The organism is Bradyrhizobium sp. 195 (assembly GCF_023101665.1).
GTDB lineage: Bacteria > Pseudomonadota > Alphaproteobacteria > Rhizobiales > Xanthobacteraceae > Bradyrhizobium.
The window spans coordinates 3,253,026-3,368,368 of sequence record NZ_CP082161.1 but is presented as its reverse complement, the minus strand read 5'-3'; the positions used below and the strand labels follow the sequence as shown (position 1 = coordinate 3,368,368).

Here is a 115,343-nt window from a genome sequence, read left to right as displayed (position 1 = left end):
CCGCGGTAGAGCGTGGAGATCGGAATGGCAGTGTTGTTGTAGACGACCGTCGTCGCCGTCGCCTGCACGCTGCTGAAGACCGAGCCGTCGCCGGCGAGGCCGGCGTACATCGTGATGTCGCGCCAGGCCACGATCTTCGCGCCGGCGCCGACATTAACGGATTGGTTGGCGTGCACCCAGCTGTTGGTGCTGGCACCGACGCCGGCGATCGCGCCGTAGAGGCTGGCATTGGCGTTGTTCGCCGCTGCCATCTTCGCAGCCGTGCCGACATAGATCTGGCCGGCACTGAACAGCTCGCGGGCATTGATATTCACCGCAAGCGTGGCATTGGCCGTCATGTTGGATTCGGCGCCGCCGCCGGCGAAGAAGCTGGCTGTGGCGAGGCTCGCGGTGTCGTTGGTGTTCAGCGTGTTGTAGGCCTCGATGTTGATCGCGGCCGTCGAGGTCCTGGGATCGTCGTTGAGGCTCAGCACCGTGCCGGCGCCGATATTGGTGGTGACGGTCTGCGTCACAAAGGACTCGCTGAGCGCGGCTGCTCCCGAGAATGAGCCGCCGGAGCCCGAACGCGCGCCGCCGCCGCCTTGGTTGACGATGTCGTTGGCGATGACGACCATGTCGCCGGCCGCCGAATTGATGATCAGATGCGTCCCGATCTCGGCCGTGGTGGTGGAGTCGACTTCGTTCCGCGCCTTGCCGGCGGACACGCCGGCCGTGGACGCCTGATAGGCGTCGCCGCTTGCAACGTAATTCGTGGTGTGTTTGGCGTCGATGCGGAGGCCGCCGAAATAGAGCGTGTCGTCCGTCGCGCCGCCGTCGAACCGCGCATTGGTCACCGCGATCGAGCTCGTGGTGGCGACCGCCGCCGCGCCGGCATAGGTGCCGCCCGCGCCGACCTTCGCGTTGGAGAAATTGGTATCCGTGCCGGTGGCTTTGATCCAGAGGACGCCCGTGTAATTGCCGTGGTTCGCGACGTCCATATCCGCGGGCGCACCCAGATAGGCATCGGTGTGTGCGCTGGATGAGGTCTGAGCGACCGTGGCGCCGAGCGCCAAGAAGCCGGTCGAAAGGCCGGTCGCCTCGGCGTATTGGGCGCTGTCGTTTTCAGCCTCGATGGTCACGTTGGCGTTGGGCAGCCTGATCCCCGTTCCGCCATAGGCACTCACGGTCGCGTTCTGCGAGGCCTGGGCGTAGCTGCCCTGGGCGCCGATCAGCGAGCCGCCGCCGCCGGCGAGCGCCTTGGCCCAGGTCGTCGTGCCGCTGGTCGGAACCAGCGCCTTGGCACTCACGTCGAGCGCACCGCCCGAGAAGCTGACGGCGTCACCGACATCGGCCGTCACCGTGGCGCCGACCGTCGACTTTGCGATGGCGACGCCGACGGCAGCGCCACCGACCGAAACACCAATCGCCTCGCTCGACAGATTGGGCGCGATCGCCGCCGACACCAGCGTGCCGATCCCGCTCGCGGACGTCGTGATCGAGGCGCCGGCGCCGATCTCCGCCAGCACCGAGGAGTTCTCGGTGGCCTCTGCGTCCGCACCGGTGCCCGCGACGATGCCGCCGCCGAGTGCGGTTGCCGTCGTGCTCAGGGTGCCCGCCCCGGCCGCGCCAATCAGCAATTGCGAGGTGTCAATGGTGGCACCGTTCAAGACCCGCGCCACGACTGAGCTCGTTCGGCTTGCCGTCGCAACCGAAGCGCCGACGGCCACGGCACCGGCGGAGACGCCGCCGGTGAAGACCACCTGGGTCGTGGTATCCTGCGCCATGACGGCAGCGCCGGTCCCACCCGTGCCGGTGATCTGACCGCCGAGCAGCGCCATCACTGTGTTGGTGACATTGCCGACCGAGACGGCTGCGTTGGCGCCGAAGTAAAGCGCCGCACCACCGGCGATTGCCTCGGTGTCGATGGTCTTGCCGCCATAAGGTCCGGTGTTGGCGTCCTTGACGACCGCCGCAACGGAGACGGACGGCGCCGAGACGACCAGAGGCGTATCCGCGGCCACCAGCACGCCGGAGCCGTTGCGTCCGTAGTCGCTCAGATTGGCGAGCACGGTGCTGTTGACGCTGGTGTAGCCGATGCCGGCACCGATGCCGACATTCTTGGCAAAGCCCGCGCCAAGCAGATACATCTTGGCAGCGTTGGCGCTGGTCGCCCCGACATTGACCTGCGAGCCCCTGACGTTGCCGCCCGCGATCTGCGCGACCACGACGTCGTTGCCGCCGCTCAACACATTACTGACGTCGTAGGTCGAGCTGACATTGGCACTGTTCGGATTGCCGGCGGTGCCGCTCGCGACCGCGTTGCTGCCATGCGTGTTGCTGGTGCCGCTGTTCACGGACGCGATGGTGCCGCTGCCGCCCTGATTGAGCTGGCCGGTCTGTTGGCCCTGGGTGTCGGCATCGGCGGTGTTGGTGCCGATGATGATGACGCCGACGGTCGCGCCGATGCCGACGCTGCCGCCGATGCCGGCCGTCACCGCGTAGGACAGCACCTCCTTGGTGCTGAGCGCATTGACGTTGATGGCGTCCACCGAGTTCAGATTGCTGTTCCAGCTCTCGGCGATCGTCCGGCTCTTGAACACGATGACGTTGGCCGCAGCACCAACGCCGACCCCTGCCCCGCTGGCGCCGACCGCGAGCGCGCCGGCGATCTCCTTGATCGCCACGTCCTCGGTCGCGTCGATCGTCACCGCGCCGGCCGTGCCGCCCGTCACCCCTTGCAGCGTGGTGTCATAGACGCCGGCGATGGTGGTGTTGTTGGCGACCTCGATGTTGGCCATGCCGGCGATCGCCGCCGTGCCGGTCGAGAGCGCTCCGCCGATCGCATAGGCCTCGAAACGGTTCTTGGTGGTGGCCTCGACGTCGAGCGCGCCGCTCAGATTGAGCGCGGTCGTGTGCGCGGCGCCGCTGCCCTGATAGTGGAATTCGTCACCGACATAGGCCAGGGTCCGGTTCGACGAGACCTGGACCAGGAACGCCGCGCCGATCGCGGCCTGGCTGCCATAGGCGCCGGAGCCGTTGGCGGAGAAGATGCCGGTGTTGTTGTTGGCGTTCACCGTCAGTGACGAAGCCGTCAGCGCGCCGCCGTCGACATAGGCTTCCGTGGTCGCCTGGAACACGTTCAGCCCGACCGAGCCGGTGTTGAAGCCGATCGCGATCGAGGACGCATCCTGTTCCGCATTGGCCTTCACGGTGACGGCGCCGACCGTCTCGCTCGACGACTGGACGCCGCCGACCGTGGCATTGGTGATATAGGCGAAGGTCTCGCGCGACATCGTCGTCGAGATGATCGTCGCCCCACCGCCGCCGCTGCTGCCGTAGGCGATGCCGGCGCCGAACGCGCCGGAATAGGAGAAGCTCGACGCGGCCACCTCGATCTGCGGCTTGAGCGTCGACGAGGCCAGGCGCGTGTCGATGGCCGCGCTGTCGATATAGGCTCGTGTCGCGCCGCTCATCACGTTGGTGATGGGGTTGATCATGATGGCGATGCTGGAACTCGCGGCAAGCGAGGCGACGTTGGTCACGACGGCCTGGTGGGAACTCGCGACCACGGCAAGGCCGCGCACGGTGTCCTGGTTCTCGGAGAGATCGGGCGTGGTGTCGGTCGGCGCATGGGCGGTGCCGAGATCGAACGCGTGGAAGAGTGTGCCGTTGTTGACCGACAGCGTATCGGTGGTGCTGGTCCCGAGCGCGTCGACCTTGGTGTTCGCCCCGCTGATATAGGCTGCGGTGGTTCCCGTGATCTGGTTGGTCACCAGCGAACCCGCGCCGCCGGCCGCCCCCTTGCTGATCGACAGCGCACCCGCGAACACGGCGGCCTTGTCGTTGTTGCCGGCAATCACGCCGACATTGTTGGTGGCCGTGATGTCGGCCCCGTTGATGCCATTGGTGCCGGCGGCGGTGATGCTGGCGGTGACGTTGGTCCCCATCAGATTGGTGGCGACCGAACCGGCGAGGCCAACCTGCGAGGACATCGCAATGCCGACGGCGACGGTCGAGATGCTGGCGTTCGAGCTCGCGCCGACCCCGACATTGCCCGAGGCGATCAGCTTGGAGCCGGTGACGCCAGCGCTGACATTGTTGGCGATGCTGCTGTAGACGAGCGCGAGGCCGGCGGCGCTGCCTTGCGTCGAGGCGCCCGCGATCGCGGCGGTTCCTGTGATGCTGGAACTGTCGGTCGCGTTGACGGAAATGTTGCGGCCCGTGACGGACGATTGCGTCGTGCTGGACAGGTTGTTGCCGATCCCCGCCGAAACGGTATTGGAGATGCTGCTGATCGTGGTGCCGCCGACGCCGGCGAACTGTCCGGTCGCAAGACCAAAGCCGATCGTGACCGCCTGGATCTTCGAGGAGTCGACCGCACTCACACTGACATTACCGTTGCTGCCGGCCGTCATCAGGACGTTGGCGATGTAAGCCGAATGCGTGGTGGCGATGGTGTTGTAGACGATCGAGGCGCCGACATTGTTCTTGCCGGCCTGGATCAGGCCCGCAACGGAGACGATGCTGGCGCCCGGACCGTTGCCTGTCCCGTCGTTGAGCGCAGCCGCACTGAAGTCGATGCAGTTCTGCCCGCCCGTGCCGCCGGCGACCGTGCAGGTGTCCGAGGCGAGATGATTGTTGTTCGACTTCTTGACGAGGTTGCCGAGTGCCGTATCCAGCGCCGAGACTGCGCCGCTGTCTGCCAGCACCGTCACACCACCGACATTGATGTTCACCGTCGCGCCGCTGTCGATGTAGGCGGTCGTGGTTGGTGCGATCTCGCTGACGACGATCGCGCCGGCAAGCCCGTTGGATCCCGCCCCGCCCGAGGCCGCGCCGGCCGCAATCACGCTGGCGCTGTCGGCCATCACCAGCAGCGTATCGTAGTTCGAGATCGACGTGCTGCGGATGTGCGCGTCGGTCGCTTTGCCGCCGGTGGGATCGGCGATCGACGCGTAGGTCAAACCGATGCCGACGCCGGCCTGGCCGCCCGTGATATAGAGCGAGCCGCCGCCGATCGCGATGTTCGTGGTCTGGTAGGCGTCGACCTCGAGCGCGCGATTGACGCCGCTCGACTGGCCCGCGATCGTCGAGCTCTCGATATAGGCGTTGGCGCTGTCCGTGATGATGCCGACGGAGGCCGACAGCGACGCCGCATTGGATTTCGATCCCGCCACGCCGATGGCGACGACGGTCTCCGAGCCGCCATTGAGCGCCTGGACCGTCACCGAACTCTGGTTGTTCAGGGTGGTGCCGTAGATATAGGCGAGCGTCGCATTGTTCGACATCGCCGCGGCGATCGCGCCGCCGATCGCGGCGCCTTGCGCGGATGCGCCGGCCAGATTGAGCGCCGCCGAGCCGGACCCATTGTTGAGCATGGTGTCGTTCAGCGCCTGAACGATCGTCTTCGTCACCACGGTTCCGGTCGTGGTGAACTTGTTGACCGTCGCGTTCCTGATGTAGGCGCTGGTGCCGAGCGAGACGTCGCTGATCGACGAGCTGCCGGCGAGATCGATGCTGAAGCCTTCGGTGCTCGATCCCGAGGACGAACCGATCTTGCTCGCGGCCGTCGCCACGCCAGCGGTTCCCCCGGTCGCGCCGGCGCCGGCAGCGCCCGCCTTGTCGGAGAAGCTGGATGCGGCCGGCTCGGAGATCGATGCCGCGACGGCGGCCGCGGTGATGCGGCCGGACGTGGTCGCGCTGATCGTCAGATTGTCGACATTGACCGCGCCGCTCCCGCCGCTCGTACCGGCGAACGGATCGTTGGCGCTGAACGGGCCTGGGCGAATGTCGGAATGGTTGTCGCCGATATAGGCGGAGGTGTCGGCATTTGCGCCGAGATAGGCGACCGCCAATCCAACCGCCGAACCTCCGCTCGTGTTGCGGCTCATCGCGCCGGCAAGCGTCACGACCGACAGATCCTGCTGCGCCAGGATGCCGACGGTCGGGGCAAAGACGGTGGCCTGGCTCGAGATCGACGCATGCGTCGTGTTGTTCAGGAAGCCGAGCGAGGTGATGCCGTTCAGCGCCAGCGCGCCCGCGGCCTTGCCGGACGACGGCGCGACTGCGACGAACTGGTCCGACGTGATCGCGTTGACGGCGATGTCGTCCGCCGCCCGGAGCGTCGCGCGGTCCGAGACGCCGGCAATGGTGTTGGTGTTGAACTGGACGAGATTGAGCGCGCCTCCGACCGAAGAGCCGCCCGACGTGTTGCCGGTCAGGAAGCCGAGCGTGCCGACATTGCCGGCTGCGTCGATCGACGCCGTGGTCGTGGTCGCCGCGATCTGAATCGTGGCGTCGTAGGTGTGGACGTCGCCATTGTCCATTCCGGCCGCCCAGCTGCTGCCGCAGGCCGCGGTCGTGCATGTCGCCGTCAGGCTCGCGGTGCCCGCGACCCACGCCGTCGTATTGTTGTTCACGACGAAGTGGTTGAGGGAACCGGAGATGCCGATCGTGTCGCCGGCGTCCGCCGTGGCATTGGCATAGCTGGTCAGGATGTTGCCACCGACGCCGAGACTGCCGTTGAGGTGGCTCAGAACCGCGCCGAGCCCATCCCATTTCAGCCAGGTGTTGGTGATGGGCAATTCCGTGGTGGCATCGACGGCGATATTCGCCGCGTTGATCAGAGTGCCGCTGCCGACATAGGCGTTCGAATTGTGGGTGAAATTGCCCCAGGCGACGGCCGCGCTGATCGCCGTGCTCTCGCCGGACACCACGTCCTTGGTGATTGCGCTGGCCGTTGCATTGCTGCGAACGCCGCGATCGATGACGTTGCTGGCCACGGCGACATTGCCGCTGGCATAGATGCTCGGCGCGCCGCCGCTCGGATTCTGCGCGATCGCAGCGGTCGCACTCTGGGTGCTGTTGGCCAGCGAGAGCGCACCGGCGGCCTTGAAATTGAAGTTCAATGGCACCAGAGACGACATGTGGTCCTGGATGATCGACGTCGGCGCCGTGACGCTGCGCAGTCCTGTCTCGATCGCCGCGATCAGCGCCGGCAGGCCGGCGATGGACGACGCCATCGTGGAATTGCTCGTGGTATCGGAGGTGGCCTCGACCAGGACGGAGCCGTTCATCCGGTTGGCGGTATCGGTACCCAGCGATGCGCCGAGCGTCGCGGTCACCGACGTCGTGATGTCGCTGATGGCGAACGCACCGCCGACGCCGCCGCTCGCCCCGAGGCCGGGGGCCGCGACCGAGGTTGCGCTGGTCGAGAACGAATTGTTGTTGATCGCGCGCACTTTCAAGGTGCTGCCGCTCGCGTTCACCGTGCCGGCTGCGATATGCGCCCCGCTCTCGACGTTCGCGATCGTCGTCACCGAACCCTTGGAATACGCCACCGTCGGGACGATCTGCGCGCTCGTCGATGCCGCAAGCGCAGAGACGGCGATGGTGGCGTCGTTGAGGGCCTTGATCTCGAGGTTCCCGCCAGCATTGATCGTCGCGCCCGAGGCCACGTTGGTCGTGGCAGTGCCGTCGATCTTGCCGACGACGACGCCGGCTGCGACCGGCGTGAGGCTGCCGAGCAATGTGGATGCGATCGCTGGATCCGAGGCGGTCTCCGATGCATGCGCGGAGATGGTGACATCGCCACGGCCGTTGATGTCGGCATGGCTGTTGATGTTGATGGTCGCGGTTGCGCTGGCCGCGACATAGCCGCCATTGAGCCCAAGCAGCGAGGCGGCAAGCGTCGAGCCGACGAGTGCGAAATCTCCAGCCACGGAACCGTTTAGGAAACTTGACACCGCCGTCGAGGTCGCTGTGATCGAGATGGTGCCGCCGGTGATCTTGCCGTCTACCGTGATCGCGGTCGCAGCGGTGGCCTGGCCCGACAGCTTGATGTCGCTCGCCGTGGCCGTCAACGTCACATTACCGTCGGTGTAGGTGGTTCCGCCGAAATTGACCGACTGGGCCAGGATCTGCGCACCGTTCATGATCTCGATGTTCGGCGCGTCGATGATGACGTTGTTGGCGTTACCGGTCGAATGGCCGGAGCCGTCGAGACGGCGGGCATCGATCACCGCATGCGCGGCGAGCGTGATGGAATGATCAGCCTGGATGAGATAGTTGGCACCGGCGCTGAGCCCGGCGAGCGCAGCCGCGACAGAGCTGTTCGACAGCGTCACGCCGGTGTCGCCTTGCGCCGCGTCACCGACGACCAGGTCGGTCGGGTCGATCAGCAGCGTGCCCGCCTTGCCGTTGGCGGCGCTGAGGTTGACCTTGATGCCCTGGCCGATGTCGATGACCCCGTTCGCGCTGAAATCGACGAGACCGGCATTGCCGGTCTTCGCGCTGGCACTGAACTTGGCTCCACCCGCCACGATCAGGTTCTGGGCCGCCTTCAGTCGGATCTCGCCGGCATCGCCGCTCTTGCTGGCAATGTTCAGCCTGGCGTTCTTGCCGATCTCGATGTTGTTGCCGGCCTGAACGCTGATGTTGCTCGGCGTCGAGGTCTTGCTGCGCGCGGTCAGGCGTCCGTTGACCCTGGCGCTGTTGACGGCGCCGATATGGATCGAGCCGTTGCTCACCGTGATCGCGCTGGCGCTGCGCAGGCCCTTCGAATTGACCGAGGCTGCGAACTTCGCGGCGTGATCGAGATTGGCGATGTCGCGCTGGCTGGCGCCGCCGACGAAGACGTTTTGCCCGGTCAGCCGCACGCCGTCCTGGGCGTTGATGCGGCCATAGATACGGATGTTGCCGTCCGGCGAAACCGGGAACGAGCCCGCCATGAGATTGCCGACCGCCGTGCCGTTGATCGCCCCTCCCGGACCGATCAGGCTGTCGGTGAATTCGCGCGTCGGCGTCGAGACGTTGAGACTGCCGACATTGACCACGCCGCTGCGGCCGACCACGAAGCCCTTGGGATCGGCGAAGTAGACGTTACCGCCGATCGCGCCGTTCATGTAGGAGTTCAGCGTGCCGTTGACGTAAACCGGCGCGTCGCGGACGATGTTGACGAGGTTCCGCGTGCCGGTCGGCAGCTGCAGATTGACGGTGTTGCCCTGCCCGACGCTGAACTGCGAGAACGAGTTGAACGCGTTGTTGCCCGAGACCGTCGACGTCGTGACGTTGGTGACGCTGCCGGAGGTCTGCAAGGAGGTCCCGGTGCGGCCGTCGGGAACGATGACGTTCGCCGTCTGCGCCTGAAGACGGACGCTGTACACCGGCAGGAACACCATCTGCATCGCGCAGAGCAGCGACATCGAACGGAACCGCGCCAGCTTGCGCAAGCCCGGTTCGTCCTCGTCTCGCCTCACAGATGGTCCGCGCATGCCTGATCCTGTTCAGAACTGGCCGGGCGGCAGCTTGAAGATGTCGGGGCTCTTGGCGTCGGCCACGTAGAACAGCAGCAGGCTGGTCGGGGTCAGCACACGCTGGTTGTTCTCCTTGTTCTCGAACGTGCCCTGCAGCAGCAGGATTACCGAGCGGTCCTTGGCGTCGCTGCCGCGGAACATCACGATACCGCCGGCGACGGGCATGTTGACGGCGATGGAGTCGGGCTTGAAGCCTTCGCCCATGAAATGGGCGCGCAGGATGTTGGCGTTGGAGAACAGCTTCTCCGGCGTCATCGCCGCGTCGGTCCCCTTCGACCAGACGGCGCCGATCTGGATCAGCGACTTCGACTTGTAGCCGAATACATAGGAGAGCTCGGCGCTCCCGCCGTTCGGCAGCAGGTCCGGAACGGACAGCAGGATGCTGTGCGTCAGCTCGGCGGCGTTGTCCTGCGCCTTGATGGCATCGGGCTTGGCGTTGAAATCCTTCGTCATCGCCGCGCGCACATCGGCCTCGTTCATGCCGAACTTGGCGGAGCGGAAGCCATCGATCGCTTTGCTCTTGTCCTCCGCTCCTGGTGCCTCAGCCGACGGCGCTCCTGCGGCGACGGGCGTGCCGGCTGTGGCGGGAGCGCCGGCGGCAGCGGCTCTGGGTGCCGGTGCCGCCTTCTGCTTCGGCACGGCGCCCTGGGCCGCGAGCGGCCCGGCTGCAACGGAGGTGAACAGGCCGACGACGGCCGGAATGAGATAGATTTTGCGCATCGAAAACCTTCGAAAACAACTTGAAACAACGCTTCAAAAATCGGCAGCTGCGAAATGGCTTCCCCGAGCCGTCGTCGCAACCGGGACGGAAAATGTTGCAACGCCACAAGGCGTTACAAGGCGGCACGGAGCAGACAACACTCGAAACAGCGACTCTTTGGCAGCGTAGGAATACGGTATCGGGCTGCCAAACGCTGCGAATGAACATTCACAAGCGCATTTTTTGATCAATTGTGGACACCGGCCGTTCGCGCTAAGCATCCGAACTGGGGCAAGCCATCATGCAAAGGAATCCATGACCGAACGGCGTTCCGCTTTCGCGGTCGATCGCCGCGGCTTCATTCGCCTTGTGGGCGCAACCACCGCAGGATGGACGGTGCTCGGCGCAACGTCGGATCGCATGCGGATCGTCGCTTCCTTGACCGCATTGCGGCTCGACGACGAACTGACAAGGCGGAGCATGATCGACAGTCCGACCTCGCGCCTCGGCGGCCTCGTCGCCGGCCTGAGACAGCGCGGCTGGGTCGAAGGCGTCAACTTCCGCCTCGAACTTCGTTCGAGCTTCGGCCCACCGGAGAGGCTGAAGGCGGCCATTCAGGAGTTGCTGGACCTCAAGCCGGACGTGATCCTGACGGGGTCGACGATCGAAACCACGGCGGTCCTTGCCGCCACCAAGACCATTCCGATCGTGTTCGCGACCGCCAACGATCCGGTCGGCAATGGCTTCGTCGAAAGCCTTGCCCATCCCGGCGGCAACGTCACCGGCTTCACCAACAGCACCGCCGATATGGGCGGCAAATGGCTTCAACTCATCCGGGAGGCCGTGCCCGATCTCGCCCGCGTGGGCGTGCTGTTCAATCCCACAAGCGCGCCCCGGGCGGGACGCTTCTTCCTCGATTCGATCGAGCAGCAAGCGGCCGAATCCGGCGTGTCTGTCGTCCCTGCGCCCGTCAACACGCTTGCGGACATCGACGCAGCCGTTGGGCGCTTCGTCGAACCGCCCAAGGCGGCCATGATTGCCCTGGTCGACAGCTTCCTCGTCGTCAACCGACAGACGGTCGTTGCGGCAGCGGACAAATACCGCGTGCCCACGATCTACCCGTTCTATTATTTCATGGATGCGGGCGGGTTGATGAGCTACGGGGCGACGTTGGAGGTGCGCTCGGCCGATTACGTCGATCTCATTCTGCGCGGCACCAAGGCAGGTGATCTTCCGGTGCAGTCGCCGCGCAAATACGAGCTCCTGATCAACCGCACGGTCGCTCGCACACTGGGATTGACCATTCCGTTCACGCTGCTCGCGCGCGCCGACGAGATCCGCGAGTGAACGAGACGGTCGACCAGGGACCATTGCGGACGCCTCCCGGCCGGCTGTTCCGCAAATATCTCTACTCGATCGTCGCCCTCGCCTTTGCCGCCCTCGCCATCAACACCGGCTTCGACGTCTGGTTCTCCTATCGCGAGCAGAAGCAGCTTCTGGCGGCAACGCAGCGCGAACAGGCAGCGTCCGCCGCGATCCAGATCGGCCAGTTCGTCGGCCAGATCGAAAACCAGATCAGATGGCTCTCGCGCCTGCCGCCGGAGCTGTCGACCAACGAAGACGAGCGCCTGAACGCGATCCGTCTCCTGCGTCTCTCGCCGGCGATCGCGGAGATCGCCGAGATCGACCCGCGAGGGCGCGAGCGGGTGCGCGTGTCGCGCCGCGTCGCCGACAAGGTCGGCAGCAACGTCGACCTCTCCGCTTCCCCCGCCTTCCGCGGCGCGAATGAAAGCCGGGCCTATTACGGGCCGGTTTATTTCTTGGGCGACACTGAGCCGTACATGACGCTTGCGACACGCGGCATAGGCCGCCATCCCGACGTGATCGTCGCCGAGGTCAATCTGCGTTTCATCTGGGACCTCGTCGCCGGGATCAGGGTCGGCAACACCGGCAAGGCCTATGTGGTCGATCGCATGGGGGTCTTGATCGCGCATCCCGATCCGTGGCGGGCCCTTCAGCGTAGCGATCTCTCCGGCCATGCGGACGTCCGCGCGGCGCTCGACGGCGTAGGGCCGGCGGCAGGCGGACTGGTCAAGGAGGATCTGACCGGTCAACGCGTGCTCTCGACCTATGCGACGGTTCCCTCGCTCGGCTGGCTGGTGTTCGTCGAGCTGCCGCTCACCGAGGCCTACGCGCCGATCTACGCATCGATCGGCCGTTCGACCTTTCTCCTCGTCGTTCTCTTGGTCGGTGCGGTGCTGGTCTCTCTCTTTCTCAGCCGGCGCATGACGGGACCAATCCAGCTCCTCACGCAGGGCGCGCGGCGGATCGGCAGCGGCGATCTCGGCCTGCGGCTCGCGATCAGGACCGGCGACGAGCTGGAAGCGCTCGGCGACCAGTTCAACCGCATGGCGGCGCATCTGCGCGATTCCTACGCCACCCTCGAGCGCAAGGTGATCGAGCGCACCTCCGAGCTCGAGAAAGCGCGCGATCACGCCCTTGCCGAGCACGATGCCGCCGAGCGCGCGCGCCACGCTGCCGTGCAAGCCAACGAGACCAAATCGCGCTTCCTCGCCGTCGTCAGCCACGAGCTGCGCACGCCGCTGAACGGCGTGATGGGCGTGCTGCAATTGCTCGACGACGGCAACCTGAGTGAAGCGCAGCGGCGCCACCTCGCGACCGCCGCGGCGTCCGGCGAAACGCTGATCGCACTGGTCGATGCGGTGCTGGAATATGCCCGACTGGAGGCCAGCACCGAAACCCTGGAGCCGCGCAATTTCCGCCTCGACCAGCTCATCGACGCCGCCGCCGAGCTGATGCGCCCCCAGGCCTTCGGCAAGGGACTGACCTTCGACCTCGCCTGCGATGCATCGGTCCAAGCCTCGGTGCACGGCGACCCTGTCCGGCTCAATCGCATCCTGCTCAATCTGATCGGCAACGCCATCAAGTTCACGCCTTCAGGCGGGATCGCCGTGAACGCGGCCGCCGAGCGGCACGACGATCATATCCTGCTCCGCATCACCGTTCGCGACACCGGCATCGGCGTCGCCCCCGACATGCACGAGCGGATCTTCGAGGATTTCGTGCAGGCGGACGACAGCATCGCACGGCGGTTCGGCGGCACCGGCCTTGGCCTCGCGATCGCGCGGCGCCTCGCCCGCCTGATGCGCGGCGAGCTGACGGTTGCGAGCACACCGGGCGCGGGCAGCACGTTCACGTTCGAGGTACCGCTCGGCCTCGCCGCGAGCGGCATCGCGCAAGATGCGCTGCAACCGCCATCGCGGCAGCTCCGCGTGCTCCTGGTCGACGACGATCCCGTCAATTGCGAAGTCGGTGAAGCCATCCTGAAGAGGCTCGGCCATCTCCCCACCATCGCAAGAAACGGCTCATCGGCCGTCGCACTTGCCCGCGATCAGGCGTTCGACGTCATCCTCATGGATCTGCACATGCCCGACATGGACGGCGTGGAAGCGGCCTCGCGGATCGGCAAGCTCGGCCTGCCAAACACGCCGCGCATCATCGCCGTGACGGCGGACGGGTCGTCGAGCGCGCACGAGCGGCTCGCCGGCGCTGGCATTGTCCAGATCGTCAGCAAACCGATCCTGATCAACGCGCTGCGCGAGACGATCGAGAACGACCCGGAAGTTAAGCCGGCGGCAGTGCAACTGTCCACGGGCGCATTGATCGACCGGCACTTCCTCGACGACCAGAAAGAACTGCTGGGCCAGACGCAAATCGCGAAGCTGCATCATCTGCTGCAGGAGACCAGCGACAAGCTGATCGCAGATATCACCAAAGCCGCAGCGATCGGCGATCGTAACCAGCTCGCCCGGCTCACCCATCAGCTCGGCAGCGCGACGAGCGCGCTCGGCCTCGTCCGCCTGTTCGAGCTCTGCCGCGAGGTCGAGCTGGCGGCGCCCACGATGTCGGCGCCTGAGCACCAAAATGCTGCGCGCGAACTCGCCGAACTGCAACGGGCATCCATGCAGGCGCTGGATGATGTGCTTCAACCTGCCGAGCAGCGATCGGTCTAGATTTGCTCAGATTGGGGCTCCCCAAGCGCTCTGTCCTACGGGACCGGTCTGTTGACCAAGCGGGAATAACGACTCCAGCCGGTTTTTCAGCAGGTCGCCCGGCCGGCGATGTGTTTCCGGCCGGGCCAACCCGCCATCAAGGAATCAACTCCCTTTATGCGGGTCCAGTAGCATTCGCTGTCACGAACCCGAAGTCTTAACGATGAGCTTTATGTTCAGCAGGTTGACGCCCTTGAATGGGTTCGGCGCGCTTTCGATGGTTCCGGTACCCGTGGCATTCGCATAGGCACCTGTGCCCGACAGGATTGTGTATTCGCCAGTCGATTTGCCGTCTTTGGCCGAACCGGTGTAGCGCGCCGTAATCGAGCCTTCCTCGAATGTGTAGGTGCTATAGCCGAAGAAGGGGCCTGCCCCCTTGAGCAAGTCCGAAGCATTGACGAACTCTTTCACTCCGATACGGCCATCGTTGAAGACGGCGACGCCAAAGAATTTCCCGGACACAACCGTCTGTCCTTCGACGTTTGCGGCCTCTATGACCTTGAGGTCGATCGGCTTCGTGATCAGCTTGAACTCAAGCACCCGCTCACCGGCTACGGCTGTTGACGCCGCGACGGCAAATGCCACGCCAGAAAGGAAAAAGGTGAGAGACTTCCGCATAGCTTCCTCCTGCGCTTGTTGAAATCAAGTTGAGAAGTGCTGGCGAGCTACTCGTCATGCCCCGGCTCTTCGCGGTGGCACGGGAGAGAGCCCTTGGCAGCGCCCCGGCAGCGGCTGAAGCTCTCCGTCCTAAGGCGCGAAGCCGGGACGCTTATATGAGTCACAAGCGACGGGAAGAAGTTCAGGTTTACGTTGCGGTATAATCGTATCCAGCCGACGCACGGGACTCTCAGCAAAGGCATGGTCATCATGACCTGTGCTGGTTGCCGGACTTCATCCATTCATTGGCGGGAGAGCAATTCCGAGGAACCACTGTCAACAACGTTGACAATAGAAGAATGCTTGCCGCTCCCCCTTTCAGAGGCAAATCCCCGACTGTCCGCCGTGTAGCTCGCCTTCTTGACTCATCGGGACAGATCGCTGCGAGCCCTCGCCCGGGCAGAGTCATGGCTTCACGACCCGGTCTCCGCACGTCAGCGCCCGCCAACTTCCTCCTCCCGCCCAAACCGCTCCACCAGAAAATCGATGAACAGCCTCACCTTCACCGACAAATGCCGCGTCGGCGGATACACCGCATAGAGCGCGAGTGGCGGCGCGGAATAGTCGTTCAGCACGGTGCGCAGCTCGCCATTCCGCAAAGCATCTGCCGCGATGAACTCCGGCAGCAGCGCCAGTCCCTTGCCCTTGATCGCGACGTCGCGCAGCACCTCGGCATTGTTGACGCAGAGCGACCAGGCCGGCTGGATCCAGTGATCGCCGTCCGCGCCGGTCAGCTTCCACTGATTGCCCGTGAGCAGGAAGCCGTAAGTCAGCGAGGCATGGTCGCGCAAATCCTGCGGATGCCTAGGCGTGCCGTGCCGCGCCAGGTAATCCGGCGAGGCGCAAATCATGCGCGCGACCGGCATGATCTTTCGCGCAATCAGGCTGGAGGATTCGAGTTCCGCGATCCGCAAGGTCACGTCGAAGCCGTCCTGCACGGGATCGAGCAGGTCGTCGCTGAGCACGATCTGGAGCTGAAGTTCGCCATAGCGCGCCATGAAATCGGCGAGCACGGGACCTAACCGCATCGTGCCGAACGACATCGGCGCGTTGACGCGCAGCAGCCCCCGCGGCGCCGACTGGGCCTGCGTCACCGCCTGGTCGGCGGCCTCGACCTCCGAGAGGATCACGAGCGCACGCTCGAAATAGCGCTGGCCGTTCTCGGTCGGGCTGGCGTGCCGCGTGGTCCGGTTCAGAAGTTGAACGCCGAGACTCTCCTCGAGATCGGCGATGTATTTGCTGATCGCCGAGCGCGACAGCCGCAGCTGACGGCCGGCCTCGGCAAAACTGCCGCTTTCGACGACTTTCACAAATGCCCGCAGGCTGCCGAGCTTATCCAAGGAGCAGCCTTGGCGATTGTTTCCAAATTGTAGACATAGCCGTCATATTTGCATGGATTGTCTCCAATCCAAAGCGGAACAATATCTCCGGCAGAGCAAACGCTCCCCGAGCTTTTGGAGGACGACAATGTCTGGACTGCACCATGTGACCGCGATTGCCGGCGACCCCATCCGCAATTTCGGCTTCTACACGAGGGATCTCGGCCTGCGCTTCGTCAAGAAGACGGTCAATTTCGACGATCCCGGCACCTATCACTTCTATTACGGCGATGAGGCCGGCCGGCCCGGCACCATCCTGACCTTTTTCCCGTGGGCCGGTGTATCGCCCGGACGCCGCGGCGTCGGCGAGACCCACCAGACCGCCTTCCGCGTGCCGCAGCGCTCGCTCGGCTATTGGACCCAGCGCTTTACCGAAAAGGGCATTGCCTATGAGGCGCTGGAGAAGCGCTTCGGCGAATCCGTGCTGCCGTTCTCCGATCCCGATGGCATGGCGCTCGCGCTGGTCGGCGTTCCCGGTGCCGAGAGCGAGCCCGGCTGGAGCAACGGCGACGTGCCGGCCGAGCATGCGATCCGGGGCTTCCATGGCGTGACCTTGCTGCTCGACAGCGCGGCGAGGACGGCCGCCGTCCTCACTGACGTGTTCGGCTTCAAGGAGACCGGCCGCGAAGGCTCCGTGATCCGCTTCAAGGCTCCGGGCGATGCCGAGGGCAGCGTCGTCGACATCTACGAGGCCAAGGGTTTTTTGCGCGGGCATCAGGGCGGCGGGTCGGTGCATCACATCGCCTTCCGCGCGGCTGACGATGCCGAGCAGGGCAAGATGGCGCAAAAGCTCGTGAGCAATCACGGCCTGCATCCGACCGAGCAGCGGGACCGCAACTACTTCCGCTCGATCTATTTCCGCGAACCCGGCGGCGTGCTGTTCGAGATCGCGACCGACATCCCCGGCTTCGCTGTCGACGAGCCCGTTGCGACGCTGGGACGTGACCTCAAGCTGCCTGCTTTCCTCGAGCAGCATCGCAAGCAGATCGAGGACGTGCTGCCGAATCTGGAAGAGACCGCGTCATGACTGAAACTGCATTCATCCATCGCTTCGAGCCCGCGACCCGCGCGGGCTCCCCTCCGCTCCTGCTGCTACACGGCACCGGCGGTGACGAGAACGACCTGCTCGGGCTCGGCAAGATGATCTCGCCAGGCTCCGCCCTGCTCTCGCCGCGCGGCCGCGTGCTCGAGCACGGCATGCCGCGCTTCTTCCGTCGTCTTGCCGAAGGCGTATTCGACGAGGAGGACGTGCGACGGCGTGCGCGCGAGCTCGGCGACTTCATCGCGGATGCGCGGACGCAATACGGCATCGCCGCACCGGTTGCGGTCGGCTTCTCCAATGGCGCGAACATCGCAGCCGCGCTGTTGCTGCTGAAGCCCGACGCGCTTGCAGGCGCGATCCTGCTGCGCGCCATGGTGCCGCTGTCGGATCCGCCCAAGGCCAAACTTGGAGGCAAGCCGGTGCTGCTGCTGTCCGGCCAAGCCGACCCGATCGTGACGGCGAGCAATTCGGCGAAGCTGGCGACGTTGTTGTCGGATGCCGGAGCGCGTGTCGACCACAAGGTGCTTCCGGCAGGCCACCAATTGTCGCAAGCCGACGTAACGCTGGCCCGCGAATGGATCGGCAACGTCCACGCCAAGGCAGCATGATCGAGCGGCGGCGCATCGTTTCCGAACGGTGCGCCGCAGCTTCAATCGAACCAGCCGTCAGCGGCAGAGACCATGTCGGGCAACATCACTGGGGTCAACAATGGCTCTATTAGTTTGCGGTCGCACGTCACTCAGGCCCCAATTTGACCTCGTCTGGGATGACAGCAAGCAATTGCTGACTTGGACTGGCATTGCGGATGATCCGACAAGGCCGACAATAAGCCGCGAATGCACTATCACAGAGCCTCGATCAATCATGGAGTCTTATGCACAACCAGCGCGCTGGCGCCGAATGTGACTGACGTTCGTTCCAGCGTTTAGGACTGCTTTGGGTCACAAGCGGTCCACGGCACGATGCGCTCAGAAGGGCCATCAGCGGAGGTAAGCCATCCTCACTCGATCACTTCGTCGGTGCGGGCGAGAAGCGCTGACGGTACAGCCAGGTCGAGAGCCTTTGCCGTCTTGAGGTTGACTGCCAACCACAGCTTGCTTGGAAATTCGATTGGAAGATCGCTCGGGTGCGTTCCCTTAAGGATCTTGTCCACGAAATAGCCGGCGCGACGATAGCACCAGCGCAGGTCAACGCCATAGCTCACAAGACCGTCGTGGATAACGTGCTCGCGATATCCGAAGACGGTCGGCAGCCGCTTTTCAAGGGCGATGGCGCCGATCTGCTCGCTCATGATGAGCAACAGGTTGGTCTGAAGGACCACGGCGACATCGACCCCTTCGTTCGCCAGCGCGGCGAGCGCATTCGGAATGTCCTGCGCCATGCTAACATCGGCTTCAACCACGTTGAGGCTCAAAGCCCCACATGCTGCCCTCAAGTCCCCGACTTGAGGCGGACCTTTGGGATCTTTCATGTTGCCGAGCAGCCCGACACGCCTTGCCTTCGGCACGATTTCTCGCGCGAGATCAATTTGCTTGGTCGGCAAACCCGCGATGTAGGGCTCAATGCCCGTGACATTTCCGCCCGGGCGAGCTTCGCTGGCAATCAATCCGAGATGGACCGCATCGGCAAGCGCGGGGCAGACGATCGGGATTATCGATGTTGCCTTTCGGGCAGCGACGGCTTCCAGTGTTGCTGGCGCAACGATGATATCTGGCTTGAGCAGAGCGACCATCTCCTCAATCGATGGTACCCGGTCCCGCAAAATGTCCGTTCGCCGAATGATATCGATGTTACGGCCTTGCTCGTAGCCGAAGTCAGAAAGCCCCTTAATGAAATTGCCGAACACCAAGTCTACTATGAATTGGGGCAACTTCGCCCCCGGAGGTGCAGCTCCTGCCCATGCAATGAGCGGACGTTTTCGCACGGACTGCGCGCTCGAGCCCCGACCAAATAATGTCGATCCTGCTGCAGCGCCAAAAACGCCGAGTTCGAGGAACTCCCGCCGTCGCATGTGCCCCCCTACTGGCCACGCTATTGGGTGTAAGGTTAGCACCTCGCACCGGTCAGTGGAGAATTTTTGCGAATCTCTTTTACCTGAGGCGGTATTCGCCGAAGGATAGTCGAGATGGGCCGCTAATTTTAGCAGAGGCCCCTCGCGCTGCCGCGAGGCCCCGACTCCCTCTCTGAGCCAGGGCCGCGGGCGACTGTCACGAGCGACAGCGAACTGCCGAAGTCTGCAATGAGTCAAAGGGCGACATTCCTCAAGCGAACGCGCAGGACCGCTTTACCTTTTCCAGAACAGACATCCGGATTTGGTCGTGCACGCCCTGCGGCTCACTCCGAGGGGTTCGATCTAAACGCCCGCCAACCCCGGCGGCGGTTTGCGGATGTTGGAAGCCTGCTCGTAGGCGTAGGCCAGGCGCAGCAGCTTGTGTTCGCTCCAGGCACGGCCTGCGAAGGTGATGCCGAGCGGGTAGTCGGGCGTATCCTTGTCGTCTGCTCCCGAGATGAAGCCGGCCGGCACCAAGACGCTGGGATAGCCTGCCTTGGCGGCGATCCCGCATCCTTCACTGCCGGGGAATAGCACCGCGTCGAGCTTGTGCTGGTTCATGTAGGCGTCCATGCCGCGCGTCTTGGCGGAGAGCAAATCCATGGCACGTGCCGACTTGTATTCGCGCTCGCTTAAATCGCCTCTGGTCATGTTGGCGGCGAGGAAGTGGTCCTGGCCAAAGCGCAGCGCTTGCTCCGCATGCGCTGCATTGAAGGCGATGATGTCGGCGATGCTCCTGATCTCGGTGTCGGTCGCCCAATCCCTGAGGTAGAGGTCGAGATCGCGTTTCAGCTCATAAAGGAAGACCACCGGCGGCCTCGCGACAGTGCCCTTGTGGCGGCTCAGCGGATTGCGGTTCAGCACGGCCATCGTCGTACCCGGCCCACCGATCCAGCCAGGCGTCGGTATGCTGGCGCGGACGATGACGGCGCCGAGATCTTCCAGCACCGTGATCGCGTCAGCGAGCACCTCGGCCGACCTCGGCGGCAGCTTGCCGTAATAGGGATTGTTGAGCGGGTCGGCCGGGTCGCTCGGCACGCCGATGCGCGCGCCCTTCATCGCATCCCGCATGAGGCCGGCAGTGTAATCGACCGGCCGCCTTTGCCGCTCCGTCGCGGGGTCGAGCACATCCTTGGCGGCGAGCACGTTCAGCAGCATCGCCGCGTCACGCACGGTGCGCGTCATCGGCCCTGCGGTGTCCTGGCTGTGCGCGATCGGCACGATGCCGGCGCGACTGACAAGTCCGACCGTCGGCTTGACGGTGACGAGGCCATTCTGGCTGGCAGGGTACAGCAGCGAGCCCGAGGTCTCGGTGCCGATCGAAGCCGCGCACAAGCCGGCCGCCACGGCAACCGCCGAACCCGCGCTCGATCCGCCCGGCGGCACGACCGGGATGCCGCGATCGTCGATCAGCATCGGCGCATAAGGGTTCTTCACCTGGCCCCCGAGCGACGAATAGCCCGCGGGCATGTCGACCGCGAGCATGTTCGAGAACTCGGTCAGGTTCGCCTTGCCCAGGATCACCGCGCCAGCATCGCGCAGCAGCTTGACGATTGTGGCGTCGTCTCTTGCATGCGCGCCTTCCAGCGCCAGCGAGCCCGCCGTCGTCGGCTGCTTGTCGCCCGTGGCGATGTTGTCCTTCACCAGGATCGGGATTCCGGCCAGCGGCTGCCTCGCCGATGGTTTTGTGCCGTCGAGCTTGCTTGCGATCCCAAGCGCGTCGGGGTTGAGCGCGCGCACGGCGTTGAGCGCCGGCCCGCCGCGATCGTAGGCCTCGATACGCGCGAGGTAAGCTTTGGTCAGCGCCGTCGCATTGACCCGACCGTCGGCGAGGGCTTGAGCGATATCGCTCATCGATGCGTCGTCGAGCTTGAGGGGGATCGGCACCGCGATGCCGGCCGCAGCGAGGCCAGTTGGCTTCTTCATGGCGTGCCTCGCCTGACGGCGCGTCCCGAACCATGAGGCCGCGATGTTGTCATGTTGCCAGTGTTTTGCCCGACGGGTCAACGTCCCAGCGCATCGCGCCAACCATCGCAGCGAGCAACGCGCAAGCCATTGAAATGACTATGCCCGGCTACTGTGCATGGGGTTGTTTTTCAGGTTTTGGTTTGGAGGCACGTGCTGACCCCGCCCTACTCCCAATACCACGTCGAGAAATCGTTCTCGTATTGCGGCACGTCCTTCCAGATGCCCTTCAGCTTCTTGTTCGTGATGGTGATCAGCTGCGGCTGGTACAGGTAGGCGGAGACGGCGTCGGTCGCGAGCATGCGCTGGGCGTCGCCGAGCAGCTTTGCGCGGGCGGCCTCGTCCGGCGTCGACACGATCTGCTTGTAGAGCGTGTTGAACGCCTCGTTGTTGTAGCCGAGATAATAGTCCGCCTCGGTGATCTTGACGAGATCGAACGGCTCGACATGGCTGACGATGGTGAGGTCGAAATTGTGCGGACCATTGCCGGCGAAGACCTGCGATAGCCATTGCGCCCATTCGACGTTCTCGATCTTGGCGACGATGCCGACCTTGGCGAGCTGGGCTGCGGCGATCTCGCCGCCCTGCCGCGCATAGGACGGCGGCGGCAGCTTCAGCGATAATTCGAGCGGCGTGGTGACGCCGGCCTCTGCAAGCAGCTTCTTGGCTTTCTCGGGGTCGTAGGAGTTGATGCCGGTGGTGTCGACATAGCCGAGCGCGCCCGGCACGTAGAAGCTGCCGATCGGCGTGCCGAAACCGTCGACGGCGCCGTCGATCATTGCCTTGCGGTCGATCGCGGCGAGGATGGCACGGCGGACGCGGACGTCGTCGAGCGGCTTCTTGCGGTGGTTGATCGCGACGATGGTCTTGGCCCTGGAGCCCCCGATCAGCACTGTGAAGCGCGGATCGGCCTTGAACTGCGCCATGGCGCGCTGTGCGGCGACGCGCGGGAATGCGTCGACGTCGCCCGAGAGCAGCGCGGCGGTTTGCGCCGCCGGCTCCGAGATGAAGCGGATCGTCACCTTGGACAGCTTGACCGCGGCGGCGTTGCGGTAGTCGGCCCACTTGGTCAGCGTGATCGAAGAGCCCTTGGCCCAGGCCCCGAGCTGATAGGGCCCGGTGCCGACCGGCTGCGTGATATTGGTTGCAGCGCTCTTCGGCTCGACAATCGAGCCGCCCGCCTGCCCCAGCAGGAACGGCAGGTTCGGCTCGCCATATTTCAGGGTGATCGCGACCGTATCGGCGTCCGGCGCCTCGACCTTCTCGAACGCCTGGTAGAGGCTCTTGTCCTTGTTGGTGCTGGTCGGCGCGGCGTTGCGCTCGAAGGAGAACTTCACCGCGGCGGAATCGAACGGCTCGCCATTGTGGAATTTGACGCCCTTGCGCAGCTTGAACGTATAGGTCTTCAGGTCGGGCGATGCGGTCCAGCTCTCGGCCAGCAGCGGCGAGACGGAGCCGTCCTCGTTGATCTTGGTCAGGGTCTCGTAGATATTGTAGAGCGTGACCTCGGCGATCGCGGCAGCGGCCGCATTGGTCGGATCTAGCCCCGGAGGCTCCAGCGCCATCGCCATGACGACGCTGTCCTTCTTGCTCTGCGCCAGCACGGGCAAAGGCGCCGCGATGAGCGCGGCGGCAAAGGCGACGATCGATAGTTTCCTGAACATCTCGTAACTCCCCGGCCTGCTGTCTTCGTGAGCCTACGCCAATCCTGCGCCGGACACTAACCTTCCATGGCCGGCCGCGGCAACGCCATCACGGCCTCCGCCCTGTGGCAGGCGGCAAGGTGCCCCTCGCCCATCTTGCGTAACTCAGGCGGAACCTCGCGGCAATGCTGGTCGGCGAGCGGACAGCGCGCGACATAGGGGCATCCGGTCGTGGCCGCCGATTGCGAGGCAATCGCCTGCCCCCCGCGCCGCCGCCGGCCGCCGCCGGCGCGCGCCCGCGGCACCGCGTCCAGCAGCGCTCGCGTGTAGGGATGGGCGCAACGCTCGAACAGATCTTCGGGCCGGCCCTGCTCGACGATGCGGCCGAGATACATCACCGCGACCTCGTCGCAGAGATAGTCAACGACGGCGAGATCATGGCTGATCAGGATAAAGCTCAGGCCGAATTGCTCCTGGAGGTCCTGCATCAGGTTGAGCACCTGCGCCTGCACGGAGACGTCGAGCGCGGAGACCGGCTCGTCGGCGACGATCAGCTTGGGCTGGGTGATCAGCGCGCGCGCAATGGCGATGCGCTGGCGCTGGCCGCCGGAGAATTCGTGCGGATATTTGTCCATGTCCGCATCGCGCAAACCGACCTGGCGCAGCGCGGCGGCGACACGTTCGCGGAACGTGGCGCGATCGGCCCCCTCCAGCACCGTCAGCGGCTCGGCGACGATGCGTGCGATGGTCTGGCGCGGATCGAGCGAGCCGTAAGGATCCTGGAACACCATCTGGAAATCGCGGCGGGCACGACGCAGCTCATCGGCGGAGATGCGATTGAGATCGCGGCCAAGCAGCGCGACCTGCCCCGATGTCGGCCGCTCCAGCGCCATCACCAGCCGCGCGAAGGTCGACTTGCCCGATCCGGATTCGCCAACGACGCCGAGACTCTTGCCGGCGGCAACCTGCACACTCACGCCATTGAGCGCACGCACCTGCCCCGGCGGGCGAAACAGGCTTTCCCGCGGCAGGGCGTAGCGCTGTTCGAGATCCTTCACGTCGAGAAGAGGTGCGGTGCTCATGCGATCAGCGCTCCGACGCGTTCTGCCATCGAGACATCAGTCCTGATACAGCGCACGAAGTGCCCGGGTCCGACGTCGACCATCGGTGGAAGCGCGGCGCGGCACTGATCGATCACCAGCGGACACCGGTCGGAGAAGGTGCAGCCGGAAGGCAGATCGGCGAGCTCCGGCACGGTGCCCGAGATCGTCTTCAGCCGCGTCCCCTTGCGCGCGCCGAGCTTCGGCCGGGCGCGGAACAGGCCCTGCGTATAGGGATGGCCCATGCGGCGGAACACCTCGTCGGTCGGCCCGCTCTCGACGACGGTGCCGCCATACATCACCATCATGCGCTGCACGTTCTCGGCGATGACGCCGAGATCGTGTGAGATCAGGATCATCGACATGCCGCGCTCCTCGACGAGATCGGCGATGAGGTCGAGGATCTGGCCCTGGATGGTGACGTCGAGCGCGGTGGTCGGCTCGTCCGCGATCAGCAAATCGGGCTCGCAGGCGAGCGCCATGGCGATGGTGATGCGCTGGCGCTGGCCGCCGGAAAACTGGTGCGGATAGGCATCGACGCGCCGCGCCGGGTCGGGCAGTCCGACACGGTCGAGCAAGGCGATCGCCTCGTTGCGCGCCTGCGCCGCCGAATGCCTCTTGTGACGCCGCAGCGGCTCGGCAACCTGATGCCCGATCGTGTGCATCGGATTGAGCGCCGTCATCGGCTCCTGGAAGATCATGCTGATGCGGTTGCCGCGCAGGCGGCAATAATCCGCGTCCGGCAATCGCGCGATCTCGTTGCCGTCGAGCTTGATGCTGCCCGAGACCACGGCGCTGTCAGGCAGCAGCCCCATCAGGGACATCGCAGTGACCGACTTGCCGCAACCGGACTCACCGACGAGGCCGAGCGTCTCGCCGCGCTTCAGGGCGAAGCTGACGCCGCGCACGGCTTGTGCCGGCCCGCGGCTGGTATTGAGGCGCACGCCGAGATTGGCGACCTCGATCAGCGGCATGTTGGAGCGCTCACCCATCGTCATCGTTCCCGCGCCAGTCTGGGGTCGAGCAAGTCGCGCAATCCGTCACCGAGCAGATTGAGGCCGAGCACCGCGATCGCGATCGCAGCGCCCGGATAGACCGCGAGCATCGGCGACTGGAACAGCAGCGTCTGCGCATCGTTCAGCATCCGCCCCCATGACGGTTGCGGCGGCTGCGTACCAAGGCCGAGATAGGACAAGGCGGCTTCGGCAAGGATGGCAAGCGCAAACTGGATGGTGACCTGCACGATCAGGATCGACAGGATGTTGGGCAGGACGTGCTCGATGGTGATGCGGAATTTGCCCTTGCCTGCAGCACGCGCGGCCAGCACGAATTCGCGCGCCCAGATCGCATTGGCCGAGCCGCGCGTCAGCCGGGTCAGTGTCGGGATCTGGAAGATGCCGATCGCGACGATCGAGGTCACCATGCCCGGCCCCGCGACCGCGGCGAGCATGATCGCGGACAGCACGGCCGGAAAGGCGAAGGTGAAATCGGAGAAGCGCATGATGATCTCTTCGGTCCAGCCGCGCCGGGCCGACGCGATCAGGCCGAGCGTGACGCCAAAGGTCAGACCGATGCTGACGGCGATGACACCGACCATGATGGTCGAACGGGCGCCGGCGAGCAGCAGCGAGACGATGTCGCGGCCGAAGGAATCGGTACCAAGCCAGTGCGCGGCCGAGGGCGGCCGGAGTTTTGCAGCGATGTCGATCTCGTAGGGCGACCACGGCGTCCACACTAGCGACAGCACGGCCGCGGCGAGCACCAACAGGCTCAGCGCACCACCGATCACGAAGCTGCGGTGGCGCAGCGCGCGGCGCCAGAATGTACGGGCCGGCAGCGGGCGGGTTGCAAGCGGCAGGTCAATCGTCAAGGGCTCGCTCACAGGTCGTGGACCTTGATCCGGGGATCGATGAAGGCATAGAGCACGTCGACCACGAAATTGACGATGACGACCATGGTCGCGAGCAGCATCACGCAATTGCGCACCACGATGAGGTCGCGGTTGGCGATCGACTGGAAGATCAGCCGGCCAAGGCCCGGCAGATAGAACACGTTCTCGATCACGATGGTGCCGGCGAGCAGATTGGCGAACTGCAGCCCCATCACCGTCATGACGGGGATCATGGCGTTGCGCAGCACGTGGCTCCACAGCACTTCGCGCTTGCCGAGGCCCTTCGCACGCGCCGTGCGGACGAAGTCTTCGCGCAGCACTTCGAGAACCGCCGAGCGCGTGACGCGCGCGAGGATCGCGGCCTGCACCACGGCGAGCGAGATTGCCGGCAACAGCAGCGACTTCACGCCGAGCCAGATGCCGTCCTCCCAGCCGGCAAAGCCGCCCGCCGAGAGCCATTGCAGCCGCACGGAGAACAACAGGACCAGCAGGATCGCGAACCAGAAATTCGGCAGCGCGATGCCGACCTGCGTCAGCGACATCACACCGACGTCGCCAAGCTTGTTGTGGTTGGCGGCGGTGTAGATGCCGGCGGAGAGCGCCAGCGTCACCGTGATCGTCATGGCCATGATCGCGAGCGGAAACGTCAGCACGAGCCGCTCCGCGATCAGGCTGGCCACCGGCGTGCCGTAGACATAGGAGTTGCCGAGATCGCCGGAGAGAAGTCCCTTGATCCAGTGCAAATAACGAACCGCCAGCGGCTGGTCGAGCCCGAGCTTGACGGTGAGCGCGCGGACCGCGTCCGGCGAGGCGTCGGCGCCCATCAGCATCTGCGCGGCGTTGCCGGGAAGCGCGTCGAGCACAAGGAAGATGATCAGCGAGGCGCCGACCAGCGTCGCCAGCAAGGTCAACAGACGTCGGAGGACAAAAACGCTCATGCGCGCTCGGCTTCAGGGCTCAGCTGCGGCACGATCAACATGTCCGGGCGGCTGAGGCAAGCCCTTTGCACACAAGCCCTTTGCTGCATGCCCATCTCCTCAAGCCGGCCAGCGGGACAGAAGGCCGGTCGAAGCTTCGAACAGTGCGCTCACGCGCAGCAATTCGGCATCGGCGCGGAAACGGCCGACGAGCTGGAGCCCGATCGGCAGGCCGTCGCGGCCGAAACCCGAGGGCAGGCTGACGGCGGGATGGCCGGTCATGTTGAACGGCATGGTCCAGGGGAACCAGTTCGGCCGGACGCTGTCGAAATGCCGACCATCGATTTCGATGCTGCCGAACAGGTCTTGGCTGATCGGCAGCGCAGTGCGCGTGAGGGTCGGCATCGCCAGGAGGTGCCCGCGCGCAAGCAGCGATTGCACGCGGCGGAACAGCGCGGTGCGCGCGAACATCGCCTCCTGGTAGTCGACGCCGCGGACCTCGGTAGCGAGCGCGAGCTGCTTGAGGAAAGCCTCGCTCAGCTCATCCTTGTGCTCGGCCGCGAGTTTTGCAAAGCGCGTGCGCCAGACGGTGTGGTTGATGGCGCGCCAGATCGGCTCGATATCGAAACCTTCGCCGGAGAATTCCTCGAGCTCGGCGCCGAGCCCCGCCAGCCGGTCGAGGCTCGCCTTGAAACTGCTGGCGACCTCGGCGGACACCGGACGGCCCGGCGGCGTCAGGCAATACAGGATCCGCTGTCCACGCAGATCGCCGCGCGCGGCAGCCGTGCCGACGAAATCAGGCACGGGGACGCCGATCGACCAGGGATCGCTGGGATCCTCGCCTGATATCGCCTGCATCATCAGCGCAGTGTCGGCGACGGTGCGGGTGGTCGGCGTGACATAGGTCTGGTTGCCGAACACGTCCAGCGCCTGGCTGTGCGGGATGACGCCATTGCTCTGCTTCAGGCCCACCACGCCGTTGCAGGCGGCGGGAATCCGCGTCGACCCGCCGCCGTCGGTGGCGATCGCGAGCGGCGCGATGCCACTGGCGACCGCAACAGCCGCGCCGCCGCTCGAGCCGCCGGAGGAGCGCTCCGCGCTCCACGCATTTCGGGTGCGGCCGAACAAGGGCGAGTCCGTCAGGCACTTGCTGCCGAATTCCGGCGTCGTGGTCTTGCCGATCAGGATCGCGCCTTCGCTGCGCAGCCGCGCAACCGCAACGGCATCCTCATTCGGCACATTGTCCTTGTAGGGAATGGCGCCGAAGGTGGTCTTGACGCCCTTGGTGTTGACGATGTCCTTGACGGTGACGGGGATGCCATGGAGCAGGCCGAGCGGCTCGCCCGCCATCACCTTGCGCTCCGCCCCGCGCGCCTCAGCCATCGCCTGCTCGCCACAGAGCGTGATGAAGCAGTTCAGCTCGGGCTGCAGCGCCTGGGCGCGCGCGAGCACGGCACTGAGGATCTCGACGGGGGAAATCTTCCTTGTGGCGATGAGTCCGCGCAGTTCGGTTGCAGACAAGTGGCAGGGATCGCCGTTCATCGTCACATCACGCTCCGAAGCGGGCCACCGTTGGCCCAGCCATTGACAGCCAGAATGACAGTTTTGTTAACTGACCGTCCAATACCATTTTGATCGTCAACCCATACGTTTTCGGTATGCCAATGGATCTTCGCAGGCTCCGCTATTTCGTCGCCGTCGCCGAGGCGCGCAGCGTCGGCAAGGCCGCCGAGCGGCTGCGGATGGCGCAGCCACCCCTTTCCGTCCAGATCCGCAAGTTGGAAGCCGAGATCGGCGCGCCCCTGTTCCGCCGCGGCACGCGCGGCATGGACTTGACCGAGGCAGGTCAGGCGCTGCAGGTGCGCGCCAGCGAGGCGCTGGCGCTTGCGGCCGACGGCGCGGAAGCTGCGCGTGCCGTTGCCTCCGGGCGACGCGGCCGGCTGTCGGTCGGCTACATGTTCGTGCTGGCCAATGCAGTGCTGCCGCGCCTGATCCCCGAGCTGCGCCGCTCGATTCCCGGCGTCGACCTCGACTTCGCCGAGCTCAGCGCCTCGACGCGCGAGGCGCGGCTGCTCGACCGCAGCGTCACGGTCGCGCTGTGCATGCCGGCGATCCATCAACCTGAAATCCAGGTGGCGCGGGTCGGCGCGCAACCGTTCATGCTGGCGATGCCGATCCGCTCACCGCTCGCCCGCCTTGGCGCAGTGCCGATGGCGAAATTGCAGGGCCGCTCGCTGATCGCGCTGCCGTGGCCGGACCACGACCCAGCCTCCTCCGCGGTCGCGGCCTTGCTGCGGCGGCATCACATCGTGATGCCGATTGCGAGCCGGGTGGAGACGGTGCATTCGGCGATGAGCCTGGTTCTGGCCGGTGAAGGTCTCGCCATCCTACCCGCCTGCGCGCAGCTCGGCGCACCACGCGGCATCGTGTTCAGGCCGCTGCGCGACGCCACCGACTCCATCGATATCGCAGTCTGCTGGCGGCGGGATTCTCAGAGCCCGCTGATCCGAACCTTCCTCAAATGCGCCGAGAAAGTCGTCGCGCCGCTGTGACGGGCTACAAGGGCGAGGTGATCTCACGGCTCCAGGGCGGGTCGGCGCCCGGGCGGGTGCAGGTCAGGCCGGCGCAATTGGCGGCAAAGGACAGCGCGCGGCGGAGCTCGTCCGCTCCGATGTCCTTCAATCGCGGCCGGGCAAGGCGCCCCTGCTTGTGCAGCGCGAACAGCAGCGCCGCCTGAAAGCTGTCTCCGGCGCCGATGGTATCGGCGACCTCGACCTTCGGCGCGGCGACCTCGATCGCCCCTGCCCCCCCGTGCCACGCGATCGCGCCGTTGTTGCCGCGGGTGACGACGACGAGGCTGGTGCCTTGTCTCAGCAGCGCGCTCGCTCGCTGCTCATAACGCTCGTCGCCGAAGAGGTAGGCGAAGTCCACGTCCGACATCTTGATGAGATCGGCGCTGCCGGCGAACTCGGCCATGCGCGCCAGGTAAGCCGGCTTGTCCTTCACCAAATTGGGCCGGCAGTTCGGATCGAAGGAGATCGTCGAAGAGGATTTCGCGTCTGCGATCAGCGCTTTGGTCTCGGCGGCTCCCTGGTCGTTGACGAGCGTCGTCGAGCCGACATGAACGGCCTCGACCGTATCGAAGGGAATGGACCCGCGCCGGTAGGCCCAGTTTCGCGTCGCGGTCTCGGCATCGTAAAAGGCGTAGTGCGACTCGCCTGCGACGATGCGGACAAAGGCGAGCGTGGTCTGATGGTCGCTGCGGGTGGCGAGGCGGAGGTCGACATGCGAGGCGGCAGCGTGATCCGCGATCAAGCGCCCGAACAGGTCGGTCGAGATGCCGCCGACAAAACCGGTCGGCGCGCCGAGCCGCGCCATGCCGATCGCGACGTTCAGGCATGAGCCGCCGACCGCGGGCATCACCGCCTCGCGGCCGTCGGCGTTTCGCGTCGGCACGAAATCGATCAGCGCATCGCCGCAAGCAATCAGCATTTGTCTCAACCTCTCGCGAGGTCGCGCATCGCCGCCCGGCTGCCGCGATCGACTTCGCGCAGCAGCTTGTAGACCTCGCGCTTGCGTGTGTGAAACGCTGCCATGTCAGGTGCGGTCGGCTCGCTCTTCCGTCCCAGCGCCGACATCTTGGCCATGGTCTCGCCGATCGAAGCGTAGGCGCCGCCAGCCACCGCCCCCAACATCGCAGCCCCAAGAAGCACCGGCTCTTTCGTCTGCGGCAGCGCGACGGTGAGGCCGGTGGTGTCGGCCATGATCTGCCGCACCAGCGGGCTTCGACTGGCGCCGCCCCCCATGATCATGATGCTGGAGCGCACGCCATGCGCGGCAAAGGCTTCGATCACTTCGGTGAGCCCATAGGCGAGCCCGCACAGGCCGGCAACGAACAGCCGCTCCATCGAGGCGATGTCGGTGTCAAGATCGAGCCCCGTGATCACCGCGCGCGTATCAGGGTCGGCGTAGGGCGAGCGGTTGCCGATGAACTCAGGAAGCACATGAAGGTCGCGAGCGAGCAGCGCGGCGCGGCTGACGCTGCCCGCGCGCGCGATGATGCGCCGCTCGAGGAAGTCGATGAGGTCGAGGCCATCGCTGCGCGCCGCCGCGCTCGCCTCGGCATGGCCCGGATGCGACTTGAGGAGATGGTCGATCGCTGCACCTGCCGCCGATTGGCCGCCCTCGTTGAGCCAGAAGTCCGGGACCATGCCGGAGTAATAAGGCCCCCACACGCCGGGCACGAAGCACGGCTCGCGGGTCGTCGCCATGATGCAGGCCGACGTTCCCATGATGTAGGCGAGCCGGTCGCAGACATCACTCGCCCCGCCCGTTCCGTCGCGTCCGCCGATCGCGCCGATGCCGCCGGCGTGGGCGTCGATCAGCGAGGCACCCACCGGTATGCCCGGCGACAGGCCAAGCCCGGCCGCAGCCGCGCGGGTGAGACCGGTGCCGAGCCGCGTGCCGGGGGCAACGATCTCGGTGCCGATGCGGGCGTATTTCTCGTTGACGAAGTCGGACAGACCGATGCGCTTGAAGAATTGCGCGCTCCAGCCGCCGCCGTCGTGGGCGAGATAGTTCCATTTGCAGGTGACGGTGCAGGTCGAGCGCTGCAGCGAGCCAGTCGCGCGCCAGGTCAAATAATCCGAGAGATCAAAGAAGTGGCCAGCGGCGTCAAAGCTCCCACGAAGGTGCCGCTTCAACCACAACAACTTCGGCATCTCCATCTCGGGCGAGATCGAGCCGCCGACATAGCGCAACACGGCGTCCTCGGTCTCGTTGATCAGCCGCGCCTCGGCGATGGCACGATGATCCATCCAGACGATGACATTGCGTTGCTTGTCGCCGGATGCGCTGACGGTGAGCGGCTCTCCTTGCGGATCCAGCACCACGAGGGAACACGTGGCGTCGAAGCCGATGCCGCCGACGCTATCGGGCGCGATGGCCGCTTCCGCCATTGCCGCCCGCACCGATGTCGTGCAGGCGTCCCAAATGTCCTGGGATGACTGCTCGACGATGTCGCCAGCCTCGTGCCAGATCCTGATCGGGTGCCGCGCGGTCGCAAGCAGAGTGCCGGCCTCGTCAAACACCCCTGCCCGCGTGCTCGTGGTCCCCACGTCGACGCCGATATACGCTCGCGGCATTGTCGCTCCAGCTTCGTCGGTTTTGACGCAAGCCTACCAGCAAGTGTAGCCGCCATCCACCAGCACGATGCTGCCGGTCATCAGGCTCGCGGCCTCCGAGCTCAAGAAAAGCACGACCGAGGCGATCTCCTCGACCTGCCCCATGCGCGCCATCGGAGTTCCACCGATCCAGGCGTCGTACATTTTGGCGTTGCTCTTCACGAAAGCGTTGAGCGGCGTCTCGATGTAGGTCGGCGCCACCGCATTGACGCGGATGCCGCGCGCGCCCCATTCGGCGGCCAGCGATTTGGTCAGATGATGCACGCCTGCCTTGGAGGCGTTGTAGAAGCATTGCTCCTGCGGCTTGTTGACGATGAAGCCGGACATCGAGCCGACATTGACGATGGCGCCGCTTTTTGCCTTCAGCATGTGCTTGCCGAATTCGCGGCAGCACCAGAAGGTGCCGTTGAGGTTGACGTCGATGACGTTGAGCCAGTGCTCGTCGGTGACGGTCTCGGCCGGGGTTTCGCTGCGGGCGATGCCGGCATTGTTGACGAGAATGTCGACCTTGCCGTGGCGGGCGACGAGGTCGTTCGCGACCTCCGCCACGCGCTTGGTGTCGGTCACGTCCATAATCGCGGTCTCGATGTCAAACCCCTTCGCCTTCAGGCTGGCTTTCGCGCTGTCGGCGACCTTGCTGTCGCGGTCGCCAATGATGACCCTGGCGCCGGCTTCAGCCAGCGCTTCCGCGCAGCCAAGGCCAATGCCCTGTCCGCCGCCGGTGATGAACGCGGTTTTGCCGTTCAGCTTGAATTTTTCCAGGTACATGGTGGTCTTTCCGTTTCTTGCCGTTTTCTTGCCGTCTCTTGTCAGCCTCGAAGCGCGTTGCCGCCCTGATCGAAGCGATGGATGCGCGCGGGGTCCGGCGCCAGCGACACACGGTCGCCGGCGTGCAAACTCAACTCGCCGATGTAGCGCGCCGTCAGCATGCCGAGCTGACCGGCATCGACGTAAAGGAAGGTGTCACTGCCGAGATGCTCGGCGACGGCGATGGTTCCCAGCCAGCCGCCGTCGCCCTCGCGCTCAATCTTGAGATGCTCCGGCCGCACGCCGATGGTGGCGGCGCCACGTTGCAAGGCGAACTCTCCGGTGACGAAGTTCATCTTGGGGGAACCGATGAAGCCGGCGACGAAGAGATTGGCGGGCCGCTCATAAAGCTCCAGGGGCGAGCCATATTGCTCGATCTTGCCGCCATTGAGCACGACGATCTTGTCGGCCATGGTCATGGCCTCGACCTGGTCGTGGGTGACATAGATCGCGGTCGTGCCAAGCTGCTTCTGGAGCCGTGTCACCTCGATGCGCATCTGCACGCGCAACGCGGCATCGAGGTTGGACAGCGGCTCATCGAACAGGAAAGCCTTGGGCTCGCGCACGATGGCCCGCCCGATCGCGACACGCTGGCGCTGGCCGCCGGAAAGCTCGCGCGGCTTGCGATCGAGATAGGGCGTGAGGTTCAGCGTCGCGGCCGCGGCCTCGACCTTGCGGTTGATCTCATCCTTGGCAAGGCCCGCCATCTTCAGACCGAAGCCGATATTGCCGCGCACGCTCATATGCGGATAGAGCGCGTAGGACTGGAACACCATCGACAGCCCGCGCTTGGCGGGCGGCGTGTCGACGACGTTCTTGCCGTCGATCAGGATTTTGCCGCCGGAGACGTCTTCGAGCCCCGCGATCAGACGCAGCAGCGTGGTCTTGCCGCAGCCGGAGGGACCGACGAACACCACAAAGGAGCCGTCGGCAATGTCGAGATCCGCGCCTTTGATGATGTGCACGGGGCCGAAGGATTTCTGTACATCCTGAAGTGTGATCTGACCCATGATCCGGCAGCCCCTTTACTTCACCGCGCCAAAGGTGAGCCCGCGCACGAGCTGCTTCTGGCTGAACCAACCGAGGACGAGAATGGGGGCGATCGCCAGCGTCGAGGCTGCCGACAATTTGGCCCAGAACAGCCCTTCCGGGCTGGAATAGGAAGCGATGAACGTGGTGAGCGGTGCAGCGTTCGAGGTCGACAGGTTGAGCGTCCAGAACGCCTCGTTCCAGGCCAGGATCAAATTGAGCAGCAGCGTCGAGGCCAGCCCCGGGATCGCCATTGGCGTCAAGACATAGACCAGCTCGCGGCCGATGGTGGCGCCGTCCATGCGCGCGGCTTCAAGGATGTCGCGCGGGATCTCCTTGAAATAGGTGAAGAGCATCCAGATCACGATCGGCAGATTACCGAGGCACAGGATGAAGACGAGACCGATGCGGGAATCGAGCAGACCGAAGCTCTTGTAGATCAGGTAGATCGGCACCAGCACGCCGACCGGCGGCATCATCTTGGTCGAGAGCATCCAGAGCAGGATGTCCTTGGTGCGCTTGGTCGGCGAGAACGCCATCGACCAGGCCGCGGGAATAGCTATCAGGAGAGCGATGAGCGTCGAGCCGCCGGCGATGATGATCGAGTTCATCGCGTGGTGCAAATAGTCGCTGCGTTCCTGCACCGTCGCGTAATTCTCGGTGGTCCAATGAAAGAACAGGAAGGATGGCGGCACGGCGAAGGCCTCGAGCTCGGTCTTGAAGCTCGCCAGGACCATCCAGAGGATCGGGAAGAAGATCAGGAAGCCGAAGAACCAAGCCCCGATCGTCGAGACCACCACCCGCTGCGTCGTCGCCATCCGTGCCATGGTCTCACGCCTCCAGATTGCGGCCGACGATGCGGACCAGGAAGAAGGCGACGATATTCGCGATCACGACCGCAACGAGGCCGCCTGCGGACGCCGTGCCGACATCGTACTGAATCAACGCCTGCGAATAGATCAGGAAAGCGATGTTGGTGGTCGATAGTCCGGGGCCGCCGCCCGTGGTGACGTAGATCTCTGCAAAAACCGTCAGCAGGAAGATGGTCTCGATCAGGATCACCACCGTGATGGGCCGCGCCAGGTGCGGCAGCGTGATGTAGATGAAGGTCGAGACGGCGCTGGCGCCGTCCATCTCGGCGGCCTCCTTCTGCTCCTCGTCGAGCGATTGCAGCGCGGTGAGCAGGATCAGAGTCGCGAACGGGAGCCATTGCCACGTCACGATCAGGATGACGGCAAACAGCGGCACGTCGTTGAACCAGTCGATCGGGGTCAGGCCGAACAGAGAGGCCAGCCAGGCGAACAGGCCGGAGACCGGGTGCATCAACAAATTCTTCCAGACCAGCGCGCTGACCGTCGGCATCACGAAAAACGGCGCGATCACCATCAGCCGCACGAAATTGCGTCCGATCACCGGCTGGTCCATCAACAGCGCCAGCGGAATGCCGAGCAGGATCGTCAGCGCCAGCACCGAGCCGACCAGCACCAGCGTGTTCTGGAGCGAAGCCAGGAAGGCGGGATCGGTGAGGAAGTAGCGGAAGTTCTCCAAGCCGACAAACGACTCGGAGCCGGGATCGAGCAGGCTGTAGTGCAAGGTCGAGAAGTAGATCGTCAGCGCCAGCGGGACGATCATCCAGATGAACAGCAGCCCGACCGCCGGCGTCAGGAGCGAGCGCGCAAGGACATGCGTCTGCCGAGTCGCCATCAACGCCTCTCCGCTGGCTGGAAGAAGGCGGCCATCCATGACTTTGGATGGCCGCAAGTCTGAGCTCAGGAGGAAGAGCTCGGGTTCACTTGATGTAGCCGGCGCGCTTCATCTCGCGCTCGGTCGCGGACTGCGCCGCGGTAAGCGCGGCATCGACCGTCATTGATCCCGCCAGCGCGGCCGAGAATTGCTGGCCGACCTGGGTGCCGATGCCCTGGAATTCGGGGATCGCGGCGTATTGCACGCCGACATAAGGCACCGGCTTCACCGTGGGCTTGTTCGGATCGGCCGCGTCGATCGAGGCCAGCGTCAGTTTCGCGAACGGGGCGACCTTCAGATATTCATCGTTCTTGTAAAGCGAGGTGCGCGTGCCTGGCGGCACGTTGGCCCAGCCCTCTTTCGACGCGACGAGCTTGGTGTAATCCTTGCTCGTCGCCCAGGCGATGAACTTCTCGGCAGCTTCCGACTTCTTGGAGCCGGCGGGGATCGCGAGGTTCCAGGCCCACAGCCAGTTGGCGTTCTTGCCGAGCCCGGTGTTGGGCGCGAGCGCGAAGCCGACCTTGTCAGCGACCTTGGAATCCTTCGGGTTGGTGACGAAGGATGCCGCGACCGTGGCGTCGATCCACATGGCGCACTTGCCGGCATTGAACAGCGCAAGGTTCTCGTTGAACCCGTTGGAGCTCGCGCCGGGAGGGCCGGCCTCCTTCATCAGATTGACGTAAGTCGTCAGTGTCGCCTTCCATTCCGGCGTGTTGAATTGCGGCGCCCACTTCTCGTCGAACCAGCGCGCACCGTAGGAATTGGCCATGGCCGAGAGGAACGCCATGTTCTCGCCCCAGCCGGCCTTGCCGCGGAGGCAAATGCCGTAGGTGCCGGCGCTCTTGTCGGTCAGCTTCTTGGCCGCATCGATCACGAAATCCCAGGTCGGCTTCTCCGGCATCTTCAGGCCGGCCTTCTCGAACAAATCGGTGCGATACATCACCATCGAACTCTCGCCATAGAACGGCGCGGCATAGAGCTTGCCATCGACGGAGACCGCATCCTTGATCTTGGGCAGGAGGTCGGCGACGTCATAATCGCCGCCGAGATTGGCGAGCGGCACCAGCCAGCCCTTCTTGGCCCAGATCGGCACCTCATAGGTGCCGATGGTGAGCACGTCGAACTGGCCGCCCTTGGTGGCGATGTCGGTGGTGACGCGCTGGCGCAGCACGTTCTCCTCGAGCGTCACCCATTTCACTGAAATGTCGGGGTTCTTGTTGGTGAATTCGGCCGTCAGCCCCTGCATGCGGATCATGTCGCCATTGTTGACGGTGGCGATCGTCAGGGTCGTTTCGGCCATCGCGGGGACGGCCAGCAAAAGTGCAGACGCGCCGCAGACGGCGCCCAGGACATGTTTCACGGTGACCTCCCACAAACTCGCGTTTTGAGCATATGCTCACGCGTTGAGCGTATGTTCAACGCAAGCGAGGGCGGTTGTCAAGCAGGTGCGCCGGCCTTTGCGCAACTTATGAGTGCTGCGGTGCGGGAGGGAACGGAAGCACGCGACGTGAAAGTGGCGGCAGTTGTCCGGAACGAGTGGCGCGGCTTGCTCCACCTCTCCCGGTTGCGGGAGAGGTCGTATCGCATCGCCAGATGCGATACGGGTGAGGGCTTTCTCCTCTTGGGGAGTCTTGCCAGCGGAGAGACCCTCTCCCCAGCCCTCTCCCGCAAGCGGGAGAGGGAGCGCAGCGGCGCAAGTGGCGAAATCGCCCCCTACCGCTCCAGGATCGCCGTTGCGGTCGTCTCGTCGGTGATCAACCCGTTGATCAGGCCCCCGCTCAGCGCCGCCGCGATCGCCACCACCTTGGCAGCACCGACCGCCGCAGCGATCGTCGTGGCCTTCGCCGGCACTTCCGGCGGAATGCTGGTGAGGCGCTTGTTGGTGCCGGATTTGAGCAGGCGGCCCTTGGAATCATAGGCCCAGCCGGTGATCTCGCCGATGGCACCCAGCCGCATCATCTCGAACAATTCGTCGCGGGTAACGAAGCCGTCGACATGGACCTGCGCCTTCTGGTCCATCTGGCCGATACCGACGAGGCGCAAATCCGCCTTGGCGGCGACCGCCTTCACCTTGGTGATCGGCTCGATGCGGACCATCTTGTTGCGCTCGTCCTCGGACGACATCAAGAACGGCAGCGGCATCGGATAGTGCCGCGCACCGGTGCGGTCTGCGAGCCGGCCGACGGTGTCGTAAAAGCTCGCCGAGCCGTCGGCGGAGATGTTGCCGACCAGCGAGACGATCTGGTGATTGGGCCGGTCGATCGGCGTCACACGCTCGACTGCGGCGCGCACCGCCCGGCCGGTGCCGAGCGCGACGATGACCGGCGTCTCCGAACGCAGCGTGGAATCGAGCAGGTTGGCGCAACGCTCGGCGATACCCGCAGTGGCTTGCGGCGCCGCCGGATCGGCCGGAACCACCTCGCAATGAACGAGATCAAAGCGCTCCTTCAGGCGCGCCGCAAGCTCCATGCAGGCGGCGATGGGATGCTCGAGCCGGAAGGTGATGAGGCGCTCGGCCAGGCACAGCGAGACCAGCCGCTGCGCCGAGGCGCGCGAGACCTGGAGCATCTTTGCGATCTCGTCCTGGGTGTGACCGGCGATGAAATAGAGCCAGCCGGCGCGCGCGGCATCGTCGAGTCGCGATCTGTCGTTCTCGGCGGCCATGCGGGCCTCACGCCTCCCGGAAGTCGATCATGCGCGAGAACACCCGGTCGGCCCCCGCGCCAGACAATATAGCCCGGCCGTCGCGTCCACGATAATGGCTGCCGCCGACAAATCCCCAGACGGTCATGCCGGCCGCCTTGCCCGCCTGCACGCCGCTGACGCTGTCCTCGATCACCAGCGTGCGCGCAGGCTGTACCCCCATCCTCTCCGCCGCGAGGAGAAACAGATCGGGCGCCGGCTTGCCGTGCCTGACCATTTGCGCGGTGTAGATCCGGTTGGCGAAATGCGTCCGCAGGCCGGTGATGTCAAGCGAGAGCGCGACGCGGTCGATGTCGCTGGATGAGGCCACGCAACACGGCACGGACAAGTCGGACATCACGCCCGCAACGCCGGGGATCGGCTGAAGCGAAGCTGCGAACGTCGTCAGCACTTGCGACTTCAAGCGCGGCAGAAATCCGTCCGGCACGACCTGCCCGAGATTGCGATAATGCTGCTCGATCGCCTTGGTGCTACGCCCCAAGAAGAGCTCGAGCGCTTGCTCTACGCTGAGCCCGATGCCGAATTCGGAGAGAACTTCCGACAGGCACCGGCAGCTCAACAGCTCGCTGTCGACGAGCACGCCGTCGCAATCGAAGATGATCAGATCGGGGCTTGACCGGCCGTGGTCCATCCAGCCATTCGATCATATACTCAATTGATGAGCAATAGCTCACTGAGAATGGTCGCCCTCAGGTTTTTCCGCCATCAATGCGCGACCTGTCGATAGATCGCCGGCAGTGCCGCGGGCAGCCGCTTGATGTTGCCGACGATGGCATAGCCGCCGCGGCCGAACAGGGTCGGGAAGTAGGATTGCGCTGTTGCGTCAACCGTGACGCCGAAGGCGGCGATGCCGAGCCGGCGCGCCTCCTGCACCGACTTGCGGGTGTCCTCGACCGCGAAGCGGCCCTCGTAATGATCGACGTCATTCGGCTTGCCGTCGGTGAGGACGATCAGCAGCTTCTTGCGCTGCGGCTGGCGAGCGAGCTCGGCGGCGGCGTGGCGCACCGCCGTGCCGATCCGCGTGTAATAACCGGGCTTCAGCGCGCCGATCCGGCGCTCCACCGCCCCGCTCATCGGCTCGCCGAAGGCCTTGACGGTTTCCAGCCGCACCCAGGAGCGCCGGCGCGAGGTGAAGGTGAGGATGCTGTGGTGATCGCCGCAGGCCGAAAGCCCGTGGGCGAGCACCAGCAGCGCCTCCTTCTCGACGTCGAGCACGCGATAGCCATCGACCCAGGCGTCCGTGGACAGCGAGACGTCGACGAGCAGCGTGACGGCGAGATCGTGCCCTTGCGGGCGCATGGCGACATGGATGCGATCGAGACCGCTGCCGCCGCTGCCGGCGCGCAAGTCGCACTGCGCTCGCACGAGCGCGTCGAGATCGAGGTCGTGTCCGTCGGCCTGGGCGCGCATCAGTTCGTGGCGCGGCCGCAACACCTCGAATCGGCGGCGCACCTGGCGGATATGCCGGCGCGTGGCGTCGTCGGGCGTCCAACTCTCACCTTGCTCGGAGGCCGCGCCCGCGAGCACGCGGCAATGATCCGGCAGATAGGAGCCGCTGCGATAGTCCCATTCGGGATAGGTGATATCCGCGTTCAGCCGCGACGCATCGAGGGCTTCCGGTGGCAGGTCGAGATCGAACTTGAACCGGCTGGCCGGCTTGCCGCTACGGCGGCTGAGCGTGATCTCCTCGAGATCGTCGGCCGCTTTCTGCGCATCCTCGTCCTCGCTGTCGTCGGCCGGACGGTCGACATTGACCATCTCGGCCATCGCGAGGATCTTCTCGAAGCGGTTGAGCACGAAAGGATCGCGGCGATTGGCATCGTCCTCGCGCTCGCGGACCGCAAAGCGCTTGCGATCGTCCTCAGTCGCGGCCTCCGCCCCCGGTGCGCACTCGTCCTCGCCGGCATTTGCGGGCGAGAGTTCTCGCGTCCAGCAATCCCCCCAGAGCGGGCACGGCAGGATCGAATGATAGCCCGGCGGCGCCTCGTCCGGCAGCGGGCCCGTCCCCATCATCGCCGGCCACAATCTGCCCGCAGGCGCCTTGCCGGCGCCGAGCAAGGCCAGCACGATCTGTTCGACCTCCTGCTCGATGCGTGGCAAGGGACGACGAGGCCGGGCCCCGGCAGTTGCTGCGGCGAGCTTCGCGTAATCAGCGACGAGCCCGGGAAATTGCGTGAGCACCCAGACCGCCGTCTCGCTCGCCCGGCGCAACACCAGAAGATCCCGCCGCAGCGGATCGGCTTCCGTGATGGTCTCGATCGGTGCGGCGGCGAACCACGCCGCAAGCCAGCGATAGAGCGCCGCGTTCAAGGCCCGGTCGGGAAAGATCGAGATGCGATCGGGGAGGAAGATGGTTGCCGCGTCGCGACCCGGCTGCTCCAATCGCTCGTCTCCGAGGCCGATGCGCTGGCGCCAGCCGAGACGGTGTCCCGATTTCCGAGCACCTGCGCTTGCGATCTGCACTCCGGTCTCGCCGCCGAGCGCGCGGAACATCACCGCGAGCCGGCCCCTCATCTCGGCAAGTGCGACGGCCTGATCGGCGTGAACCGGATAGCTCGCGGTGCCGCCGACCATCCGGTGCCAGGCGCGGCCGACCGTCTCCTCCAGTTCGAGGAAGTCCAGCATGGGCGCGGCCTCACCCGATGACGGCGCGTGCGACGTCCAGCAGCGCCGCCTTCACGTCGGAATCGTCGGTGAGCGGTTCGATCATGCCGGCCAGCACGGCATCGGCAATCGGCGTGCCCGCGGCAATCAGGGTCGCGCAATAGACCACGAGCCGGGTCGAGACGCCCTCCTCCAAATCGTGGCCCTTGAGCGCGCGCAGCCGCCCAGCCAGCCCGACCAGCGGCCGCACGCGCTCCGGCGACAGCCCGCTTTCGGCGGAAACGACGCCGATCTCCTGCTCCGGCGGCAGGAAGTCGAATTCGATGGCGACGAAGCGCTGGCGCGTCGAGGGTTTCAACGCCTTCAGCAGCGTCTGGTAGCCGGGATTGTAGGAGACCACGAGCATGAAGCTGTTCGTCGCCACCAACTCCTCGCCGGTACGTTCCAGCGGCAGGATGCGGCGATCGTCGGTCAGAGGATGCAGCACGACGGTGACGTCCTTGCGCGCCTCCACGACCTCGTCGAGATAGCAGATGCCGCCCTCGCGTACGGCGCGCGTCAGCGGACCGTCGGTCCACACGGTGTCGCCGCCCCGGAGCAGATAGCGGCCGGTGAGATCGGCGGCGGTCAGATCGTCATGACAGGCGACGGTGTGAAGCGGCAGTCCCAGCCGCGCCGCCATATGCGCAACGAAGCGCGTCTTGCCGCAACCGGTCGGCCCCTTGAGCAGCACCGGCAAACGCCTTCGCCAAGCATGCTCGAAGAGCTCGCATTCGTTTCCGGATGGAACATAGGCCGGCAACTCGGGCGTCGAGGTCACGGTGTGGAGTGCAGCTTTCATGATGTCTCTCCGGACTTTCCAGGAAGCAGGCGGCCGCGACAAACCGCGGCCGCCATTCGCGTTTACTCGGCAGGCTGCAGCGCGGCGGGAATGGCCGCCTGCTTCTCGCGGCCCGGCACCAGCACGGCCCAGACGAACATCAGCGCGGAGATCGCCACGAACACACCGGAGCCGAGCCGGACCCAATAGAACATCGCGAGCTGATCCTGCACGTCCATGTAGCCCTGACCGAGCACACGCTGCAGGTGAACCTGGACCACGCCGGCGAAGGTCAGCGCGAAGGTCATGGTCATCATCGCCGTGCACATGATCCAGAAGCTGGTCATGGAGAGCCACTGGTTATAAGGCGCACGTCCCTTGAGCTGCGGGATCGCGTAGGCCATCACCGACAAGTTCAGCATCACATAGGCGCCGAAGAAGGCGAGATGGCCGTGCGCGGCGGTGACCTGGGTGCCGTGGGTGTAGTAGTTCACCGAGGACAGCGTGTGCAGGAAGCCCCAGACGCCGGCGCCGAGGAACGCCATCACCGAGCAGCCGACCGACCACAGCAGAGCAGCGCGGTTCGGATGCTTGCGGCCGGCCTTCCAGGTCATCTGCACCGTGAAGATCACCATGGTGAAGAACGGCGCCACCTCGAGCGTGGAGAACAGCGAGCCGATCCACTGCCAGTAGCCGGGCGCGCCGATCCAGTAGAAATGGTGGCCGGTGCCGAGAATGCCCGAGAACAGCGCAAGGCCGATGATGACGTAGAGCCACTTCTCGACGACCTCGCGGTCGATGCCGTTGAGCTTGATCATCAGATAGGCGAGGATGGAGGCCATGATCAGCTCCCAGACGCCTTCGACCCAGAGATGGACGACGTACCACCAGTACATCTTGTCGACGGCAAGGTTCGCCGGGTTGTAGAAGGCGAACAGGAAGAAGATCGCGACGCCCCACAGGCCGAACAACAGGATGTTGGTGACCGTGGTCTTACGGCCCTTCAGTGCCGTCATCGTGACGTTGAACAGGAACATCAGGCAGACGACGACGATGCCGACCTTGATGATGAAGGGCTGTTCGAGGAACTCGCGGCCCTCGTGATAGTGGAAGAGATAACCGACCACGGCGACGCCGGCCGCGCCGAAGAACATCCAGAACTGGATCTTCGCCAGCAGCGGGCTATAGAGCTCGGTTTCGGTCTCTTCCGGGAGCAGGAAGTAGGTCGCTCCCATGAAGCCGATCAGCGACCATACGATCAGCGCGTTGGTGTGGATCATCCTGACGATGTTGAACGGCAGGAGGGTCGACAGCGTGTTGGGCAGGACGTAGATCGTTCCGGCGAGAAGGCCGAACACGACCTGGGCCAGGAACAGGGTCAGCGCGCCGTAGAAATACAGCATCGCGACTTTCTGGGTTTGATATTTCATCTCGGGTTCTCTCTGTCTTGAGAAGAAGGCAGCGTGCCTTGTTGTTCGAGCATGATCTCTTCGGAAAACCGCTTCACACTTTTCCGGATCATGCTCAGCCGGCCTTGTTCGGCGGCCAGCTCTGACGCTTGATCGTGCTGGTCCATTGCAGGAAGTCAGCGAGGTCGTTGAGCTCCTGGTCGGTCAGGTTGAACTGCGGCATCTGCCGCCGGCCCTCTGCGCCCGAGGGCTGCGACTGCATCCAGGCCTTCAGCGTCTCGCGCGCCGCAGCCGGATCCTCGTTGCCGCCCCAGCGATCCCAGACGTTGCCGACCTCGGGCGCGAAATAGGCGCCCTCGCCCAGCAGGGTGTGGCAATTGATGCAGGAATTCTTCTCCCAGACATGCTTGCCGCGCGCGACCGACGAGGTCAGCGTCGACGCGTCGGTGGAGGTCGTGGCCATGTAGTAATGGCTGTGCGCCGTCAGCCCTATGAAAATGGCGAAGAAGAAGGCCGAACCGCCGTAGAAGACATTTCGAGCGGCCGACTTGGTCAGGCGTTCAGCCATTGCCAATCCTTTTCCGGTTTGAGTCGTAGAGAGAAAATCAGGTGATGCTATTTATTGCCGATCCGCCGGGGTTGCTCTTTGACGAAGCGCAAGGAGCGCGTCAGATCAGGGCGACGATGGCCGAAGCAAGCCAGGCAAACAGCACGACGACGAGGACCCATGCACTCACAAGGCCCCGCCAGAGCGCCGGCGCAGAGCGAAGATCGAGGAAATCGAGCACGATGCGGCGGCCCTTCAGCGCGGCAAACGTGAGCAGCAACGCATTGGCGAACAACGGGCGCGACACCAGCGGCGGAACCAGAATGGTCGCGAGCGCAAGGCCGATCAACGTGATCCAGGCGATGTCGAGACGATCCGGAATCACGGGTGCACCAGATAGATGATCGGAAACATGACGATCCAGAGCAGATCGACCATGTGCCAGAACGCAGTGCCTGTCTCCACGTCGGCAGCCTTGGCACTGCGGGAAACTACGGCCAGGATCACGATGCCGAGGCCGACATGCAGGAGATGGAAGCCGGTCAGGAGGAAGTACAGCGTGAAGAACGAGCTCGTCTCCAGGCCGTTTCCCAACGCGATCTCGCCGGCATATTCGAACAACTTGATCGCGATGAAGAGAGCGCCAAGGACCATGGCGCCGAACAGCCAGCCGCGTGCGCGCCGGCTTTGGTCCGCCCGCGCAGCAGCCGCTCCGCGCGCGGCAGCCCAGCCACTGGTCACGAGCACAATGGTGTTGATCCCGGCCAGATGCGCGTCAAGAGTGGCCTGACCGGCCGCGAAGACCGCCGGGTGAAGCGCGCGAGCAATGACGAAGGCGCCGAGGAACAGTCCGAAGGCGGCGAGCTCGCTGAAGATCAGCACCCAGATCATGGGATCGCCGGGAAGATCTTCCAAGATTCCCCAGCCGGTTCCCTGTTGCTCGCAATCCGTCGCCGACATCTGACTTCCGCACCAAGACGCCGAACAGATATCCCACCGGCGCGACTCCGACTTTGTCGCCGCACAAATAGTGCAACCGGCCGGAGGCGCGTTTGCGCTATCGCAACGTTCCGCCCGTCCCGCCGGCATAAGTTGAATGCATCCGGCGGTTCCCCCAAAACGGCGAGCGATGCGATGAGCGATGCACAAATCGGGCTGATGACCGCGACCCCCATCATCATCGCGTTCGCCATCGCGCTCCGGCGAATGGGAGTGCTGTCGACCGTGGCAACCGTATCGGCGGTGAGCCTCTCCGTCGCGATCGCAGCGGTGCTGTTCACGACGCAGTAATTTCGCAAGGCCGGAAAGCCAAAGGCGGAAGAGTGTCAAAAATTGCGGCGAATACCATTTCTTGCGGTGAAAGGAGGTCAAGCCATTGACTTCCATCGCGGGAACCCAAAAACCTGAATCCAGGAGCGCACGGGCAGCGAAGGCTAAGCTAAGGCAGCGCCTTCCTTGTCAGGAGATCAGTTGCCGGGGACGGTCTACATTGTCGATGACGACGCTCCCTTCCGTACCGCGCTCCAACGGCAATTGGAGCAGTCCGGATACCGCGTGGTCGCCTATGCGTCGGCCGAGCAAGTGCTGGAGCGGCCGTGCAACGAAAACGAGCCCGGCTGCATCCTCCTAGATGTCCGGATGCCCGGCTTGAGTGGCCTGGCGCTGCAAAGCAGTTTGCTGGAGCTCGGCTCGAGCCTTCCGATTCTGTTTCTCACCGGCTATTGCGACGTGAGTACGACGGTAAAGGCAATCAAGGCAGGCGCCGAAGACTTCCTGATCAAGCCTGTCGAACCGGATGAACTCCTTCACGCGATCGCGCGAGCTCTGGCGCGTCACCGGTCATCGCTCGTGCTCAAACGCGAAATCGATGATCTGCGAACTCGCCTTGCAACCTTAACCCCGCGCGAACGGCAGGTATTCGTGCTCCTTGTTGGAGGGAAGATCAGCAAGCAGGTGGCTCACGAGCTCGGCACGTCGGTACGGACGATCAAGGCTCACCGCAAGAAAGTGATGGAGAAGATGAGAGCGGGAGGTCTTGCTGAACTTGTGTTGATCGGCGAACGCCTGGCGTCGGCTCGCGTGACCACTCATTGGGACGGGTGCAACTCTATGGAAAACGCGAGCCGCTTTCCCGCCGGAAAACCGTCGGTGTAACACCAACGAATTTTCGAAATACACGATTCAGCTGCGACGTATCGCTAAACCCTGCTGCTCGTGCGACGTCTTCGAGCGAGAGATCGGGCGTCGACAGCAGCAGCCCTTTCGCATGGCGGGCTCGCTCCGACAGGACGTATTGGTAGGGCGAGTGTCCAGCTGCCTCCTTGAACGTCCTGATGAAGTGGTAATGGCTCAGCCCTGCCACACCTGCCAGGTCGGATATCGAGATTTCGGTCGAGATCTGAGCATCGACAAACTCCTGAACGCGCCTCAGCTGACGCAAAGTCAGACCTCCCCGGACCTGACTCCGAGGGGAACGCTTCGGGTCCGCGGCGTGCCGTAGCTCCCACAAAAGCAACAGCCCAAGTGTCTCCGCATAGGCATGGTCGTTGATGCCGGATCCATTCACGACACTCTGGAGCTTCTGGAGCGTCGCCTTGAGATTGTCGTTCTCGAAATAAAGCGATGGAGGAATTTCCGAGATATCGTCTGCCGTGCGAACCGATTTGGCCGGGGTGAGATGCACCGCAAAGACGGACGAGACGCCGCCCTTGAAGCGATTCCAGCCCTGTACCGAAGATCCGGCCGGCACGAACGTCAGCCTGTCTCGAAGATCGGTTCGCGTCGAAGGGCTCCCTCCGTCGATCGTCGTCTCTCCCGCAGCGCGGATGGAATCATGCAACGCCAGGAAGGCCGCATCTCCCTTGACGCGAAATTCCAGCTCCGTCTGCCAAAATTGCACAAGCTCAGCGGAGAACCAGGACCACGACATCCGCTTGACTGAGGGGCGACACCGCGTCTCCGGGTGCCGCTGATGCCATTCGAGCTTCCCGTACGGCTCCAAGCTCTTTCTCCAAGGATACCCTCTGCATCGGAGACCCTGCAAATTTCCGCAGAAATCCGCAACCCTTTTTGGGCCACTTCGATCTGCTACCGCCGCTGATTGTACACGTCGATGCAGACCGCCCCCAGCAGCACCAGGCCTTTGATGACCTGCTGATAGTCGATGCCGATGCCGAGGATGGACATGCCGTTGTTCATCACGCCCATGATCATGGCGCCGACCACGGCCCCCCCGACCCGGCCTACACCGCCATAGGCCGAAGCGCCGCCGATGAAGCAGGCGGCGATAACGTCGAGCTCGAAGCCGAGCCCGGCCTTCGGGGTCGCGGTGTTGAGGCGTGCAGCGAAGACGAGGCCGGCGAGCGCGGCGAGCACGCCCATGTTGACGAAGGTGAGGAAGGTCAGCCGCTCGGTCTTGATGCCCGACAGTTTTGCCGCTTTCGCATTGCCGCCCACCGCATAGACCTGCCGGCCAATCACGGTGCGCCGGGTGACGAAGCCGTACAGGGCGATCAGGGCCGTCATGATGACCAGCACGTTCGGCAAGCCGCGATGCGAGGCGATCAGATAGGTGAAATAGAGCACCGCACAGGCGAGCAGAACGCTCTTTCCCAGGAAGAACGCATAAGGCTCGACCTCGATGCCATGCGATTGCTCACGTGACCGGCCCTTGGCGCTGGCATAGACGAGGCCGAGCGCGAGCACGGCACCGATCAGCATGGAGGTCGGATGCAGCGTGCCGGCTTCGGGCAGAAGCTCCGGAATGAAGCCGGAGGACAGCTTCTGGAACGTCGCGGGGAACGGGCCGAGTGACTGCCCCTGCAGCACCGCAAGCGCGAGCCCCTTGAACACCAGCATGCCCGCCAGCGTCACGATGAAGGACGGAATGCCGAAATAGGCCACCCAATAGCCCTGTGCCGCGCCGATGGCGGCGCCGAGCAACAGGCAGGCGATGAAGGCGAGCGTGTAGTCGACCTTGTAGGTCACCATCAGCACGGCGGCCACCGCGCCGACGAAGCCGGCGACCGAGCCGACCGAGAGGTCGATGTGGCCGGTGACGATCACCAGCAGCATGCCGAGCGCCATGATGACGATGTAGCTGTTCTGCAGCACCAGGTTCGTCAAATTGAGCGGCTGCAGCAGCGTGCCGCCGGTCATGACCTGGAAGAACAGCATGATCGCGATCAACGACATCAGCATGCCGTAGTTGCGCAAATTGTTCTTGATGAAGCTGCCGTGCCGGCGCTCTTCAGGCAGCGATACCGTCTTGTCGGTCATGGCTGCGATCCTCCCATCTCCGCGGCCGCTGGCGCGGCGTTCCCAATGTTTCGTTCGTTGCGCATGATGGCGCGCATAATCTTCTCCTGCGTCGCGTCAGGGCCCTTGAACTCGCCGACGAAGGCGCCCTCGTTCATGACGCAGATGCGGTCGCAAATGCCGAGCAGCTCGGGCATCTCCGAGGAGATCACCACGACGCCGCGGCCGGCTTCCGCCAGCTCGTTGATGATACAGTAGATTTCGTATTTGGCACCGACGTCGATGCCTCGCGTCGGCTCGTCCAGGATCAGGACCTTGGGGTCGGTCATCAGCCATTTCGACAGCACCACCTTCTGCTGGTTGCCGCCGGAGAGCTGGCCGGTCTCCTGGTAGACGTCGGAGCAGCGGATGCGCATGCGGGTGCGATAGTCGCTGGCGATCTTCAGCTCGGCGATGTCGTCGATCACCCGGCTTGGGGCGACCTGGTCGAGGCTGGCGAGCGTAATGTTCTTGCGGACGTCGTCGGCCAGGATCAGGCCGAGCTGCTTGCGATCCTCGGTGACATAGGCGAGGCCGGCGTCGATCGCGGCAGCGACACTCGGCAGCACCATCTCCCCGCCTTCGAGCCGGAGAGAGCCGCTAATCGTGGTGCCCCAGGAGCGGCCGAACAGGCTCATGGCGAATTCGGTGCGGCCGGCGCCCATCAGGCCGGCAATACCGACGACCTCGCCACGCCTGACGCTGAAATCGACATTCTTGATCACCTGCCGCTCGGGATGAATCGGATGGTACACCGACCAGTTTGCGACAGTGAGCACGGGGTCACCGATCTTCGCGTTACGCTCCGGGAAGCGGTGAGCCATATCGCGGTTGACCATGCTGCGGATGATGCGGTCTTCCTGGATCGGCTCGCTGCGGCAATCGATGCTGTCGACGGTGCGGCCGTCGCGCAGCACGGTGATGTGGTCGGCGACCTTGGCGACCTCGTTGAGCTTGTGCGAGATCAGGATCGAACCGATGCCCTGCTCGCGGAACGCCATCAGGCGTTCGAGCAGCGCGGCGCTGTCGGCCTCGTTGAGGCTGGCGGTCGGCTCGTCCAGGATCAGCATCCGCACCCGCTTGGACAGCGCCTTGGCGATCTCGACCAGCTGCTGCTTGCCGACACCGAGATCGGTGATCAGCGTATCCGGAGATTCCTTCAGGCCCACCTGCGCCAGCAGCTCACGCGTGCGCCGGTAGACCTCGTCACGGTCGATGACGCCAAGCTTGGACGGCGGATGCGACAGAAAGATGTTTTCCGCGATCGACATCAGCGGGATCAGCGCCAGTTCCTGGTGGATGATGATGATGCCGAGCGCCTCGGAATCGTTGATGTCGCGAAAGCGCCGCTCCTCGCCGTCGAAGACGATGGTGCCCTCGTAGCTTCCATGCGGGTAGACCCCGCTCAGCACCTTCATCAGCGTGGACTTGCCGGCGCCGTTCTCGCCGACGAGCGCGTGGATCTGCCCGGCGTGAACCGAGAAGTTGACGTCGCGCAGCGCCTGCACGCCGGCAAAGCTCTTGCTGACGTTGCGCATCTCCAGCATGGCGGTCATGGCATCATACCCTTAGTTCGCCGTCGTTCCGGGGCGCCCGAAGGGCGAACCCGGAACCTCGAGATTCTCTGGTGCGCAATTGCGCACCATAGTTCGATGCTACGCATCGCCCCGGAATGACCGAGCAGGACAAAATCCTACTGGAACTGCGACTTCTTGTAGTAGCCGCTGTCGACCAGAACCTTCTCCCAATTGTCCTTGTAGACCACGACCGGCTTGAGCAAATAGGACGGCACGGTCTTGACGCCGTTCTCGTAGGTCTTGGTGTCGTTGACCGTGACCTGCTTGCCGGCCAGCGCGGCATCGACCATGTCGGCGGTCACCTTGGCGAGGTCGCGGGTGTCCTTGAAGATGGTCGAATATTGATCGCCGCGCAGCACCGCCTTGATCGAGGGCACCTCGGCGTCCTGACCCGAAATGATCGGCATCGGCTGATCGGCGCTGCCATAGCCGACGCCCTTCAGTGAGGAGATGATGCCGATCGAGATGCCGTCATAGGGCGACAGCACGGCGTTGATCTTCTTGTTGCCGTAGTAGGCGCTGAGCAAATTGTCCATGCGGGCCTGGGCGGTGGCACCGTCCCAGCGCAGCGTCGCGACCTTGTCCATGCCCATCTGGCCCGAGGCGACGACAAGCTTGCCGCTGTCGATGTAGGGCTTCAGCACGCTCATCGCGCCGTTGTAGAAGAAGTAGGCGTTGTTGTCGTCAGGCGAGCCGCCGAACAGCTCGATGTTGAACGGGCCCTTGCCGTCCTTGAGACCGAGGCCCTGTACGATCGACTCAGCCTGGAGCACGCCGACCTGGAAATTGTCGAAGGTCGCGTAATAGTCGACGTTCGGCGTGCCGCGGATCAGGCGGTCGTAGGCGATCACGGTAATGCCTTTGGCCTTGGCCTGCTTGAGCACATCGGACAGCGTGGTGCCGTCGATCGCCGCGATCACCAGGGCTTTCGCGCCCTTGGTCACCATGTTCTCGACCTGCGAGAGCTGGTTCGGGATGTCGTCTTCGGCATATTGCAGGTCAGTGTTGTAGCCGCGCTCCTTCAGCACCTTGACCATGTTGTTGCCGTCGTCGATCCAGCGCGCCGACGATTTGGTTGGCATCGCAATGCCCACGGTCGCCTTGTCCTGGGCGGACGCGGTAACGCCTATCGCCATGGACGCAGCGCCGGCCAGCGCCAGCGCGAGGAATGTCGTCTTCAGTTTCAGCATGTTTTACTCCCTTGGGTGTCAGACTGTTTCTTTGTTTCATCGAGAACGTCGTCGTGGGCTGCTTTCGGGTCTCCTATGCGAGCTTGACGTCGGGCTCCGCGCGACCGCGCGCGGATGCCTCCAGTAGAAAAGTGCAACCGGCTTGCGGATCGGCGGCGCGCGCGGCCGCGTCCATATCCTGCCAGGCTGACGTGACGAGGAGGCGCGACAGATCGGGGCCGACGAAAGCGGGACAACTCGCCTGCTTTGCCGGCACGCTCAGTGAGCGCAGCCGCTCCCCTTGCGGAGAATAGACGTCGATGCGGCTCGCGCCCCAGCACGCATTCCAGATCTGCCCGTCAGCATCGCACACCGAACCGTCGAGGCCCCCGATGCCGGTGTGGCGCAGGAGCACCTCCGGCTCGCCGCGCGGCAGGCCGGTCGCAGGATTGAGCGGGACAGCGTAGAGCACCGCACGCGGGGTGTCGGTGAAATAGCCGGTGGCGCCATCCGGCGAGAAGCAGATCGAGTTGGGGATGCTGATGCCGGGAAACAGCGTCGAGATCTTGCCGCGATGGAGCGCGTAGATCGCCCCGGCCTTCGGCTCGGCCTTCTTGCCCATGGTCCCGATCCAGAACGTGCCGGACTGGTGCACGCGGCAATCATTGGAGCGCGTGGCTGGATTGTCGGCTTCGAGCGGAAGCAACAGCGTCATCACGCCGTCAACGAGCTTGCGGACGTAAAGCCCGTCCTCGGCGACGATCAACTGCCGCTCGGCATCGATGCGCCCGAGCGCACTCGCCATCCGGCCGAGCGCATGGACGCGGATGCTGCCACGGCCGAGTTGCGCCTCGAACAGCCGTCCCTCGCGGATGTCGAACCACCAGGCGGTATCGGTGGTTACGTCGTAGGTCGGACCCTCGCCGAGATGGCAGGGATCGTCCGAAAGAATCGAGGTCGGCACCTGTTCCATCATGGCGTCCTCACTCCGAAGCGATAGACCGTGTGATGGCGGTAGACTTCGCCGGGCCCAAGGCGCGGGCTCGGAAAATCCGGCCGGTTCGGCGCATCGGGCCAGATGTGCGGCTCCAGGCACATGGCGTCCGACTGCCGGATGAGCTTGCCGCCCTTCCCCGAAATCGTGCCGTCGAGATAATTGCCGGAATAGACCTGAAGGCCGGGCTGGTCGGTGAACAGCTCCATGATCCGCCCCGAGCGCGGTGCCTCCAGCCGCGCGGCCAGCGCCAGCTTGCCGTCACGGGCGAGGCAGTAGGTGTGGTCGTAGCCCCTGCCGCTCTGCAATTGCTCGTGGCTCTCGCGGATACGCGCGCCGACCGCCTGGGCGTCGCGGAAGTCGAACGGCGTGCTGGCAACGCTACGCGGCGGACCGGGCAGCGGAATCGCGGTGGGATCGATGGCAAGGAAATGCTCGGCCGCGACCGTGAGCTTGTGGTCAAGGATCGGCGTGCCGGATGTTGCGCCCTCCAGATTGAAGAAGCTGTGGTTGGTCAGGTTGACGATGGTCGGCCGGTCGGTCCGCGCCTCCATCTCAAGTGACAGCTCGGACGGGCCAGTGATGCGATAGGTCAGGCGGACGTCGAGCTTGCCGGGATAGTTCTCCTCGCCATGCGGGCTCGTATAAGTGAGCGTCACCGCGGGCTGGGCGCCGTCCTCGATCGCAGCAATCTCCCAGAGCTTGCGGTCAAAACCGTCGAGGCCACCATGCAGCGCGTTCGGACCGTTGTTGACGGGAAGCTGTATCGTTTCGCCGTCGAGCGAAAACTGTCCTTTGGCGATGCGGTTGGCGTAGCGGCCGACGGTGGCGCCCAGGAACTTGCGCTCGGCGAGGTAGCCGGCGAAGGCGTCATGGCCGAGCACGACGTCGTCATATCCGCCTTTGGCGTCCGGCGCGATCAGCGCCTGGATCACCGCGCCATGGGTGATGATGCGCGCTTCGAACCCACGCTCACCGCGCAGCACGATGCGCTCGACGTTGCGGCCGTCCGGCAGTGTTCCGAAGACATCTTTTTCGATTTTTGAGCCAGCCATGTCTAATCCACAAACGGTTCGACGACGGTGCGCCGGCCGAGCAGGAAGGCGTCGGCGACGAGGCGAAGCGGCGTCAGATCGACGTCGCTTGCGCCGGTCGCCGCGAGCTCGACGAAGCGCCGGTAGAGTCCGCGATATTCCTCATCGGGCGCCTCGGCAAGCACCTTGCCATCGACAGCCATGCGCGCACCGCCGCTCGACAAGGTCATCCGGCCCTGATCGGTTTCGACGAGGATATCCCAGCTTTGCGGCCCGGTCTGGCGAAAGTCGAACTCGGCGGTCACAGGCAGGCCGTCGATATCGGTCAGTGTCAGGTTGGCAGCGATCGGCGCCTGGCAATTGGCGGGAAAGGCCAGTTCGGCCGCGATGACGAATACCGGCTTGCGCAGGATTTTGGTCAGGATCGACAACGCGTTGATGCCGGGGTCGAACACGCCAAGGCCGCCCGGCTCCCAGATCCAGCCCTGCCCCGGATGCCAGACGCGAACGTCTTCCTTCCAGTCGATATGCACCGACGTGATGCATCGCCCAGCGAGCCATTGTCGCGCGGGCTCGACCGCCGGCGCATGTCGCGAATGCCAGGTCGCAAACAGCGTTCGCTTTGCCTCCGCCGCCATCGCGATCAGCGGATCGAGCTCGGCAACGCCGATCCCCGGCGGCTTCTCCAGCATCACATGCTTGCCGGCTTTGAGCGCCGCCGCGGCCTGGGCGCGGCGCACCTGCGGCGGCGTGCAGAGCGAGACCGCATCGACGTCCGGCCCCTTCTCCAGCAACTCCTCGATGGTGGCGAAGTGCGGCAGTCCCGGCAGCGAGGCGTTGCGGCTGGCAACCGCGGTCAGCGTCGCGCCCGGCACCGCGGCGATCGCGCCGACATGCTGGTCGCGCGCGATCTTGCCGAAGCCGACGATGGCGATGCGAAGTTCCGTCACGAATTCTCTCCAGATTCCACGGATGGCAACGTCTCGGCCGGCGCGGTCTCGATCACGGCGCCCTCGTGGCGATGCATGCCGTTGTGAATGACGAAGACCATCGCCTCCGAGGCTGCCTCGGCATCGCCCGCTGCGATGGCATCGACGATCTTCTGATGCCAGAGCAGCACGGTGTCGCGGTCCTCCAGCTCGACCGGTGCGCTGAGCAGGAACGAGGCGCGCAGAGCCGCTTCGATGACATGGCCGATCGAACGCATGAACAAATTGCCGGAGGCGCGCGCCACGGCGACGTGAAGCGCGAGATCGGCATCGGCAAAGCCGACGGAATCGGAGGCTTCAAGACGCATACGGTCCATACAGCGGCGAAGCTCGACGAGATCTTCCTCCGACCTCTGCGCCGCCGCAAGCATTGCGGCGCGCGGCTCGACAGCCAGACGTATTTCCGCAAGGTCGTTGAGGAAGCGCTTGTCGATGCCGGCGTCCAAATGCCAGGCCAGCACGTCGGCGTCGAACATGTTCCAGGCCGCGCGTTCTCGCACGACGGTGCCGACGCGCGCCTTGGTGGTGAGCAGGCCTTTGGCGACCAGGGTCTTCACGCTCTCCCGTAGCACCGGCCGCGACACGCCGAACATCGCGATCATCTCGGCATCGCCCGGCAGACGCGTTCCCTCCGCGTAGCGGCCGGCGATGATGTCGATGCCGATCGAGCGGGCGACCTCCGCATGGTTGGAGTGAGCCCGTCGCGTCGGGATGACGACGATGCGCGAGGTCATGTCGCAGCTCCCAAGCTCTTCGTTACGGGCCGGCGCGCGAGCGCGACCAACCCCTGCTGCAAGGCGATGAAGGCGAACAGCAAAACGCCGGTCGCGATCTTGGTCCACCAGCTCGACAGCGTACCGTCGAAATTGATGTAGGTCTGGATCAGGCCCTGAATCAGCACGCCGAGGAAGGTGCCGATCACCGAGCCCTGCCCGCCCGTGAGCAGCGTGCCGCCGATCACGACGGCCGCGATGGTGTCGAGCTCGACGCCGACGGCGGAGAGCGAGTAGCCGGCGCTGGTGTAGAAGGAGAACACGATGCCGGCGATCCCTGCCAGCAGGCTGGACAGCATGTAGATCTTGATCGTCATCTTGCCGACTGCAACGCCCATCAGGCTCGCGGCGGCCCGGCTGCCGCCAAGCGCATAGACATTGGCGCCGAACCGGGTGAGCTGCAGCAGCAAGGCTCCGCCGATGACGATCACGAGCATGATGAGCGCGATAGCCGTCAATCTGCCGCCGCCGGGCATCCGCAGCGCGAAGTCGGAAACCGCCGAATAGACGGGTGCCGTGATCGGCACCGATTCCGTGGACAACAGGAAGCTCGCGCCCCGCGCCAGGAACATGCCGGCGAGCGTCACGATGAACGGTGGTAGATCGAAGACATGGATCACCGTGCCCATCGCCGCGCCAAAGGCCGCCGAGAGCGCGAGAATGGCAACGAAGGCGACCAGCGGCGGCATGCCCCAGCGCTCGATCGCGAGCGCGACGAAGACGGTGGTGAATCCGATCACCGAGCCGACCGAGAGATCGATGCCGCCGGAAATGATGACGAAGGTCATGCCGGTCGCGACGATGCCGAGGAAGGCGTTGTCGGTGAGGAGATTGCCGACCACGCGGGTCGAGGCGATGTTGGGGAATTGCACCGCGCAGAGCGCAAAGCCTGCGACGAGCACGATGGCCGTGATCAGGACGGGCGGAAGGCCTTTCATGCTTTGGTCCTCCGCAGCCGCGCAACGATGCCAGCAAAACCGGTCAGCTTCGGCGATTGCAACAGCAGCACCGCGAGCACCACCACCGCCTTGACCAGCAAGTTGAATTCCGGCGGATAGCCGGACAGCAAAATTCCAGTGTTCATGGTTTGGATGATAAGTGCCCCAAGCACGGCGAGCACGAGGCTGAAGCGGCCGCCGAACAGCGAGGTGCCGCCGATCACCACGGCCAGGATCGCGTCGAGCTCGAGCCAGAGGCCCGCATTGTTTGCATCCGCGCCCATGATGTCGGCCGCCGCGATCACGCCGGCGAGCGCGGCGCAGACGCCGCACCAGACATAGACCGCCAGGATCATCGCGCGCGTGCCTACGCCGGCAAGCTCGCTCGCCCGCGCATTGCCGCCGGTCGCCTCGATCAGCAGCCCGAGCGCGGAACCGCGGACCACGACGCCGGTCAGGATCAGCATGCAAAGGGCAATCGCGACCGGCACCGGAAGGCCAAGCACCGCGCCATTGCCGAGCCAGACCAGATCCGGCGAGGAGAAGGTGACGATGCGCCCTTCGGTGATGAGCTGGGCAATGCCGCGCCCTGCCACCATGAGGATCAGCGTCGCCACGATCGGCTGCATTCCGAGCACCGCAACGAGAAATCCGTTCCACAATCCGCAGACAAGGCCCGCTCCAAGCGCGGCGGCCAGCACCACCGGCAGGCCGTGGCTATCGGCAAGGCTCGCTGCGATCGCGCCTGAGATCGCCATGACCGCGCCGACCGACAAATCGATGCCGCGCGTTGCGATCACCAGCACCATGCCCAGCGAGAGCAGTGCCACCGGCGTGCCGCGATTGAGCACGTCGATCAGGCTGCCGAACAGCCGGCCGTCCTGGAGCCGCAAATCGAAAAATTGCGGCGACACCACGCGATCGACCGCCAGGATGACGATCAGCGCCAGGATCTGGGCAAGGCCGCGGCGCGGCAGCAGCGCTGTCATGTGTGGGCCTCAAGCGCGACGGTGGCGGCATCGGCGGCGATGGCTGCGAGAATGTTGCCGACGTCGATCGCCTCGCCCGCGAGCTCCTCGACATGGGCGCGGTCGCGCAGCACCACCACGCGGTCCGAATAGGTCACGATCTCGTCCAGCTCGGAGGAGATCACGAGCAGCGCCAGACCGTCGTCGCAGAGCTCGCGGATCAGGCGGATGATCTCGGCATGCGCGCCGACGTCGATGCCGCGGGTCGGCTCGTCCAGCACCAGCAGCCGCGGCGACGTCGCGAGCCAGCGCGCCAGCAGCACTTTCTGCTGATTGCCCCCGGACAACAGGCCGACGGGGCGTTCGGGATCGGCAGGACGGATGTCGAGCATCTTGACGTAGCGGCGCGCGATCTCGTCCTGCTCTCGGCCCGACAGCGGGCGATGCAGGCCACGCTTGGCCTGGAGCGCGAGCACGATGTTCTCACGCACGGTGAGCTCGGCGACGATGCCGTCGGTCTTGCGCTCTTCCGGACAATAGCCAAAGCCGTGGCGCACGCCGTCGCGCGGCGACTGCAGCCGCACGGGCGCGCCCTCTACCCTCGCCTGCCCGCCATCGGCGCGCTCGGCGCCAAACACCAGCCGCGCCGTCTCGGTGCGGCCCGAGCCGAGCAGGCCGGCGAGACCGACGACCTCGCCATGACGCAGCTCCAGATTGAACGGCGCGACATAGCCGGCCTTGCCGTAGTTCTCGAAGCTGGCGCAGACCTCGCGTTCCCGGTGCTCGCCTGCCGAGGCTCGTGCACTGGTGGTCTCGGCCAGCTCGCGGCCGAGCATCATCCGGATCAGCTCGAGCCGCGGCAGCGAGGCGGCCTCGCGCTCGCCGACCAGGCGGCCGTTGCGCAGCACCGTAATGCGGTCGGATATCTCGTAGACCTGGTCGAGGAAGTGGCTGACGAAGACGACGCCGATACCGCGCTTTGCGAGCTGGCGCATGATGCCGAACAGGATCTCGACCTCGTGGCGGTCGAGGCTCGCGGTCGGCTCGTCCAGGATCAGCACGCGGGCGGAAAGATCGACCGCGCGGGCGATCGCGGTGATGTGCTGGATGGCGACGGAATAGCTGCCGAGCGGTGCGGCGACGTCGATATTCAGGCCGAAATCCGCCAGCAGCGCTTTGGCGCGGCGGCGCATTTCACCTTCGCGCACGATGCCGAAGCGCATCGGCTGGCGGTCGAGGAACAGGTTTTGCGCCACCGAAAGGTTCGGCAGCAAATTGACCTCCTGGTAGACGGTGGCGATGCCCGCTGCCACCGCCGCCTTGGCCGAGCGCGGCGCGATCTCGTCGCCACCGATACTGACGATGCCGGCATCGCGCGGGAACACGCCGGTGACGACCTTGATCAGCGTCGACTTGCCGGCACCGTTCTCGCCGAGCAGCGCATGGATCTCGCCGGCGCGCAGCGTGAAGGCGACCTCCTGCAACGCGCGCACGGCGCCGAAGCTCTTGCTGATCCCGCGCACCTCCAGCAGAGCCGGAGCAGGATCGGGGCTGTTCTCCATGGCGACGTCACTCCCACCGGCGCCCGCCGACATTGCGGACACCCAGCCTATTCCTTCGCGCAGCGGCTTCGAAGAGGGTGCCGGACCGCAAAGCGCGGTCCGGCGAAGCCCGCCTCAGTAACCGAGGCCCTTCTTGCTGTCGTAGATCTTCTGCGGATCGTCGGCGGCAGTATAGAGCTTGGACTCGGTCTGGATCCATTTCGGCGGAACCGTCCCCTTGTCCTTGAAGGCCGCGACGACATCGAGCGCGGGGCCTGCCATGTTCGGCGTCAGCTCGACCGTCGCATTGGCTTCGCCGGCGACCATCGCCTTGAAGATATCAGGAACCGCGTCGATCGAGACGGTGAGGACGTCCTTGCCGGGCTTGAGACCGGCCTCCTTCATCGCCTGGATCGCGCCGACCATCATGTCGTCGTTGTGCGCGTAGACCGCGCAGATGTTCTTGCCGCCGCCTTCGGCCTTGATGAAGCTTTCCATCACTTCCTTGCCCTTGGCGCGGGTGAAGTCGCCGGTCTGGCTGCGCACCACCTTCAGGTTCGCATGCTTGGCAATCGCGGTGTCAAACCCCTTCTTGCGGTTGGTGGCGACGCTGGCGCCGACCGTGCCTTGCAGCTCGACGATGTTGCAGGCTTTGGCTCCGACGGTCTTGGCGAGCCAGTCGCCGGCGACCTCGCCTTCATGCACGCTGTCAGAGGTGACGGCGGTGAGATAGAGCTCCTTGCCGGAGGGATCGATGTCACGGTCGAGCAGCACGACCGGGATCTTGGCCTCCTTGGCCTCCTTCAGCACCGAGTCCCAGCCAGTCGAGACGACGGGCGCGAGGAAGATTGCATCGACGTTCTGCGCGATGAAGGAACGGATCGCCTTGATCTGGTTCTCCTGCTTCTGCTGCGCGTCGGCGATCTTGAGATTGACCTTGCGCTTGGCAGCCTCCTGCTTGGAGACCGAGGTCTCGGCCGCGCGCCAGCCGGATTCTGATCCGATCTGCGAAAAGCCGATGGTGAGCTGGCCGGCATTGGCCGGCAGCGCGAGCAGCAACGCGGCCGTGGCGCTGGCCGCAAAGAGGGCTTTGAGGGTCATCAGGCGTGTCTCCCAAGAAATCATCTTGTGTTATCTCGGGCGCCAATAGGTAGCATGGCACCCGCAGACCGACCCCTTTGAGGCGGCGGGAGGCACTATTTCACGGAAGACGGGTTCCGACTAGTCATATTATTTGACTATTTGGAGGAAAACGCGTGGGAGCGCGGCGCGCAGTTCCATGACACGTTCAGCGCGATTTTGTTCCGCGGATGCAACGCGAAGATGAAAGAAATTTGTGAGGGTTGGGCGGTGAAGGCGGTATCCGCAGCGAAGGGATAAACACTCGCGCGAGTCTCTCCTCCCGTCATTGGGAGCGCAGCGAAGCAATCCAGGATCTTTCCGCGGAGAGACTCTGGATTGCTTCGCTGCGTTCGCAATGGCGGTGTGAAGGTAGCTTCGTCTCTATCAAGCAAGTCGACGCGTGGAGAGTCCGCTCACCCGCCACGCTTCGCGTGTCGACATCTCCCCGCAGGCGAGGAGAGGCGAAGAGTTAGACCAGCTTCCGCTGCCCCAGGTTCTTCATCAGCGCACCGATGCCGAAGGTCCAGGGCTCGCATTCGTCGCTGGTGCGCATGCGGTTGACGAGCTTGCCGAGCTGAGGCGCTGCGATGGTGACGATGTCGTCGCGCTTGTGGGTGAACCCCTGCCCCGGCGCATCGCGATCCTTGACCGGCGCGAACATCGTGCCGAGGAACAGCACGAAGCCATCAGGATATTGATGGATCTTGCCGATGGTCTGCGCGACGAGGTCGGTCGGGTCGCGACTGATCATGCTGATCGAGGAATGGCCGTCGAGGACAAAACCGTCCGGGCCCTTCACGTTCAGGCTGATGTCGAGTTTTCGCGCGTCATCGAGTGTAAAGCTGTCGTCGAACAAGCGCAGCAGCGGGCCGATCGCGCAGGAGGCGTTGTTGTCCTTGGCCTTCGACAGCAGCAGCGCCGAGCGGCCCTCGAAGTCGCGCAGATTGACGTCGTTACCGAGCGCGCCACCGACGATCTTGCCGCGGCTCGACACGAACAACACGAGCTCGGGTTCGGGATTGTTCCAGGTCGATTTCGGATGCAGCCCGGCATCCATGCCGGTGCCGACTGAAGACAAGGTCGGCGCCTTGGTGAAGACCTCTGCATCCGGACCGATGCCGACTTCGAGATACTGGCTCCAGGCGTTCTGGTCGATCAGCACCTGCTTCAGGTGCATGGCCTGGTCCGAGCCGGGCTTGAGCTTGGAGAGATCGTCGCCGATCAGCCGCGTCACCTCCTTCCGGATCGCCTCGGCCGAGGCTGGATTGCCTTTTGCCCGCTCCTCGATCACGCGCTCCAGCATGGAGATGGCGAACGTGACGCCGGCGGCCTTCAGCGTCTGGAGATCGACGGGTGCCAGCAGCCAAGGCTTGTTCGAGTCGCGCCCGTCGGGCGCCGTGTTGGCGACGATCGCCTCGAGATCGCCGATGCGCTCGCCCTTGGTCGCCGCAAGCGCCTTGGCCGGATTGTCCTCTTCGCAGAGCGCGCTGATGGTCGGAAATTTTGCGGTGACGTCGAACACGCCATCGCCGCGCACGGCGACCACCGCAGGACCATTCACCTGCGGCAGCCAGACACGGCCGGCCAGCGTTCCCCTTGTGCCATCCTCGGGGAGAAGGTCTTTAACCGTCAATGTGGTCATGGCTGGCGTCCTCGCTGCTTTTCAGACCGGCCACGTTGAACGATGGCCGATCATATTGGCGAAGACCAATAAACGTCTGGCTCCGGATGTCCAGAGCAGCGGCGAAGGGCCGCTATGCCCCTGCCCGCGCCTTTATGCGCCTGCGCGCGCTTTGCGCGCTGCGATCTGCTGCAGGGCCCAGCGGGCGTTCTTGCGCACGTCGGGATCGCCGTCGTCGGCAATGACCGCCAGGAACGCCTCGCCGTCGGGATGCGCGATCTCGCCGAGCGCGGCGGCCGCCTCTTTCCGCAGGTTCGCCTGGTCGTGGGTGATGCAATTGCCGATCGGCCGCACCGCGCACTCGATCTTCATCCGCCCGAGGCTGCGAATGGACTTCAACCGGACCTGCCAGAACTCGTCGGCAAGGCAGGCGACGAGTTGGTCGGCGGCGAGCGCCCCGTTCACGTTGAGGCCCAACGTTTCCGCCGCCATCTCGCGGACCATCCAGTCCGAATCCTTCAACGCACGCGTGATCGTCTCCGCGGCGGGCTTCATCTGCGAGAAAGCCAGCGCGCTCACGGCAGCGCGACGCACATGCGCGTCTGGATCGCTGATCAACGCGGTCAGCGCGGGAATCGATTCCTCCAGCTTCAGGAAGCCGATCACGCCGATCGCCTGCACGCGCACGGCGGCGTCTGAATCCTGAAGCGCCTCCAATGCCGGCTTCAGCGTATCCTTGCGACGCAGCTCCTTGAGCGCACGCAACGCGCCCATTCGGACGAAGGCGTGAGTATGCCGGACCAGCGGCAGGATCACATCGGCGCAGGCGGGATCCTTGAACTCGGCCATGCTGTCGGCTGCGGCCGCCGCCACGATCCTTTCGGGATCGACTAGCAGCTTCACGAGCGCACTTGCCGCCTCCGGCCCGTCGAACTCGCCCAGAGCCATCGAGACCTGCTGGCGCACGCCGGCGTCGGGATCGGCCACCATGTTGGCGAGATGCGCAACTGCGGCGGGATCGCCGGAATGGCCGAGTGCGATGATGGCGACGCGACGCTCCGCAGGATCGGCGGCTTGAAGCCGCTCGTCGGCGTCTTCGAGATCGTCGTAGGATTCGAACGGGCTCGACATGATCACCTCAACAGATAGGGAATGTTGACGGTAACGGCGCCGGTCGGACAATCCGCTTCGCAAGGCATGCAGTACCAGCACTCGTCATAGGCCATGTAGGCCTTGTTGGTCATGTCGCTGATGCGGAGCACGTCGAGCGGGCAGACGTCGACGCACACGGTGCAGCCCTTGTCCGCGATGCATTTGGCATCGTCGACGACCACCGGAACCGATGTCTGATAGGAAGCGAGGGGCATCGTTGTCTCCTGTTGTTTCGCGATGCGTCAGGCGGTGGCGCGGATGCGCTGCTTGTCGTAGAGGTCCTTCTCGTCGTCCGCGATCGGGACGACATAGGGCTCGACGGCGCGTTTCTCGCTGGTCATCTTGCCATCGCGCTTGCTCAGCAGCGTGTGACAGAACCAGTTCTCGTTGTCCTTCTCCGGAAAGTCCGTGCGCCAGTGATAGAGGCCCCAGCGGCTCTCCTCGCGGTAGAGCGAGGCGTGCGCGGCCATGTCGGCGCAGTCCATGATCGACTGCACTTCGAGCGCGCGGAGCAGCTCATGCGCGTTGCGCGCGATCATGCGCTCCTGCATGTCCTCCCTCGCTTCCGCGAGACGGCGCATGCCGAGCTCGTATTTGCGCGTGACCTTCGGCGGCTGGAGATAGTCGTTGACGAGGCGGCGGGTCTTGTACTCGACCTGGTTCGGCGGAATGCCGTCCTCGCGCTTCGTTGGCGCCATCACGCGGTCGCGCTCCCTGGCGACATCGGCGGCGTCGAACTCCGCAAAGTCGTGGTTGTCGGCGAACTCCATCGCATCGATGCCGGCGACCGAGCCGTTGGTGAAGGCACCCAGCATGTAGTTGTGCGGCACGCTCGCCATGTCGCCCGCGGCGTAGAGGCCAGGCACGGTGGTGCGCGCGTTGTCGTCGACGAACACGCCCGAGGCGCTGTGGCCGGAGCAGAAGCCGATCTCGGAGATGTGCATCTCGATCGAATCACTGCGGTAGTCGACGCCCCGTCCCTGCTGGAACAGGCCGCGTGTGGGGCGCTCGACCTTGTGCAGCGTGGACTCGATCTCCGAAATGGTGTCGGGATGGAGATGCTTGAGCTGGAGGAACACCGGGCCCTTGCCGGACAACAGCTCATTGTAGAACTCCAGCATCATTTGGCCGGACCAGTAGTCGCACTCGATGAAGCGCGAGCCCTCGTTATTCGCGGTGAAGGCGCCGAAGGGACCGGCGACATAGGCGCAGGCCGGGCCGTTGTAATCCTTGATCAGTGGATTGATCTGGTAGCATTCGAGGTTCGCGAGCGCGGCGCCGGCGTGATAGGCCATGGCGTAGCCGTCGCCGGAATTGGCGGCGTTCTCGTAGGTGCCGAACATGTAGCCGGAGGTCGGCAGGCCCAGCCGGCCGGCGGCGCCCATGCACAGGATCACGGCCTTGGCCTTGATCACCAGCATCTCGGCAGTGCGGGTGTTGACGCTGACCGCGCCTGCGATGCGACCGTCGGCGGATTTGAGCAGCCGCGTCGCCATGTAGCGATTGGAGATCAGGATGCGGGCGCGGCGAAGCTGGCGGTACAGCGCCTTCTTCACGGTCTCGCCGTTCGGCATCGGCAGCACGTAGGTGCCGATGTGGTGCACCTTCTTGACGGCGTAATCGCCGTTCTCGTTCTTCAGGAACCGGATTCCGAAACTGTCGAGCTCCTCAATAATGCTGTAGCAGTTCTGCGCGTATTTATAAACCGCCTTCTGGTCGACGATGCCGTCGTTGGCGATGGTGATTTCCTTGGTGTACTGCTCCGGCGTGGCATAGCCGGGGATCACGGCATTGTTCAGGCCGTCCATGCCCATCGAGATTGCGCCGGAGCGCTTGACGTTGGCCTTTTCGAGCAGGACGACGTTGGCCTTCGGATTCTTCAGCTTCGCCTTCAGCGCCGCCATTGGGCCGGCCGTGCCGCCGCCGATGACGAGCACATCGCAGGAAACCTCCGAAAGTCCGTCGACGATCTGATCTAGTGCCATCGCTTGCTCCTGGTTCGCCGATAGCCGGCGCCTTTGCATCAGATTTGTTCAGGGGGCTTCCCGGCGATAGCAATTAGTTGTCGCCGCGATGCGATTTGGCGCCTCAACGCTCGACGAAGGCCTTCTCAATCACGAAATGGCCGGGCTGGCTGTGATTGCCCTCGACAAAGCCGCGCGCAGAGAACATCGCGGGCAGTTCCTCGAGCATCGCCGGGCTGCCGCACAGCATGATGCGATCGGTCTCGATATCGAGGCCGGACAATCCGATGTCGTCGAACATCTGGTTGGAAGCGATCAGTTCGGTGATGCGGCCACGATTCCTGAAGGGCTCGCGAGTCACGGTCGGGTAGTAGACAAGCTTGTCGCGGATCAGCGGTCCGAAGAATTCGTGATTGCGCAGGCCATCGACGACGTGCTCGCCGTATGCCAGTTCCGAAACCTGGCGGCAGCCATGGGCGAGCACGATGGTCTCGTAGTTCTCGTAGACGTCAGGGTCCTTGATCAGGCTGGCGAAGGGTGCCAGGCCCGTTCCGGTCGAGAGCAGCAGCAGGCGTTTTCCCGGGATGAGATTGCCGGTGATCAGCGTGCCCGTCGCCTTGCGGCCGACCAGGATGATGTCGCCTTCCCTGATCTTCTGCAGGCGCGAGGTCAGCGGGCCGTCCTGCACCTTGATCGAGAAAAATTCGAGCGCCTCCTCGTGATTGGCGCTGGCCATGCTGTAGGCCCGCATCAACGGCTTGCCTTCGACCTCGAGCCCGATCATCGCGAACTGGCCATTCTGAAAACGGAAGCCGGGATCGCGCGTGGCAGTGAAGCTGAACAGGGATTCGGTCCAGTGCCTGACCGACAGAACCGTCTCCTTCTGAAATGCGCTCATGGTCTCTCCTTGGCCATCGATGGCGCCCAAGGTTTCGGAGAGAGGAGAGACCGGCAATTCGGAAGTGAGATTTCCGGTCGATTAGTTTCACATTTCGCAGGCAATGATTGAAGCGAGGGCAGACGGCCGCCGTCACATCCATCCGCGCCGGCAATTAGTTGCTATTCATGCTGTCCCGCGCCGACGTAGAAAAGAGCCGGAGGTTCGTCATGACCATGACCCTGGTGGCGCCGACCGTGGCCGACTATGAAGCAAGCGCCGATCTCGCCACGCTACTCGTCCGCACGGCACAGGACGATGCACTCAGCGTCCCCGCCGAAACACTCCGCCTGTCCTGCAAATGCGCCCATTGCACCCGCGCCCGTTTCGACGGCCGCTTTCCGGAAGCGTTTCCGGGAATTGCGATCACCGAGATCGGCGATCTCGGCTATGGGCTGAACATCGCGTTTTCGGACGGGCATAACCGGGGGATTTATCCGAAGCCGTATTTGTTGAGTTTGGCGGGGCGGTAGGGGCGCAGCCTAGAGATGCGCACCACGGCGCCGACAAACCCCGCTGTCATTCCCCGCGAAGGCGGGGAATCCAGTACGCCGTGGCCTCTCCGTATCCCATCAACGCCTCTGGAATACTGGATCGCCCGGTCAAGCCGGGCGATGACAGCTGTGTGAGCGGCAACAGGGCGCCATAAGCTCGCTTCGCAGCGACGTCCCCATCTGGCACGGACATTGCTCCTCTTTAGAACGATTTGAACGTTCCGGAGGCAGGTCATGTTGCAGGCGGCGAATGTGGTTCGTGGGATTGTTCCCGCAGCAGTCCGGCCTCCCGGCAGCTCCTCGCTGCTCCTCACCGAGAACCAGCAATGGATCGGCGGACCGCCGCCGCTGATGGACAAGCTCTCGCCGCGGGAACGGGAGCTGGTGCTGAAGCAGGGCCGCCGCAAGGTACTGAATCGCGGCCAGACGCTGTTCAGCCAGGGCGGCAAACATGACGGTATCTGGCTGATCGAGAGCGGCCGGATCCGGGTGTTCTACACCTCTCCGCTCGGGCGCGAGATCACGCTGGCCTATTGGCATGTCGGCAATTTCGTCGGTGGGCCCGAAGTGTTCGAAGGCACCGTGCATCAATGGTCCGGCGTCGCATCCAGCAATTGCAGCGTGGTGCACCTGCCCGGAAAAGGAGCTGCGCATCCTTGCCGCCGAGATCCCTAACCTTGCGATCGGCCTGATCGAAGGCCTCACCTTCAAGGGCAAATGCTATTCGGCGCTGGCCCAGATGCTGGGAACGCGCTCCATCACGCAGCGCCTCGCGCATCTGTTGCTGCACCTCGTCGAACTCTACGGGGTCGAGGACGCAGACGGCCGGGTGATCGCGGCCGCCTTCACCCATGCCGACATCGCCCACATGGTCGGGGCCACGCGGCAATGGGTCACGATCAGCCTGAAGCGCATGCAGGAGAAGGGAATCGTGCTGACCAAGCGGTCGCAGATCGTGGTCTGCCGGACCGACGTACTGGAGGAGATGCGTGGACACGCATCTGACTAGCAGAATGTGCGACCAGCACCGGTGCACAGGCAAGCGGCTTTATAGTGCAGGACTGCCCAAGGAGTATGCAATCAGCTTTTCCCGGCAACTAATCGACTGCGGCGGTCATTCCGGATTTGCCCTGTCCGGGCCCTCACTCAATCATGGCAACCACAGCACATCCAACCGAATGAGGATGAGAATGGTCCGCCATCTTCCCACGCTCTCGATCGCGATCTCGGTGACGTCGCTGGCGCTTCTGATCGCGCAGCCGGCCTCCGCGGAAACCGTCACGCTCGGCATCGGAACGCAGGACACCACGACCAACACAGTGACTGCCGGCGTCGTCATCCGCCAGCTGCGCCTCCTCGAAAAATACCTGCCAAAGGACGGCAAGTACGCCAACATCAAGTTCGAGCTGGAGTGGCAGAACTTCACCTCAGGTCCGCCCGTCACCAATGCGATGATGGCGAACAAGCTGCAGATCGGCATGATGGGCGACTATCCGCTGATCGTGAACGGCTTCACCTTCGAGAGCAATCCGGAGAGCAAAAGCCGGCTGATCGGCATCGCCGCCTACAGCCTCGAAGGCTCCGGCAACGGCCTCGTCGTTCACAAGGATTCGCCCTATTACGACCTCGCCGATCTCAAGGGCAAGCTGGTCAGCGTGCCGTTCGGCTCCGCCGCGCACGGCATGGTGCTGAAGGCGATGCAGGACCGCGGCTACACCTCCGATTTCTTCCAGCTCGTCAGCCAGAGCCCCGAGGTCGGCTCGACCAACCTGCAGGAAAAGAAGATCGACGCGCATGCCGACTTCGTCCCCTTCGCCGAGCTCCTGCCCTTCCGCGGCTTCGCGCGAAAGATCTTTGACGGCGTCGAGACTAACTTGCCGACCTTTCACGGCATCGTGGTCCGCACCGATTTCGCGGAGAAATATCCGGAAGTCGTCGTCGCCTATTTCAAGGCGGTGATCGCCGCCAACCAGTGGCTGCGCGACGATCCCAAGCTTGCCGCCGAAAAGATCCAGGAATGGACCGGCATCAACAAGGAAGTGGTCTACATCTTCCTGGGGCCCAGCGGCAACATGACCACTGATCCCACGATCAAGCCCGCTCTGATCGATGCCGCCACGGCCGACGTCAAGGTGTTGCAGAACCTCGGTCGCATGAAGGAATTCGATCCGAAGAAATGGGTCGACGACGGCTACATCCGCAAGGCCTATGCCGAGATGAAGCTCGACTACGACGCCCAGCTTGCGAGCACCAAGAACTACGAGATCTCCGGCGAGGATGCCTTCTGCAAGAAGCCGATCGCCGATCCGCGCAAGGCCGGGGAGGTCTGGGTCGACGATGCCGGCATCATGCCTTTCTCGTCCGCCGCCTGCACCCTCGGTGCGTACGCCGACTACAAGGCCAAGGGCAAGAAGATCAACGTCGCCTACGTCTTCGACACCACGCGCGGCATCAAGCTGTTCGCCGACCAGGCCTTCTTCGCGGTCGGCAATGGCGATGTGGCGCCCTTCCTGCTGAAGAAGGACGCCGAAGCCTACGCGGCCAAAGTCAACGGCAAGGTGCTCGGCTTCGATGACGCGGTGAAGGCCGCGGTCGGCGGAGGCAAGACGTGAGCAGTCCCGCCCTCGTCCGACATCCCGAGGACAGCATGCCCGCACCAGCCATCGCAGAGGCAGGCCCTGCGCCCGCCGTCGTCACCCCGCCTACGACGCCGCTTTCCACGACGCCGGCTTCCTTCGGCACACTCGCGCTACGCTGGTACCGGCTCCACCGGGCAGGCCTGCGCGCGACCGCGATCGGCGTGATTTCGCTGCTCGCCTTCCTGCTGGTCTGGCACCTGCTCACGACATATCGCGTCGTGTTCTTCGTGCGCTTCACCAACGTGCCGTCGCCGCTCGCCGTCTATGCCAGCTTCACCAAGGCGATCCACGATCCCAAATTCCTGATGCACATCGTGCTGAGCTGCCGGCGCATCTTCATCGGATTCTCGCTCGCTGCGATCGTCGGCGTGCCACTCGGCCTGATCATGGGCCGCTTCAAGCTGGTGCACGAGGTGATCTTCCCGGTGGCGGAGGTGCTGCGGCCGATTCCGGCGATCGCCTGGGTGCCGATGGCGATCATGCTGTGGCCGACCAACGAGCAGAGCATCGTCTACATCACCTTCCTCGGCTCGTTCTTCCCGATCCTCGTCAACACGCTGCATGGCATGTCGCTGGTCGATCCCGTGCTGGTGCGCGCCGCGCAATGTCTCGGCGCGCGGGAACGCTCGATCTTCCGCGAGGTGTATTTTCCGGCATCGCTGCCGCACATCTTCACCGGCCTCACCGTCGGCATGGGTGTCGCCTGGGTGTCGCTGATCGCGGCCGAGATGATCTCCGGGCAGTACGGCATCGGCTATTTCACCTGGGAAGCCTATTCGCTGGTCCAGTATGCCGACATCGCGCTCGGCATGATCGCGATCGGCGTGCTCGGCCTCGGGTCGAGCCTGCTGATCAGAGGCGCGGGGCAATTGGTGATGCCGTGGAGATCGTCATGAGCGAGATGATTACGAGTCCCCCGAAAGGCCATATCGAGGTCGAGAACTTCTCCCTCGCCTACGAGACCATCGAGGGAGCGGTGCAGGCCGTAAGCGACACGCAGATCCATGTGAAGCCCGGCGAATTCGTCTCGATCGTCGGGCCCTCGGGCTGCGGAAAGTCGACCCTGCTCAATGCGGTCGCCGGCTTCCTCAAGCCGACCACGGGAATCGTCACTGTCGACGGCGAGCGCGTGAACGGCCCCAGCGCCGAACGCGGCATGGTGTTCCAGCAATATTCGCTGTTTCCCTGGAAGACGGTGCGGGAGAACGTCGAGTTCGGCCTAAAGATGCGCGGCATGCCGCGCTCCCAGCGCGAACGGGCGGCGCGCACGCTGCTCGGGCTCGCGGGTCTCGAGGCGTTCGAGAAGCACTATCCGGAAAGGCTCTCCGGCGGCATGAAGCAGCGCGTCGGCATCGTCCGCGCGCTCGCGACCGGACCGAAAGTCCTGCTGCTGGATGAGCCCTTCGGCGCGCTCGATGCGCAGACGCGCGTCATCATGCAGCAGATCCTCACCAACATGTGGCAGCGGCTGAAGATCTCGGTGCTGTTCGTCACCCACGATATCGACGAGGCGATCTTCCTCTCCGACCGCGTCTACTGCATGACCGCGCGTCCCGGCTCGATCAAGGCGGAGATCCCGATTCCGCTGGAGCGGCCGCGGCAGCAATCGATGATGATGTCGTCGGAATTCCTGGCGCTGCGCCGCGGGCTGATGTCGCTGATCCGCGAGGAAAGCCTGAAGGCGATGGGCGGCGAGATCAACGACATGGGCATGCAGGGGCTGAGCATCGAGCTGAACGGCCATTCGCTGGCAGATGTGATCTGATTTACCTTGCCCCGCTGACGGCGATGACGGTCTCGTAGGGTGGGCAAAGCGAAGCGTGCCCACCAACTTGGTCGCACGCTGAACTGCTACGTGGGCACGGCGCTTTCGCGCCTTTGCCCACCCTACGGTAGCTTCGCGTCCGTCACTTGAACCACTGCACCAGCGCGATGCTGATCCCCAGCAGCAGCAGCAGCGACAGCGTGACCGCGGCCGTCACCCTGCCCCCGACATTGGCGAGCACGCGCACGTCGACGCCGAGGCCGAGCGCGGCCATCGACACCACCGTGAGAAAGCCGGTGATCTTCGTCACCGGGCCCACCACCGTGGCCGGCACGATCTCCAATGACCGCAGAGTCGCGAGCGCGAGGAAGCCGAGGATGAACCAGGGGACCAGACGGAAGAAGCCGACATTGGTCTTCTTGGCGTCGCTCTGCCAGCGCGAGGCGACGAGAGACAGGCCGACGACGACCGGCCCCAGCATCAGGACGCGCATGAGCTTGACCAGCGTGCCGATCTGCGTCGAGACGAGCCCCGCCGGGACCGTCGCGGCCAGCACCTGCGGCACCGCGTAGACGGTGAGGCCTGCGAGGATGCCATATTGCGTGGCGGACAATTGCAGCAGCGGGATCAGCAGCGGCAGGCCGAGCACCATCATCACGCCGAGGATCGCGGTGAAGGAGATCGAGGATGCGATCTCGTCGTTGTTGGCGCCGATGATCGGCGCCACGGCGGCGATCGCGGAATTGCCGCAGATCGAGTTGCCGCAGGCGATCAGGATCGACAGTCGTGTCGACAGACCCAGCAGACGGCTGAGGCCGAACGAGACGCAGAGCGCGATCACGACGACGGCGGCGATCGATGCGAGGAGCGCGATCCCCGAGGCTGCGATGGCGGCGAAGCTGATCGAGGCTCCCAGCAACATGACGGCGACTTCGAGGAGCTGCTTGGCGCTGAAAGCAATCCCGGCCTGCCAGCGTGGCGCCGGTTTCCAGAAGCTGCGGAGCACCATGCCGAGCAGGATCGCCATCACCAGCGCCTCGACATAGGGATGCTCGAAAACGCCAAGTTCGGCCCGCTCCAAAAGGGCCGAGACTCCGGCGACGGCTATACAGAGGAGAATTCCGGGAATCAGCGCGACGACGCGGCTAATGGCAGTCGGCTTGGAATCGGCCTGGCTGGATGCTTGATTCTGCGACACAAATCTCTCCCCGAGGAGAAGGATTTATACGCAGCGGCGTCCGATTGGGGAATAAGTTTTCGGCATATCAGGGCCGAGGGAAGTCGTCTCCTCAGCCCGGAATAAACCGCCCAGGCGAGCCTTAGAAGATCAGGCTCTTGGCGAGCGAGGCCACCCGGCTGAAGCCGTCATAGATGCCCGGCTCGAAGAAGGCCGCACGGGCGAGCACAATGCCCGCGACCAGCGACCAGAACAGTGTAGTCCCGGCCCGCAGCAGGAGCTTCGACGCGCGCGATTTCGGCTGGACGTCCGTTGCGGACACCAGCTGCTCGCCGAAGGGCTCAAATCCAGTGCGTTCCATGACCGTAGCCAATCCATCAAATTCTGATGGGAATGTCGTCGTTTCGGGCGCAAACGGCAATGGAAGCGATTGGCGTTTTTGTCCTCCGGAGGGGAAAGTCCTTCCGGCGGATACCCCGAGGGCAATGGTTTTCTTCTTCCGGCCTATTTGGACACCGGCGCCCGGCCTACAGGGCCAGATACCGCCGCCGGATGGCATCATTGGCCTTCAGCTCGTCGATTCCGGCGGCGTAGACGATCTGGCCCTTGTCGATGACCGTGGCGTGGCTGGCAAGGCCGAGGCAAAAATGCATGTTCTGCTCGGCGATCAGCACGGTCGATCCGATGCTTCGGAGCTGCCGCAACAGCTCGCCGATCCGCTGCACGATGATCGGCGCTAGTCCCTCACTCGGCTCGTCCAGCAGTAGCAGCGCAGGATTGCCCATCAGCGTGCGCGCGATCGCCAGCATCTGCTGCTCGCCGCCCGAGAGGCGCCCGGCAATACGATTACGCAGCGGCTCAAGAAGCGGAAAGACGTCATAGATGCGCTTGATCGGCCATTCGTCCTGGCCCTCGGGCCCCTTCTTCTTCCCGATGACAAGGTTGTCCTCGACCGTGTGCTCAGGAAAGATCTGGCGATCCTCCGGAACGAAGCCGAGACCGGCGCGGGCAATGGTGTGCGGCTTCAGGCCGGAGATCACCGCGCCGCGCAGGCTGACCCTGCCCCGGCGCGGCGGCGCAAGGCCCATGATCGCCTTCATGGTCGTCGACTTGCCGGCGCCATTGCGGCCGAGCAGCGCCATGGTCTCGCCCTGCCGCACCGAGAGGCCGACGCCGAACAGGATCTGGCTGGTGCCGTAGTAGACGTCGAGATCAGCGACGTCGATGACGGGAGCGCTCATGCGGCCGCTCCCGCATGTTCGGTGCCGAGATAGGCCTCGATCACGGCGCTGTTGTTGCGGATCTCATCGGGCGTGCCCGTCGCCAGGATGCGGCCGTAGCAGAGCACGACGATCTTGGGCGCGATCTTGAACACGATGTCCATGTCGTGCTCGATGAAGACGACAGTAATCTTTTGCGTCTCCCAGAGCTCGCGCACCTTGTCGATCATGCGCCAGCGCTCTTCGGGGCCCATGCCGGCGGTGGGCTCGTCCAGCAGCAGCACTTTTGGTTCGAGCACCAGCGCCAGCGCGATATCGAGCAGCTTCTGGTCGCCGTGCGAGAGCGTCGCAGCTGTGCGGTGGCGCTTTCCGGCGAGGCCCAGCAACTCCATCACGTGCTCAGCGCGGTCCCGCGTCTCCGGCAACGGAAAACGCTTGTGCAGCACCGCGGACGTGCGCTGGTCCGCGCTGACGGCGGCGAGCATGGTCTCCTGCACCGTCAGCGACTTGAAGATGCTGGCGACCTGAAAAGCGCGACCGATGCCGTGGCGGACGATTTCCGGTGGCGAGCGGCCGGCGAGATCGACGCCGTCGAGCAGCACCTCTCCGGAATCCGGCCTCAAGGCGCCGGTGATCAGGTTGAAGAAGGTGCTCTTGCCCGCGCCGTTCGGGCCGATCACCGCGGTCAGCGAGCCATCGGGGAAGTCGAGCGAGACGTCGTTGGTCGCCTTCACGCCGCCAAAGGACTTTGCGAGGTTGCGGATCTCCAGCATCGCTAGCGCCCCTCGCCCGCATCGCGACGGCGCGAAAACCATTCGGCGACGAAGTCGAGCAGGCCTTTGCGCAGACCCAGCGCGAAGAACAGGATGACCACACCGAGCACGATGCCGTGATACTCGGTGAAGCGCGTCACGGTGTCGTTGAGCAGCAAGAGCAGCACGGTGCCGACCATCGGGCCCAGGAAGGTCGAGACGCCGCCGAGCATATTGATGAAAATGCCCTCGCCCGAGATCGTCCAATAGGCGAATTCCGGATAAGCGCCTGATACGAACAACGCCATCACCATGCCGCCCATCGACGCGAACAGCGCCGCCAGCACGAACACGGTGAGCTTGGCGCGCCAGACGTCGATGCCAAGGAAGCTCGCCCGCGCCGCATTGTCGCGGATCATGCGCAAGGTGTAGCCGAACGGCGATTGCGCGATCTGCCGCATCGCGAGCAGGCCGAGGATCAGAAGCGCGCAGCTCGTGACATAGAGATGGACGTGATTAGAGAGATCGATGCCGAGGAACGCGGGCCTTGGAATGCCGCCACGCAGCCCCTGGTCGCCGCCGGTGAAAGAGGCCCAGGACAGGATGGTCGAGTGGATCAGCATCTGGAAGGCGAGCGTAACGAAGGCGAAATAGATCTCCTTCAGCCGCACGCAGATCGCGCCGATGACGGCCGCGATCAGCGCCGTGATCGCCAGCGTCGCGGCGAATGCGACCGGAATGGGCACAGCGATCTTCTGCATGATCAGGCCGAAGCTGTAGGCGCCAAGGCCGAAGAACATGCCATGCCCGAACGAGGTCAGGCCGGTGTATCCCACCAGCAGATTGAGTGAGGTCGCGAACAGGCCGTAACCCGAGCAGCGGATGACGAAGTCGAGCAGCGCCTTGCTGCCCGTGAACAGCGGAAGACTCGCCAGCACCGCGAAGGCGATCAGCGCGATCAGCACGTCGCGATAGCGTTGCAGCGCCATACTATGGCGCACCGGCGCCAACTGCTCGGCGCGCCCGGCCTCAAGCTCGGTCATGCCGCCTCCTTGCCAAACAGGCCGGTGGGCTTTGAGACCAGCACGATCACCATGAAAAGGTACATCAGGCCTTCCGTGAACAGGGGAAAGCCGAGCGAGCCGAACGACCTGATGAGACCAAGCAGCAGCGCGCCGATCAGCGCGCCCAGGATCGAGCCCATGCCGCCGATCACGGTCACGATGAAGGACTCGATCAGCACCGAGAATCCCATGCCGGGCGTCAGCGAGCGCACCGGTGCCGCCAGCGCGCCGGCGAGACCCGCCAGCATGCCGCCGAGCGCGAACACGCCGCCATAGATCAGGCCGGTGTTGATGCCGAGTGCGGAGACCATGCCGGGATTATGTGCGGCGGCGCGGATCACCTTGCCGATGCGGCTGCGCGACAGGCCGATGCCGAGCACGATGGCCGCAACCAGCGCGACGCCGATCAGCAGCAGATAATAAGGCGGCACCACGCCCCCGGCGATGAACAGCGGCATCACCTGAAACGCCGCCGGCATGCCCATAGACCTGAATTCGGGCCCCCAGATGATACGCACGACATCGTCGAAGATCAGCACGAAGGCGTAGCAGACGAGGAGCTGCATCAACACGTCGGCACCGTAGACGCGGCTCATGAAGACGCGTTCGAAGATCCGGCCGAGAATTGCGGTGCCGGCCGCGCCCGCCAGCATCGCCAGCGCAAAGCTTCCCGTGAGCTGATAGGCCGTCATCGCGAAATAGGCGCCGAACATGTAGAAGGCGCCGTGGCTGAAATTGACCACCTTGAGCACGCCGAAAATCAGCGTCAGCCCAACCGCAACCAGGAACAGGAGCATGCCGATGATGAGGCCGCTGGTGGTCTGCGTCACCAGACAGGCGGAGCTGGAGAGGCAGCCGGCAAGCGCGTCGAGATCCACGGGAGCACTTTCATTGCAGCGCGCCCGACACGGCGCGAGAAGCCAGACGAAGCCGGCGGAGACGGTCGTCCGCCTCCGCCCTGCGCGCGATCAGGTATAGCCCTTGCTCTTCTTCCACTCGGCCTCGAGCTCGAAGATGGTCTTCCAGTCGCCGGCCTTGACCTCGGGGACATACGGCTCCTGCGGGATCGTGGTGCCCCAGCCGATGGCGTAGCCGACCAGCGTATGATCGTCGCCGCGCATGGTCACGGTTCCGTCGGCGCCGAACGGGCACTTGATGGTGAGGCCCTTCAGCACCTCCGCGATCTTCTTGCCGTCGGCCGAGTTTGCCTTCTTCGCAGCTTCCGCCATCAGCATGATTGCGGTGGCGTTCTCCCAGGACCAGTTGGTCGGATATTCATTGTACTTCGCCTTGTAGGCATCGCCCCAGGCGGCATTCTCCGGCGTCGCCGGGAAGGTCTTGATGTAGCGGTTGCCGGAGTGGATGCCCTTGGGAAGGTTCTTCACCACGGTAAGAGCGGTGTAGTCGGCCATGTTGACGGCGAACACCTCCATCTGGCCGAACATCGCGTAGATGTTGGCTTGGTCGATGTAGGAGGTGAGATCGCCGCCCCACAGGCAGGAATAGAGCGCCTGCGGCTTGGCCTGCAGAATCTTCGTCACCACCTCGGTGTAGTCGGGCTGGAACAGCTTCGGCCAGGACTCGCTGATGATCTCGACGTCGGGCGCAAAGCGCTTGAGGTACAGGGTGAACTCGCCGGTGGTGTCGCGGCCATAGGCATAATCGGGCGAGCAGGTCGCCCATTTCTTCAAGCCTTTCGCCTTGGCGATCGCGGCGGCATAGCTGCCGCCGACGATGGAATCGTGCACGCCCTGCCGCGCGGTACGGAACGCGTTGGGGATGCGCTGCTTGGGATCCGCGGTCAACGCCGAGGTTTCCGAATTGGTGTGGATGCAGAACACGCCGAGATCGCGCGCGACCTCGTGCACCGCGAAGGCACCGGAGGAGGCTTCGGCGTCGATCATCAGCTCGCAGCCGTCGGTGTTGACGAGCTCGCGCGCGACGCGGGCGGCTTCCTGCGGCTGGCCCTTGGAGTCACGGATCACCATCTCGATCTGCCGGCCGGCGAGACCGCCGGCGGCATTGACCTTCTCGACTTCGAGCATCACCGCATTGCGCGAGGACGTACCGAGCTGCGCGACGCGGCCCGACAGAATCGTCGGCATGCCGATCTTGATGGTCTTGGCTTGCGCGCGCGCCACCCACGGCGCTGCGAACGTCATCGCACCGGCGCCCATCAGCGCCAGTGTTGAACGGCGGCTGATGCCCGGCGTGCGGGTTCTCGTCATTTTTCCCTCCCTCTTTCGGGTCGGCGTTTCCTGATCCCTGCCGGAGATCGTCTCGTCTCCGTGTTTCCAAGGATTTCAGAGGTAGGGGGTGACGTCAAGCTAAAGATGAATTATGAGTCACTATTCAGCCAGGAGCAAACGAGGCCGGCCAGGGCCCGAAAAGCAGAATGATCAACCTTTCGAGCTTCATCGCCTTCCATGCCCGGCGTACGCCGGCCCGGCCCGCGCTGAAATATCGCGGCGAGGAGATCTCCTACGCGGCGTTCGATGCGCGGGTCCGAACCGCGGCAGGCTGGCTCGCCGCGCAAGGCATCGGCGCCGGCGACGTCGTCGCCGTGCTGATGAAGAACAGCGCGGCCTTCCTGGAGCTCGTCTTCGCGACCAGCCATCTCGGCGCGGTGTTCCTGCCGATCAACTTCCGCCTCTCCCGCGACGAGGTCGGCTACATCGCCGGCAATGCCGGCGCGCGGCTTCTGATCGTTGATGAGGAATTGGCCGCGAACGCAGCGGGCGCAGGCATTGTCGTGCTCGACGAAACTGCGCAGCAGAGCATCACGCATCTTGCGGGCGATACGCCGCCCGCGCCCATGCATGTCCGTGCGCCATCCGACCTGATGCGGCTGATGTACACCTCGGGCACGACGGACCGCCCCAAGGGCGTGATGCTCACTTACGATAATTTCTACTGGAAGTCCGCGGATCAAACGATCGCGCTCGGCATCAGTGCCGAGACGCGGCTGCTCGTGGTCGGTCCGCTCTATCACGTCGGCGCGCTCGATCTACCCGGAATCGCCGTGCTCTGGCATGGCGGCTTCATTCGCATCGAGCGCAATTTCGAGCCGGAGACAGCGCTCAGCGCCATCGCAGAAGACAAGCTCAACGCCGCCTGGTTCGCGCCTGTGATGACCACCGCGATGCTGACCTGCCCGACGCGCGACCGTTACGACGTCTCCAGCCTGCAATGGGCGATCGGCGGCGGCGAGAAGACGCCGGAGATGCGCATCCGCGCCTTCTCCGCATTTTTCCGAAACGGGCGCTATATCGATGCTTATGGCCTCACCGAAACCGTTGGCGGCGACACCTTCATGGAGGCCGGCCGCGAGATCGAGAAGATCGGCTCGACCGGGCGCGCCATAGCCCATGTCGAGATCGAGATCCGCGACGAGGACGGCAGGGCGCTGCCCCCCAACGTCAACGGCGAGATCTGCCTGCGCGGTCCCAAGATCACGCGCGGCTATTGGAACGACCCGCAGAAGACGGCATCGCCCTTCTTCGGCGACTGGTTCCGCAGCGGCGACGTCGGCTATCTCGACGAGGAAGGGTTCCTGTACCTGACCGATCGCAAGAAGGACATGATCATCTCCGGCGGCGAGAACATCGCCTCCTCCGAGGTCGAGCGCGTCATTTATGAATTGCCCGAGGTGCGCGAAGTCGCGGTGATCGGCCTGCGCGACGCACGCTGGGGCGAACGGCCGGTCGCCATCGTCGTCTTGGCGGAAGGCGCCGCGCTGGAGCTCCCTGCTCTCACCGAGCACTGCCGGGCGCGCCTCGCAAGCTTCAAGGTGCCGAAAGAGCTGATCCTCCGCGACAGCCTCCCGCGTAACCCATCCGGAAAAATTCTCAAGCGCGTGCTGCGCGCTGAACTGGAGACCGTGGCATGAATCAAGGGCCAGCCACCGCGAAGGTCACAAAGCTCAACCGCGTCGAGCGCAACGCCTGGACCAAGCAGAAGATCTTCGAGGCCGCCACCAAGGTCGTCGGCAAGCATGGCTATGCCGAGGCCTCCGTCGCCCGCATCACGGAACAGGCCGGCGTGGCGCAAGGTACCTTCTACAATCATTTCGATAACCGCCAGGAACTGCTCGACCAGTTGCTGCCCAAGATCGGCCTCGACATGGTCGAGTTCATCCGCGCCCGCACCGGCACCGCGGATGCGGCGCGGCAGGAAATCGAGCGCTTTGCCGCCTTCTTCGACTTCATCCGCGAGGTGCCGGAATTTTTGCGCATCCTCAACGAAGCCGAGTTCTTCGCCCCAATCGGCTATCAGAAGCATCTCGACAACATCGCGACCGCTTATGTCCGCATCTTGCGCCGCGCGCGCCTTGCCGGCGCCATCGAGGACTTTAGCGACGAGGAGTTCGAGGCCATCGTCCACATTCTGATGGGCGCGCGCGGCTATCTCAGTCGCCGCTATTCTTATTCGGCAGGCGGCGTCACCGCCGTGCCCGACCACGTCATCTCCGCCTATCGCAAGCTGATGACGCGCGGCCTCTTCAATCCGTCCGGGGACCAGGACACGCCATGAACATCGAATCTCCGCACAAGCCGCTCGACCTTGCCTCGGCCATCGCAGAAGGCGACATCCGCTGTCTCCTGATGGTGCTGGTGCACATGACCGGCGACGCGAAATGGCTCGCGCCGCCATACTTGCCCAAGCGCGATATCCGCCTCATCCCCGATCCCGAGGCCGGCATGCCCCGGGACATCCAGGATGAGATCCGCGCCGCGGTGGTCAAGCTCTTCGCCAATGGTACGCCGAAGCCTGTCATTGCCGATCCCGGCGAAGAGCTGCTGCTGAAGATGATGCGCGCCTGCCTTGGCGAGAACGTCGCGCCGGAATATGCCCCGCTGATGCGCGAGGAGATGGGCTTTGTGGCGCGCCAGGCGCGCTGGACCAGGCGTCCTTCCGACGAAAAGCTCGCCGACCAGCATGTGCTGATCGTCGGCGCCGGCGTCTGCGCCATCGCGCTCGGCGTCGCGCTCGGCCAGCTCGGCATTCCCTACACCATCGTCGAGAAGAACGCCGAGCTTGGGGGCACCTGGTGGATCAACCGCTATCCCGGCTGCGGCGTCGACACGCCGAATCACTCCTATTCCTACTCGTTCGGCTCGGGCAATGCATGGACCCGTTATTTCTGCCAGCGCGAGGAGCTGCTCGGCTATCTCCAGAAGGTCGCCGAAGAATACGGCATTCGCGAGCATCTGCGCGTCAACACCGAGCTGACCTCGTCGCGCTGGGACGAAGGCACGCAGCGCTGGATATCCACGCTGAAAACGAAGGACGGCGAAGAGACGTTCGCATCCACCGCGCTGGTCTCGGCCATCGGCCAACTCAACGATCCCTCCCGCGCCCGTTTCAAGGGCGAGGAGGACTTCACGGGAACGATCCTGCATTCGGCGCTGTGGTCCGACGACATCAAGCTCGACGGCAAGCATGTCGCCGTGATCGGCACCGGCGCGACATCGATGCAGCTGGTGCCGTCGATCGCTGGACGTGTGGCCTCGGTCACGGTCTATCAGCGCAGCGCTCAATGGGCGCGGCCGGTGAAGGGCTATGCCGATCCGATCAGCGAGGGCGCGCGCTGGCTGCTGGCGCATCTGCCGTTCTATGTGCAGTGGTACCGCTTCAACATGTTCTGGCGCTATGGCGACGGCCTGCTGCCCTTCTTGCGCAAGGATCCGGCCTGGCCGCATCCGGAGCGCGCCGTCAACAAGGGCAATGACCGGCACCGCCAGGAACTGACCGACTTCATCCTGTCCGAGCTGCAAGACCGGCCCGACCTGATCGAGAAATGCGTGCCGACCTATCCGCCCTACGGCAAGCGCATCCTGCTCGACAACAATTGGTTCAAGACCTTGAGGCGGGACAATGTCGAACTCGTCACCGAGGCGATCGATCATTTCGATCAGGGTGGCGTCGTTACCGCCGACGGCAAGCACCGTCCCGCCGATATCATCGTGGTCGCGACCGGCTTCAAGGTGACGGAAATGGCGGCCCGCCTCAACATCAGCGGCCGCTACGGCCAGGATTTGCGCCAGGCCTGGAGCAACGACAACCCGACGGCGTTCCTCGGCCTCACCGTGCCTGGCTTCCCAAATTTCTTCTGCATGCTGGGCCCCAACTCCGGCCCCGCCCATGGCGGCAGTGTCATCTTCCAGTCGGAATGCCAGAGCCGCTACATCTCAGCCTGTCTCGCCGACATGATCGAGCAGGACGTCGCCGCCATCGACGTCCGCCAGGATGTGCTCGACGACTACGTCCGCAAGGTCGATGCCGAACACGAGGCGATGATTTGGACCCATCCCGGCATGAGCACCTATTATCGCAACTCAAGCGGCCGCGTGTTTTCGGCGATGCCCTGGCGGTTCGTCGACTACTGGCGCATGACACATGATCCGGATTTGGGGCAGTACAGGCTGACGAAGGCGTGAATTCTCAGCACTGACTCTGGCCGACGCATTAGTTACGCTGGTCCCACAGCGTCATTGCGAGCGTAGCGAAGCAATCCAGAGTCTTTCCGCGGAAAGATCCTGGATTGCTTCGCTGCGCTCGCAATGACGGAGGTTGCGGCCTCTACGCCGCCAACCCGCTTTCCACCGGCGCGAACTCCAGCCCCAGACTCTCCGCCACCGCCTTGTTGGTAATCCGCCCGCGGTGCACGTTGAGCCCGTTGCGCAGATGCGGGTTCTCCAGCACCGCGGCAAAGCCTTTGTTCGCCAGCATCAGGCCGAACGGCAGCGTCGCGTTGTTCAGCGCCTGGCTGGACGTCACCGGCACCGCGCCCGGCATATTGGCGACGCAGTAATGCACGACGCCATCCACCTCATAGGTTGGATCAGTGTGCGTGGTCGGATGCGAGGTCTCGAAGCAGCCGCCCTGGTCGATCGCGACGTCGACCAGCACGGCGCCGGGCCGCATCGATGTCAGCATCGCGCGCGTGACCAGCTTCGGTGCGCTTGCGCCCGGCACCAGCACCGCGCCGATCACGACGTCGGCGGCGAACACCTCCTCCTCGACCGCCTCGATCGTCGAAAAGCGGGTGCGCACGCGTCCGATAAAGAGATCGTCCAGCTGGCGTAGACGAGGAATCGAGCGGTCGATCACCGTCACTTCCGCACCGAGACCTGCGGCCATGCGTGCCGCCTGCGTCCCCACGACCCCGCCGCCGAGCACGACGACCCGCGCCGGCTGCACGCCCGGCACGCCGCCGAGCAGCAGCCCGCGGCCGCCGGCCGACCGCCTGAGCGCGGCGCCGGCAGCCTCGATGGCGAGGCGCCCAGCGACTTCGCTCATCGGCGCGAGCAGCGGCAGGTGACCGCTCGCGTCCGTGACGGTTTCATAGGCGATCGCGGTGCAGCCGGAGGCAACCAGGCCCTTCGCCTGCTCCGGATCCGGCGCAAGATGAAGATAGGTAAAAAGAATCTGGCTTTCTTGGAGCTTGGCCCATTCGCTCTTCTGCGGCTCCTTCACCTTCACAATCATGTCGGACTTGGCAAAGATGTCGCGGGCGCTCTCGGCAATGGTGGCCCCTGCCCGCCGATACACCTCATCGGACGCGCCGATGCCGCCGCCGGCGCCGGTCTCGACCATCACCTGGTGCCCGGCTGCAACATATTCACGGACGGCGCCCGGGGTGAGCCCGACGCGATATTCCTGCACCTTGATCTCCTTGGGCACACCGACGCGCATCTTCCGGGCTCCTTTGCCGACGCCTTGATTCTGTTCCTCATCGTAGCGACGGGGCCGGTTTGGTTTCGTGCAAATATCCGCTAGTTTCGGTCGGCCCGCGCCGGTTTCCGGCGCTGAAGCGCCCCTTCACGCTGGAAACGAAACATTGCCCCTCGACCGGAAAGACCTCGCGATCCTCGCGGAACTCACGACCAATGCGCGTGCCAGCCACACCGAGCTTGCCAACAAGGTCGGGCTATCAAGCACGGCGCTGGCACGGCGGCAGAAGGCGCTCGAGGACGAGGGCTACATCCAGGCCTACCGCGCCGCGCTCGACCTCGCCCAGTTCGGCCTCACCACAACCGTGCTGGTTCGCATCGCGCTGGAGAGCCAGAGCGACGAAGCGCTGAAGGCGTTCGAGGCGGAGGTCGTGAAATGCCCTTCCGTCGTGCGTTGCTTCCTGATGTCGGGAACCGACGACTACATCCTCATCGTGCTTGCCCGCGACATCCAGGACTTCGAGCGTATCCACCGCACCGAGCTGTCCCGACTGCCGCGCGTCGCGCGCGTGCAATCGAGTCGCGCTACGCGAAATCGTCAACCGCGCGGTGCCGACGGTGGTGTTCGGCGAGGCAAAGCGCTAGCAGCTCTCCCCTTCCGCAAACGCGACCGAGCCCATCCACGCCATTGTCATCGAATTGTCATCGAATGTGCCGAGAGCTGTGACTCTCCGCACATTCGGGACCCGACATGGACTATTTCAAGCGCTTCAACTTCCTGTTCGCCGCACCTGTGTTCGACGCCGACGACCTCGAGGGCGTCCGCTTCAACCAGATCATCGAGGAGATCCAGCGTTCCGGCTTCGAGGTGGTCCGGGCCCGCAAGCTCGAAGACGCCGAGATGGCGGTCCAGACCGATGCCGCGATCGGCTGCATGGTGGTGGACTGGGGCAAGAAGGGCCTGGAGGGCAAGACCTCGGCGCTGATCAACCTGATGCGGCGGCGCGGCCTCGACTTTCCGATCATCCTGCTGATCCGGCGCAAGCGCTTCGAGGACCTGCCGGTCGAGGTGCTCGACTTCATCGACGGCTATGTCTTCCTGTCCGAGGAGACGCCGACCTTCATCGCCAAGAACCTGATCAGTCGGCTCAAGCAATATGCCGAGACGCTCAAGACACCGTTCTTCGGCGCGCTGGTCGACTATGCCGAGGAAGGCAACCAGCTCTGGACCTGCCCCGGTCACAATGGCGGCGTGTTCTACAACCGCAGCCCGATCGGACGGGTGTTCGTCGAGCATCTCGGCGAATCCGTGTTCCGCGACGATCTCGACAATTCCGTGCTCGACCTCGGCGACCTCCTCACCCATGAAGGTCCCGCGCTGAAGGCGCAGAAGGAAGCAGCAGGGATCTTCGGGGCGGAAAAGACCTATTTCGTGCTCAACGGCACCTCGACCTCGAACAAGGTCGCGCTCGGCGCGCTCGTCACCGACGGTGATCTCGTGCTGTTCGACCGCAACAACCACAAGGCCGCCCATCACGGCGCGCTGATGATCAATGGCGGCGTCCCGGTCTACGTCCCGACCATCCGCAACGCCTGGGGCCTGATCGGCCCGATGCGCTGGGACATGCTCGACGAAAAGGCCTTGCGCGAGGCGATCCGTAACCATCCGCTGGTTGGGGATCGCGACGCCTGGCGCAAGGAGCGGCCGTTCCGCGTCGCCGTGGTCGAGCAGTGCACCTATGACGGCACCATCCACAGCGCCGAGATGATCCTGAAACGCATCGGCCATCTCTGCGAATACATCCTGTTCGACGAGGCCTGGGCCGGCTTCATGAAGTTCCACCCGCTCTATGCCGGCCGCTTTGCCATGGGCCTGTCCAATCTTCCCCCCGAGGCGCCCGGCATCATCGCGACGCAGTCGACCCACAAGCAGCTCGCCAGCTTCTCGCAGGCCTCGCAGATTCACATCAAGGACCGCCACATCCGCGGCCAGAAGCGGCGCGTCGAGCACCGCCGCTTCAACGAAAGTTTCATGCAGCACGCTTCCACGTCGCCGTTCTATCCCCTGTTCGCTTCCCTCGACGTCGGCGCGCAGATGATGAAGGGCCGCTCCGGCGAAGTGCTGTGGGACGACACGATCCGGCTCGGCATCGAGCTGCGCAAAAAGATCCGCGCAATGCGCCGGGAGTTCGAGGAGAAGGAGCAGAATCCGGATCGGCGCTGGTTCTTCGAACCCTTCGTCCCCGATCGCGTCGCCATACCCGACGTCAGCCGCCCGGGCGCTGCACACAATGTCGCCTGGGAAACGCTCTCCACCGACGAGCTCGCCACCAATCCCACGCTGTGGCAGCTCTCCCCGGACAGCAACTGGCATGGCTTCCCCGGCCTCACCGAGGGCTTTGCCATGACCGACCCGAACAAGCTGACGCTGCTGACCCCCGGCTTCGACCGCAGCACCGGGGCCTATGTCGAGCACGGCATCCCCGCGCCGGTCGTCGCGCAATATCTGCGTGAGAACCGCATCGTCCCCGAGAAGAACGACCTCAACTCCCTGCTCTTCCTGCTCACCCCCGGCGTCGAGGCGAGCAAGGCCGGAACGTTGATCTCCGGCCTCGTCGCATTCAAGCGCCTGCACGACGACAATGCGCTGCTGGCGGACGTCATCCCGGAGTTCTACCAGCGGCGGCAGGCGCGCTATGCCGGCGTGCGCCTGCGCGACCTCTGCGGCGACATGCACCGCTTCTTCCGGGCCGCCGAGGTCAGCGCGCTCCAGGCGCGGCAGTTCATGCCCGAGCACATGCCTGAGATCGCGATGTCGCCGCGCGATGCCGCGCGCTACCTGTTCAAGAACGACGTCGACTATCTGCCGATCGAGGCCATTGGGGGCCGCATCGCCACCACGCCCTTCGTGGTCTATCCGCCCGGCATCGCCACCATCGTTCCGGGCGAGCGGCTGAGCGAACGGGCCAAGCCCATGGTGGATTATCTCAAGATGTTCGAAACCTGCTTCAACACCTTTCCGGGCTTCGACGTCGAGATCCAGGGCGTCTACAAGGAGGTCGACGCGCAGGGGCGTATCGGGCTCTACACTTACGTCGTTGCCGAGTAGGTGCGAATGAACGAAACGGCAAATGCGCGTACAGACGACGAACAGGTTTTGGTCCGCACCTCACGTGAGAGCGACGTCGAGGCGATGCTGGCGATCTACCGCCATCACGTCCGCAATGGCGTGCCGCGCGACGTCGAGGGAACCGGAGCGCCTGAGCCGGACGATCTGCGCGACCGGCGCAAGAACCTGAAGCAGACCCGCCTGCCGCATCTGGTCGCGACCTTTCGCGGCGAGGTCGTCGGCTATGCCTACGCCGTGCAGTTCCGCAAGCGGCCGGCCTATCGCTACACCGCCAAGCATTCGATCTACGTTCACCACGAGCAACTCGGCCGCGGGGTCGGACGGCTGCTGCTCCGGGAATTGATCGATGCCTGTGCAGCGGCCGGCTTCCGCCAGATGATCGGCTATATCGACGCCGACAACGCGCCCTCGCTGGCGCTGCACGAAAAGTTCGGCTTCGCGCGCGCCGGCCTGCTCTGCGGCGTCGCCTATCGCCACGGCCGCTGGTCCGACACCGTCATGGTGCAGCGATCGCTCGGCGCCGGGACGACGGCGCCCCCGCCCGTCGCGGCACCCGGCCGCTAGAACTCAGGACGGAAAGTCAGCCGGTCTGACCTGGATACGGTCGGCATGCAGCGACCAATGATGCAAGGCTTGATCCTTGCAAAACTTCGCCTTGGCCCGCTCTCGCGCTTCGTCCTCATCGCAGGCGTCGATCTCGAGCGTGCCCTGACACACTTCGATCTGCCGGCCGTACTGGCCAAGCACGTCCTTCATGAACCTGACGACATAAGTTGACATGGGACCTCCTGCCTGCCCGGCGGCACTCTAATCCCATTTAGGCCGGATGCGGGAGGGGGATTTTGACGCGGATCAAAGCCAAGGGCGATTTCTCGCCCGCGGGTCGCTTCGGTTGTCCCTACCCCGGCATCACCCCGAACGCCTGCTTGAACCGCTCCGCATAAACCGGCCAGACCTCGGGATTGATGATGCGCGGCGGACGCTTGCCGTCGAGCGTATCCAGCACCTGCTCGGCCGCAATGCGGCCCATGTTCTGGCGCGCTTCGATGGTCACGCCTGCGGTGTGCGGACTCGCCAGCACGTTGTCGAACTGGAGCAGCGGATGCTCCGGTGGCGGCGGCTCCTTGGACCAGACGTCGAGGCCGGCACCGGCGATGCGCTTGTCGCGCAGGGCCTGGAGCAGCGCATCCTCGTCGTGGATGAAGCCGCGTGCCGTGGTGATGAAGTAGGCATGCGGCTGCATCAGCGCGAATTCGCGCACGCTGATCATGTTGCGGCTGCCCTTGTTGAGCGGACAGGAGATCGAGACGAAATCGGCGCGGCGCAACAGCTCGTCGAGCTCCACCTTCTCCCCGCCCCGCTCGGCCATCACCTCGGCGGTGAGATACGGGTCATAAGCCAGCACCTTCATGCCGAGCAGGCCCTTGCACAGCGCGGCGATGCGGCGGCCCACATTGCCGAGGCCGATGATGCCGACGGTCTTGTGCTCGACCTCGTTGCCGACGAGATCGTTGCGGTTGACGTCGCGGTCGCGGCGCAGGCGGCGATCCGACTGGATGATGCGCTTGGACAGCGTCAGCATCATCGCCAGCGCGTGCTCGGCAACCGAATGGGCATTGCCGCCGGACTGGTTGACGACCACGACGCCGGCTGCCGTGCAGGCCTCGACGTCGACGGGGTCGAAGCCCGCGCCGTTGCTGGAAACCAGCAGCAGCTTCGGTGCGCGCTTCAGGAAGGCGGCATCGACATGGAAATGCGGGGCGAGCTCGTCGCGGGCGGCGCCGACCTGGTAGACATGGGCAGCGCCGAGGAGCGGCGCGTAGACATCTTCAGGGCTCCCGTTCTCGATGCGATCGAGCTGGACGTCGGGCCGCGCCTTGAGGATGTCGATATAGATCGGATTGGCCAGATAATTGGAGTAGACGACACGCTTGCTGTTGACCGACATCAGGACCCTTCCGGCTCTCCAGGAATCAGCAAGGCCAGCGCGGCGCGCGCCCCCTCCGTGCTTCCTCCCAAGTTTTCGTCCCACACATATGACATGGCGGCGCCGACCACGGCAGGTCTTCTGGCGCAGATCACGGTGCCGGCCGCGACATGTTGACAATCCCGCCCGCTGCGTCAAGTTCGGCCGATTGCCGCGACGGTCAAAATCAAGAAGCATGCGCGGACCAAGGGAGAACGCAATGGCGATTGCGGAACAGCAGACTTCGCCCCAGGCGACGCAGGGGGCCGGCGAAATCAGCTGGCACGGCATCGTCCTGCAAACCCTGAAACGGAACGAGATCAGCCTCATCCCTTACGTGCCCGATCGCGTGCTGACCCCGCTGATCAAGAACCTGCACGCCGACCCCTTCTTCACCACCTTCGCCACCGCCCGCGAAGAGGAGGCGGTCGGCATCGTTTCGGGCGCCTGGATGGGCGGTCGGCGCGGCGCGGTGCTGATGCAGACCTCCGGCTTTGCCACGCTCGCCAACGTCCTGGCTTCGCTGGCGTTGCCCTATCAGATCCCGCTGATCATGTTCGTCTCCGAGCGCGGCACGCTCGGCGAGTTCAACTACGGGCAGTCGCTGGTCTGCCGCACCATGCGGCCGGTGCTGGACTCGCTGGCGCTCGAGCACCACACCATCACCCGGCTCGACGAGCTCGAATTCATCGCCGACCGCTCGATCAAGCAGGCCGTTACGACGCAGGCGCCCGTGGCGCTGATCCTCAACCCGCTGCTCACCGGCGGCAAGACCTTCGACAAGTGAGGTCGGCCAAATGAATACCGCCATGAACGCGCGAAATACCAAGGTGATGAACCGCTTCGATGTCACCTCGCGGCTGATCGCCAGGCTCAAGCACGAGGAAGCCGTGATCGGCGGCATCGGCAACACCAATTTCGACCTCTGGGCCGCCGGCCACCGCCCGCAGAATTTCTACATGCTGGGCAGCATGGGGCTCGCTTTTCCGATCGCGCTCGGCGTCGCGCTGGCGCAGCCCGACCGCCGCGTCTTCGCACTCGAAGGCGATGGCTCGCTGTTGATGCAGCTCGGCGCGCTCTCGACGATTGCGAGCCTGAAGCCGAAGAACCTCGTCATGGTCGTGATGGACAATGGCATCTACCAGATTACCGGCGCACAGCCGACACCTGCGGCAAGCGTCGCCGACATCGTTGCCATTGCCGTCGGCTCCGGCCTTTCCAACAGCGCCTGGGCCGCGGACGAGGAGGATTTCGAACGTCTGGTCGAAGCGGCGATGTCGGCCACCGAACCGAGCCTGATCGCGGTCCGCATCGACGACAAGCCCGGTGTCGGCACCACAAGGCGTGATCCCGTGCAGATCCGGGAGCGCTTCATGCACGGGCTCGGCGTGCGCGAGCCACTTTAACATTTTGTCATTAACTACACGTCGATCTGATGGGGGGACTGTACGGCCCATTGCAAATCTGTGCTAAGCGAGCCGGATGTCCATTTTGGTTCGTTCCATTGCCTGGCTGCTCGCGGCCGCCGTTACTTTCGCCACCCTCGGTCCCCCCGGCCTGCGCCCCCATTCCGACCTGGGCCAGGACGGCGAACATGCGCTTGCATTCATCCTGGTGGGACTGGCCTTCGGCCTCGCCTATCCGCGCCGGCGCCTGCCGAGCGCAGCGGCCGCGGTCGCCCTGATCGGCGTGCTCGAGCTGATGCAGTTTTGGGCACCCGGACGCCACGCCCGGCTGGAGGATTTTCTGGTCGACGCGCTCACCGCCTGCTTCGGCTTTGCGCTCGCGGCGGCGGCCGATTGGCTGCTCACGCGCCTTCGCCCAAGCTCCACCGTGGCAAGCGAAGGCCCCGCGGAGTGACGCTCCGCAGGGCCCATATTCTCAACGCTTCAGGTTAGCCGCCGATCAGTCGATAATCTTGACGACGCGGCGGGTGCGCGGCTCGACGATCACGCGGCGGTCGTTCACGACCGCATAGCGATACTCGGTGTAGTTCGGCACCGGGCGCAGCACCACGGTCGGAGGCAGCGGCTCGCCGACCACGACGCGCTCCTCCACGACAACCGAGTCACTTCGCGGGATTCCGCCGAGAATCGCATTCGGAATTTCGAGACCCGCGCCGACGGCCGCACCGACGGTGCCGCCGACCATCGCGCCGACCGGGCCACCGATATCGCCGCCCGCGCGTGCGCCATCCCTGGCGCCTTGTTCGGTCGTCGACTGGGCAAAGGCTGCGCTCGACGCCAGCAGCGACGCGGCAGCCAACGTAATCGCAAGACGGGTTTTCATGTCTAAAACCTCCAGTGATTGATATGCGCCTTCAACCACGGGGCCGGGCCGTTGTTCCGGTTCCCCGTGGCGAAAGCACACCAGATCTGGAGACGGTTACGGCGTAACAGTTCAGCCAGCGGCGATCTCGTGCCCCGCCATCAGTTCCAGCGCCCGCACCATCGCCGAATGATCCCACCCCTTGCCGCCATGCGCGGTGCAGGACGAGAACAATTGCTGCGCCACAGCCGTGCTCGGCAGCGAAAGGCCGAGCGAACGCGCACCTTCGAGCGCGAGGTTGAGATCCTTCTGGTGCAGCTCGATGCGGAAGCCGGGATCGAAATTGCGCTTCACCATGCGCTCGCCGTGGACTTCGAGGATGCGCGAGGAGGCGAATCCGCCCATCAGTGCCTGCCGCACCAGCGCCGGATCGGCTCCGGCCTTCGATGCAAACAACAGGGCCTCGCTCACCGCCTCGATCGTCAGCGCGACGATGATCTGGTTGGCAACCTTCGTCGTCTGCCCGTCGCCATTGGCGCCGACGCGGGTGACGTTCTTGCCCATCTTGTCGAAGGCCGGCTTCATGGTGTTGAACGCCCGCTCCGGCCCCCCAACCATGATGGTGAGGCTCGCGGCCTTGGCGCCGACCTCTCCGCCCGACACCGGCGCGTCGAGATAGTCAGCACCCAGCGCCTCGATCTTCTTCGCGAACTCTTTCGTCGCCAGCGGCGAGATCGAACTCATGTCGACCACGATCTTGCCCTTGGAGATGCCGCTCGCGACGCCGTCCTTGCCGAACAGCACGGCTTCCACATGCGGCGTATCCGGCACCATGATGATGACGGCGTCCGCCTCCTCCGCGACCTCCTTGGCCGATTTGCAGGCGATGCCGCCTGCAGAGATCAGCTCGGACGCGACTGGCGCGACGTCATGCAGGAGAACACGATGGCCCGCGGCCAGGAGATGACCGGCCATCGGCCGTCCCATGGTGCCAAGTCCGATGAAGCCGATGTCGATCATGTCTAATTCCTCCAGATTTGGGCTAAGTCGATCCACGCGCTCGGTGCACCTCTCCCGCTTGCGGGAGAGGTCGGCACGCAGTGCCGGGTGAGGGCTTTCTCCTCCTTGGGACTTTCTCGGCGCGCCTCAGAGATTCCCATCGTGGAGATACCCTCTCCCCAGCCCTCTCCCGCAAGCGGGAGAGGGAGCGCACCGCAACCGTGGTCTTACGTCTCAAATGTCTGCGCGGCGTGCCACGAAAGGCCTTCCAGCGTCGTGGTGAGGGGCTTGTATTCGCAGCCGATCCAGCCGCGATAGCCGATCGCATCGAGATGGCGGAACAGGAAGGGATAGTTGATCTCGCCGGTGCCCGGCTCGTGGCGGCCGGGATTGTCGGCGAGCTGGATGTGGGCGATCTGCGGCAGATATTCCTGCATGGTGCGGGCGAGATCGCCTTCCATGATCTGCATGTGGTAGATGTCGTACTGGATGAAGAGGTTATTCGACCGCACGTCCGAGATCAGCTGCACCGCCTGCTCGGTGCCGTTGAGGAAGAAGCCGGGAATGTCGAGCGTGTTGATCGGCTCGACCAGCAGCTTGATGTTCTCCCGCGCCAGCGTCGAAGCCGCAAAGCGCAGATTCCCGACCAGCGTCTCCTGAAGCTCGCGCGGATCGGCGTCAGTGGGCGCGATACCGACGAGGCAGTTGAGCTGTTCGCAATCCAGCGCCTTGGCGTAGTCGATGGCGCGGAATACGCCGTCGCGGAATTCGGCGGTGCGATCGGGCAGGATCGCGATGCCACGCTCGCCTCCCGCCCAGTTGCCCGCCGGCAGATTGTGCAGCACCTGCGTCAAGCCGTGGGCCTCGAGCTGCTCGCGCAGCTGCGCCTTTTCGAAATCATAGGGAAAGAGATACTCGACCCCGGAAAAGCCCGCCGCCTTCGCAGCACTGAAGCGGTCGAGGAACGGCATCTCGTTGAAGAGCATGGTGAGGTTGGCGGCAAACTTCGGCATGATCTTCTCTCCTATTCCGCCGGCTGCAACACGCGTGTGGTTGCGACCTCGTCGAGCGGAAGGTCCAGCACCTCCTCGAACTCGACGATGTTGTCGATCTCCGTGCCCATCGCGATGTTGGTGACGCGTTCCAGGATGAACTCGACCACCACGGGCACGCGGTGCTTGGCCATCAATTCGCGCGCGGTGGCGAATGCCGCCTGCGTGTCCTTCGGGTCAGTGACGCGGATTGCCTTGCAGCCGAGGCCTTCGGCGACCGCGACGTGGTCGACGCCGTATCCATTGAGCTCAGGCGCATTGACGTTCTCGAACGAGAGCTGGACGTGATAGTCCATGTCGAAACCACGCTGGGCCTGGCGGATCAGGCCGAGATAGGAATTGTTCACGACCACGTGGATGTAGGGCAGATTGAACTGCGCCCCGACCGCGAGCTCCTCGATCAGGAACTGGAAGTCGTAGTCGCCAGAGAGGGCCACGATCTCGCGATCCGGACACGCGGCACGCACGCCGAGCGCGGCGGGCAATGTCCAGCCGAGCGGCCCCGCCTGCCCCGCGTTGATCCAGTTGCGCGGCTTGTAGACGCCGAGGAATTGCGCGCCGGCGATCTGCGACAGGCCGATCACCGTGACGTAAGTGGTGTCGCGGCCGAACGCCTTGTTCATCTCCTCATAGACGCGCTGCGGCTTGATCGGGACGTTGTCGAAATGGCTCTTGCGCAACATCGTCTTCTTGCGATCGCGGCAGACCGCAGGCCACGCCTGGCGCTCACGGAGCCTGCCTGACCGGCGCCACTCCCTGGCGACGGTGACGAAGAGTTCGAGCGCGGCCTTGGCGTCCGAGACGATGCCGAGATCGGGATTGAACACGCGCCCGATCTGGGTCGGCTCGATGTCGACATGCACGAAGGTGCGGCCCTTGGTATAGGTCTCGACCGAGCCGGTGTGGCGATTGGCCCAGCGGTTGCCGATGCCGAGCACGAAGTCGGATTCGAGCATGGTCGCATTGCCATAACGGTGGCTGGTCTGAAGGCCGACCATGCCGGCCATCAGCACGTGATCGTCGGGGATCGCGCCCCACCCCATCAGGGTCGGGACAACAGGCACATTGGCGATCTCGGCGAACTCGACCAGCAAATCCGAAGCGTCGGCGTTGATGATGCCGCCCCCCGCGACGATCAGCGGACGCTCGGCGGCGTTGAGCATCTCGAGCGCCTTCTCGACCTGCTTGCGCGTCGCAGTAGGCTTGTAGACCGGCAGCGGCTCATAGGTCTCGTCGTCGAACTCGATCTCGGCGAGCTGCACGTCGAGCGGCATGTCGATCAGCACAGGCCCCGGCCTCCCTGAGCGCATCACATGAAACGCCTGGCTGAACACGCGCGGCACCAGCGCCGGCTCGCGCACCGTCACCGCCCATTTCGTCACGGGCTTTGCGATCGACTCGATGTCGACGGCCTGGAAATCCTCCTTGTAGAGACGCGCGCGCGGCGCCTGCCCGGTGATGCAGAGGATCGGAATGGAATCGGCGATCGCCGAATAAAGCCCGGTGATCATGTCGGTGCCGGCCGGCCCCGAGGTTCCGATGCAGACGCCGATATTGCCTGCCTTGGCGCGGGTGTAGCCCTCCGCCATGTGCGAAGCGCCCTCGACGTGTCGTGCGAGGATGTGGCGGATCGAGCCGCGCTTCTTCAGCGCCGAGTAAAGCGGATTGATCGCGGCTCCGGGAACCCCGAAGACAGTCGAGATGCCTTCCTTCTCCAGAATTCGCACGGCAGCATCGATAGCTCGCATCTTCGCCATATCGGACCTCGCTCAAGTTGCGTCAGCGAGCGAGATCATCAGACGAGCGAGATGCGATCTCAACGAGATCGATTTTATTTTCCACGATGCGGCAGCCGCAGAAAAAACGCGGCGGTCTCAATCGGTTAGATCGAGATACAGGTGAAAGCAGATCACTCGAACAGCGGCGCCAGCTCCATCTGCGGCACCAGCACGAGGCCCTTGTCGGTGATGCGAATTTCCGGAATGACCGATAGCGGAATCAAATTGAAGCCCATGTAGGGAATGGTGCAGCCGGCTTCCGCCCACTCCTTCTTCAGCGCCTTGACCTCTTCGGCGACCTCCGTGACGCGCTTGTCGGAGAGAAGGCCTGCGATCGGCAGCGGAACCAGCGCCCTCACCTTGCCGTCGGCGACGACGCAGACGCCGCCCTGCTGCGCCTTGATGGCGGATATCGCCACCTGCATGTCGCCCTCGTTGGTCCCGGCCACGATGATATTGTGGCTGTCGTGTCCGACGCTGGAGGCGACCGCGCCTCGCTTCAGGCCGAAATCCTTGAGCAGGCCATAGGCGACGTTGCCGGCCGATTTGCCGTGGCGTTCCACCACCGTGACGAAGCACAGGCCGTAGCGCGCGAACAGGTCCGGCCAGTCCTTTGCGGGCTCGATCGCCACTTTTTCATGGATCAGCGTGATGCCCGGTAGCGCGGTCTTGATCGCATTGACGGTGCAGGCCTTCACCGGCAATTCCGGCGTCAGCTTGACCTTCTCCGGAAGCTTGACGGTCGCATAGGCCGCCTTCGGATATTGATAACGCTGCGACAGCGCCTGATCGAGACGCGGCGTAATCTTGCCGCGCTCGACCACGAGCTCGCCGCCGTACCAGGTGCATTGCGGCTTGAGCTGGTCGTCCATCAGCACGAGATCGGCGCGGCGGCCGCCGCCGAGCCCGCCGATGTCGCCATCCATGCCGAAGCGGGTTGCGCCGTGCAGCGAGCCCATCGACCAGGCCTGCTCCGGCGACATGCCGGCCTTCACGGCTTCCCGCACCACCCAGTCGAGACCGAACAGCAGGAGATCGTCGGCATCGCGGTCGTCGGTGCAAACCGCCGTCCGCTTGTGCGAGGCCCCTAACTCGGTGACCGTGCGGATCGCCTGCGGCAGCGAGTGCCAGGGCGTCGTCGGTGGGCCGCCGCGCAGGAACACCCAGACGCCGGCGTCGAGCAGGTCGTCGGCGATGTCGCGGTCGATCGCTTCATGGGTATCGGTCACGCCCGATGCCGCATAGGCCGCAACAAATTCGCGGCCATAGACGTGACCAGAGACGGGACGGCCACGCTTCAGGGCGGCCGCGAGGATGGCGTGACTACGCTCGTCGCCCATCGTCACGGGCACAAAGTCCATCTTCTCGCCGAGTGCGACAGCCTCGGGCCAGCGATCGAACAGGCCGGCGATCTTGTCCGGCGTGAGGTCCCCGCCCGCCGTCTCCAGTTCCGCCGAGGTCGCCGGCACCGTGCTCGGCACCGTCAGGAAGATCGACAGCGGCGCCCGCCGCGCGTCCTCCAGCATTGCCTCGACACCGGCGACATCCATGACGTTGCCGATCTCGTGGCTGTCGCAAAAGATCGTGGTGGTGCCGTTCAGCAGCGCGGCCTCCGCATAAGCACAGGCCGTCACCATCGAGGATTCGATGTGGATGTGCGGATCGACGAGGCCAGGCGCGATGATGCCGCCGGCCGCGTCGTAAGTCGCGACACCGCTCCAGGCCTTTTTCGCCGTGCCGGCGGGCTTCACCGCGGCGATGCGGCCGCCGGTGATCCAGATCTCCCGACCGGGATGGATGCGCTCGGAATAGGTCGAGAGCACCCGCGCGCCCGTGACGACGAGATCAGGCGCGAGGCGTGCGGATGCGACGTCGGCCAGACGTCGCGTCATGCTGTGCAGCGGCGCGACGGCAAAGCGGGTGAGTTTGGTCATCGAGGCTCTCGCGTGAAATGGACAGCCCAGCGATGGTTAACCCCCGCGGCGGCAGGGGCAACTCAAATAATGCGGCATCCGTGCTTTCACATTGGGCACAGATGCCGCCGCCTTGTCAGTTCCATTAATCCTCGTTGGCCTTGAACCGCCCGAGCCCCTTCAGCACGAAGGGGGCCAGCAGCGCGATCAACGCCACCGCCAACAGCGTTGCCGAGATCGGGCTCTGCAGCAGCGTCATGGGGTCACCAAGGCTGATGGCCAGCGCGCGGCGCAGCTGGCTCTCGGCGATCGGGCCGAGGATCAGGCCCACGACGACGGGTGCGATCGGAAAATCGAACCGGCGCATCAGAAAGCCGAGCACGCCGAAACCCGCCAGCATCGACAGCTCGACCACCGATGGCTTGGCCGCGATGGTGCCCATGGTCGCGAACACGAGGATGCCGGCATAGAGCCATGGCTGCGGAATCGCGAGCAGCCGCACCCAAAGTCCGACCAGCGGCAGGTTGAGAACCAGCAGCATGACGTTGGCGATGAACAGGCTGGCGATCAGCCCCCACACGAGGTCAGGCCGTTCCGCGAACAACAGCGGTCCCGGGTTGAGGCCGTATTGCTGGAAGCCCGCCAGCATCATCGCGGCCGTCGCCGAGGTGGGCAAGCCGAGCGTGAGCAGCGGCACCAGCGTGCCGGCGGCGGACGCGTTGTTGGCCGCTTCCGGCCCCGCCACGCCCTCAATCGCGCCCTTGCCGAACTCTTCGGGATGTTTCGTCAACCGCTTCTCGGTCGAATAGGACAGGAACGTCGGGATCTCCGCGCCGCCCGCCGGCAGCGCGCCAATCGGGAAGCCGAACATCGTGCCGCGCAGCCACGGCTTCCACGACCGCTTCCAGTCTTCTTTTGTCATCCACAGCGAGCCGCGCACCGGCTCGAGCTTCTCCTCGCTGTGGTGGCGACGCGATGCGACATAGAGCGCCTCGCCCACCGCGAACAGGCCGACCGCAAGCGTCGTCACCTCGACGCCGTCGAGCAGCTCGGGGACGCCGAACGCAAGCCGCGCCTGGCCGGTCAGCTTGTCGATGCCGACGAGGCCGAGCGTCAGGCCGATGAACAGGCTGGTCAGGCCGCGGATCGGAGAATCTCCGAAGGTCGCCGACACCGTGACAAAGGCAACGCACATCAGCGCAAAGTAATCCTCGGGGCCAAAACGCACCGCGAAATCGACCAGCCAGGGCGCGAGGAAAGCCAAGCCAATGGTGGCGATGGTGCCGGCAACGAAAGAGCCGATCGCGGAGGTCGCCAGCGCCGGGCCGCCGCGGCCGGCCTTGGCCATCTTGTTGCCTTCGAGCGCGGTCGCCATCGAGGCGCTCTCGCCGGGCGTGTTGATCAGGATCGCGGTGGTCGAGCCGCCATACATGCCGCCGTAATAAATGCCGGCGAACATGATCAGCGAGCCGCCGGGGTCGAGCTTGTAGGTGACCGGCAACAGCAGCGCGACCGTCAGCGCCGGTCCGATGCCAGGCAGCACGCCAACGGCCGTGCCCAGGAACACGCCGATCAGCGCATAGAGCAGGTTCATCGGCTGGATGGCGACGGCCATGCCGTGCGCCAGCGCCGCAAAAGTGTCCATCACAGCAGTCGCTCCAGGGGTCCGGCCGGAAGGCTCAGCGTCAGCAGGCGGTCAAATGCGAGATAGATGAGGGTCGACATAACGAGAGCGATGGCGGAATCGACCAGGACAGCTCGGCGCCCGAATGCCGCCGACGTCGTCACGAACAGCACCGAGGTCGCCAGGATGAAGCCGCCGCCGAAACCGATGATGGCGATCAGCAGCGCCAGGCCGATGAGGATCAAGACCACCGGCACGGGATCGGCGCTCTCGCGCGCCGGCAGATTGCCGCGCAGCGCGTCGACGAAATTGCCGATCGCGAGCAGGGCAAGGCCGCAGGCGACCACGACCGGCATCGCCTCCGGCCCCATGCCGTACATCGCGGTGGATGACAGGCCGCGCGCGTCAAGGACCAGCACCGCCGCGAGAACCGCGAGCAAGGCGGCGATGACGAGGCCGGCGCGATCGACGCGCCGCGGCGGCTGGGCCGGATCGCCCGAGGTCATGATTTGACCAGGCCGACCGATTTCAGCACGTCGGTGACACGCACCGTTTCCTTCTTCAGGAAGTCGGCGAAGGCATCGCCGCCGAGATAGGCGTCCTCCCAGCCCTTCTGCTTGAGGATTTCCTTCCAGGCATCCGACTTCACCATCTTCTCGACCGCATCGCTCAAGGTCTTGCGCTGCTCCGGCGTGATGCCGGGAGGTGCGACCACCGAGCGCCAATTGGCGATCACGAGGTCGATGCCTTGCTCCCTAAAGGTCGGGATGTCGCTCCCCGGGATGCGCTTCTCCGAGGTCACGCCGATCGCGCGCAGCTTGCCGGATTTGATCTGCCCTTCATATTCGCTGAGGCCCGAAATGCCTGCGGTGACCTTGCCGCCGAGGATCGCGGCGAGCGACTCGCCGCCGCCTGAGAACGGGATGTAGTTGATCTTCTTGGCGTCAGCGCCGACGGCGCCGGCGAACAGTGCGGCCATCACATGATCGACGCCGCCGGCCGAGCCGCCGGCAAAGGTGACCTTGGCGATATCGGCCTTCACCGCGGCGGCGAGATCCTGCGCATTCTTGATCGGCGAATTCGCGGGAACCACGATCACCTGGATTTCCTCGGTGAGCCGCGCGATCGGCGTCACCTGCTCCAGCGTGACCGGCGACTTGTTCATGGCGAGCGCGCCCACCATGACGAAGCCATTGACCATCATCTGGTTGCCGTCGCCCTTGGCGCCGTTGACGAACTGCGCGATGCCGACGCTGCCGCCGGCGCCCGGAACGTTGGTGACCTGCACGCTGCGCGCAACGCCCGAGGCCACCAGCGCCTGCTGCATCGAGCGAGCGGTCTGGTCCCAGCCGCCGCCGGGCGCGGCCGGCGCCATCAGCTTGAGCTCGAGCTGCTGGGCAAGGGAAGGCGTCGCTGCCGCAAGGGTCAGCGCGACGGCCGCGCCGGCAAGGCGCGCGGAAAATCGGAACATGGGGGCATCTCCAGGCTCATGCGGACGTTTGCCGCATTGTGTCGTTTGGTCGCATATCAGCCAAAACGGCCGATGCTGTCCAGTGACATCCCCCGGGGGGCGCCCGTGGTTAGAGGTGCGGCGGTATCACCCCGCCGAGCGCGGCCGTCAGCTCGGCGGCAACGTCCCGCACGATTTGTCCGATCTCCGGCAATCGCTCGTCGGTGACCCGGCTGGTCATGCCGGATACGGAGATCGCGGCCAGCGGCTCGGCCAGAGCGTTGTATACCACGGCAGCGACGCAACGCAGGCCGAGCTGCGCCTCCTCATCGTCAATCGCAAAGCCCTGCTTGCGGATCTTTCCGAGCTCCCTGAACAGATCGCTCGGCCGCACGATCGACTTCTCGGTCAACCTGGGCATGCCATGGTGCCGGATGACGGCGCTGACGTCCTCGTCGGAATAGGTCGCGAGCACCGCCTTGCCGACGCCCGAGGTCACCATAGGTACGCGGCCGCCGACCTTGGTCAGCGAGCGCATGATTTCGCGGCTCTCCATGCGGGTCAGCACGATGATGAACTCGTCGTCGACCACGGCGAGATTGGCGGTCTCGCGGGTGAGATCGCGCAGCTTGCGCAGGTACGGAATCGCCTGTGCGGAAAAATTGCGCCGCCGCGCAAAGCTCGCGCCGACCGTGAAGCTGCGCACGCCGACGTGCCATTTGGATTCGGCGCGGTCGAACTGCACGAAGCGTCGGCTTTCCAGCGTCGCCAGCAGGCGGTGCACGGTCGAGGCGGAGAGGCCGGTGCGCACGGCGAGATCGCTGAGGCGATAGCCCTCGTCGTCCTCGGCCAGCGTTTCGAGAATCGACAGCGCGCGGTCGACGGACTGCACGCCGCCGTCACGCGCCTCGTGCTCGGCCTCCGATGGAGATCGGGGCTCAAGCGATTTGCGCCGGATCACGTTCTTGCTCATCGCGACCTGCCGCCTTGGAGCTCGTCATTCCGGGATGGTCCGAAGGACCAAACCCGGAATCTCGAGGTTCCGGGTTCGATGCTTTGCATCGCCCCGGAACGACGTACCTGAAAAAATGCCGCTCCAAACTTGCCGGAGCAGCATCTTCGCCTCAGAGCAGCCCTGCCCCGCGCGCCCATTTGTACTTGGCACCTAGAACTTCGACCGGCAGCTCGGTCGAATAGGCATAGGCCGGGATGCCGTTCTGGTAGAGATATTCGGCGGCTTCCTCGACCTCGACGTCGCCGGCGAGCGAAGCAACGATCGGCTTCACAAAGCCCTTGGCCTCCATCTCCTTCTTCACCTCGACCATGTTGCGGGCGAACACCATCGGCGGGGTGACGATGGTGTGCCAGTAACCGAGGATCAGCGAATGGATGCGCTCGTCCGATAGGCCGAGCTTCACCGTGTTGACGTAGGTGATCGGCGGCTCGCCGCCGGTGATATCCACAGGATTTCCGGCAGCTCCAAACGGCGGGATGAACTTGCGGAACGCCGCGTCGAGATCCGGCGGCATCGACATCAGCGACAGGCCGTTGTCGACGCAGGAATCCGACAGCAGCACGCCCGAGCCTCCGGCACCGGTGATGATCAGCACGTTCTCGCCCTTCGGCGTCGGCAGCACCGGCACGCCGCGGGCGAATTCGAGCAGTTGCCGCAAGCTGCGGGCCCGGATCACGCCGGACTGCGCCAGGACGTCCTCGTAGATCTTGTCGTTACCGGCGAGCGCGCCGGTGTGCGAGGACGCCGCCTTCGCGCCGGCCGAGGTGCGGCCGGCCTTGAGCACGACGACCGGCTTCTTCTTGGAGACGCGTTTTGCGGCCTCCGCAAAGGCGCGGCCGTCCTTGAGGTCTTCGCAATGCTGGGCAATGATCGAGGTGTTCGGGTCCTGCTCGAAGAATGCGAGCAGATCGTCCTCATCGATGTCGGACTTATTGCCGAGGCCGACGATCGCCGAGACGCCCATCTTTGCCGAGCGTGAGAACCCGATGATCGCCATGCCGATGCCGCCCGACTGCGACGATAGCGCGGCCGAGCCCTTCACGTCGTAAGCCGTGCAGAAGGTCGCGCAGAGATTGGCGGGCGTATAGTAGAAGCCGTAGATGTTCGGCCCCATCAGGCGGATGTCGTATTTCTTGCCGACCTCGACGATCTCGGCCTGCAGCTCCGGCGCGCCCGCTTCCGCGAAGCCCGACGGAATCAGCACCGCGCCCGGGATTTTCTTCTCGCCGCATTCGGTCAGCGCTGCCGCCACGAACTTCGCGGGGATCGCGAACACGGCGGTGTCGATCACGCCCGGCACGTCCTTGACGCTCTTATAGGCCTTGTAGCCGAGGATCTCGGCGGCCTTGGGATGGATCGGATAGATGTCGCCCTTGTATCCGCCGTTGATGAGGTTCTTCATCACGGAGTTGCCGATCTTGCCGTCCTCGGCGGAGGCGCCGACCACGGCGACTGCCTTCGGCTGCATGATGCGGTTCATCGCCGCGACGATCTCTTCGGTCGGGCGCGGCTTCGGCTTCGGCACATAGGCGAAGTCGACGACGATGCGCACGTCGGCGGCGATCGCACCCTTCGCCGTCGCGAACACCGGGTTGAAGTCGAGCTCGACGATTTCAGGGAAATCGGTGACGAGCTGCGAGACTTTGACAATGACGTCAGCGAGTGCCGTGCGGTTCACCGGCTCGCCGCCGCGGACGCCCTTCAGGATTTCATGCGCCTGGATGCCGTCGAGCATCGAGAGCGCGTCTTCCTTGGTCGCGGGCGCGAGGCGGAACGTGATGTCCTTGAGCACTTCGACCAGCACGCCGCCGAGGCCGAAGGCGACCAGCTTGCCGAACGAGCCGTCGGTGATCGAGCCGACGATCACTTCGGTGCCGCCGGCCAGCATCTGCTGCACCTGGACGCCCTCGATCTTGGCGTCGGCCTTGTACTTCTTGGCGTTGCCGAGAATGGTCTCGTAGGCCTTCTCGGCATCCTCGACCGTCTTGAGGCCGACGATGACGCCGCCGGCTTCGGTCTTGTGGAGAATATCAGGCGAGACGATCTTCATCACGACGGGGAAGCCCATCGACGAGGCCATCTTGCCGGCCTCACCGGCCGACTTCGCCACGCCCTCCTTCGGCACCGGAATGCCGTAGGCGTCGCAGACCAGCTTGCCTTCCGGCGCCGTCAGGCTGGTGCGGTTGTCCGCCTTGACCTGGTCAAGCACCTTGCGGACGGCATCTTTGGAATTGGACATGTGGCTTCTCCCTTGACCTCAGTTCGTTCTTTTCTAAGCGCGCGCGTAGCGGCTGCCCGTGATGCTTGCCATTCGCCGCGCTTCGTTCCATGCCGCGGAACGGAGTGGCATAAAGCCGAGATTACTCCGCCGGCTTGGATCAAAAATGGCTGGCGATGGCATTTGGTATGCCAGAAGCCAACTTGTCAAGCCAGAGCACACCCTAGAACGCCGCAAAAAATAGCCAGCTTGACATTCTGGCATGTGGTATGCCAAAAACTTTCCCGTTAATATTCCTGTAAAAGACGACTCCCACTGGAGGAGATTCGTCGTGTCACTACGGAAACCAACCAAGGCGTTGCCGAACATGGCCGAGGCAGACATCGCAATCGTTCGTATTGCCCCGGAGAGCAGCTTCAAGAACAAGGCGTATGACGCCTTGAAGGAAGCCATCCTCAAGATGGACATCTATTCGACGCCCGAGCCGGTGATGCTCGACGAGCGCGCGCTGTCTGAGCGCCTGGGCGTCAGCCGCACCCCGATCCGCGAAGCCATCGCGATGCTCGAGCAGGATGGTTTCGTGAAGACGGTGCCGCGCCGCGGCATCATGGTGGTGCGAAGGACCAAGAGCGAGATCGTCGACATGATCCGCGCCTGGGCGGCACTGGAGAGCATGGCCGCCCGCCTCATCACCACCACCGCACGCAAGAAAGACATCACGGCGCTGCGCGACTACTTCAAGGACTTCAGCAAGGACCGGCTGCCCGAAGATCACGTCGAGGAATATTCGCGCGCCAACATCGCCTTCCACCAGGCCTTGATCTCGCTGTCGGAATCGCCGGTTCTGGTCGATCTCACCAACGACCTCCTGCTGCACGTGCGCGGCTATCGCCAGCTGACCATCGGACGCAAGGACCGCACCGCGACCTCGCTGCCCGAGCATCTCGGCATGATCGAAGCACTGGAGGCGCGCGATACCGAGCTCGCCGAGAAGCGCGCCCGCGACCACACCCTCGGCCTTGCCGCTTACGTCGAAGCGCATGGTCAGGAACTCTTCACTTAGCAACGTTCACCAGAAGGGCGAAAAACTCGCCCCACTATCTGAGACCAGGGAGACAAGGCCCATGCTGAATACCGCGACCAAGTCCGAGGCACCGGGCACCGAGCAGGAGCTGACGGATGGCTTTCATCTCGTCATCGACGCGCTCAAGCTGAACGGCATCAACACCATCTATAATGTGCCGGGTATTCCGATCACGGATTTGGGCCGTATGGCGCAGGCCGCCGGTATCCGCATGATCTCGTTCCGCCACGAGCAGAACGCCGGTTATGCGGCGGGCATCGCCGGCTTCCTCACCAAGAAGCCCGGCATCTGCCTCACCGTCTCCGCGCCCGGCTTCCTCAACGGTCTCACCGCGCTCGCGCACGCCACCACCAACTGCTACCCGATGATCCTGATCTCGGGCTCTTCGGAGCGCGAGATCGTCGACCTGCAGCAGGGCGACTACGAGGAAATGGACCAGCTCGCGATTGCCAAGCCGCTGTGCAAGGCGGCCTATCGCGTGCTGCACGCCCAGGACATCGGCATCGGCCTTGCCCGCGCCATCCGCGCCGCGGTCTCGGGCCGCCCCGGCGGCGTCTATCTCGACCTGCCGGCAAAGCTCTTCGGCCAGGTGATGAGCGCCGATGCGGGCCAGAAGTCGCTGGTCAAGGTGATCGATGCTGCGCCCGCGCAGATCCCCTCGCCCGCTTCGATCAAGCGCGCACTCGACGTGCTCAAGGCGGCGAAGCGTCCTCTGATCATCCTCGGCAAGGGCGCGGCCTACGCGCAGGCCGACGAGGAGATCAAGACCTTCGTCGAGAAGAGCGGCATCCCCTTCCTGCCGATGAGCATGGCCAAGGGCCTCCTCTCCGATACGCATCCGCAATGCGCGGGTGCTGCACGCTCCACGGTGCTGAAAGAATCCGACGTCGTCATGCTGATCGGCGCCCGGCTGAACTGGCTGCTCTCGCATGGCAAGGGCAAGAACTGGGGCGAAGCGCCCAAGAAGTTCATTCAGGTCGACATCGAGCCGCGAGAGATGGACTCCAACGTCGAGATCGTCGCGCCCGTCGTCGGCGACATCGGCTCGGTGGTCTCCGCCTTCAACCAGGCGATGGCTTCAGGCTGGACCGCCCCGCCCGCCGAATGGACCAAGGCGATTTCGACCAAGCGCGAAGAGAACGTCGCCAAGATGGCGCCGAAGCTCATGAACAACAAGTCGCCGATGGACTATCACGGCGCACTCGGCGTGCTGAAGAACGTCATCAAGGAGTATCCCGAGGCGATCCTGGTCAACGAGGGCGCCAACACGCTCGACCTCGCCCGCGGCGTCATCGACATGTACAAGCCGCGCAAGCGTCTCGACGTCGGCACCTGGGGCGTGATGGGCATCGGCATGGGCCAGGCGATCGCCGCCGCGCTCGAGACCGGCCACCCCGTGCTCGCGGTGGAAGGCGACAGCGCGTTCGGCTTCTCCGGCATGGAGGTCGAGACCATCTGCCGCTACAATCTTCCGATCTGCGTCGTCATCTTCAACAATGACGGCATCTATCGCGGCACCGACGTCAACGGCGCCAATTCCGATCCGGCGACGACGGTGTTCGTCAAGGGCGCGCGCTACGACAAGATGATGGAAGCCTTCGGCGGCATCGGCGTCAACGCGACCTCGCCCGACGAGCTCAAGCGTGCCGTCAACGAAGCGATGACCTCCGGCAAGCCGACGCTCATCAACGCGGTGATCGATCCGGCCGCGGGCTCGGAGAGCGGCCGCATCGGCAACCTCAATCCGCAGAGCGTTCTGCAGAAGAAGAAGTAACAGGCCGTCGGGTCACTCCCCGCGCAGGCGGGGAGTCCAGTATTCGCCGGACCGCATGGGTGGCGAGCACTGAGCCCAACTGAAACGACAGTGAATACTGGATGCCCGCCTTCGCGGGCATGACGGAAGCAAGTGGTAACAGGAGCAACACGATGACCAAAGCGCTCAAGGGCGTTCGCATTCTCGACTTCACCCACGTTCAGTCAGGCCCGACCTGCACGCAGCTGCTGGCATGGTTCGGCGCCGACGTGATCAAGGTGGAACGTCCGGGCGTGGGTGACATCACCCGCGGCCAGCTGCAGGACATCCCGAACGTGGACAGCCTGTATTTCACCATGCTCAACCACAACAAGCGCTCGATCACGCTCGACACCAAGAACCCCAAGGGCAAGGAAGTCCTCACCGAGCTGATCAAGAAGTGCGACGTGCTGGTCGAGAACTTCGGCCCCGGCGTGCTCGACCGCATGGGCTTCCCCTGGGAGAAGATCCAGGCGATCAACCCGAAGATGATCGTCGCCTCGATCAAGGGCTTTGGTCCGGGACCCTACGAAGACTGCAAGGTCTATGAGAACGTCGCGCAGTGCACCGGCGGCGCCGCCTCCACCACCGGCTTCCGCGACGGCCTGCCGCTCGTCACCGGCGCACAGATCGGCGATTCCGGCACCGGCCTGCATCTCGCGCTCGGCATCGTCACCGCGCTCTATCAGCGCACGCATTCCGGCAAGGGCCAGCGCGTCACGGCCGCGATGCAGGACGGCGTGCTCAACCTCGCCCGCGTCAAGCTGCGCGACCAGCAGCGCCTCGCCCATGGCCCGCTCAAGGAATACAGCCAGTTCGGCGAAGGCATTCCGTTCGGCGATGCCGTGCCGCGCGCCGGCAACGATTCCGGCGGCGGCCAGCCCGGCCGCATCCTGAAGTGCAAGGGCTGGGAGACCGATCCCAACGCCTACATCTACTTCATCACCCAGGCCCCGGTCTGGGAGAAGATCTGCGACGTGATCGGCGAGCCGACCTGGAAGACCGATCCGAACTATTCCAAGCCGGCCGTCCGCCTGCCGCGCCTCAACGAGATCTTCGCCCGCATCGAGCAGTGGACGATGACCAAGACCAAGTTCGAGGCGATGGAAATCCTCAACAAGGACGACATCCCCTGCGGCCCGATCCTGTCGATGAAGGAGATCGCGGAAGACCAGTCGCTGCGCGCGACCGGCACCGTGGTCGAGGTCGACCACCCCACCCGCGGCAAGTACATCTCGGTCGGCAACCCGATCAAACTGTCGGATAGCCCGAGCGACGTCGAGCGCTCCCCGCTGCTCGGCGAGCACACCGACGAGATCCTGCGCTCGGTGCTCGGCTTCAGCGACCACCAGGTCGCCGAGATCCACAAGTCCGGCGCCCTCGACCCGCCGCAGAAGCAGGCCGCCGAGTAAGCGGACTGATCAAAGAAAGAAGAAGGCCGCCGGTTTCGGCGGCCTTTTTGTTCGCACCGAAGGAACCGAACCGCGGGCCGGCCGTTACTCTTCGACCGGCATGCTCTCAGAAGTGCGAGCGTACCGCCTCCACGGCGAGTGACCAAACGTCACGCCAAAGACCCGCCCAACACTGAAGAAACAGCCACCCTCTCCCGCAGAGGGTGAGGAGGCAATCCATATCGGCTTGCCGGCGGGAGGCGCCTCGTCCACCGCTCGCGGGGACACGCCCATTGATCGAAGTGAGGCTGAAATGTTGAGAGATCAATCCTCTGATCGCGCCAAGCGCGAAGCCAACAAGGCGTTCAAGCCTGTCAAAGCGCAGAAGCCGATGAATGATTATGCGAAGGACCAGCACTCGTTCAACGCGAATCGCGAACGACTCAAGGCGGAGCGATTGGCCCGCGAGGCAAGGTCGAAAGACCTGTCCGGAAAAGACCTGCCGGAATAGGAAAATCCTGTCGCTGGTTACGATCTGACACCAGCACCGATGAAGGCCGCCGAAATCGACGCCTGCCCTCGGCTTGGAGCATCGAGAGAACGAGCGCGGATCGCGCTGGACCAGGACGGCGGATGCCGAAGGTTTCTTCGTGCTGTACGAGCTGGAGCAATCCGAGGTCACAGCGAAGGGACATCTCGACCGGCTCAATGGGCCGACGCCATGAGACAAACCTCCAACAAAAAATCCGACACGCCATGTCGGATCGGTGCCATCCCGGTCGTCCTCGTGACATGAATGGGCCATAGACGCCAATCTCGGGCCCATCAAACACTGAGGATAACAACCATGCCCAGCACTGTCCGCCTGCATCGCGTTCTCGCCACCAGCCCGGAGAAAGTCTATCGCGCCTTCCTCGAGGCCGATGCGATGGCGAAATGGCTTCCGCCGAACGGCTTCACCTGCACCGTGCACCATTTCGAGCCCAGGGTCGGGGGCACGTTCAAGATGTCGTTCCGGAATTTCACCACGGGCAACAGCCATTCGTTCGGCGGCGAATATCTCGAGCTCGTGCCGGGCGAACGTCTCCGCTACACCGACAAATTCGACGATCCCAATCTGCCAGGTGAGATCCAGGTCACCGTGATCCTGAAGAAGGTCTCGGTCGGCACCGAGATCGACATCACGCAGGCCGGCATCCCCGACGTCATTCCGCCGGAGGCCTGCTATCTCGGCTGGCAGGAATCGCTGCGCAATCTGGCGAAGCTGGTCGAGCCCGAGATCAACCAGTAGCGGTGAAATCAGGATCGTAGGGTGGGCAAAGCGTAGCGTGCCCACCAGTGCTCTCTCAGCCTCGGAAAGATGGTGGGCACAGCGCTCCGCGCCTTTGCCCGCCCTAGGGCACTACGACACTGTTCGACCAGTGCGCAGATTCCCCGCGCCGTCATTGCGAGGAGCCCTTGCGACGAAGCAATCCAGTATCCATCCGCGGAAACAGTCTGGATTGCTTCGCTGCGCTCGCAATGACGGAGGATGAGGAACGAGCGATCGTTACCCGCCCGCCTTCGCCCCAATTCCGCCCCCCGCCGTCCAGCGGTCCGGGTCGGGACTGTGTCCGATCAGCGCGAGGCCATAGGCGATCGACTCGAACTGGTCGCCCGACATCAGCCGTTCGTTGCCGAACCGTTCGGCGAACAATTTTCGGACGGCGGGCACAAAAGAAGTGCCGCCGGTCAAGAACACCTTCTCCACCTCGCGCGCGGTGATACCGGCCTCGCCAAGCACCTTGTCGACGGTGGCTCCCAGCCTGGCGATGTCGTCGGCGATCCAGGACTCGAAATTCTTCCGTGTGATGGCCGCGCCGATGTCGACGCCGCCGCCTTTGAAACGGAAGTCGACCTCGTCCTGCACTGAGAGCGCAACCTTGGCATCGGACACCGCGCGATACAGCGAAAAGCCGAGGTCGAGATCGACGATGGTGATGAAATCCTCGAGCAGTTCCGGCTTCAGCGCGGTGCGCGCAAGCTCCCGCAGCTCGCGCAGATCGCCGTTGCTCTTCATCATCGCCAGTTGATGCCAGCGCGCAAGGTTGGCGTAGTGGCCGCTGGGAACCGGAAGCACCTTGTCGAAGGAGCGGAAGCTCGAGCCTTTGCCCAAGCGCGGCGAGACGACGTGGTCGACGATGCGGTAGTCGAACGTGTCGCCGGCGATGCCGATGCCGGCATGGCCGAGCGGCTCGGCGCGCAGGTGACCTCCCGTTCGCGAGAAGCGCATCACGGAGAAATCGCTGGTGCCGCCGCCGAAATCCGCGACCAGCACGGTGGCATCGCGCTCCAGCCTTCGGGCAAAGGAGAACGCCGCGCCCACGGGCTCGTAGACATAGCGGGCGTGGCCGGCGCCCAGGCGCTCGAACGCGGCGCGGTAGCGCTGCATCGCCAGCGTCTCGTCGGGATTGCCGCCGGCAAAGCGCACGGGGCGGCCGACCGTAATGGTCGACGTCTCGAAGCCGAATTTGTCGCCGCCATGGCGCCCCAATGTCCGCAGGAACGCCGCCAGGATGTCCTCGAACTTGAAGCGCTGCCGGAAAACTTGCGTGGTGTTGAAGCTGCTGCTCGCAGCGAATGTCTTGAACGACTGCAGGAAGCGGTAGACGTGGCGGCCTTCGAGGAACTGCTCGATCGCCCACGGGCCGCCCTCGGCCTGGGCGCCGGCGCCCGGCCGGTCCTCCCAGAAGCACAGCGCCGACACGTAGACGCTGTGGCGCTGTCCGCCATGGTCGAAGCGGATGGCTTCGACCCGGCGGTCGTCCGCCGCGATGGCTACGACCGTATTGCTGGTCCCAAAATCGATGCCGATCGAGACGGCGGGCGAGGCGCTCGACATGAACCACTCTGACGGTTGATTGGATAAGGGGGCGGACCACTAGCCGCTTTGCATGTCCGTGCCAAGGGCCGCCCTATTGCAGTGCGGTCGAAGCTTGGCGTCGATCGCTGTGAGATCCCGCTTCGGACCGGATGATTCAGCCCGGTTTTCGGGCCTTTCGGCTGGAAAGACCCCGCAACAAGCAGGCACGGGCAATTTTATGTCCGAAACGGCCCCGTTAACCCAGCATTATGCTGCAATGCGAGGCGTTGCATGCTGCTATGCAAACAAGATCGTAGACAGTGGCATCTGGTATACATAGATTGCCGTTCGAAATGAGACAGCAATACTGACCGTCTCACGAAAGGGAATTCCGATGTCCGAGTCCGCTACCGTCGCTCTCGCCCCCTCCTCCTCGCTGTTCGCCCGCCTGATGGCCGCGATCGACAGCTTTCTGATGGCGAGCGCCGAGATTTCCAACCACAACGGCGACCTGCCGCGTTTCGGCCTGTAAGAGGGCCTTGCCCGCCCCGCCGAGCGGCGGGCCGGCAGATCCCGCAGACACTACGTTCGAGCAAATGGCCCCAAACGGGGCCATTTTGCTTTTGCGTGCCTGCTTGGCTCCACGACGTACAACTGCGACGATTGGTCCGCCGGGATTACCTGCCGATCCGATTGTTTGTCCGCTGGCATCTCGCATACCATTCGACAACGAACAATGGATTGCACAATCAAAGGTGTAAGGCGGGGAAATATAGCGCAACGCGGGAATCGGCCGAGGGGTGCATCTGCCGCGAACCTTGGCGGAACCTTAGCCGAAAGGAGCGGATGCCGCGCGTTGTTCCTGCTCCTACAGTTTCGATCGGGACCGCCATGGGAGATCGACCGCAAGGGTGACCCCAGGCACGTGAAGTGAGATGGGCTGACGCAAGCCGACAAAGAGCGGCTGCGTTCGAGGTTCGACAGGGAGAGAAACAAGATGAAGCCATTCGTTCTGAATGTCGCTCTGGCGGCAATCGCGATGTCGTGCGCCAGCAGCACTGCAAGCCGTGCGGCTTGGGAGCCGGTCCGTCCGGTCGAGTTCATCGTGCCCGCGGGCACCGGCGGCGGCGCCGATCAGATGGCACGCACCATCCAGGGCATCGTCACCAAGCACAATCTGATGAAGCAGCCGCTGGTGGTCATCAACAAGGCCGGCGGCGCGGGCGGCGAAGGCTTCCTGGATGTGAAGACGTCGTCGGGCAATCCCCACAAGATCATCATCACGCTGTCGAACCTGTTCACGACGCCGCTGGCGACGGGGATTCCGTTCAATTGGAAGGATTTGACGCCGGTGGCGATGCTGGCGCTCGACGAATTCGTGCTCTGGGTGAATGCCGAGAAGCCGTACGCCACCGTCAAGGACTACGTCGACGCGGCGAAGAAGGCACCGGCTGGCTCATTCAAGATGGGCGGCACCGGCTCCAAGCAGGAAGATCAGATCATCACGGTCGGCATCGAGAAGGCGATCGAGGCGAAGTTCACCTACATTCCCTACAAGGGCGGCGGCGAAGTCGCCGTTCAGCTCGTCGGCAATCACATCGATTCGACCGTCAACAATCCGATCGAGGCGGTCGCGCAATGGCGCGGCGGCAAGCTTCGTCCGCTCTGCGTCTTCGACGCCCAGCCGATGGCCTATGACGAGCCGATCGCCGAGGGCAAGGCCTGGAAAGATATTCCGACCTGCAAGTCGCAGGGCCTCGCAATGGAATACCTCATGCTGCGCGGCATCTTCATGTCGCCCAAGGCCACCAAGGATCAGGTCGAATATTATGTCGAGCTGTTCAAGAAGGTCCGCGCCACGCCGGAATGGCAGGATTTCATGAAGAGCGGCGCCTTCAACACGACGTTCATGGCTGGCGCCGACTACGCCAAATGGATCGAGGCGGAGGAGAAGCGCCACGAGGGCTTGATGAAGGACGCCGGTTTCCTCGCGTCGGCAAATTGACGGGAATATCGACGACGGCTGAGGACGCTGGTCGTCCTCCCGTCTGCCGTGACCGCGAAAGACCGCAATTCAGCCTGGAGGTCCCATGACTGAACGATCCGGATCCGCATCTGGCCCGGCGCACAAGACGCTGGAAATCGGCATGGCGCTGCTGATCGGCGCCTTCGGCCTGGTTGTAATCTTCGGCAGCCTGAAGGCCGGCATCAACTGGGGCGCGGAGGGTCCGCGCGCCGGCTTCTTCCCCTTCTATGTCGGCGCCGCCATCGTCGGCGCAAGCGCCATCAACGTCTGGAGCGCGCAGCGTGACGACGACGGCCGGCTGTTCGCAGAATGGGGACAGCTTCGCCAGGTCATGAGCGTCGTCGTGCCCACCGCGATCTATGTCGGCTCGATGCCGTTCATCGGCCTCTACGTCGCCTCCATGGTCTTCATCGCCTGGTTCATGCGCTGGCTCGGCGGCTATCGCTGGCTGACGGTCGCCGCGGTCGCTATCGGCATGCCGGTCGTGACCTATCTGGTTTTCGAACGCTGGTTCCTGGTCCCACTTCCCAAGGGGCCGCTCGAGGAATGGCTCGGTCTGTAACAGCTGCGCCGTCATCCCCGTTATTGCTGCAGGACGTATCGACATGGAAGAGTTGGCCAATCTGTTTCACGGCTTCGCGGTCGCCCTGCAGCCCTACAACATCATGCTGATGATCATCGGCATCACGCTGGGCGTCATCATCGGCGTGCTGCCGGGGCTCGGGGGCGCCAACGGCGTCGCCATCCTCCTGCCCCTGACCTTCAGCATGCCGCCGACATCGGCGATCATCATGCTGTCCTGCATCTATTGGGGCGCGTTGTTCGGCGGCGCCATCACCTCGATCCTGTTCAACATACCCGGTGAGCCCTGGTCCGTGGCGACCACCTTCGACGGCTATCCGATGGCGCAACAGGGCAAACCCGGCGAAGCCCTGACCGCCGCCTTCACCTCCTCCTTCGTCGGCGCGCTGTTTGCCGTCATCATGATCACGCTGGTCGCCCCCCTCGTCGCGGGCTTCGCGCTGCGATTTGGTCCGGCGGAGAAGTTCGCGGTCTACTTCCTCGCCTTCTGCAGCTTTGTCGGCCTCAGCAAGGAGCCACCGTTCAAGACCATCGCGGCGATGATGATAGGCTTTGCACTCGCGGCGGTCGGCCTCGATTCGATCACGGGACAATTGCGGCTGACTTTCGGCGTCACGGAGCTGCTCAACGGATTCGACTTCCTGATCGCCGTGATCGGCCTGTTCGGCATCGGCGAGATCCTGCTGACGATGGAGGAAGGGCTGGCGTTCCGCGGTGGCAGCGCCACCATCAACCTTCGTGTGGTCATTCAGACCTGGCGAGAGCTTCCGACCTACTGGATGACCTCGCTGCGCTCCTGCCTGATCGGATGCTGGATGGGCGTCACGCCCGCCGGCGCAACGCCGGCCTCCTTCATGAGCTACGGCATCGCCAAGCGCCTCGCCCGCCGCGGCAACAATTTCGGCAAGGGTGAGATCGAAGGCGTGATCGCGCCCGAGACGGCTGCGCACGCCGCGGGCACCTCGGCGCTGCTGCCGATGCTGTCCCTGGGCGTGCCCGGCTCCCCGACCGCCGCCGTCCTGCTCGGGGGATTGCTGATCTGGGGCCTGCAGCCCGGCCCCATGCTGTTCGTCGAGCAGAAGGAATTCGTCTGGGGCCTGATCGCGTCGATGTATCTCGGCAATCTTGCCGGCCTCATCGTCGTGCTCACCTGCGTGCCGATCTTCGCCGCGATCCTGCGCGTGCCCTTCGGCATCATCGCGCCGCTGATCCTGGTGCTCTGCGCCATCGGCGCCTATTCCGTGCACAACAGCACCTTCGACGTGATGCTGATGCTGGTGTTCGGCGTGCTCGGCTATCTGCTGAAGAAGTGCAACTACCCGCTCGCACCGCTGGTGCTCGCCATCGTGCTCGGCGACAAGGCGGAGGAAGCCTTCCGCCAATCGCTGCTGGGGTCGCAGGGCTCGCTCGACGTGTTCTTCTCCAACGGCCTCGTCAGCACCATCATGGTGCTCGGCCTGGTCGCCCTGTTCTGGTCCGCGATCCAGGAAGGCTACAGCCGGCTGCGCACGTCGATGGCGTGAGCCGCGATCCGCGCCGTCGCCAGTGCCAAACCGTCGCAGGCCGGACTTCTGGAATAAAGAATTCCAGCGAAAGTGCGCTCGTCGAACGCCCGCTGTCGGCGTGCGCGGGCGGCGCATGAGCGGGAAAATCCCCCCGCGCACCGGCTTTCCCGGCGTGTTCACGGCGTTGCCGTCCCGGTAAAAATGTCTGTTAAATCAATCGTTTGAGCAGCCCAATGGGCCGTTGCCGTCAGCACGTCGGCAGCGAGGGGCTTTACAAGCACGGCGCCATGACGCATGTGAACAGACCCGCGTTATTTCGCCGCACCTCCCCGTCCGTCGCTTGAATCTTGGCATAATGCATACCAGGATGCCCGCCAGCGCATGCATAAAAATGATCGGCGCGTTCGGGAGGGTTTTTAATGACGGACATGGTGCAGTCGGCAGCGGCCCCTGGTGTCGCGCGCGTAAGCGACGCCTATCGCTGGACGCAATTGGCGGTCGGTGTAGCGGCGATGGTGATGATCGCCAACTATCAATACGGCTGGACGTTCTTCGTCCCCGACATCCAGAAGAAATTCGGCTGGGATCGCGCGTCGATCCAATGGGCCTTTACGCTGTTCGTGCTGTTCGAGACCTGGCTGGTGCCGATCGAAGGATGGTTCGTCGACAAATACGGTCCGCGCATCGTCGTGCTCGTCGGCGGCGTGCTCTGCGCGATCGGCTGGGCGATCAACGCGCAGGCCACCACGCTCAACGGCTATTATCTCGGCATGATCATCGCGGGCATCGGCGCCGGCGGCGTCTACGGCACCTGCGTCGGCAATGCGCTGAAGTGGTTTCCGGACAAGCGCGGTCTTGCCGCGGGCATCACGGCCGCGGGCTTCGGTGCAGGCTCCGCGCTGACCGTCGCGCCGATCCAGGCCATGATTAAGGACAGTGGATTCCAGACCACCTTCCTCTATTTCGGCCTCGGCCAAGGCATCATCATCTGCATTCTCGCCTTCTTCCTGCTCGCGCCGAAAGCGGGCCAGGTGCCGAACGTGGTCGCGAATGCCAATCTGCTGCAGACCCGCCGCAACTACCAGCCGACCGAGGTGCTGCGTCAGCCGATCTTCTGGCTGATGTACTTCATGTTCGTGATCGTCGGCGCCGGCGGCTTGATGGTGACGGCAAACCTGAAGCCGATCGCGGCCGACTGGAAGGTCGACAACGTGCCGGTCACGCTGATGGCGGTGACGATGACGGCAGTGACGTTCGCGGCCACGATCGACCGCGTGCTCAACGGCCTGACGCGTCCGTTCTTCGGCTGGATCTCCGACATGATCGGCCGCGAGAACACGATGTTCATCGCCTTCGGCATGGAAGGGTTCGGCATCTGGATGCTCTACCTCTGGGGTCACGATCCGATCTGGTTCGTGCTGCTCTCGGGCTTCGTGTTCTTTGCCTGGGGTGAGATCTACTCGCTGTTCCCCTCGACCTGCACCGACACGTTCGGCGCCAAGTTCGCGACCACCAATGCCGGCCTGCTCTACACCGCGAAGGGCACCGCCGCGCTGCTGGTCCCGATCGGCAACTACATGCAGCAATCGTCGGGCACCTGGGACAGCGTGTTCATCATCGCAGCCGGCGCCAACATCCTGGCTTCGCTGCTGGCGATCGCGGTGCTGAAACCCTGGCGCAAGGTCGTGGTCGCGAAATCGACCGTCTGACGCGCTCCGCCACAGCTCTTCATCGAGCAGACGCCCGGCCTCGCGGCCGGGCGTTTTCGTTTGCGCGAGGCCTTCACCGCCCAGTGGAACTCAGATTTCTTGGCTGGAACGCCAAGTTGGGGCTTGCTTTCTGGAATATGGTATACCAAGTTCGGCGCTGCGCTTGCGACGATAAGCCACAACAATTGCGACATCAGGTCATCTTGGCAAATGATGTCGACCAGAAAAGCGCGTTGGGAGGTTCTTGATGATTTCCAGCACGGACGGCGCCGTCACGGCCGCGCCTCTTCGCACCGGTTTCCGTTGGCTTCAGCTCGGCATGGGCATCGTCTGCATGGCGATGATCGCCAATCTGCAATACGGCTGGACGCTGTTCGTCGATCCGATCGATGCGGCCCATCATTGGGGACGCGCCGCGATCCAGCTCGCTTTCACCATCTTCGTCGTCACCGAGACCTGGCTGGTGCCGATCGAGGCTTGGTTCGTCGACAAATACGGCCCGCGCATCGTCGTCATGTTCGGCGGCATTATGATCGCGCTGTCCTGGATCCTCAACTCCTACGCCGACTCGCTCACCTTGCTCTACACGGCTGCGATCATCGGCGGCATGGGCGCGGGCGCCGTGTACGGCACCTGCGTCGGTAACGCGCTGAAGTGGTTTCCGGATCGCCGCGGCCTTGCGGCCGGCGCCACCGCCGCCGGCTTCGGCGCCGGCGCCGCGCTCACCATCGTGCCGATCGCGAGCATGATCGCATCGAGCGGCTATCAGCATGCCTTCCTCACCTTCGGCATCGGCCAGGGCGTCATCGTGTTCGCGCTCGCCTTCTTCATCCAGCCGCCGCGGCTCGCGATCCCGCCGAAGAAGAAGCAGCTCAATCTGCCGCAGACCAAGATCGACTTCACCCCGCCGCAGGTGCTGCGCACCCCTATTTTCTGGGTCATGTACCTCGTCTTCGTCATGGTCGCCTCGGGCGGCCTGATGACGGCGGCACAGATCGCCCCGATCGCGCACGACTTCAAGATCGCCGACACGCCGGTCACGCTCGCCGGCTTCCAGATGGCGGCGCTGACCTTCGCGATCTCGCTCGACCGCATCCTCGATGGTTTCGGCCGCCCGTTCTTCGGCTTCGTCTCCGACACGATCGGCCGCGAGCACACCATGTTCATCGCGTTCGGCACCGCCGCGCTGATGCTCTTGACGCTGTCGGCCTACGGTCACATCCCGCTGGTCTTCGTGCTGGCGACCGCGGTTTACTTCGGCGTGTTCGGCGAGATCTACTCGCTGTTCCCCGCGACCTGCGGCGACACCTTCGGCTCGAAGTTCGCAACCACCAACAACGGCATGCTCTACACCGCCAAGGGCACCGCCTCCCTGCTCGTTCCGCTCGCGAGCGTGATCTCGGCGGCCTATGGCTGGAAGGCCGTGTTCGTGGTCGCGGTGGCCTTGAATGCGACGGCGGCGCTGATGGCGCTGTTCGTGATCAAGCCGCTGCGCCGCTCCTTCATCCTCGGCAAGGAAGCCGAGAGCACCGAGGCCGCGACCGGCAGCGCCAAGACAAGCGCAACGACCGAGACGGCGTAA

Annotated in this window: 95 protein-coding genes and 2 pseudogenes (1 of these 97 only partly in view); 32 read left to right on the top strand and 65 right to left on the bottom strand. The window is 64.4% G+C overall.

From position 1 onward, the window contains the following. A protein-coding gene (locus tag IVB26_RS15460; RefSeq protein WP_247972435.1) for a leukotoxin LktA family filamentous adhesin crosses the window boundary here: on the bottom strand, positions 1–9,251 show its 5' portion. The gene continues 7,732 nt to the left of window position 1, outside the view; the window shows 9,251 of its 16,983 coding nt (coding positions 1–9,251); the start codon lies at positions 9,249–9,251; the stop codon falls past the left edge of the window. Between the two features lie 12 nt (positions 9,252–9,263). After that, positions 9,264–10,013, bottom strand: a complete 750-nt coding sequence (locus IVB26_RS15455) for a hypothetical protein (protein WP_247972434.1) — start codon at positions 10,011–10,013, stop codon at positions 9,264–9,266. A 295-nt stretch (positions 10,014–10,308) separates the two neighbouring features. On the opposite strand from IVB26_RS15455, the gene IVB26_RS15450 reads away from it, so the two are divergent. Then, positions 10,309–11,340, top strand: coding sequence for an ABC transporter substrate-binding protein (locus IVB26_RS15450; protein WP_247972433.1), 1,032 nt, complete (start codon positions 10,309–10,311; stop codon positions 11,338–11,340). After that, positions 11,337–14,027, top strand: coding sequence for a hybrid sensor histidine kinase/response regulator (locus IVB26_RS15445; protein ID WP_247972432.1), 2,691 nt, complete (start codon positions 11,337–11,339; stop codon positions 14,025–14,027). Before IVB26_RS15450 ends, IVB26_RS15445 begins: the two co-directional genes overlap by 4 nt. A 180-nt stretch (positions 14,028–14,207) precedes the next feature. On the opposite strand, the gene IVB26_RS15440 is transcribed toward IVB26_RS15445, so the two are convergent. After that, entirely contained in the window at positions 14,208–14,684 is a 477-nt protein-coding gene (locus IVB26_RS15440; protein ID WP_247972431.1) for a hypothetical protein, read from the bottom strand. A 473-nt stretch (positions 14,685–15,157) separates the two neighbouring features. Beyond that, a complete protein-coding gene (locus IVB26_RS15435) occupies positions 15,158–16,063 on the bottom strand; it encodes a LysR family transcriptional regulator (RefSeq protein ID WP_247972430.1) in 906 nt (301 codons plus the stop codon). Positions 16,064–16,190: 127 nt separating this feature from the next. On the opposite strand from IVB26_RS15435, the gene IVB26_RS15430 reads away from it, so the two are divergent. Beyond that, positions 16,191–17,129 carry a ring-cleaving dioxygenase gene (locus IVB26_RS15430; RefSeq protein WP_247972429.1) on the top strand — a complete coding sequence of 313 codons (939 nt, stop codon included), beginning with the start codon at positions 16,191–16,193 and terminating at the stop codon, positions 17,127–17,129. Then, positions 17,126–17,752 (top strand): alpha/beta hydrolase, encoded by a 627-nt coding sequence (locus IVB26_RS15425; protein WP_247972428.1) that lies wholly within the window; start codon positions 17,126–17,128, stop codon positions 17,750–17,752. The genes IVB26_RS15430 and IVB26_RS15425 overlap by 4 nt, the downstream gene beginning before the upstream one ends. A gap of 392 nt (positions 17,753–18,144) precedes the next feature. On the opposite strand, the gene IVB26_RS15420 is transcribed toward IVB26_RS15425, so the two are convergent. From IVB26_RS15420 to IVB26_RS15385, 8 genes are all read right to left on the bottom strand, one after another. After that, positions 18,145–18,990, bottom strand: coding sequence for an ABC transporter substrate-binding protein (locus tag IVB26_RS15420; RefSeq protein WP_247972427.1), 846 nt, complete (start codon positions 18,988–18,990; stop codon positions 18,145–18,147). A gap of 507 nt (positions 18,991–19,497) precedes the next feature. Then, entirely contained in the window at positions 19,498–21,120 is a 1,623-nt protein-coding gene (locus tag IVB26_RS15415; protein WP_247972426.1) for an amidase family protein, read from the bottom strand. Between the two features lie 206 nt (positions 21,121–21,326). Next, entirely contained in the window at positions 21,327–22,823 is a 1,497-nt protein-coding gene (locus tag IVB26_RS15410) for an ABC transporter substrate-binding protein (RefSeq protein ID WP_247972425.1), read from the bottom strand. Between the two features lie 56 nt (positions 22,824–22,879). Continuing rightward, positions 22,880–23,884 (bottom strand): ABC transporter ATP-binding protein, encoded by a 1,005-nt coding sequence (locus IVB26_RS15405; protein WP_247972424.1) that lies wholly within the window; start codon positions 23,882–23,884, stop codon positions 22,880–22,882. After that, positions 23,881–24,894, bottom strand: coding sequence for an ABC transporter ATP-binding protein (locus tag IVB26_RS15400; protein ID WP_247972423.1), 1,014 nt, complete (start codon positions 24,892–24,894; stop codon positions 23,881–23,883). The genes IVB26_RS15405 and IVB26_RS15400 overlap by 4 nt, the downstream gene beginning before the upstream one ends. A gap of 2 nt (positions 24,895–24,896) precedes the next feature. Then, positions 24,897–25,784: an ABC transporter permease gene (locus IVB26_RS15395; RefSeq protein ID WP_458309352.1), complete on the bottom strand. Its 888-nt coding sequence runs from the start codon at positions 25,782–25,784 to the stop codon at positions 24,897–24,899. Beyond that, positions 25,781–26,731 carry an ABC transporter permease gene (locus IVB26_RS15390; protein ID WP_247972421.1) on the bottom strand — a complete coding sequence of 317 codons (951 nt, stop codon included), beginning with the start codon at positions 26,729–26,731 and terminating at the stop codon, positions 25,781–25,783. The genes IVB26_RS15395 and IVB26_RS15390 overlap by 4 nt, the downstream gene beginning before the upstream one ends. A gap of 99 nt (positions 26,732–26,830) precedes the next feature. Continuing rightward, positions 26,831–28,252: an amidase gene (locus IVB26_RS15385; RefSeq protein ID WP_247973172.1), complete on the bottom strand. Its 1,422-nt coding sequence runs from the start codon at positions 28,250–28,252 to the stop codon at positions 26,831–26,833. Positions 28,253–28,374: 122 nt separating this feature from the next. Between IVB26_RS15385 and IVB26_RS15380 the strand changes: the two genes are divergently transcribed. Then, positions 28,375–29,262: a LysR family transcriptional regulator gene (locus tag IVB26_RS15380; protein WP_247972420.1), complete on the top strand. Its 888-nt coding sequence runs from the start codon at positions 28,375–28,377 to the stop codon at positions 29,260–29,262. A 4-nt stretch (positions 29,263–29,266) separates the two neighbouring features. Here IVB26_RS15380 and IVB26_RS15375 read toward each other — a convergent pair whose 3' ends face one another. The 15 genes from IVB26_RS15375 to IVB26_RS15305 form a co-directional block, all read right to left on the bottom strand. Beyond that, positions 29,267–30,202, bottom strand: a complete 936-nt coding sequence (locus IVB26_RS15375; protein ID WP_247972419.1) for a carbohydrate kinase family protein — start codon at positions 30,200–30,202, stop codon at positions 29,267–29,269. Positions 30,203–30,207: 5 nt separating this feature from the next. After that, positions 30,208–31,854 (bottom strand): FGGY-family carbohydrate kinase, encoded by a 1,647-nt coding sequence (locus tag IVB26_RS15370; RefSeq protein WP_247972418.1) that lies wholly within the window; start codon positions 31,852–31,854, stop codon positions 30,208–30,210. 33 nt (positions 31,855–31,887) lie between these two features. Continuing rightward, positions 31,888–32,661, bottom strand: a complete 774-nt coding sequence (locus tag IVB26_RS15365; protein WP_247972417.1) for an SDR family NAD(P)-dependent oxidoreductase — start codon at positions 32,659–32,661, stop codon at positions 31,888–31,890. 41 nt (positions 32,662–32,702) lie between these two features. After that, complete coding sequence (locus IVB26_RS15360; protein ID WP_247972416.1) at positions 32,703–33,710, bottom strand: ABC transporter ATP-binding protein; 1,008 nt, start codon at positions 33,708–33,710, stop codon at positions 32,703–32,705. Between the two features lie 15 nt (positions 33,711–33,725). Beyond that, a complete protein-coding gene (locus tag IVB26_RS15355; RefSeq protein WP_247972415.1) occupies positions 33,726–34,556 on the bottom strand; it encodes a carbohydrate ABC transporter permease in 831 nt (276 codons plus the stop codon). 4 nt (positions 34,557–34,560) lie between these two features. After that, positions 34,561–35,433: a carbohydrate ABC transporter permease gene (locus tag IVB26_RS15350; RefSeq protein WP_247972414.1), complete on the bottom strand. Its 873-nt coding sequence runs from the start codon at positions 35,431–35,433 to the stop codon at positions 34,561–34,563. 85 nt (positions 35,434–35,518) lie between these two features. Continuing rightward, entirely contained in the window at positions 35,519–36,832 is a 1,314-nt protein-coding gene (locus IVB26_RS15345) for an ABC transporter substrate-binding protein (protein WP_247972413.1), read from the bottom strand. Between the two features lie 353 nt (positions 36,833–37,185). Then, a complete protein-coding gene (locus tag IVB26_RS15340) occupies positions 37,186–38,136 on the bottom strand; it encodes a sugar-binding transcriptional regulator (protein WP_247972412.1) in 951 nt (316 codons plus the stop codon). 7 nt (positions 38,137–38,143) lie between these two features. Continuing rightward, the gene (locus IVB26_RS15335) at positions 38,144–38,806 is read right to left on the bottom strand and encodes an HAD family hydrolase (protein ID WP_247972411.1); all 663 of its coding nucleotides are present in this window, start codon (positions 38,804–38,806) and stop codon (positions 38,144–38,146) included. 74 nt (positions 38,807–38,880) lie between these two features. Further along, the gene (locus IVB26_RS15330; RefSeq protein WP_247972410.1) at positions 38,881–40,800 is read right to left on the bottom strand and encodes a nitric oxide reductase activation protein NorD; all 1,920 of its coding nucleotides are present in this window, start codon (positions 40,798–40,800) and stop codon (positions 38,881–38,883) included. A gap of 10 nt (positions 40,801–40,810) precedes the next feature. Further along, the gene (locus tag IVB26_RS15325) at positions 40,811–41,620 is read right to left on the bottom strand and encodes a CbbQ/NirQ/NorQ/GpvN family protein (protein WP_247972409.1); all 810 of its coding nucleotides are present in this window, start codon (positions 41,618–41,620) and stop codon (positions 40,811–40,813) included. Positions 41,621–41,682: 62 nt separating this feature from the next. Continuing rightward, positions 41,683–43,029, bottom strand: a complete 1,347-nt coding sequence (locus IVB26_RS15320; RefSeq protein WP_247972408.1) for a cbb3-type cytochrome c oxidase subunit I — start codon at positions 43,027–43,029, stop codon at positions 41,683–41,685. A gap of 94 nt (positions 43,030–43,123) precedes the next feature. Further along, positions 43,124–43,576, bottom strand: coding sequence for a c-type cytochrome (locus tag IVB26_RS15315; RefSeq protein WP_247327479.1), 453 nt, complete (start codon positions 43,574–43,576; stop codon positions 43,124–43,126). A 100-nt stretch (positions 43,577–43,676) separates the two neighbouring features. Continuing rightward, the gene (locus IVB26_RS15310) at positions 43,677–43,937 is read right to left on the bottom strand and encodes a cytochrome C oxidase subunit IV family protein (RefSeq protein ID WP_404979149.1); all 261 of its coding nucleotides are present in this window, start codon (positions 43,935–43,937) and stop codon (positions 43,677–43,679) included. Next, entirely contained in the window at positions 43,937–44,515 is a 579-nt protein-coding gene (locus tag IVB26_RS15305; protein ID WP_247972407.1) for a cytochrome c oxidase subunit 3 family protein, read from the bottom strand. The genes IVB26_RS15310 and IVB26_RS15305 overlap by 1 nt, the downstream gene beginning before the upstream one ends. A gap of 174 nt (positions 44,516–44,689) precedes the next feature. On the opposite strand from IVB26_RS15305, the gene IVB26_RS15300 reads away from it, so the two are divergent. Next, positions 44,690–44,845, top strand: a complete 156-nt coding sequence (locus IVB26_RS15300; protein ID WP_091892367.1) for a hypothetical protein — start codon at positions 44,690–44,692, stop codon at positions 44,843–44,845. A 180-nt stretch (positions 44,846–45,025) separates the two neighbouring features. Continuing rightward, a complete protein-coding gene (locus tag IVB26_RS15295; RefSeq protein ID WP_247972406.1) occupies positions 45,026–45,709 on the top strand; it encodes a response regulator transcription factor in 684 nt (227 codons plus the stop codon). Here the strand turns inward: IVB26_RS15295 and IVB26_RS15290 are convergent. The 17 genes from IVB26_RS15290 to IVB26_RS15210 form a co-directional block, all read right to left on the bottom strand. Further along, positions 45,663–46,556, bottom strand: coding sequence for a helix-turn-helix domain-containing protein (locus tag IVB26_RS15290; RefSeq protein ID WP_247972405.1), 894 nt, complete (start codon positions 46,554–46,556; stop codon positions 45,663–45,665). The two genes, IVB26_RS15295 and IVB26_RS15290, sit on opposite strands and share 47 nt — an antisense overlap. An 86-nt stretch (positions 46,557–46,642) precedes the next feature. Continuing rightward, the gene (mmsB, locus tag IVB26_RS15285; protein ID WP_212092402.1) at positions 46,643–47,833 is read right to left on the bottom strand and encodes a multiple monosaccharide ABC transporter permease; all 1,191 of its coding nucleotides are present in this window, start codon (positions 47,831–47,833) and stop codon (positions 46,643–46,645) included. Then, positions 47,830–49,407 carry a multiple monosaccharide ABC transporter ATP-binding protein gene (gene mmsA, locus IVB26_RS15280; RefSeq protein ID WP_247972404.1) on the bottom strand — a complete coding sequence of 526 codons (1,578 nt, stop codon included), beginning with the start codon at positions 49,405–49,407 and terminating at the stop codon, positions 47,830–47,832. The genes mmsB and mmsA overlap by 4 nt, the downstream gene beginning before the upstream one ends. Before the next feature lie 137 nt (positions 49,408–49,544). Next, positions 49,545–50,618 carry a multiple monosaccharide ABC transporter substrate-binding protein gene (chvE, locus tag IVB26_RS15275; RefSeq protein ID WP_247972403.1) on the bottom strand — a complete coding sequence of 358 codons (1,074 nt, stop codon included), beginning with the start codon at positions 50,616–50,618 and terminating at the stop codon, positions 49,545–49,547. A gap of 73 nt (positions 50,619–50,691) precedes the next feature. Beyond that, entirely contained in the window at positions 50,692–51,570 is an 879-nt protein-coding gene (locus IVB26_RS15270; protein ID WP_247973171.1) for an SMP-30/gluconolactonase/LRE family protein, read from the bottom strand. Further along, positions 51,570–52,646: an aldose epimerase family protein gene (locus tag IVB26_RS15265; protein WP_247972402.1), complete on the bottom strand. Its 1,077-nt coding sequence runs from the start codon at positions 52,644–52,646 to the stop codon at positions 51,570–51,572. The genes IVB26_RS15270 and IVB26_RS15265 overlap by 1 nt, the downstream gene beginning before the upstream one ends. Before the next feature lie 2 nt (positions 52,647–52,648). Next, positions 52,649–53,575, bottom strand: coding sequence for a Gfo/Idh/MocA family protein (locus IVB26_RS15260; RefSeq protein ID WP_247972401.1), 927 nt, complete (start codon positions 53,573–53,575; stop codon positions 52,649–52,651). After that, entirely contained in the window at positions 53,572–54,348 is a 777-nt protein-coding gene (locus IVB26_RS15255) for a FadR/GntR family transcriptional regulator (protein ID WP_247972400.1), read from the bottom strand. Before IVB26_RS15255 ends, IVB26_RS15260 begins: the two co-directional genes overlap by 4 nt. Further along, complete coding sequence (yjfF, locus tag IVB26_RS15250; RefSeq protein WP_247972399.1) at positions 54,345–55,325, bottom strand: galactofuranose ABC transporter, permease protein YjfF; 981 nt, start codon at positions 55,323–55,325, stop codon at positions 54,345–54,347. Before yjfF ends, IVB26_RS15255 begins: the two co-directional genes overlap by 4 nt. Further along, a complete protein-coding gene (locus IVB26_RS15245; RefSeq protein WP_247972398.1) occupies positions 55,322–56,314 on the bottom strand; it encodes an ABC transporter permease in 993 nt (330 codons plus the stop codon). The genes yjfF and IVB26_RS15245 overlap by 4 nt, the downstream gene beginning before the upstream one ends. After that, complete coding sequence (locus IVB26_RS15240) at positions 56,311–57,855, bottom strand: sugar ABC transporter ATP-binding protein (protein ID WP_247973170.1); 1,545 nt, start codon at positions 57,853–57,855, stop codon at positions 56,311–56,313. Before IVB26_RS15240 ends, IVB26_RS15245 begins: the two co-directional genes overlap by 4 nt. Positions 57,856–57,969: 114 nt before the next feature. After that, on the bottom strand, positions 57,970–58,935 hold the full coding sequence (gene ytfQ, locus IVB26_RS15235) for a galactofuranose ABC transporter, galactofuranose-binding protein YtfQ (RefSeq protein WP_246920371.1): 966 nt from the start codon (positions 58,933–58,935) through the stop codon (positions 57,970–57,972). A 490-nt stretch (positions 58,936–59,425) separates the two neighbouring features. Next, positions 59,426–60,598, bottom strand: coding sequence for a fumarylacetoacetate hydrolase family protein (locus IVB26_RS15230; RefSeq protein ID WP_247972397.1), 1,173 nt, complete (start codon positions 60,596–60,598; stop codon positions 59,426–59,428). A 132-nt stretch (positions 60,599–60,730) separates the two neighbouring features. Further along, the gene (locus IVB26_RS15225) at positions 60,731–61,708 is read right to left on the bottom strand and encodes a HEAT repeat domain-containing protein (RefSeq protein ID WP_247972396.1); all 978 of its coding nucleotides are present in this window, start codon (positions 61,706–61,708) and stop codon (positions 60,731–60,733) included. Between the two features lie 2 nt (positions 61,709–61,710). Further along, on the bottom strand, positions 61,711–61,944 hold the full coding sequence (locus IVB26_RS15220; RefSeq protein WP_007593252.1) for a 4Fe-4S dicluster domain-containing protein: 234 nt from the start codon (positions 61,942–61,944) through the stop codon (positions 61,711–61,713). A gap of 27 nt (positions 61,945–61,971) precedes the next feature. Continuing rightward, positions 61,972–63,714, bottom strand: coding sequence for a fumarate reductase/succinate dehydrogenase flavoprotein subunit (locus tag IVB26_RS15215; protein WP_247972395.1), 1,743 nt, complete (start codon positions 63,712–63,714; stop codon positions 61,972–61,974). Positions 63,715–63,817: 103 nt separating this feature from the next. Then, positions 63,818–64,591, bottom strand: a complete 774-nt coding sequence (locus IVB26_RS15210) for a ferredoxin--NADP reductase (protein WP_247972394.1) — start codon at positions 64,589–64,591, stop codon at positions 63,818–63,820. Between the two features lie 215 nt (positions 64,592–64,806). Between IVB26_RS15210 and IVB26_RS15205 the strand changes: the two genes are divergently transcribed. The 5 genes and pseudogenes from IVB26_RS15205 to IVB26_RS15185 all read left to right on the top strand — a co-directional run bounded on the left by IVB26_RS15205 (position 64,807) and on the right by IVB26_RS15185 (position 69,528). Further along, on the top strand, positions 64,807–65,103 hold the full coding sequence (locus IVB26_RS15205; protein WP_247973169.1) for a gamma-butyrobetaine hydroxylase-like domain-containing protein: 297 nt from the start codon (positions 64,807–64,809) through the stop codon (positions 65,101–65,103). A 255-nt stretch (positions 65,104–65,358) separates the two neighbouring features. Beyond that, positions 65,359–66,133 (top strand): annotated as a pseudogene (locus IVB26_RS15200) (Crp/Fnr family transcriptional regulator). Positions 66,134–66,314: 181 nt separating this feature from the next. Then, complete coding sequence (locus tag IVB26_RS15195) at positions 66,315–67,736, top strand: ABC transporter substrate-binding protein (protein ID WP_247972393.1); 1,422 nt, start codon at positions 66,315–66,317, stop codon at positions 67,734–67,736. Further along, a complete protein-coding gene (locus IVB26_RS15190) occupies positions 67,733–68,659 on the top strand; it encodes an ABC transporter permease (protein ID WP_247972392.1) in 927 nt (308 codons plus the stop codon). The genes IVB26_RS15195 and IVB26_RS15190 overlap by 4 nt, the downstream gene beginning before the upstream one ends. Then, positions 68,656–69,528, top strand: a complete 873-nt coding sequence (locus IVB26_RS15185) for an ABC transporter ATP-binding protein (protein ID WP_247972391.1) — start codon at positions 68,656–68,658, stop codon at positions 69,526–69,528. The genes IVB26_RS15190 and IVB26_RS15185 overlap by 4 nt, the downstream gene beginning before the upstream one ends. Positions 69,529–69,670: 142 nt before the next feature. On the opposite strand, the gene IVB26_RS15180 is transcribed toward IVB26_RS15185, so the two are convergent. From IVB26_RS15180 to IVB26_RS15150, 7 genes are all read right to left on the bottom strand, one after another. Further along, complete coding sequence (locus tag IVB26_RS15180; RefSeq protein WP_246920342.1) at positions 69,671–70,726, bottom strand: YeiH family protein; 1,056 nt, start codon at positions 70,724–70,726, stop codon at positions 69,671–69,673. 121 nt (positions 70,727–70,847) lie between these two features. Then, the gene (locus IVB26_RS15175; RefSeq protein WP_246920339.1) at positions 70,848–71,066 is read right to left on the bottom strand and encodes a hypothetical protein; all 219 of its coding nucleotides are present in this window, start codon (positions 71,064–71,066) and stop codon (positions 70,848–70,850) included. 166 nt (positions 71,067–71,232) lie between these two features. Further along, positions 71,233–71,946: an ABC transporter ATP-binding protein gene (locus tag IVB26_RS15170; protein ID WP_247972390.1), complete on the bottom strand. Its 714-nt coding sequence runs from the start codon at positions 71,944–71,946 to the stop codon at positions 71,233–71,235. Further along, positions 71,943–72,698, bottom strand: coding sequence for an ABC transporter ATP-binding protein (locus tag IVB26_RS15165; protein ID WP_247972389.1), 756 nt, complete (start codon positions 72,696–72,698; stop codon positions 71,943–71,945). Before IVB26_RS15165 ends, IVB26_RS15170 begins: the two co-directional genes overlap by 4 nt. Before the next feature lie 2 nt (positions 72,699–72,700). Continuing rightward, on the bottom strand, positions 72,701–73,720 hold the full coding sequence (locus tag IVB26_RS15160; RefSeq protein ID WP_247972388.1) for a branched-chain amino acid ABC transporter permease: 1,020 nt from the start codon (positions 73,718–73,720) through the stop codon (positions 72,701–72,703). Further along, the gene (locus IVB26_RS15155) at positions 73,717–74,619 is read right to left on the bottom strand and encodes a branched-chain amino acid ABC transporter permease (protein WP_247972387.1); all 903 of its coding nucleotides are present in this window, start codon (positions 74,617–74,619) and stop codon (positions 73,717–73,719) included. Before IVB26_RS15155 ends, IVB26_RS15160 begins: the two co-directional genes overlap by 4 nt. Positions 74,620–74,709: 90 nt before the next feature. Continuing rightward, on the bottom strand, positions 74,710–75,969 hold the full coding sequence (locus IVB26_RS15150; RefSeq protein WP_247972386.1) for an ABC transporter substrate-binding protein: 1,260 nt from the start codon (positions 75,967–75,969) through the stop codon (positions 74,710–74,712). A gap of 167 nt (positions 75,970–76,136) precedes the next feature. On the opposite strand from IVB26_RS15150, the gene IVB26_RS15145 reads away from it, so the two are divergent. Genes IVB26_RS15145 through IVB26_RS15135 form a run of 3 tightly spaced genes read left to right on the top strand, consistent with a single transcriptional unit; the run spans position 76,137 to position 80,181 of the window. After that, a complete protein-coding gene (locus tag IVB26_RS15145) occupies positions 76,137–77,630 on the top strand; it encodes an AMP-binding protein (RefSeq protein WP_247972385.1) in 1,494 nt (497 codons plus the stop codon). After that, on the top strand, positions 77,627–78,274 hold the full coding sequence (locus IVB26_RS15140) for a TetR/AcrR family transcriptional regulator (protein ID WP_247972384.1): 648 nt from the start codon (positions 77,627–77,629) through the stop codon (positions 78,272–78,274). The genes IVB26_RS15145 and IVB26_RS15140 overlap by 4 nt, the downstream gene beginning before the upstream one ends. Beyond that, positions 78,271–80,181, top strand: a complete 1,911-nt coding sequence (locus IVB26_RS15135; RefSeq protein WP_247972383.1) for a flavin-containing monooxygenase — start codon at positions 78,271–78,273, stop codon at positions 80,179–80,181. Before IVB26_RS15140 ends, IVB26_RS15135 begins: the two co-directional genes overlap by 4 nt. Before the next feature lie 142 nt (positions 80,182–80,323). Here the strand turns inward: IVB26_RS15135 and ald are convergent, their stop codons facing one another. Continuing rightward, positions 80,324–81,439, bottom strand: a complete 1,116-nt coding sequence (gene ald, locus IVB26_RS15130) for an alanine dehydrogenase (protein ID WP_247972382.1) — start codon at positions 81,437–81,439, stop codon at positions 80,324–80,326. A gap of 145 nt (positions 81,440–81,584) precedes the next feature. Here ald and IVB26_RS15125 point away from each other — a divergent pair. The 3 genes and pseudogenes from IVB26_RS15125 (at position 81,585) to IVB26_RS15115 (ending at position 85,111) form a co-directional block, all read left to right on the top strand. Then, a pseudogene (locus tag IVB26_RS15125) lies at positions 81,585–82,062 on the top strand (Lrp/AsnC family transcriptional regulator). Between the two features lie 106 nt (positions 82,063–82,168). Beyond that, entirely contained in the window at positions 82,169–84,526 is a 2,358-nt protein-coding gene (locus IVB26_RS15120; protein WP_247972381.1) for an Orn/Lys/Arg family decarboxylase, read from the top strand. 6 nt (positions 84,527–84,532) lie between these two features. Continuing rightward, positions 84,533–85,111 carry a GNAT family N-acetyltransferase gene (locus tag IVB26_RS15115; protein WP_247972380.1) on the top strand — a complete coding sequence of 193 codons (579 nt, stop codon included), beginning with the start codon at positions 84,533–84,535 and terminating at the stop codon, positions 85,109–85,111. Positions 85,112–85,114: 3 nt separating this feature from the next. On the opposite strand, the gene IVB26_RS15110 is transcribed toward IVB26_RS15115, so the two are convergent. Both IVB26_RS15110 and IVB26_RS15105 read right to left on the bottom strand, forming a co-directional pair. Continuing rightward, positions 85,115–85,327, bottom strand: a complete 213-nt coding sequence (locus IVB26_RS15110; RefSeq protein WP_247972379.1) for a hypothetical protein — start codon at positions 85,325–85,327, stop codon at positions 85,115–85,117. A 118-nt stretch (positions 85,328–85,445) separates the two neighbouring features. Further along, entirely contained in the window at positions 85,446–86,495 is a 1,050-nt protein-coding gene (locus IVB26_RS15105; protein WP_247972378.1) for a hydroxyacid dehydrogenase, read from the bottom strand. Between the two features lie 238 nt (positions 86,496–86,733). Here IVB26_RS15105 and IVB26_RS15100 point away from each other — a divergent pair, with 238 nt between their 5' ends. The 3 genes from IVB26_RS15100 to IVB26_RS15090 all read left to right on the top strand — a co-directional run bounded on the left by IVB26_RS15100 (position 86,734) and on the right by IVB26_RS15090 (position 88,373). After that, complete coding sequence (locus IVB26_RS15100; RefSeq protein WP_247972377.1) at positions 86,734–87,300, top strand: thiamine pyrophosphate-binding protein; 567 nt, start codon at positions 86,734–86,736, stop codon at positions 87,298–87,300. 10 nt (positions 87,301–87,310) lie between these two features. After that, positions 87,311–87,919, top strand: a complete 609-nt coding sequence (locus IVB26_RS15095) for a thiamine pyrophosphate-dependent enzyme (RefSeq protein WP_247972376.1) — start codon at positions 87,311–87,313, stop codon at positions 87,917–87,919. 76 nt (positions 87,920–87,995) lie between these two features. Beyond that, positions 87,996–88,373 (top strand): VanZ family protein, encoded by a 378-nt coding sequence (locus IVB26_RS15090; protein ID WP_247972375.1) that lies wholly within the window; start codon positions 87,996–87,998, stop codon positions 88,371–88,373. A gap of 45 nt (positions 88,374–88,418) precedes the next feature. Here IVB26_RS15090 and IVB26_RS15085 read toward each other — a convergent pair whose 3' ends face one another. The 10 genes from IVB26_RS15085 to IVB26_RS15040 all read right to left on the bottom strand — a co-directional run bounded on the left by IVB26_RS15085 (position 88,419) and on the right by IVB26_RS15040 (position 100,851). Beyond that, positions 88,419–88,802, bottom strand: coding sequence for a DUF1236 domain-containing protein (locus tag IVB26_RS15085; protein WP_246922329.1), 384 nt, complete (start codon positions 88,800–88,802; stop codon positions 88,419–88,421). 111 nt (positions 88,803–88,913) lie between these two features. After that, positions 88,914–89,801 carry a 2-hydroxy-3-oxopropionate reductase gene (locus IVB26_RS15080; RefSeq protein WP_247972374.1) on the bottom strand — a complete coding sequence of 296 codons (888 nt, stop codon included), beginning with the start codon at positions 89,799–89,801 and terminating at the stop codon, positions 88,914–88,916. A 206-nt stretch (positions 89,802–90,007) separates the two neighbouring features. Beyond that, positions 90,008–90,793 carry a hydroxypyruvate isomerase gene (gene hyi / locus IVB26_RS15075; RefSeq protein WP_247972373.1) on the bottom strand — a complete coding sequence of 262 codons (786 nt, stop codon included), beginning with the start codon at positions 90,791–90,793 and terminating at the stop codon, positions 90,008–90,010. Positions 90,794–90,804: 11 nt separating this feature from the next. Then, positions 90,805–92,589, bottom strand: a complete 1,785-nt coding sequence (gene gcl, locus IVB26_RS15070; protein ID WP_247972372.1) for a glyoxylate carboligase — start codon at positions 92,587–92,589, stop codon at positions 90,805–90,807. 152 nt (positions 92,590–92,741) lie between these two features. After that, positions 92,742–94,544 carry an adenine deaminase C-terminal domain-containing protein gene (locus IVB26_RS15065; RefSeq protein WP_247972371.1) on the bottom strand — a complete coding sequence of 601 codons (1,803 nt, stop codon included), beginning with the start codon at positions 94,542–94,544 and terminating at the stop codon, positions 92,742–92,744. 124 nt (positions 94,545–94,668) lie between these two features. After that, positions 94,669–96,168, bottom strand: coding sequence for a tripartite tricarboxylate transporter permease (locus tag IVB26_RS15060; RefSeq protein ID WP_247972370.1), 1,500 nt, complete (start codon positions 96,166–96,168; stop codon positions 94,669–94,671). After that, entirely contained in the window at positions 96,168–96,653 is a 486-nt protein-coding gene (locus IVB26_RS15055) for a tripartite tricarboxylate transporter TctB family protein (protein WP_247972369.1), read from the bottom strand. Before IVB26_RS15055 ends, IVB26_RS15060 begins: the two co-directional genes overlap by 1 nt. After that, complete coding sequence (locus IVB26_RS15050) at positions 96,650–97,618, bottom strand: Bug family tripartite tricarboxylate transporter substrate binding protein (protein ID WP_247972368.1); 969 nt, start codon at positions 97,616–97,618, stop codon at positions 96,650–96,652. Before IVB26_RS15050 ends, IVB26_RS15055 begins: the two co-directional genes overlap by 4 nt. Before the next feature lie 109 nt (positions 97,619–97,727). Further along, positions 97,728–98,570: an IclR family transcriptional regulator gene (locus IVB26_RS15045; protein WP_247972367.1), complete on the bottom strand. Its 843-nt coding sequence runs from the start codon at positions 98,568–98,570 to the stop codon at positions 97,728–97,730. Between the two features lie 151 nt (positions 98,571–98,721). Beyond that, on the bottom strand, positions 98,722–100,851 hold the full coding sequence (locus tag IVB26_RS15040) for an acetate--CoA ligase family protein (RefSeq protein ID WP_247972366.1): 2,130 nt from the start codon (positions 100,849–100,851) through the stop codon (positions 98,722–98,724). Positions 100,852–101,197: 346 nt separating this feature from the next. Between IVB26_RS15040 and IVB26_RS15035 the strand changes: the two genes are divergently transcribed. The 5 genes from IVB26_RS15035 to IVB26_RS15015 all read left to right on the top strand — a co-directional run bounded on the left by IVB26_RS15035 (position 101,198) and on the right by IVB26_RS15015 (position 106,388). Continuing rightward, positions 101,198–101,893 carry a GntR family transcriptional regulator gene (locus IVB26_RS15035; RefSeq protein ID WP_195799034.1) on the top strand — a complete coding sequence of 232 codons (696 nt, stop codon included), beginning with the start codon at positions 101,198–101,200 and terminating at the stop codon, positions 101,891–101,893. 61 nt (positions 101,894–101,954) lie between these two features. Then, positions 101,955–103,688 (top strand): oxalyl-CoA decarboxylase, encoded by a 1,734-nt coding sequence (oxc, locus tag IVB26_RS15030; protein ID WP_247972365.1) that lies wholly within the window; start codon positions 101,955–101,957, stop codon positions 103,686–103,688. A 152-nt stretch (positions 103,689–103,840) separates the two neighbouring features. Continuing rightward, entirely contained in the window at positions 103,841–105,118 is a 1,278-nt protein-coding gene (gene frc / locus IVB26_RS15025) for a formyl-CoA transferase (protein WP_247972364.1), read from the top strand. A gap of 292 nt (positions 105,119–105,410) precedes the next feature. Continuing rightward, a complete protein-coding gene (locus IVB26_RS15020) occupies positions 105,411–105,608 on the top strand; it encodes a hypothetical protein (protein ID WP_247972363.1) in 198 nt (65 codons plus the stop codon). 336 nt (positions 105,609–105,944) lie between these two features. Next, positions 105,945–106,388: an SRPBCC family protein gene (locus IVB26_RS15015; protein ID WP_247972362.1), complete on the top strand. Its 444-nt coding sequence runs from the start codon at positions 105,945–105,947 to the stop codon at positions 106,386–106,388. A gap of 258 nt (positions 106,389–106,646) precedes the next feature. Here IVB26_RS15015 and IVB26_RS15010 read toward each other — a convergent pair whose 3' ends face one another. Next, a complete protein-coding gene (locus IVB26_RS15010) occupies positions 106,647–107,978 on the bottom strand; it encodes an Hsp70 family protein (RefSeq protein WP_247972361.1) in 1,332 nt (443 codons plus the stop codon). A 355-nt stretch (positions 107,979–108,333) separates the two neighbouring features. Here IVB26_RS15010 and IVB26_RS15005 point away from each other — a divergent pair, with 355 nt between their 5' ends. The 6 genes from IVB26_RS15005 to oxlT (IVB26_RS14980) all read left to right on the top strand — a co-directional run bounded on the left by IVB26_RS15005 (position 108,334) and on the right by oxlT (IVB26_RS14980) (position 115,343). Then, a complete protein-coding gene (locus IVB26_RS15005) occupies positions 108,334–108,471 on the top strand; it encodes a hypothetical protein (protein WP_247972360.1) in 138 nt (45 codons plus the stop codon). A gap of 465 nt (positions 108,472–108,936) precedes the next feature. Continuing rightward, complete coding sequence (locus IVB26_RS15000; RefSeq protein ID WP_458309351.1) at positions 108,937–109,944, top strand: Bug family tripartite tricarboxylate transporter substrate binding protein; 1,008 nt, start codon at positions 108,937–108,939, stop codon at positions 109,942–109,944. Positions 109,945–110,029: 85 nt separating this feature from the next. Then, complete coding sequence (locus tag IVB26_RS14995) at positions 110,030–110,527, top strand: tripartite tricarboxylate transporter TctB family protein (RefSeq protein ID WP_247972359.1); 498 nt, start codon at positions 110,030–110,032, stop codon at positions 110,525–110,527. Positions 110,528–110,570: 43 nt separating this feature from the next. Beyond that, complete coding sequence (locus IVB26_RS14990; protein ID WP_247972358.1) at positions 110,571–112,070, top strand: tripartite tricarboxylate transporter permease; 1,500 nt, start codon at positions 110,571–110,573, stop codon at positions 112,068–112,070. A 401-nt stretch (positions 112,071–112,471) separates the two neighbouring features. Beyond that, positions 112,472–113,761: an oxalate/formate MFS antiporter gene (oxlT, locus tag IVB26_RS14985; RefSeq protein ID WP_247972357.1), complete on the top strand. Its 1,290-nt coding sequence runs from the start codon at positions 112,472–112,474 to the stop codon at positions 113,759–113,761. Positions 113,762–114,008: 247 nt separating this feature from the next. Then, positions 114,009–115,343, top strand: coding sequence for an oxalate/formate MFS antiporter (gene oxlT, locus IVB26_RS14980; RefSeq protein WP_247972356.1), 1,335 nt, complete (start codon positions 114,009–114,011; stop codon positions 115,341–115,343).

What these genes read in the sequence shown, in the direction of transcription:
- IVB26_RS15455 (WP_247972434.1), bottom strand. Translation starts at nt 10,013, where the DNA reads ATGCGCAAAATCTATCTCATTCCGGCCGTCGTCGGCCTGTTCACCTCC.
- IVB26_RS15450 (WP_247972433.1), top strand. Translation starts at nt 10,309, where the DNA reads ATGACCGAACGGCGTTCCGCTTTCGCGGTCGATCGCCGCGGCTTCATT.
- IVB26_RS15440 (WP_247972431.1), bottom strand. Translation starts at nt 14,684, where the DNA reads ATGCGGAAGTCTCTCACCTTTTTCCTTTCTGGCGTGGCATTTGCCGTC.
- IVB26_RS15430 (WP_247972429.1), top strand. Translation starts at nt 16,191, where the DNA reads ATGTCTGGACTGCACCATGTGACCGCGATTGCCGGCGACCCCATCCGC.
- IVB26_RS15425 (WP_247972428.1), top strand. Translation starts at nt 17,126, where the DNA reads ATGACTGAAACTGCATTCATCCATCGCTTCGAGCCCGCGACCCGCGCG.
- IVB26_RS15415 (WP_247972426.1), bottom strand. Translation starts at nt 21,120, where the DNA reads ATGAAGAAGCCAACTGGCCTCGCTGCGGCCGGCATCGCGGTGCCGATC.
- IVB26_RS15410 (WP_247972425.1), bottom strand. Translation starts at nt 22,823, where the DNA reads ATGTTCAGGAAACTATCGATCGTCGCCTTTGCCGCCGCGCTCATCGCG.
- IVB26_RS15405 (WP_247972424.1), bottom strand. Translation starts at nt 23,884, where the DNA reads ATGAGCACCGCACCTCTTCTCGACGTGAAGGATCTCGAACAGCGCTAC.
- IVB26_RS15400 (WP_247972423.1), bottom strand. Translation starts at nt 24,894, where the DNA reads ATGGGTGAGCGCTCCAACATGCCGCTGATCGAGGTCGCCAATCTCGGC.
- IVB26_RS15390 (WP_247972421.1), bottom strand. Translation starts at nt 26,731, where the DNA reads ATGAGCGTTTTTGTCCTCCGACGTCTGTTGACCTTGCTGGCGACGCTG.
- IVB26_RS15385 (WP_247973172.1), bottom strand. Translation starts at nt 28,252, where the DNA reads ATGAACGGCGATCCCTGCCACTTGTCTGCAACCGAACTGCGCGGACTC.
- IVB26_RS15380 (WP_247972420.1), top strand. Translation starts at nt 28,375, where the DNA reads ATGGATCTTCGCAGGCTCCGCTATTTCGTCGCCGTCGCCGAGGCGCGC.
- IVB26_RS15375 (WP_247972419.1), bottom strand. Translation starts at nt 30,202, where the DNA reads ATGCTGATTGCTTGCGGCGATGCGCTGATCGATTTCGTGCCGACGCGA.
- IVB26_RS15370 (WP_247972418.1), bottom strand. Translation starts at nt 31,854, where the DNA reads ATGCCGCGAGCGTATATCGGCGTCGACGTGGGGACCACGAGCACGCGG.
- IVB26_RS15365 (WP_247972417.1), bottom strand. Translation starts at nt 32,661, where the DNA reads ATGTACCTGGAAAAATTCAAGCTGAACGGCAAAACCGCGTTCATCACC.
- IVB26_RS15360 (WP_247972416.1), bottom strand. Translation starts at nt 33,710, where the DNA reads ATGGGTCAGATCACACTTCAGGATGTACAGAAATCCTTCGGCCCCGTG.
- IVB26_RS15355 (WP_247972415.1), bottom strand. Translation starts at nt 34,556, where the DNA reads ATGGCACGGATGGCGACGACGCAGCGGGTGGTGGTCTCGACGATCGGG.
- IVB26_RS15350 (WP_247972414.1), bottom strand. Translation starts at nt 35,433, where the DNA reads ATGGCGACTCGGCAGACGCATGTCCTTGCGCGCTCGCTCCTGACGCCG.
- IVB26_RS15340 (WP_247972412.1), bottom strand. Translation starts at nt 38,136, where the DNA reads ATGGCCGCCGAGAACGACAGATCGCGACTCGACGATGCCGCGCGCGCC.
- IVB26_RS15335 (WP_247972411.1), bottom strand. Translation starts at nt 38,806, where the DNA reads ATGGACCACGGCCGGTCAAGCCCCGATCTGATCATCTTCGATTGCGAC.
- IVB26_RS15330 (WP_247972410.1), bottom strand. Translation starts at nt 40,800, where the DNA reads ATGCTGGACTTCCTCGAACTGGAGGAGACGGTCGGCCGCGCCTGGCAC.
- IVB26_RS15325 (WP_247972409.1), bottom strand. Translation starts at nt 41,620, where the DNA reads ATGAAAGCTGCACTCCACACCGTGACCTCGACGCCCGAGTTGCCGGCC.
- IVB26_RS15320 (WP_247972408.1), bottom strand. Translation starts at nt 43,029, where the DNA reads ATGAAATATCAAACCCAGAAAGTCGCGATGCTGTATTTCTACGGCGCG.
- IVB26_RS15315 (WP_247327479.1), bottom strand. Translation starts at nt 43,576, where the DNA reads ATGGCTGAACGCCTGACCAAGTCGGCCGCTCGAAATGTCTTCTACGGC.
- IVB26_RS15305 (WP_247972407.1), bottom strand. Translation starts at nt 44,515, where the DNA reads ATGTCGGCGACGGATTGCGAGCAACAGGGAACCGGCTGGGGAATCTTG.
- IVB26_RS15300 (WP_091892367.1), top strand. Translation starts at nt 44,690, where the DNA reads ATGAGCGATGCACAAATCGGGCTGATGACCGCGACCCCCATCATCATC.
- mmsB (WP_212092402.1), bottom strand. Translation starts at nt 47,833, where the DNA reads ATGACCGACAAGACGGTATCGCTGCCTGAAGAGCGCCGGCACGGCAGC.
- mmsA (WP_247972404.1), bottom strand. Translation starts at nt 49,407, where the DNA reads ATGACCGCCATGCTGGAGATGCGCAACGTCAGCAAGAGCTTTGCCGGC.
- chvE (WP_247972403.1), bottom strand. Translation starts at nt 50,618, where the DNA reads ATGCTGAAACTGAAGACGACATTCCTCGCGCTGGCGCTGGCCGGCGCT.
- IVB26_RS15270 (WP_247973171.1), bottom strand. Translation starts at nt 51,570, where the DNA reads ATGGAACAGGTGCCGACCTCGATTCTTTCGGACGATCCCTGCCATCTC.
- IVB26_RS15265 (WP_247972402.1), bottom strand. Translation starts at nt 52,646, where the DNA reads ATGGCTGGCTCAAAAATCGAAAAAGATGTCTTCGGAACACTGCCGGAC.
- IVB26_RS15255 (WP_247972400.1), bottom strand. Translation starts at nt 54,348, where the DNA reads ATGACCTCGCGCATCGTCGTCATCCCGACGCGACGGGCTCACTCCAAC.
- yjfF (WP_247972399.1), bottom strand. Translation starts at nt 55,325, where the DNA reads ATGAAAGGCCTTCCGCCCGTCCTGATCACGGCCATCGTGCTCGTCGCA.
- IVB26_RS15245 (WP_247972398.1), bottom strand. Translation starts at nt 56,314, where the DNA reads ATGACAGCGCTGCTGCCGCGCCGCGGCCTTGCCCAGATCCTGGCGCTG.
- IVB26_RS15240 (WP_247973170.1), bottom strand. Translation starts at nt 57,855, where the DNA reads ATGGAGAACAGCCCCGATCCTGCTCCGGCTCTGCTGGAGGTGCGCGGG.
- ytfQ (WP_246920371.1), bottom strand. Translation starts at nt 58,935, where the DNA reads ATGACCCTCAAAGCCCTCTTTGCGGCCAGCGCCACGGCCGCGTTGCTG.
- IVB26_RS15230 (WP_247972397.1), bottom strand. Translation starts at nt 60,598, where the DNA reads ATGACCACATTGACGGTTAAAGACCTTCTCCCCGAGGATGGCACAAGG.
- IVB26_RS15225 (WP_247972396.1), bottom strand. Translation starts at nt 61,708, where the DNA reads ATGTCGAGCCCGTTCGAATCCTACGACGATCTCGAAGACGCCGACGAG.
- IVB26_RS15220 (WP_007593252.1), bottom strand. Translation starts at nt 61,944, where the DNA reads ATGCCCCTCGCTTCCTATCAGACATCGGTTCCGGTGGTCGTCGACGAT.
- IVB26_RS15215 (WP_247972395.1), bottom strand. Translation starts at nt 63,714, where the DNA reads ATGGCACTAGATCAGATCGTCGACGGACTTTCGGAGGTTTCCTGCGAT.
- IVB26_RS15210 (WP_247972394.1), bottom strand. Translation starts at nt 64,591, where the DNA reads ATGAGCGCATTTCAGAAGGAGACGGTTCTGTCGGTCAGGCACTGGACC.
- IVB26_RS15205 (WP_247973169.1), top strand. Translation starts at nt 64,807, where the DNA reads ATGACCCTGGTGGCGCCGACCGTGGCCGACTATGAAGCAAGCGCCGAT.
- IVB26_RS15195 (WP_247972393.1), top strand. Translation starts at nt 66,315, where the DNA reads ATGGTCCGCCATCTTCCCACGCTCTCGATCGCGATCTCGGTGACGTCG.
- IVB26_RS15185 (WP_247972391.1), top strand. Translation starts at nt 68,656, where the DNA reads ATGAGCGAGATGATTACGAGTCCCCCGAAAGGCCATATCGAGGTCGAG.
- IVB26_RS15175 (WP_246920339.1), bottom strand. Translation starts at nt 71,066, where the DNA reads ATGGAACGCACTGGATTTGAGCCCTTCGGCGAGCAGCTGGTGTCCGCA.
- IVB26_RS15170 (WP_247972390.1), bottom strand. Translation starts at nt 71,946, where the DNA reads ATGAGCGCTCCCGTCATCGACGTCGCTGATCTCGACGTCTACTACGGC.
- IVB26_RS15165 (WP_247972389.1), bottom strand. Translation starts at nt 72,698, where the DNA reads ATGCTGGAGATCCGCAACCTCGCAAAGTCCTTTGGCGGCGTGAAGGCG.
- IVB26_RS15160 (WP_247972388.1), bottom strand. Translation starts at nt 73,720, where the DNA reads ATGACCGAGCTTGAGGCCGGGCGCGCCGAGCAGTTGGCGCCGGTGCGC.
- IVB26_RS15150 (WP_247972386.1), bottom strand. Translation starts at nt 75,969, where the DNA reads ATGACGAGAACCCGCACGCCGGGCATCAGCCGCCGTTCAACACTGGCG.
- IVB26_RS15145 (WP_247972385.1), top strand. Translation starts at nt 76,137, where the DNA reads ATGATCAACCTTTCGAGCTTCATCGCCTTCCATGCCCGGCGTACGCCG.
- IVB26_RS15140 (WP_247972384.1), top strand. Translation starts at nt 77,627, where the DNA reads ATGAATCAAGGGCCAGCCACCGCGAAGGTCACAAAGCTCAACCGCGTC.
- IVB26_RS15135 (WP_247972383.1), top strand. Translation starts at nt 78,271, where the DNA reads ATGAACATCGAATCTCCGCACAAGCCGCTCGACCTTGCCTCGGCCATC.
- ald (WP_247972382.1), bottom strand. Translation starts at nt 81,439, where the DNA reads ATGCGCGTCGGTGTGCCCAAGGAGATCAAGGTGCAGGAATATCGCGTC.
- IVB26_RS15120 (WP_247972381.1), top strand. Translation starts at nt 82,169, where the DNA reads ATGGACTATTTCAAGCGCTTCAACTTCCTGTTCGCCGCACCTGTGTTC.
- IVB26_RS15115 (WP_247972380.1), top strand. Translation starts at nt 84,533, where the DNA reads ATGAACGAAACGGCAAATGCGCGTACAGACGACGAACAGGTTTTGGTC.
- IVB26_RS15110 (WP_247972379.1), bottom strand. Translation starts at nt 85,327, where the DNA reads ATGTCAACTTATGTCGTCAGGTTCATGAAGGACGTGCTTGGCCAGTAC.
- IVB26_RS15105 (WP_247972378.1), bottom strand. Translation starts at nt 86,495, where the DNA reads ATGTCGGTCAACAGCAAGCGTGTCGTCTACTCCAATTATCTGGCCAAT.
- IVB26_RS15100 (WP_247972377.1), top strand. Translation starts at nt 86,734, where the DNA reads ATGGCGATTGCGGAACAGCAGACTTCGCCCCAGGCGACGCAGGGGGCC.
- IVB26_RS15095 (WP_247972376.1), top strand. Translation starts at nt 87,311, where the DNA reads ATGAATACCGCCATGAACGCGCGAAATACCAAGGTGATGAACCGCTTC.
- IVB26_RS15090 (WP_247972375.1), top strand. Translation starts at nt 87,996, where the DNA reads ATGTCCATTTTGGTTCGTTCCATTGCCTGGCTGCTCGCGGCCGCCGTT.
- IVB26_RS15085 (WP_246922329.1), bottom strand. Translation starts at nt 88,802, where the DNA reads ATGAAAACCCGTCTTGCGATTACGTTGGCTGCCGCGTCGCTGCTGGCG.
- IVB26_RS15080 (WP_247972374.1), bottom strand. Translation starts at nt 89,801, where the DNA reads ATGATCGACATCGGCTTCATCGGACTTGGCACCATGGGACGGCCGATG.
- hyi (WP_247972373.1), bottom strand. Translation starts at nt 90,793, where the DNA reads ATGCCGAAGTTTGCCGCCAACCTCACCATGCTCTTCAACGAGATGCCG.
- gcl (WP_247972372.1), bottom strand. Translation starts at nt 92,589, where the DNA reads ATGGCGAAGATGCGAGCTATCGATGCTGCCGTGCGAATTCTGGAGAAG.
- IVB26_RS15065 (WP_247972371.1), bottom strand. Translation starts at nt 94,544, where the DNA reads ATGACCAAACTCACCCGCTTTGCCGTCGCGCCGCTGCACAGCATGACG.
- IVB26_RS15060 (WP_247972370.1), bottom strand. Translation starts at nt 96,168, where the DNA reads ATGGACACTTTTGCGGCGCTGGCGCACGGCATGGCCGTCGCCATCCAG.
- IVB26_RS15055 (WP_247972369.1), bottom strand. Translation starts at nt 96,653, where the DNA reads ATGACCTCGGGCGATCCGGCCCAGCCGCCGCGGCGCGTCGATCGCGCC.
- IVB26_RS15050 (WP_247972368.1), bottom strand. Translation starts at nt 97,618, where the DNA reads ATGTTCCGATTTTCCGCGCGCCTTGCCGGCGCGGCCGTCGCGCTGACC.
- IVB26_RS15045 (WP_247972367.1), bottom strand. Translation starts at nt 98,570, where the DNA reads ATGAGCAAGAACGTGATCCGGCGCAAATCGCTTGAGCCCCGATCTCCA.
- IVB26_RS15040 (WP_247972366.1), bottom strand. Translation starts at nt 100,851, where the DNA reads ATGTCCAATTCCAAAGATGCCGTCCGCAAGGTGCTTGACCAGGTCAAG.
- IVB26_RS15035 (WP_195799034.1), top strand. Translation starts at nt 101,198, where the DNA reads ATGGCCGAGGCAGACATCGCAATCGTTCGTATTGCCCCGGAGAGCAGC.
- oxc (WP_247972365.1), top strand. Translation starts at nt 101,955, where the DNA reads ATGCTGAATACCGCGACCAAGTCCGAGGCACCGGGCACCGAGCAGGAG.
- frc (WP_247972364.1), top strand. Translation starts at nt 103,841, where the DNA reads ATGACCAAAGCGCTCAAGGGCGTTCGCATTCTCGACTTCACCCACGTT.
- IVB26_RS15020 (WP_247972363.1), top strand. Translation starts at nt 105,411, where the DNA reads ATGTTGAGAGATCAATCCTCTGATCGCGCCAAGCGCGAAGCCAACAAG.
- IVB26_RS15015 (WP_247972362.1), top strand. Translation starts at nt 105,945, where the DNA reads ATGCCCAGCACTGTCCGCCTGCATCGCGTTCTCGCCACCAGCCCGGAG.
- IVB26_RS15010 (WP_247972361.1), bottom strand. Translation starts at nt 107,978, where the DNA reads ATGTCGAGCGCCTCGCCCGCCGTCTCGATCGGCATCGATTTTGGGACC.
- IVB26_RS15005 (WP_247972360.1), top strand. Translation starts at nt 108,334, where the DNA reads ATGTCCGAGTCCGCTACCGTCGCTCTCGCCCCCTCCTCCTCGCTGTTC.
- IVB26_RS15000 (WP_458309351.1), top strand. Translation starts at nt 108,937, where the DNA reads ATGAAGCCATTCGTTCTGAATGTCGCTCTGGCGGCAATCGCGATGTCG.
- IVB26_RS14995 (WP_247972359.1), top strand. Translation starts at nt 110,030, where the DNA reads ATGACTGAACGATCCGGATCCGCATCTGGCCCGGCGCACAAGACGCTG.
- IVB26_RS14990 (WP_247972358.1), top strand. Translation starts at nt 110,571, where the DNA reads ATGGAAGAGTTGGCCAATCTGTTTCACGGCTTCGCGGTCGCCCTGCAG.
- oxlT (WP_247972357.1), top strand. Translation starts at nt 112,472, where the DNA reads ATGACGGACATGGTGCAGTCGGCAGCGGCCCCTGGTGTCGCGCGCGTA.
- oxlT (WP_247972356.1), top strand. Translation starts at nt 114,009, where the DNA reads ATGATTTCCAGCACGGACGGCGCCGTCACGGCCGCGCCTCTTCGCACC.